This window comes from Pseudomonas quebecensis (genome assembly GCF_026410085.1).
Classification (GTDB): Bacteria; Pseudomonadota; Gammaproteobacteria; order Pseudomonadales; family Pseudomonadaceae; genus Aquipseudomonas; species Aquipseudomonas quebecensis.
Map to the genome: position 1 here is coordinate 2,275,103 of NZ_CP112866.1, position 115,343 is coordinate 2,390,445.

Below are 115,343 nucleotides of genomic sequence, written 5' to 3' on the forward strand. Positions count from 1 at the left end.
CGGCGACAGATCGCCCGCCAGGCGCTGCAGGATGCGTTCGCGGCGCGCGGCGTACACCGCGTGGCAGCGGCGTATGTGTTTGAGCAGATAGCCGTCGCTGATAAATTTGGCCAGCGCCCATTGCGGCAACGTGGAGCTGTGCTGGTCGGTCAGTTGCTTGGCCTTGAGCACCGCGCCGTGGATCGCCGGCGGCAGTACCACATAGCCCAGGCGTAATTCGGGCAGCAGGGTCTTGGAGAAGGTGCCCACGTAAGCCACTACCCCGCGGCCGTCCAGGCTTTGCAGCGAATCGGTAGGGCGGCCCTCGTAGCGGAATTCGCTGTCGTAGTCGTCCTCAATGATGATCGCGCCCAGCTCGAACGCCCGCGCCAGCAAGGCTTCGCGCCGCGCCGGGCTCATGGGCATGCCGAGGGGAAATTGATGCGAGGGCGTGACATAGATCAGCCGCGTGCCGTCGGGGATCTTGTCCACCTCAATGCCCTGGTCGTCCACCGGAACGCTGGCGACGCTGGCCCCCATCGCCATGAACAGCTGCCGCGCGGGGCTGTAGCCGGGGTCTTCCATCGCGACGACGCTGCCCGGTTCCAGCACCACGCGGGCGAGCAGGTCCAGCGCCTGTTGCGCGCCGTTGGTGACCACGATGTCGCTGTCGCGGCAATTGACCCCGCGTGAAAACGCGATATGCCCGGCGATGGCGCTGCGCAATTCCGGCAGCCCTTCGGGTTGACTGTAGAACCCGCTGTGCTCGGCGATGCGCCGCAGGGCGTGATGGGTGCAGCGGCGCCATTCATCCTGAGGGAACTGCTGACGGGTGGTGGCGCCGCCGATAAATTCATAGCGCAGGCGCTTGTCGCCGGCGGGGTGATGCATGGGGGAGGGCAGCGCTTGCCACTTCGCCAGGTTGGCGGCGCAGGCGAGGTCGGTGGCGGCCTGCACGCGATCAGGCTGCGGCGCCCATGCGTTGACGAAGGTCCCACGGCCAATCCTGCCTACCAGCAGGCCTTCATAGGTCAACGTGGCGTAGGCATCGGACACGGTCTTGCGCGATAGGCCCAATTGCTTGGCCAGCAAGCGGCTGGGTGGCAGTTGCGCACCCGCCGCCAGGCGCCCGGCGCAGATGGCTTCACGCAACTGTTGATAAAGCTGGGCCGCCAGGTCTTTACGCCCGTTGATGACGAGGTGCAGTTCCATGTTTCATCCTGAGACAGATCGATCTGCGCCAAGGTTACCCGCAAATCGATCTGTCGCGCTGTGGCAGCACTCAGGACAGGAAACCACCGTCCACATTCAGCGACACACCGGTGGTGTAGCTCGACGCATCGCTGGCCAGGAACAGCACCGCGCCGGCCATCTCGCTGGGGGCGGCCACGCGTTTGAGGGGGATCTGTGCCAGGGCCATTTTCAGGATCGAGTCGTTCTTGACCAGTGCCGAGGCGAACTTGGTGTCGGTCAGGCCCGGCAGCAACGCGTTGCAGCGAATGCCGAATTCGGCGCATTCCTTGGCGAACACCTTGGTCATGTTGATGACTGCGGCCTTGGTCACCGAGTAAATGCCCTGGAATATGCCGGGCGAGATGCCGTTGATCGAGGCCACGTTGATGATGCTGCCGCCGCCGTTTTCGCGCATCAGCTTGCCGGCTTCCACGGACATGAAGAAGTAGCCACGGATATTCACGTCCACGGTTTTCTGGAACGCGCCGAGGTCGGTGTCCAGCACGTTGCAGAATTGCGGGTTGGTCGCGGCGTTATTGACCAGGATATCCAGGCGCCCGAACTGCTCGCGAATGCCAGCGAACACGTGGCTGATCTGCTCCATTTCACCGATGTGGCAGGCCACCGCCGTGGCCTTGCCGCCGTCGGCGATGATCGCATCGGCTACGTGCTGACAGCCTTCGAGCTTACGGCTGGAGACGATTACGTGGGCGCCTTGCTGAGCCAGCAACTTGGCGATGGCCTCACCGATGCCACGGCTGGCGCCGGAGACAAACGCGATCTTGCCGTCGAGGTCGAACAGGTGGGTCTTGGACATGAGGGTTCCTTAGAGGGCTGATTTGCCGATGACATTCAGGCTCATTTGCTCGAGCAGTGCGTTCATCTGGATGAACTGCGCAAAGCGTTTGTCCTGGGTCTGGCCATGGAAGAAGCGGTAGTAGATCTGCTGCACGATGCCGGCCAGGCGGAACAGGCCGTAGGTGTAGTAGAAATCGAAGTTGTCGATCCGGATGCCCGAGCGCTCGGCGTAGTAGTCGACGAACTCGCGGCGGGTGAGCATGCCTGGCGCATTGCTCGGCTGGCGGCGCATCAATTGCACCGGTGCCGGGTCGGCGGCTTCGATCCAGTAGGCGAGGGAGTTGCCCAGGTCCATCAGCGGGTCGCCCAGGGTGGTCAGTTCCCAATCCAGCACGCCGATGATCTGCATCGGGTTATGGGGGTCGAGGATCACGTTGTCGAAGCGGTAGTCGTTATGCACGATGCTGGAGGTGGGGTGATCGGCCGGCATCTTGTCGTTGAGCCAGGCGCGTACCGCCTCCCACTTCGGCGCGTCGGGGGTCAGGGCTTTTTCGTAGCGCTCGCCCCAGCCGCGAATCTGCCGCGCCACGTAGCCTTCGGGCTTGCCCAGGTCGGCCAGGCCGCAAGCGCTGTAGTCCACCTGATGCAGTTCGACGAACTTGTCGATAAAGCTTTTGCACAGTGCTTCGGTCCTGGCGGCGTCCAGGCCCAGCTCGGCGGGCAGGTCGGAGCGCAGGATGATGCCGTTGACGCGTTCCATCACATAGAATTCGGCGCCGATCACTGACTCATCGGTGCAATGCACGTAGGCTTTGGGGCAGTACGGGAACCCGTCTTTGAGCTGGTTGAGAATGCGGAATTCACGGCCCATGTCGTGGGCGGACTTGGCTTTGTGCCCAAAGGGCGGGCGGCGCAGCACAAATTCCTGATCGGGGTATTCCAGCAGGTAAGTCAGGTTGGAGGCGCCACCGGGGAACTGGCTGATGGTGGGCGTGCCGTTCAACCCCGGGATATGGGCCTTGAGGTAGGGATCGATCAGGCCGGCATCGAGTTCTTCGCCGGGGCGAATCTGGGTGGATTGGTCGTTCAGCGCCATGCTTATCCCTTCTGCTTATTCTAAAGGCCTCGGACTATTGGCTAATCTAATGCGCGCCACCGCCCAGCCACAAGGTCGGGGCGGTTTAATAGGTTAGCGTGTTGCACGATGATCAACGTGCCTGATCGGTCATTTTGCGGGCGGGGGCAGGGCGACCGGGGTGAGCACCGGGCGCCCGGCGAAGTACTCCACCAGGTTGTCGGCCACGCGCTGCACGGTGTCATGCGCGGCTTCGGGCGACAGACCGGCGACATGGGAGGTGAGCACGGTATTGCCCAGGCGTTTGAGGGCGTCGGGCACCTTGGGTTCGTCGTCGAACACATCCAGGGCTGCGCCACCGATGCGGCGCTGTTCCAGGGCGGCAATCAGGTCGGCGGTGACCACCACGCTGCCGCGTCCGATATTCACCAGATAACCATGGGGCCCGAGGGCGTCCAGCACACGTCGGTCGATCAGGTGCCGGGTGCCGTCGCCGCCCGGCGTGGCCAGGATCAGGAAGTCTGCGGTGCGCGCCAGGTCCAGGGCCGTGGCGCAGTAGGTGTAGTCCACGTCATCCCGTGGTTGGCGATTGTGGTAACTGATCTCCATGCCAAAGCCCAGGGCCGCGCGCTTGGCGATCTCCAGGCCGACGGCGCCGAGCCCGAGAATACCTAACTGCTTGCCGCCCAGGGACGGGCGCATCACCTTGGGCCACTCGCCGCGCCGCACGGCCGCATCGTTCTGCGGGATACCCCGTACCAGTGACAGCAACAACGCCATGGCGTGGTCGGCCACCGATGGCGCGTTGACGCCGGCGCCGTTGGTGACCACGATCCCGCGATTGCTGGCGGCCTGCAGGTCGACGTGTTCATAGCCGGCGCCGATCACGCAGATGATCTCCAGCAGCGGCAGCGCGGCGATTTCCTCGGCGTACAAGCCCAGCGGACCACGGGTCAGCACGGCCTGGATCTGCCCGCCGTGGGCCTTGATGGCGTGGGCGCGTTCGGCGGGCGTCGGGGCCAGGATCACATGAAAATCGTTACTCTCGATGATGGGCAGGTAGTCGTTGATGGTTTCAACCAGGACCAGGACAGTGGTGGTCATCGCAAGGCTCTTCCTTGGGGGTTAGAGAGCACCAGTATGCGGGATTTGTAAGACAGAGCGTTTTATCGGGAAGGAAAATTTACTGCTCGTAGGATCGGGCACGTTCGCCCCTGTGAGCGCCTGCACCGGTCAACCATTCCTCAGCTAAGTCTTTGCTTCTTCACGAGAATCCCGGACAATCCGGGCCCTTCTATGGTCGGGGCGCTGCCTGTCAGGTTTTTCTGACTCGTCCCGGCCGTGTAAATGCGGAGATCCGACCGGATGAATGATCAGGCCAATAGCGTCGATGAACGCTATGCAGCGACACCTGCAACCCTCACGCGCTGGAGCCGCCAGGACACCACCTGGATGCTCGGCCTGTTCGGCACCGCCATCGGCGCCGGTACTTTGTTCTTGCCGATCAACGCGGGGCTGGGCGGCTTCTGGCCCCTGGTGATCCTGGCGCTGCTGGCATTCCCGATGACGTTCTTCGCCCACCGTGGCCTGACGCGGTTCGTGCTGTCCGGTCGTGAAGGCTCCGACATTACCGACGTGGTAGAGGAGCACTTCGGCATCAAGGCCGGGGCGCTGATCACGCTGCTGTACTTCTTTGCGATTTTCCCGATCCTGCTGATCTACAGCGTGGCGCTGACCAACACCGTCAGTAGCTTCATGGAACACCAGTTGCACATTCTGCCGCCGCCACGGGCGATCCTGTCGTTCGTGCTGATCCTGGGCCTGCTGGCCGTGGTGCGCTGCGGCGAGCAGGTGATCGTCAAGGCCATGAGCCTGATGGTGTATCCGTTTATCGTCGCCTTGCTGTTTTTGGCGGTGTACCTGGTGCCGCACTGGACCGGTGGCATCCTCAGCACCGCCCGCGAGGTGCCGGCGCCGGCGGCGTTGCTCAATACGTTGTGGCTGGCGATTCCGGTGATGGTGTTCTCGTTCAACCATTCGCCGATCATCTCGGCGTTTGCGGTGGATCAGAAGCGCCAGTACGGCGCCCATGCCGATGAGCGCAGCTCGCAGATCCTGTCCCGCGCGCACCTGTTGATGGTGGCGATGGTGTTGTTCTTTGTGTTCAGCTGCGTGCTGACCCTGTCGCCGGCCCAGTTGGCCGAAGCCAAGGCGCAGAACCTGTCGATCCTGTCGTACCTGGCCAACCACTTCAACAACCCGACCATCGCATTTGCTGCGCCGTTGATCGCGTTTGTGGCGATCGCCAAGTCGTTTCTGGGGCACTACATCGGTGCCAGCGAAGGCCTCAAGGGCCTGGTGCTCAAAACCGGTCGCCGCCCGGCCGCCAAAACCCTGGACCGCATGACCGCCGCCTTCATGCTGGTGGTGTGCTGGATCGTCGCCACGCTCAATCCCAGCATCCTCGGCATGATCGAGACGCTGGGCGGCCCGGTGATTGCGTCGATCCTGTTCCTGATGCCGATGTACGCCATTCGCAAAGTACCGGCCATGGCCAAGTACCGTGGGCAGGCGTCCAACGTGTTTGTCACGGCGGTCGGTTTGGTGGCGATTACGGCGTTGGTGTATTCGCTGATGGCTTAAGTGGTGTGGGAGGGGGCTTGACCTCTCCCACCATTGTTTTGCCTTGAGTAATGGCTTGTTCCAGACATAAAAAAACGCCGCGTATCTTGCGATACGCGGCGTTTTTCACATCAACACACCGTTAAGCTTGCAGCACCGGGATGTTGGCGCTGGCCGCGATCTTGCGGAACTCGGCGATCTGGTCGAAGTTCAGGTAGCGGTAGACATCGCTGGCCATGGTGTCCAGCTTGGCCGCGTAACCCATGTACTCCTCGACGGTCGGCAGGCGACCCAGGGTGGAGGCAACTGCCGCCAGCTCAGCCGAGGCCAGGTAGACGTTCGCGCCGTCACCCAGACGGTTCGGGAAGTTACGGGTCGAAGTCGACACGACGGTGGAGTTCGGTTCTACCCGTGCCTGGTTACCCATGCACAGCGAGCAGCCCGGCATTTCCATGCGTGCGCCAGCCTTGCCGTAGATGCCGTAGTAGCCTTCTTCGGTCAGTTGGTGAGCGTCCATTTTGGTCGGCGGCGACAGCCACAGACGGGTTGGCAGCTGACCCTTGACCTGTTCCAGCAACTTACCGGCAGCGCGGAAGTGACCGATGTTGGTCATGCACGAACCGATGAACACTTCGTCGATCTTCTCGCCGGCAACGCTGGACAGCAGACGGGCGTCGTCCGGGTCGTTTGGTGCGCAGAGGATCGGCTCGTTGATCTCGGCCAGGTCGATTTCGATGATTTCGGCGTATTCGGCGTCGGCATCGGCTTCCATCAGCTCCGGGTTGGCGACCCAGGCTTCCATCGCTTGGGCGCGACGTTCCAGAGTGCGCGCATCGCCGTAGCCTTCACCGATCATCCAGCGCAGCAGGGTGATGTTGGAGTTCAGGTACTCGGTGATGGACTCTTTGGACAGCTTGATAGTGCAACCGGCAGCCGAACGTTCGGCCGAGGCGTCGGACAGCTCGAACGCCTGCTCCAGGGTCAGGTCGTTCAGGCCTTCGATTTCCAGGATGCGGCCGGAGAAGGCGTTTTTCTTGCCTTTCTTCTCTACGGTCAACAGGCCAGCCTGGATCGCGTAGTAAGGAATGGCATGAACCAGGTCACGCAGGGTGATGCCAGGTTTCATTTTGCCTTTGAAGCGCACCAGGATCGATTCCGGCATGTCCAGCGGCATGACGCCGGTGGCGGCGGCGAACGCGACCAGACCGGAACCTGCCGGGAACGAGATGCCCATCGGGAAACGGGTGTGGGAGTCGCCACCGGTGCCGACGGTGTCCGGCAGCAGCATGCGGTTCAGCCAGCTGTGGATGATGCCGTCGCCTGGACGCAGCGACACGCCGCCACGGGTCATGATGAAGTCAGGCAGGGTGTGGTGGGTGGTCACGTCGATCGGCTTTGGATAGGCCGCGGTGTGGCAGAAGGACTGCATCACCAGGTCGGTCGAGAAGCCCAGGCACGCCAGGTCTTTGAGTTCGTCACGGGTCATCGGACCGGTGGTGTCCTGGGAACCCACGGTGGTCATCTTCGGTTCGCAGTAGGTGCCTGGACGCACGCCTTTGCCTTCCGGCAGGCCGCACGCCTTGCCGACCATCTTCTGCGCCAGGGTGAAGCCTTTGCCGGTATCGACCGGGGCTTCTGGCAGCTTGAACAGATCGGTCGGGCCCAGGCCCAGCTCGGCACGCGCTTTTTCGGTCAGGCCACGGCCGATGATCAGCGGGATACGGCCGCCGGCGCGGACTTCGTCCAACAGCACCGGGGTCTTCATTTCGAAGGTGGTCAGGACTTCGTCGGTGCCGTGTTTGCAGACTTTGCCGGCATGCGGGTAAAGGTCGATCACGTCGCCCATGTGCATGTTGGTGACGTCGAATTCGATTGGCAGTGCGCCGGCATCTTCCATGGTGTTGTAGAAGATCGGAGCGATCTTGCTGCCGAAGCAGAAACCACCGGCGCGCTTGTTCGGTACGTAAGGCACGTCGTCGCCGAAGAACCACAGTACGGAGTTGGTGGCGGATTTACGCGACGAACCGGTACCGACCACGTCACCGACGTAGGCGATCGGGAAGCCTTGGCCGCGCATCTCTTCGATCTGCTTCATCGGGCCGGTCTTGCCTTGCTCGTCCGGCACGATGCCTTCGCGCGCCATTTTCAGCATGGCCAGGGCGTGCAGCGGGATATCAGGGCGGGACCAGGCGTCCGGGGCAGGGGACAGGTCGTCGGTGTTGGTTTCGCCGGTGACCTTGAACACGCGCAGGCTGATCTTGTCGGCCAGGGTCGGACGGTTCTTGAACCACTCGCCATCGGCCCAGGACTGCAGCACGGCTTTAGCGTGTTGGTTGCCGTTCTTGGCTTTTTCAGCGACGTCGTGGAAGGCATCGAACATCAGCAGGGTGTGCTTGAGTTGAGCGGCGGCAACAGGTGCCAGCTCGGCATCGTCGAGCAGCTCGACCAGGGTCACGATGTTGTAGCCGCCCTGCATGGTGCCAAGCAGCTCAACGGCGCGTTTCTTGTCGATCAGGGGGGAAGTGGCTTCGCCCTTGGCCAGGGCGGACAGGAAACCGGCCTTGACGTAGGCAGCTTCGTCAACGCCTGGTGGAATGCGGTTGGTGATCAGGTCAACGAGGAATTCTTCTTCGCCAGCCGGAGGATTTTTCAGCAGCTCGACCAGGCCTGCGGTTTGTTCGGCATTAAGCGGCTGGGGAACGATACCCAGGGCTGCACGCTCTTCGATATGTTTGCGGTAGGCTTCAAGCACAGTTATTACCCTCATCAGTGGTCCCACGGGACGCTCATCCAGAAATGATCGGCACGCGTGCGCTCGGGGGCTTTTTGGGCCGCAAAGCCAGCGCTGCCGGCATTTCTCACAGAAGCTGCTTTCAAAGTTTTACGCCTGCAGAACGGAGCTGATGAGGGTTGGCGCTGATGCTCGACCTACCGGGTCGTTCACCATCGCCAACACCGTTCTGAAGGAACGACTGTGCTCGTGACGCTTTGAAAACAGCTTCCAGCGGATTATTGGCGCCTTACAAGGCCGGATGATTCTACGGCAAAAAAAATTTAAAGGTAAGTTGCCATGTCACGTTTGCCGGGTGATCAACCTTAGACAAAGGGCTAACATGACGCACTGTTTCACTGATTTGCGTGCCGCCGCCCATGTCCAACCAAACCATCAAAACCCCCTGCGTAGGCCTGTGCTCCACCGTTTACGGCGACCTCGTTTGCCGTGGCTGCAAGCGCTTCCACCATGAAGTGATCCAGTGGAACGGCTATAACGAAGAAGAAAAACGCGCGGTCTGGCTGCGGTTGGAGCACTTGTTGGTGCAGGTGATGGCCGGCAAGCTGGAAGTGTTCGACCCTGGCAAACTGCGCGGGCAACTGGAGCAGCGCAAGATCCGTTTTGTGCCGCACCAGTCCGCGTACTGTTGGGCGTACCAGTTGATTGCTCGCGGGGCGCGGGTGATCAATAACCTGGAGGCGTACGGCATGGTGCTGTTGCCGGAGTTTCGCGAGTGGGCCTTGCCGGAACTGCGCGATGCCATCGACCGTGAGTTCTTTATCCTCTCCGAGGCCCATTACCAGCGCTATATCGCCCCGGCCTTCTTGAACGATGCACTCGCTGACTGACAACACACATCCAAATGGGGGAGGGTCTTGCCCCCACCCACATTGGATCTCGGTGGTATGGGGGAGTCGGCGTCAGGCCTTGGTCGCCAGTGCCCCCAGGTCATCCATCAAGGTCTGCGGCTTGAGCACCAGTACATCGCTGTCCACCGCGTCCAGTATCACCTCCGCCGTATTACCGATCAGCGCTCCGGAAATGCCGGTGCGCCCCACTGTGCCGATGATGGTCACGGCCGCTTTCAGTGTGTGGGCAAGATGGGGGATCAATACGTCCGCCGGGCCCTCTTCGACGTGCAGGTGTGCGTCATCCACATCGAATTTAGCCTGGAACGCCTTGCACTGCTCGCGATAACGCGCCTCGATGGTTTCCTTGAGCTGGAACGTCGGGTCCGCCGCCGACAGCATCGGCGAAGGATGGGCGCTGATCACATGCAACTGCGCCTTGGCCAGACTGGCGATTTCGAAGCCATGGTCGATGATCGCGTGATGCAGTTCGCGGTGTTCTGCGTCGTTGTTGCCCACATCAATCGCCGCCAGAATCACCCCGCCCGCCCAAGGCGTGGACGTCTTCACCAGCAGCACCGGCGTCGGGCACACGCGCAACAGTTTCCAGTCCGCCGGCGTCAGCAGCGCCTTTTTAAGCGGGCTGTCGGGAAAGTGCTGCTTGATCACCAGCCCACAGCCTTCGGCCTGCTGCACGTCGATAATGGTGTCATGCAGGCTTTCATTCCACGCCTGCTCGGTGGTCACGCTGTAACCGTCTTCCTGCAAGCCGGCCTTGAGCAGGCTCAACAGCGCCGAATGCTCGTGTTTCCTGTCGCAGATCAGCAAATGCAAGTGCGCGCCGGTGACCCCGGCGATCAGCTTGGCGCGCTTGAGGGCCAGGCTTTCCGAATGCGCGGGCTCGATGACCACCAGGATGCTGCGAATGGCTTGCATGATCGGATCTCCAAAAGGGTGAGCGTGGAACAACTATAGTTGCTGCCCGCCGGACGTCATGTTGATGCACATCAAGCCCGGTGGCTGGTGGTCTGCGGCGCGGTCGGTATAATCGCCCCCCTTTTGTGATCCTTTGCCCGTGAGCCCGATGAACCTGCCCGAAATCCACGAATTCCTCGGTTGCCGTACCCCTGACGCCTGGGTCCAGGCCGCGTTGGCCGATCAGGACACCCTGTTGATCGACCACAAGAACTGTGAATTCAAGGCCGCCAGCACCGCGCTTAGCCTCATGGCCAAGTACTACGCCCATGTCGACCTGATCAACATGATGTCGCGTCTGGCCCGGGAAGAACTCGTGCATCACGAGCAGGTCATGCGCCTGATGAAAAAGCGCAAAGTGGAACTGCGCCAACTGCACGCCGGGCGTTATGCCTCCGGACTGCGCAAAGTGGTGCGCAGTCATGAGCCGGTCAAGCTGGTGGACACTCTGGTGGTCGGCGCGTTTATCGAGGCGCGCAGTTGCGAGCGTTTCGAAGCGCTGGTGCCGCATTTGGACGAAGAACTCGGCAAGTTCTACTTTGGCCTGCTCAAAAGCGAAGCGCGGCATTTCCAGGGCTATTTGAAATTGGCCTACCAGTATGGCGACGCCAGGGACATTGCCCAGGTGATCGAGCGGGTAAGGGCGGCGGAGCAGGAATTGATCGAGTCACCCGACATCGAGTTCCGCTTTCACAGTGGCGTGCCAGCCTGACGCTACCGCGACGCCGATCAGCGCGGTGATCCCGGTCAGTAACAGGATCACCGTTTGCGTGCCGACAGGCGCGGCCAGCAGCGCAACCATCAAGCCCGCCAAGGGTTGGGCGAGATTGTTGAGCAGGGTGATCACGCCTACGGTCTTGCCGAAGTCCTGCACCGGAATCACCCGCTGCCGGGTGCTGCGCAGGTACACGTTGAACATCTTGTCAAAGCCTGTGATCAGCAGGAAACCCAGGGTGTAGGCCCACACATCAGGGCTGATCGCCGTGATCAGCGCACCGACGGCAATCATTGAATAGCCCAGCCCGCCCATGAGCTTCATGGGCAATGCCGAGTGAGCCAGATAGAACAGAATCCCGATGGTGACCAGCGCCCCGGCAGCCTGGAGCAGGGCGTAGCTGTCCTTGCCGGCGCCGAACTGGCCGGTGACCATGGCCGCCGAGGTCGCCAGCGTTACGCCGACGATCAGGTTGACGCCGACCGCCAGGGTGATGATGCGCTTGAGTGCCGCCAGTCGACCTATGTGGCCGAAGGCGATGCGCAGCGGCTGCAGCCAGATATCGCCGTGCTGGGCATGGCTCGGTAGGTGGATTGTGGTGTGGCGCTGCCAGATCAACATGGCCAGATCGGCCACTACGAACAAGCCGGCCACGCCTGCCACCACCCACGGCCAGCTCCAGACTTGCAGCAGCAGCGCCGCCAGCAGCGGGCCGAGCACCAGGCCGCTCTGATCGGCAATCTGTGAATAGGACAGGGTCTTGGCGTAGCTGTACTGTGGGAAACCATGGGGCATCACCACTTCCCGCGCCATGATGCCCAGGGTCGTCAGCACCCCGCACAGTGCCGATAGGATCACCAGCCAATAAATGCCATCGAACACCCCATACAACGCTACCGTCACTGCGCACACCAGTGCCCGGTAGACCTGGCTGATATGCAGGATGCGCACCGGTGAAAACTTATCGCACAACGCCCCGCACACCGGGAACGCCAGGTAGCGCGGCAGCGACTCGCAAAAAAACGCCAGGCCCGCCCAGGCCACGCTGCCGGTGGTCTGGAACACGATCAGGGGCACGATAAACAACAGAACCTGATCCGCCAGCCGCGACACAAACAGTGAGATGAAGAACGCCAGGTAATCCTTACGCATACAGCTCCCTGGGGTTGGCGTTAAAAACTGCGGGCTATTTGTTAAAAACTCTTAAAAACATGAAGCTTGCCCTGTGGGGAGTTGGCCGACCACTCAAGTGGTGCAGCTTGCCATCTATAATGCCCGCTCTTCAATCAATCGCCGTTTGCACACTGAGAACCTATGGAAAACCTGGGGCTGGGCAAGGTTCTGCTGGTCGAGGACGACGAGCGACTGGCAGGGCTGATCGCACATTTTTTGTCGCAGCATGGCTTTGACGTGCGAGTGGTGCACCGGGGCGACGAGGCCCTGGAAGCCTTTCTGGATTTCACCCCGAAGATGGTGGTGCTCGACCTGATGCTGCCGGGCCAGAGCGGCCTGCAGGTGTGCCGTGAAATCCGTCGCGTGTCGGACACACCGATTGTGATCCTCACCGCCAAGGAGGACGACCTGGACCATATCCTGGGCCTGGAGTCCGGCGCCGACGACTACGTGATCAAGCCGATCAAACCACCCGTGCTGCTGGCGCGCCTGCGTGCGCTGCAACGCAGGCAGGCGCCCGAGCCCACGGTACGTGGCGCGCTGGCGTTCGGCCGGTTGGCCATCGACCGCAGTTGCCGGGTGGTCAGCCTGGGCGACGAGCGCATCGACCTGACCACCATGGAGTTCGAACTGCTCTGGCTGCTGGCCAGCAACGCCGGCAGCATCCTGTCGCGCGATGACATTCTCAACCGCATGCGCGGTATCGCCTTCGACGGGCTCAACCGCAGCGTCGACGTGTACATCAGCAAGCTGCGCGCCAAGCTCAACGACAACCCTCGCGAACCGGTCTGCATCAAGACCATCTGGGGCAAGGGCTACCTGTTCAATCCGTTTGCGTGGGAGGTCTAGGTGCTGCGACTTTACCTGCGTCTGTATCTGATCCTGGCGTTGGGGCTGGCGGGCGCGATCTGGCTGGTCAACTACACCTTCGACGAGTTGGTGCCCGAGGCCAACGAAACCTACAACCGCGAGGCCTTGCGTGGCCCGGCTTACGGCCTGGTGGAGCAATTGCGGCCGCTGCCCGTTACACAGCGCCAGGCGCGGCTTGCTGAGCTGCAACCTTATTACGGGCTGCGTCTGCAACTGGTGCTCAAGGATGCTCAGGCACTGACGGCTCGCGAGCAAGCGCTGCTGGCCGAGGGGCGGCTGGTGGTACGTGGCGACTTTATGGAGTTCCTCGCCGATATTGACGGTGGCCCGCAATTGCTGGAGATCAAGCTGCCGGAAGAGCCTAAATGGCTGTATATGTGGGCCTATGGGTTTCTCGGCGTGTGCCTGGCCGTTGTCCTGTATTTTTGGGTGCGCCCGCATTGGCGCGACCTGGAGCACATCCGCCTGGCCGCCCAACGCTTTGGTGATAACGACCTCGGCTCACGTATCCTGCTGCCGCGCCGTTCCACCGTGCGCGAGCTGGCCGGTCACTTCAATCAGATGGCCGAGCGCATCGAAAGCCTGATCGCCAATCAGCGCGAACTCACCAACGCGGTATCCCATGAACTGCGCACGCCGATCGCGCGGCTGTCGTTCGAACTCGACCAGCTCAAGCAACAGGCCGACCCACGCCAGCGCGGCGAGCTGATTGCCGACATGTACGCCGACCTGGGCGAGCTGGAAGAGATGGTCTCGGAGTTGCTCACCTACGCCAGCCTGGAGCGAGGCGCCACGCAGGTAACCCGCGAGCGCATCGAAGCCCACAGCTGGCTCGACAGCGTTATCGCCAGCGTGGCGCTGGAGGCCGAAGCGGCCGGCGTCCAGTTATCGCTGCGGGTGTGTGAGGTGGACTTTATCCAGATTGAGCCGCGCTTTATGGCTCGCGCGGTGATCAACCTGTTGCGCAACGCCATCCGTTACGCCGAGCGGCGGGTACAGGTGTCGCTGATCGCGTTCGGTAGCGGCTATGAAGTGCGTGTATGTGACGACGGCCCCGGCGTGCCCGAGGACGGCCGCGCGAAAATCTTCCAGCCGTTCATGCGCCTGGACGCCAGTCGCGACCGTCGCACCGGCGGCTTCGGCCTCGGCCTGGCCCTGGTGCAACGGGTGTCCCAGTGGCATGGAGGGCAGGTCGAGGTGCAGGATTCGGAGTGGGGCGGGGCGTCGTTTCGCATGACCTGGGCTTACGCCGAATAACAGCGATGGCGCCCGAGCCAGTTAGGGTGCCAGCGCGCTCAGGATCGCATGCGCCACCTTTACCCGCTCAGCGTTCGGGTAATTCCTGTTCGCCAGGATCACCACGCCTTTGTCCTGGGCTGGCACATACGCGACGTACGCGCCAAAACCGCCGGTGGAACCGGTTTTGTTGTACAGCACATTGGCCGGTTGCGCGTGGGGCGTGGCAAACCAACCGACCGCGTGGGGTTGCATGGCCATCGGCGTGGAGTTGCCGTCGATCAGGGCCTGCAGCGCGATGGGGTAAGGGTAGTACTCCCAGCCCAGAGCCTGGGTCATGCCGTCTACTTGGTAATAACCGCTATGGGCGGTGGCGATGGCTTGTTGCAGCGGTTGCTCCAGGGTTTGCGGGTGCATGTTCGCGATGACGTAATGCGCCAGGTCACGGGCTGTGGTCTTGATGCCATAGGCTTCGCTGTCCAGCGCGCCAGGGGAAACGCGCACGGGCTTGTCCTGCTTGTCATAGCCCTGGGCGTAACGAGGTTTTTGCTCGTCTGGCACGTTTACGTAGGTGTTTTTCAGGCCTAGTTTGGGCAGCAGCGTCTGCTCCATGGCGACGTGGTAAGGCTGCCCCAGGCTTCGCGCGGCCAGATAGCCGAACAGGCCGATGCTCGGGTTGGAATACAACCGCTGCGTGCCGGGGGCGTAGGCGGGTGTCCAGTGCTGGAAGTAGCTGAGCATGTTGTCGGCATTGTCGGCGGCCTGGGGAAACTGCAACGGCAGGCCGCCCGCGGTGTAGGTCGCCAATTGCAGCAGGCTGATACGTTCTAGAGCGCTGCCCTTGAGAGTCGGCAGGTGCTGGGCGGCCGGGTCCGTGAGCTTAAGTTTGCCGGTAGCCTGGGCGTAGCCGCCAAGCGTGGCGGCGAAGGTTTTACTGACCGAACCCACTTCAAACAGCGTGTTTTCGGTCACGGGCTGTCGCGTGTCTCTGGAAGCGAGGCCGTAATTAAAGTATTGCACCTGGCCTTTGTGGATCACTGCCACCGAAAGACCGGTGATGCCTTGCTGCTGCATCAGCGGTTCGACGCTGGCGTTGACCACGGGGCGCAGGTCGGAATCGGCCAGACAGTGACCGGCGCTGAGCAGCAGGCTAGAGAGGGCGAGTGATCGTACGGAGTGACGCATGGTGGTTGGCTTCCCTAATAAGTGGTGCGATAACAATCAAGGCCTGCGCAGGCGCCGCAAATCTAGGTGGATTTCACTGACTGGACAAACGATGATATCTCGTCCCAGCCATTAGAAAAATTTGGGCTAGCTGATGTTGCGTTCCCATTTGCCCCTTAATGCCCTGCGCGCCTTCGAGGCTTCGGCTCGCCACCTGAGCTTTACCCGCGCCGCCATCGAGCTGTGCGTTACCCAGGCGGCGGTCAGCCATCAGGTAAAAAGCCTGGAAGCCCAACTCAATGTCACTTTGTTCAAGCGCCTGCCGCGCGGGCTCATGCTCACCCGCGAAGGCGAAACCCTGCTGCCGGTGCTGCGGGAATCCTTCGACCGCATCGCCCAGACCCTGGGGCAGTTCGAAGGCGGGCATTACCGCGAAGTGCTAACCGTGGGCGCGGTGGGCACCTTCGCGGTGGGCTGGCTGTTGCCGCGCCTTTCGGACTTTCAGGCACGTTACCCGCTGATCGACCTGCGCCTGTCCACCCACAACAACCGTGTCGATGTGGCTGCCGAAGGCCTGGATTACGCAGTACGTTTCGGCGCCGGTGCCTGGCATGGCACCGATGCCTGCCACGTGCTGGCGGCGCCGCTGACGGTGCTGTGCATCCCGGCGATCGCCGAGCACCTGCACGCGCCGCACGATCTGTTGAAGCACACGCTGCTGCGCTCCTACCGCGCCGATGAATGGAACCTGTGGTTTCACGCCGCTGGGTTGCCCGCCGATACCCTTGTGCCACGCAGTATCGTGTTCGACTCTTCGCTGGCGATGATGGATGCCGCGTTGCAGGGGATCGGGGTGGCGTTGGCACCGGCGGTGATGTTTGCGCGGCAATTGGAAAACGATCTGATTCGCCAGCCTTTCGACGTGGGCATTACCACCGGCAGCTACTGGTTGACGCGCCTGCAGTCCAGGGCCGAGACACCGGCGATGCTGGCGTTCAAGGGCTGGCTGCAAACCCAGGCCGGTGAGGGCGAAGCTGTCCTTCTGCCATCTTCTTGAAACAAAATGAAACATTCTCGCTGGCTCGGCGATCTACTGTGGCCCCGACCTGAGGCTGTTCATGAAAATTCCGCGCCCCTCCGCCCGCATGCCGCACCTGACTCAACTACGCAATCTGAAGATGGCGCGCTCGGCCCACGCCTATGTGCGGGGCAGCACCGTGCAATTCTACGAGTGGCTGCACAGCCTGCCCGGACGCCGCTTGCCCCATGGCCCGGCGATTTGGATCTGTGGCGACTGCCACGCCGGTAATCTGGGCCCGACCGGGGACACCGACGGCCGCATCGACATGCATATCCGCGACCTCGACCAAACGGTGATCGGCAACCCGGCCCATGACCTGGTGCGCCTGGCCCTGTCCCTGGCCACGGCCGCGCGTGGCTCGGACCTGCCAGGGGTGACCACCGCACGCATGCTCGAAGAAATGATGCAGGGTTACGAACAAGCCTTCAAAGACAAGCCGGACGAAGCCCCGCCACGCCCCTCCCAGGTCAAGGCTGGCATGCGCAGCGCGGTGGCGCGTACCTGGAAGCATTTGGCGCGTGAACGGATCGAGAGCGTGCGGCCGACGATCCCGCTGGGCAAACACTTCTGGTCGCTGTCGCGGGCGGAAAAAAGTGCGTTGGAAAACGTCTGCGCCTCGGATGACATTCAGCAGTTGGTCACCTCGCTCAAGGGGCGGCCCAAGGATGCCAAGGTCGAGTTGCTGGACTCGGCGTATTGGGTCAAGGGCTGCAGTTCCCTCGGGCTGCTGCGTTATGCAGTGTTGCTCGGTGTGGGTGACAAAGATGATCAGGAGTACTGCCTGATCGATATCAAGGAAGCCGTGGGCGCGGCGGCACCCCGTGCGTCCCGGGCGAAGATGCCACGAGACAATGGTCGCCGCGTGGTTGAGGGCGCGCGTCAGTTGTCGCCGGGATTGGGCGAACGCATGGTGGCGACGCGCTTTTTGGACCATGGTTTTTTTATCCGGGAACTGCTGCCCCAGGACATGAAGCTGGAACTGGACGAACTGAGCGAAACCGACGCCATGCACGCCGCCGGTTACCTGGCCCGCGTGGTCGGCATCGCCCACGCCCGACAGATGGACCGCGCCACCCGCAAGGCCTGGATGGCGGTCCTCCAGGAGAACCGCACCCGGCAACTGGACGCGCCGTCGTGGTTATGGACCAGCGTGGTGCAACTGGTAGGCAGCCATGAGCAAGGCTACCTCAACCACTGCCGGCGATATGCCCTGGAACACTGACCCTCAGCTTGCTGTTATGAGCAGGGCAAGCCTGCTCACTGCAAGAAGCGTTTTATGTTCCAGCTCCAGGCGGGCAACCCCGCTCACAGTCGCTCTCACGCCAGGTATTTGCGAAACCACCCCAATGTGCGCTCCCACGCCAGGTTCGCCGCCGCGTCGTCGTAACGCGGTGTCGAGTCGTTGTGAAAGCCATGGTTGGCGCCCTGGTAGATATACGCCTCATAGAGGGTTCCGGCCGCCTTCAACGCTTGTTCATAGGCCGGCCAGCCTTCGTTGATGCGCGTGTCCAGCTCGCCGAAGTGCAGCATGATCGGCGCCTTGATGCGTGCAACGTCCTTCGTGTCCGGTTGGCGCCCATAAAACGACACAGCAGCGCCCAGTTCGGGATAGGCCACCGCGGCCGCATTGGTTACCCCGCCGCCATAACAGAAACCGGTGATACCGACCTTACCGTTGCCGCTGTCGTGCTTCATCAGCCATTCGATGGCCGCGAAGAAATCGTTCATCAGTTTGGTCGGGTCGACTTGCTCTTGCAGCGCCTTGCCTTTTTCATCATTGCCGGGGTAACCGCCGACCGAGGTCAGGCCGTCCGGCGCCAGGGCGATGAATCCGGCCTTGGCCAGGCGCCGCGCGACGTCTTCGATATAGGGGTTCAAACCGCGATTTTCATGCACCACCACCACCGCCGGCAGCTTGCCGCTGGCATGTGTCGGGCGCACCAGATAGCCGCGTACTGTGCCGTGGCCCTGGGGCGAGGGGTAGGTGATGTAGTCGGCGACGATGGCAGGGTCGGTGAATTTCACCTGTTCGGCCAGGGCATAGTCGGGGCTCAGCGCCGCCAGCAACGCCGACGCGGTCAGCCCGCCGAAAGTGAACAGCGCGGCGCGGTCGAGAAACTCGCGACGGTTGATCGTGCCATGGGCATAGCCGTCATAGAGTTCCAGCAGTTCGGGGGCGAAGTCTTTGGCGCTCAAGCGTTCCATCGATGCAGTCCTCGCTAAACGGTGGCAGTGAAAGGTACCCGGATTCAGTCGGTGCGACCGTGGGCAGCGGCGGCCAACTGGCCGGTATCGACACGCACAAATACCGAATCGCCGATGGCCGTGAGTACGCCGCCGGCGTACACCTCGCAGATCACCTGGGTTTTGCGCCCGACATCGCCCTCGACCCGCGCGCGTAAGGTCAGCGGTACGCCCATGGGGGTGGGCTTGATGAATTTGATGCCCAGGTTGCCGGTGACGCAGTCGATGCGCGGCACGCTGCCGGGTTCGCGTTGTTCGGCCTGGTAGTGATAAGCCATGGCGGTCCAGTTGGAGTGGCAGTCCACCAGCATCGCGATCAGGCCGCCATACACCAAGTCCGGCCAGCCGCAATAGCGGGCGTCCGGCTGGTGCTCGGCAATCACATGGACGCGGTCTTCATCCCAGCGGCTCTTGATGTGCAGGCCGTGGGGGTTGCTGCTGCCGCAGCCGTAACAGACGCCTTCCGGCGCGGTGGTGTCCTGCAGTGAAGGGGCGTGCATGTCGCATCCTTTTATTCTGTGGCGATAACTCTGTTTAGCAGGACAAACGAGGAATGGGAATAAAACGCTGAGGTAATGATGCCGCCCAGAGACGGTGTATCACCGCGCAAAACGCCTGGCGCCCGCCACGCACGCGATCACCAGCAGCGTCACCAACAGCATGCCTGGGCTGACCTGTTCATGCAGCAGCCAAGCCGCCAGCGCCAGGCCGAAGAATGGTTGCAGTAACTGCAACTGGCCGACCGCGGCGATACCGCCCTGAGCGAGGCCGCGATACCAGAATACAAAGCCGAGCAACATGCTGAACAACGCCACGTAGCCCAGGCTCAGCCACGCCGGCAGGCTGATCGCGGTGACACTCGACGGCGCCAGCAGCAGGCTCAGTGGCGCCACTACCGGCAGCGCCACCACCAGCGCCCAACAGATCACCTGCCAACCGCCCAGGCTGCGCGACAGCGTGGCGCCCTCGGCGTATCCCAGGCCGCACACCAGCACCGCCAGTAGCATCAGCAGGTCACCGGCCGGGGCAGCGGTCAGGCCCTGCGCGAAGGCGTAGCCCACCACCAGCGCGCTGCCCAGCAGCGAGAACAGCCAGAATACCGGGCGTGGCCGCTCGCCACCGCGCCACACCGCAAACACCGCCGTGGCCAGCGGCAACAGCCCGATAAACACAATGGAATGGGCTGAGGTCACGTATTGCAGCGCCAGCGCAGTCAGCAGGGGAAAACCAATCACCACGCCCAGCGAAACGATGGCCAGGGGCAGCCACTGTTGGCGGGTGGGGCGTTTTTCCTTGAACACCCACAGCAGCACTACCGCGAGCAGCGCGGCGAGGGTGGCGCGGATCACGGTCAGGAACACCGGGTCGAATTCCATTACCGCCAGGCGCGTGGCCGGCAGCGAACCGCTGAAAATCACCACGCCGATAAAACCGTTGATCCAGCCCTGTGCGCGGGTGTCCGGGGTGTCGAGCGTATGTTCCATGAGGTCTGCCTGAAAAAGAGAAGTTGCGTGGGCGTCATCCTAGGAGCGAGCATTGGCACAATCAAAAAATTGTCATGGATACACCTTGCATGCCGCGAGCCCGTTACAAACTGCTGGTCGATCGCTTCGCCCAGGCAATTCGCTCAGGCGCGATGGCGCCCGGTACTCGGCTGCCCACGCACCGTCAGTTGGCCGCCGAACATGGCCTTGCGCTGGCCACCGCGAGCCGGGTGTACACCGAGCTGGAGGTCATGGGCCTGGTCAGTGGCGAAACCGGACGCGGTACGTTTGTGCGTGAAATCGCCTTGCCGCCTGGGCAGGGCAGCGGGCAGATGAACGTGGCGGCGGGGCTGCTCGATCTGAATTTCAACTACCCGTCGTTGCCTGGTCAGGCTGACCTGCTGCGCACGGCTTTGCGTCAGTTGGCGCTGTCGGGCGACCTGGAGGCATTGCTGCGTTACCAGCCGCACGCCGGCCGCGTGCACGAGCGCGCCGCTGTCGCTCGGCATTTGCTTAGCCGCGGATTATGCGTAACCGCCGAGCAGGTGCTGGTGGTCAGCGGCGCGCAGCATGGCCTGGCGGTGACGATGATGGCGCTGCTCAAGCCCGGCGATGTGATTGCTGTCGATGCGCTGACTTACTCGGGGTTCAAGGTACTGGCCGACACGCTGCACCTGGAAATCCTGGCCCTGCCGGCCAACGCCCACGGCCCGGACCTGGACGCCCTGCAGGCGTTGTGTCGTCGCCGTCCGGTGCGCGCGGTGTACAGCATGCCGACGTTGCATAATCCACTTGGCTGGGTAATGGACCTGGCGCAGCGCGAGCGGTTGGTGCACATCGCCCAACAACACAATCTGATGATTATCGAGGACGCGGCCTACGCGTTTCTCGCCGAGGACGCGCCGCCACCCGTGGCCAGGCTGGCGCCGGAGCGCACGGTGTATGTCGGCGGGTTATCCAAAAGTGTCGCCACTGGCCTGCGGGTAGGATTTGTCGCCGCGCCACCGGCCTGGGTCAAGGCGTTGGAGCGCAGCGTCATGGCGACCACCTGGAACGTGCCCGGCGTCATGAGCGCAATCGCCGTGGGTTGGCTCGAAGACGGCACCGTGGCACAGCTGGAAGCGCAAAAGCGCGAGGATGCGCGGGCGCGCCAGGCGTTGGCGGCCCAGGTGCTCAAGGGGCTGGCTTACACCGCTCATCCCTCTTCGTATTTCTTATGGCTGCCCCTGGCCGAAGATGCCCGCGCCGATCAGGTGGCGATGCAACTGCAGCGCCAGGGCGTGTCGGTGTCCACCGCCGAGCCGTTCGCGGTCTCGACCCATGTGCCGCATGCACTGCGCCTGGCCCTGGGGTCGGTGGACATGCCGGCACTGCGCGAAGCATTGCTCAAGGTGCGCAGTGCCGTGATGTGGTGAGCCGCGCCGGCTCACCGGGGAATCAGAACTTGAAGGCCTGACGGCCGATCAGCAGCCAGTGGCCTTTGTGTTTCTGCCAGACCTGGAAGTTCTCGATATCGGTGGGCACCTCGACACCGCTGTTCACCGCCTGGGCGTGAAAGTGATTGCGCACCAGCGCGGTATCGCCGCTCAAGGTGATGGTCTGCTTCTGCATTTCCAGAGTCTTGAAGCCGCTGCGGCCGGTCTCTATGTCGGCGATGAATTCCTGCTTGTTCTGAATCTTGCCGCTGGAGTGGCCGTAGGTCAGCTTTTCGGCGGTGAGGGCCTGTAACTGATTGATGTCCTTGTGCAGCATGGCTTGGGTCAGGTGGTCGACGGCTTGGGCGACGTCCTTGTCATCGGTGGCGGGGGCGGCGGCGACATAGCCGCTGAACAGGCACAGAAAACCGATCAGCACTTTCATATTCTGCATGGGGCGTTCCTTATTGTTGTTGAGAGAGACGACATTCGATGTCGTCGTACAACCATGCAATATTTTGAAAGGGTAAGGAAATTAAATTTTGAATATCCCTGAATATAAGGCGCTTCGTGTTCGATTTAACTGGTATGACGTCCTAATACAGTGCATGGGGACGTACGGCTTCCTGTCGAACTGGCGCATCGCTATGCTCGTTGCCTCCCCCTGGCCGAGAATCAGATGGACACGTTAGTGTGCGTTCAGTGGCGGCGTGCGCGGCGGGATCAGGCGTTTGCTGCCGGTGGCTTCGTACGCCGAGGCGTAGCGCAGCAACGCCGAGTCATCGTATGCCCGACCGGCAAACGTCAGCCCCACCGGCATGCCGATATCCGCCATCACGCCCATCGGTACGGTGACGGTAGGCACGCCCAGGTGGCGGATGGCGAGGTTGCCGTTGGCCACCCAGATGCCGTTGCTCCAGGCGATGTCGGCACTGGCTTCGTTGATATCCGCATCCGCCGGGCCAACGTCGGCCACGGTGGGGAACAGCACCGCGTCGAGGCCGAGGCTGTCCATCCAGTCCTCCAGGTCGATGCGTCGGGTCTGTTCCAGGCCGCGTAGGCCGTCGGGGACGCTGGCGATTTCATTCCACGGCGTGATGCCGCGCTGGGCCATGCGCACGTACTCGTCCATGCCGGCCGCGAGGTCGTCTTCGCGGTTGGGCAGGGTGCCGGGGTCGTGGGGGAAAATCTGCGGGCCGTCGACGTCCGCCAGGCGGTTGAGGGCCGGGTCGTTATTGGCGCGCAGGAAATCGTCGAAGGCCCATGCGGAAAGCTCCCACAATTCATCGTGCAGGAACTGCTTGGACACCAGGCCACGGGTAAACACCGTCGGTGCGCCCGGGCGGTCGCCTTCGCAGTTGGACACCAGCGGGAAATCCACCTCGACCACTTCCGCGCCGGCGGCTTCCAACGCCTGGCGCGCGGCTTGCCACAGGTCAATCACGCTCGCGCGGGTGTGGATCTTCTGCCCGGTCGGGCCACCGATACCGGGTTTTTCGCTGGTGCCGGCCTCAGGGTCGGCATTGATGTACATACGTGGAACGCCGAAGCGTTTACCCGCCAGGGTTGTGCTGTCGACAGCCAGTTCAGCATAGGAAGCAGGGCGCACCGAGGTAACGCTGGGGATCGGCACCCAGGGTTGCAGGCGCCACAGGTCGCCACGGGTGTCGGGGTCTTCGGCGACCACCACGTCGAGCACTTCCAGCAGGTCGGCCATGGTGCGTGCAAACGGCACCACCACGTCCATGGTCGGGGTCAACGGCCAGTTGCCGCGCACCGAAATCACCCCGCGTGACGGCGTGTAGGCACATAGACCGTTGTTGGAGGCCGGGCCACGGCCGCTGGACCAGGTTTCTTCAGCCAGGCCGAACGCGGCGAAACTGGCCGCCGTCGCAGTACCGGCACCGTTGGACGAGCCGGAGGCGAACGGCGCGGTCAGGTAATCGGCGTTGTAGGGGCTCTCGGCACGGCCGTACACGCCGCGCTGCATACCGCCATTGGCCATCGGCGGCATATTGGTCTTGCCCAGGCAGATCGCACCACCGGCGCGCAGGCGTTCGATGGTGAACGCGTCACGACAGGCCATCAGCTTGGCGAACGCCGGGCTGCCGGAGGCCGCTGTGAGGCCTTTGACCAGGTAACTGTCCTTGGCCGTGTAAGGAATGCCATCCAATGGCCCGAGGGTCTCACCCTTGGCTCGCCGCGCATCGGACGCCCGCGCTTCTTCCAGCGCCTGGGGATTGCGCACCACCACGGCGTTCAGCGCGGTGGCCGTTTGCGGACCGTCATAGGCATCGATCCGCGCCAGGTAGGCCTTGACCAGTTCAACGGCAGTGGTCTGGCCGGATTCAAGCGCCGCGCGCAGCTGGGCAATGGAAACTTCAGTAACTTGCATCACGTTTTTTCGCCGCCTTCAGAGGGGAGGTATGGCGGCAGTCTACGGACAGATATTTCACAAAACCAGCGCGCAATAGTCCGCATAGGCACCGCGCATTACTTCCCAAGTGTGCGCATCGGCGGGGATCAGGTGTTCGATGCGCAAGGAGGTGAGGGTGATGTCCTGGGGCATGCCGAAGGTGGTGAAGGTCGATAGGAAGCTCAACTCGCCCCGGCGCGAACGGACGCGCGTCAGCACCAGCGGCGGCATAGACGCTGGCAATTCGGTGACGTCCGGCGCCGGCAAGCCGGCCAACAGCGTGGCCAACTCGGGGTTACCCAACGCTTCGCGGCTGGCGCGTTGCCAAGCCACGCTGCGGATTTCTTCGGCATTGATCAAGTGATCGCCCAGGCCGCCCGGCTGTAGCAGCGTGGCCATCAGGTTCAGGCCGTCAGTGGCTTGGGGCGCGATCCCGACCAGTTCAAACAACACCCCAGTGCTGGCATTGGCGGCCAGTACCTCCCAATGACTGCCCAGCAGGATCGCCGGCGCGGGGTTGTTGGCATGCAGCACATGGCTGACGGCTTCGCGAACCGCTGCCATGCCGGGCGCAGCGAGCGCAGTGGCGGTATAGCGCGGCGCGTAGCCGGCCGCCAGGAACACGCGGTTGCACTGCTCCAACGGTGCGTCCAGCGCGCTGAGCAGGTTATGCAGCGTGCCGGGGCTCGCCCTCGCGCGGCCGGTTTCGACGCAACTGAGATGGCGCTGGGACACACCGGTGACCAGCGCCAGTTCCAACTGGCTCAGCTTGGCGCGGCGGCGCAATTGGCGCAGTTGTGCGCCGGCAGTCGAAGGGGTGTCCATGGCCAATTCATGACCTCCTTGGTCATTGCGAGGAGCGTCACCTTATCACTAGGGTGATGCTCGATCACATCAAGGAGCAGACTATGCACAGACCTTTCATTGCCCTGGCCGCTTTGCTGGGGTTTTCCCTGTATACCCTTGTGACCCTGCTCACTGCCGAGCAATCGCTATTGGCTTTTGGCCGGCAACTGCTGTCACGCCCGGACACGGCGCAGGTGGTTATCGACCTGTACTTGATGGCAGTGCTGGCCTGCGTGTGGATGTATCGCGATACGCGTCGGCGCGGGCGGCCGATGGTGTCGGTGCTGCCGTACTGGTTGCTGACGGCGGTGTTCGTATCGGTGGGGCCGTTGTTGTATCTCGTGGTGAAGGGTTTTACCCCGCCAGCGCGCAGATAGCTCCGCTCTGGTAGATGCTGCTTGCGGTAGCGAATCGGCTCAGCACAACAGTCGGCGCCTCAAACGCCAGCCCCCGTCCCACTCACCAACTGAATCCGGTCACGCCCACCTCGCTTGGATTCATACAACGTGGCATCCCCCTGTTCGATCAACGCCGCCAGGCTGGCCGGCGGTTGGTCGAACAGCAGGGCGCCGATGCTCAGTGTCACCGGTTGCGGCGTGGTGAAGCGTTGGCAGGCCAGTTGTTGGAATTGCCCGCGTAGTTGATTGCCCAGTTCCACGATCCCCTGCGCACTGGTGGCATTGAGCAGGATGGCGAATTCGTCACCGCCCAGGCGCGCGGCCAGGGCGCCGTCGGGGGTGACGCTGCGGATCATTTCACTCAATGCGATCAGCAGGTGGTCACCGGCGCTGTGACCATGCAGGTCGTTGACGCTTTTGAAATGATCGATGTCGATCAGCAGCAGTGCGCCCGGTTGTGCGGCCGACGCCTGGGCCAGCAGGCGTGGCGCGCGCAGGTTCAGGGCGCGGCGGTTGTAGAGCGCGGTGAGCGGGTCGCGGGCGGCGAGGCGGGCGATGTGCTGTTCGCGGCGATAGCGTTCCGAGCCGGTCATCGACAGCGCAATCAGCATGATCGCCATGGCGCCTTCCACCAGTGACACCTGGATGATTTCGCCCTTGAACGCCGCGAGGTCGATCAAGGTGCCGGGAACCACCGCCGACGCAGCCTTGGCCACGTAGAAAGCGCCATGAATCAATAAAACATAGCGCAGTTGCACCGCGCCGACGCTCAGGGATTTGCCATGGGGACGCAGCAGAGAACTGGCGCGCAACGTCGGCAACGCCACCAGCAGCGACTGCACCGCCAACATCGCCTTTGACCACGGCAGGTCGGCCGGCAGCATCAGCATCCCAAGCCACACCACCAGCATCAGTGCCCAAAGCGGTGAAAGGCGCACCTGGGTAAACCGCGCCACCCCGAGCAAAAACAGAAAATGTGCGCTCACCAGCAAACCGTTGGCGAACCAGATGCCGATCACCAGGTAGCCATTGATACGCAGCAGCGCCAGGGTCGAGCCGACGGTGATGGTGGCGAAACCGGCGCTCCAACAGAGCAAGGAGGGTTCGCGCACACTGCGCCATTCAATCAACAGGTAAAGCGCAGCCGCGGCCGCGAGGGCGACGGTCAGGGCCAGGATCGTGGGTGGGTCGAGCGTCATAGCGTGCAGAACTGCCTGGTGTGCGTTTAAACGCGAATTGTAAGCGCACACACAGGTTTTTCAGAACACAAACCGTAATGGCATACCGCCATCCGATGGCCGGCGGTCAAACCCCTTTAGTTGACGGCAGCAGCACCGTGAGTATCCCCACCAACGGCAGGAACGAGCACAGCTTGTAGACGTATTCGATGCCGTGGTTGTCCGCCAGCAGGCCGAGCAAGGCTGCACCGATCCCGCTGAAGCCGAACATCAGGCCGAAGAAGATGCCGGCGATCATGCCGACATTGCCCGGCACCAGCTCCTGGGCGAACACCACGATGGCCGAGAACGCGGAGGCCAGGATAAAACCGATCACCACGCTGAGCACGGCGGTCCAGAACAGGTCGACATAGGGCAGCGCCAGGGTGAACGGCGCGGCGCCGAGGATCGAGAACCAGATGACTTTCTTGCGCCCGATGCGATCGCCGATCGGCCCGCCGAAGAACGTGCCCGCGGCCACTGCACCGAGGAACAGGAACAGGTACAGCTGGGAATTGGCCACCGACAGGTGGAATTTTTCGATCAGGTAGAAGGTGAAGTAGCTGGTCAGGCTGGACATGTAGAAGTACTTGGAAAATACCAGCACCGCGAGCACCACCAGGGCAAACGTCACGCGGCCCTTGGACAGGCCGTGGGTGGCCTGGCCGCCCTGCTTTAGCTTGAACAGGTTGAGGTGGTTGCGATACCAGCGGCTCAAGCCATACAACACGCCGATGGCGAACACCGCAAACAGGCCGAACCAGGCGATATGGTCCTGGCCGTAGGGGATGATAATCGCCGCCGCCAGCAGCGGGCCGAATGCGCTGCCGGTGTTGCCGCCGACCTGGAAGGTCGATTGTGCCAGGCCGTAGCGACCGCCGGAGGCCAGGCGCGCGACGCGCGAGGTTTCCGGGTGAAAGGTCGACGAGCCCACGCCCACCAGGCCGGCGGCGAGCAGGATCGCCGCGAAGCTGCCGACAAACGCCAGCAGCAGGATGCCGACCAACGTGCAGACCATTCCGGCCGGCAGCAGCCACGGCTTGGGATGACGGTCGGTGTGATAGCCGATCCACGGCTGCAGCAGCGAAGCGGTGAGCTGGAAGGTGAGGGTGATCATGCCCACCTGGGTAAAGCTCAACCCATAGTTGGCCTTGAGCATCGGATAGATCGACGGCAGCACCGCCTGGATCAGGTCATTGATCAGGTGCGCCAGGGCGCAGGCGCCGATGACGCGTAGCACCAGCGGACTGGCTTGGGGTGGGCTCGGGGTGGCGACAGGTGAGGCGGTCAGGGTCGACATGCAGGCATTCCATACAAGGCAGCAAACGGTGTGGAGACGGGCAGCGATGCTATGAATCGCTGCTCTCTATCTGGACGCGGTGTTTATGCTAGATTCGGCGCAAATGCCTGTCTCGCGTAATTGGGGCGGCAATCATCGCAAAAAGGGCGAAATGATCAAATCACTGGACACATTCCTGCGCGAGATCGACGAGGGCGACTGGGCCGTGATCAGTTCGGCCACCGACTACCCGGAAAACTGGGTGATCCCCGACCACAGTCACGAGAAGCACCAACTGTTGTACGCCACCGAGGGTGTGATGGTGGTGCATTCGGCGCACAACCAGTGGACCGTGCCGCCCCATCGCGGTTTCTGGATGCCCAGCGGTCATGTTCATTCCCTGCGCTGCGTGGGCGCGTTGAAAATGCGCAGCGTGTTCGTGCGTCCCGAAAGTTTCCCGAATTTGCCGAGCGAGACCAAGGCGGTGAGCATTTCGCCGCTGCTGAGCGAGCTGATCAAGGCATCGGTCAGCCTCAAGCCGCCGTACGCAGAAGACTCGCGGGACGCGCGCATCATGCACTTGATCCTGGATGAGCTGGCGTTGTTACCGGCCTTGCCACTGTCGCTGCCGCAGCCGGCCGACCCGCGTATCCGGCAGATCTGCGAGGCCTGGCAGCACGATCCCGGTGATGCCTCCACCGTCGCCCACTGGAGCGCGCGGCTGGCGCTGGACCAGAAAACCATCCAGCGTCTGTTCCGCAAAGACACCGGTATGACCTTCGGGCAGTGGCGCCAGCAGGCGCGCCTGTTACTGGCATTGGAGCGCATTGCGCTGGGCGAGAAAATCATCGACGTGGCGCTGACGCTGGGCTACGACAGCCCCAGCGCCTTCACCAGCATGTTCAAGAAACAGTTCGGCAAAACGCCGAGTCAGTTTTTTACCTAAGCCGTCGCGTCAGCCCAGCAACCCATGGAACGCAGTGATGTCCAGCGGGCGGCTCAGGAAATAGCCCTGGCCCTCGTCGCAGGCCACCGACTTGAGCATCGCCAAGTGTTCGGCGGTCTCGATGCCTTCGGCGGTTACCGTCAGCGACAGTGCGCGACCCAGGCCGACGATGGCCTGGATAATAGCCTTGTCATCCTCGCTTTCTTCCAGGCGATTGAGGAAGCTGCGGTCGATCTTCAGGCCGTCGAACGGGAACGCGCGCAGGTAGCTCAGCGATGAATAGCCGGTGCCGAAATCGTCCATGGCGATGCGCACCCCAAGCTGCTTGAGGGCATGCATCACTTCCAGCGCGCCGGGAGCGTCTTCGAGCATCACGCTTTCGGTGATTTCCAGCTCGACCCGCGCCGGATCAATGCCCGAGGCCTGCAACGCCTGCTGCACGCGCTCCACCAGATTGCCGCGCTTGAACTCGGTGGGCGACAGGTTCACCGACACAAACAGCAGGTCCGGCCAGCGCGCCGCATAAGCACAGGCCGTTTCCAGGACCCAGTCGCTCAGCGCCAGGATCAGCCCGGACTCTTCGGCAATCGGAATAAATGTGTCCGGCGCGATCAGCCCACGCACCGGATGTTGCCAACGCACCAGTGCTTCGGCGCCGACCATTTGCCCGTCGGTGATGCGGTAACGCGGCTGGAAGTGCAGGCGCAGTTCGGCGTGCTTGATCGCGAAGCGCAGGTCGCTTTCCAGGCGGCGCCGCTCGATGATCCGCGCGTTCATTTCCCCGGAGTAGAAACGCCAGGTATTACGCCCCGCGGACTTGGCTTCATAGAGCGCAATGTCGGCATAGCGCAACAGCTCGGTTACGTTGCCGGCGTCATTGGGCGCCAGGGCGATACCGATGCTGGCGCTGATAAACACCTCCTGCTCGTCGATCCGCACGGCCTGCTCGATGGAGGCGATCAAGCGTCGACACAGGTTCTCGACCTCGTCCTGGGTGCCGGCATCGCTGAGGATCAACACAAACTCATCGCCGCCGACCCTGGCCACCAGATCGCCATGGCGCACACAATCGGCCAGGCGCCCGGAAACCTCGTTGAGCACCCGGTCGCCGGCGGCGTGACCGAGCAGGTCGTTGACCGGTTTGAAGCGGTCCAGGTCCAGGCTGAGCATCACCAGCGGACGGTCCGGAGATGGCAAGGTCTTGAGCTTGCCATTGAGGAATGCCTGCAGGCGCGTGCGGTTGGCCAGCCCGGTGAGCGCGTCATGCTGGGACAGGAACTCGATACGCCGACGTGCCTCGACTTCTTCGGTGACGTCCGTAGCGGTGCCACGAAAACCCCCACAAGGCATTTCCCGCGCGGCCAGGCGGGTCATGCGCTCCTGGCCCTGGGCATCTACGTAGCGACATTGCAGGCTCAAGTCCGGACGGCGCTCGGGGTCGCCCAGCCATTGCGAGAGCAGGCCTGCCTCGGTGCCGAGCAGGTCAACCATGGCCGCGCCGATCCAGGCGTGGCGGTCCAGCCCGGTGACACTCTGGAAACGCTCCGACAGGTAAGTGAAGCGCCAGTGTGCGTCGATTTCCCAGACCCAGTCGGAGCTGGCCTCCACCACGTCGCGAAAACGCGCTTCGCTGGTGGCCAAGGCGTTCTGGCTGTTCTGCAGCGAGGCATGGCTGGCATCCAGGGCCAAGGCGTCCGCCGTGGCCCGGCGTGAAATCACCCAGGCCATCAGGCACACCAGCAATGCGGCCAGGCTCAGCAGCGGCAGGCCAATGCCTATAAGGCGCAGGCCGGGACGTTCGGGGTCCCAATGCAGGCTGCCGGCGTCGCCGTTTTCGCCCAGGGGCACCAGCAGCACATTGCCGATGTCATCGGGCGTGGCGATGTGCAGATTGTTCACGCCGAATTCACGGCCGATTAGCGCCAGCTTGTCGGCGGTGAGCAGGTCGACGAACACCAGCACCGAGGGCAGCCGGCCATCGACGGTGACCGTGGGATCGGTGCCTGGGGTGATGGCTGCGGCGGCCACCAGCGCGGGGCTGCCGCGTACGTTGATAAAACGCGTGACCGGAGCCTGGTCCTCGGCACCGGCGCGGGCCTGCTCAAGAATGCCGGTGATGGGCTGCCCCAGCCATTGGCTGAGTTCGACGCTCTGCATTTCGCCCTCGACCACGGCGTAGACCGTCTGGTCGGCCTCGTTGACCACAAACAGCCCCTGGAAGCCGAAGTCCTTGAACAGCGTCGGGCCGACGTTTTCACGCACGTAGGCCCATTCCGTGTCGACGGTGACGTGCAGGTGCTTGTAGGCATCGCTCCAGAACGCGTAGTCCTTGACGGTCAAGCGCAGGGATTTTTCCAGCGACTGCATGGCTTTGCGCGTATAAAAAGCGCTTTCGACTTGCTCGGTGTGGTCCAGGTCGTGCGCGATGTACACCAGAGAATAAGCCGCTGCGATAAACACACACGCCAACAAGGCCATGAAATTGAGCAGTGAGGTGCGGGTCAGCGAAAGGCTGGTGCGGGTGGACAGGGTACGGACGATAGGAGCGAGAGTATTTGGCATTATTTCCCGCAGGGCGTCGCTGCAAGTCATGGATATGACAGTTTATCGGCGCTCCCTCAGAAATATTTAGGTCGATCTTGGCCGCCGCAATCGCGAAGCTGCCGCTGCCGCAGATACCGATCACGCCGATGCGTTCGCGGTCGACCATGGGCCGAGTGCCCAGGAAATCCATGGCGGCACTGAAATCCTCGACATACAGGTCAGGCAGCACGGTATTGCGCGGCTGGCCGGCGCTTTCGCCCCAGAACGAGAGGTCCAGGGACAGCGTGCGATTGCCCGGCATGTGCCAGGCCCCGGCGACAGCCCGATGCCGATTCCAGGCCTGGGTTTCTATCGACGTGAATGGCCGCAGCCTCCAGTGGTGTGCATGGTCGAGCCATGCATCGTGCTGGTGGCGCAGGGCGAAAAAGCAGTTGTGGGTCGGCGGCCATGGCTACGGCTATGACCCTGCGCGCTTCCTGCTGACGTCCCTGGATATTCCGGCCAATTCCGAGGTGGTGCGCGCCAGCGCCGAGCAGCCGTGCCTGGGCCTGACCTTCAAGCTCGACCTGCGCATGCTTGCGGAGTTGATCGCCCAGGGCGAGACGCCGCCCACCCGTGAGCGGGCCGCATTGACAGGCGTAGGTATCGGCACCGTCACCGGCGGCCTGCTCGATGGGGTCGCGCGTCTGGTGGCGTTGCTGGATGAACCCGCCGCTATCCCGGTGCTCGCGCCGTTGATCCAGCGCGAGATCCATTATCGGCTCCTGCAGAGCGATCAGGCCGGTCGCCTGCGACGCATCTGTGCCGTGGACGGGCAGGGCTATCGCATCGCCAAAGCCATCGACTGGTTAAAGCTCAACTACGACGCGACGCTGCGTGTGGATGAGCTGGCGGCGCGGCTGCAGATGAGTGCGGCCACGTTCCACCATCACTTTCGCCAGCTGACGGCGATGAGCCCGTTGCAGTATCAGAAATGGTTGCGCTTGAACGAGGCACGCCGGTTGATGCTCAACGAGCATCACGACGTTTCCAGCGCGGCCTTCAGGGTGGGGTATGAAAGCCCGTCGCAATTCAGCCGCGAATACAGTCGACTGTTCGGCTTGCCGCCCAAGCGCGATATCGCCGGGCTGCGCCGAGGCATCCACTAGCGCTCGTGGGCAGTGAGGTTGGCGAAGAAGATGCAGCCGATCAGGCGCGCGAACAGGCTCAGGGTTTCGGCGAGGTTGGGGTCGTCGAACAGCATCGCCTTGGAGTCCAGCGCACACAGCGCACCGAACAGACGGCCGTCGGGCAGGAAAATCGGAGCACCGGCGTAGCTCTCGATGGCGTACTGCTTGACCACCGGGCGCGTGGCGAAGCGGCCGTTCTGACTGACCTGGGGGATGAACAGGGTCTGCGGGTTGATGCAGAACTCACTGCACAGCGTAGTTTCCAGATCGAGCACGTCATCCGGATGGATGCCCATGTCGAAAGGGTCATGCACCGAGCACACCACCCATTCCAGGTCGGTGAATTTGGCGATGCCGGCAAAGCGCATGCCGGTCAGACGCGTGACGAGTTGCAGGATGCTGGTGGTGGCTTCGATTTCGGCGATGGCGGCGCGTTCTTCCGGGCTGAGCAATGACAGTGGTGCGGTGACGCTGGAAAGCATGCTGAACACTCCAAAGGCGCGGTGGTGGTGGCCACCGCGCACGGACAGGTCTTAGTTGATGCGAGGATGCTGTTGCACCAGGTTTTCACGCTTGGCTTCAAGCTCGGCGATCTCGGCGTCGATATCTTCGATCTTCTGCTCGATATTGTCATGGTGTTCTTGCAGCAGTTCCTTGGCTTCTTCCATGTCCGAGGCAGCCGGAGCCGCACCGCGCAGAGGGCGGTTGGCGGTTTCTTTCATCGTCAGGCCGGTGATCAGGCCGACCACCGCAAACGCCATCAGGTAGTAAGCGGGCATGTACAAGTCATTGGTGGTTTCCACCAGCCAGGCGACGGCGGTCGGCGTCAGGCCTGCGATCAGCACCGAGACGTTGAACGCGCTGGCCAGCGCGCTGTAGCGCAGGTGCGTGGGGAACATCGCCGGCAGGGTGGAAGCCATGACGCCGATAAAGAAGTTCAGCACGATGGCCAGGATCAACAGCCCCGCGAAGATCAGACCGATCTTGCCGCTGGTGATCAGCATAAAGGCCGGGATCGCCAGCAACAGCAGGCCGATGCTGCCGGCAATAATGAAGGGTTTGCGGCCGATCTTGTCACTGACAAATCCGATGAACGGTTGCACGAACAGCATGCCGACCATGATCGCGATGATGATCAGCACACCGCTGTTTTCTTTGTAATGCAGATTGTGGGACAGATAGCTCGGCATGTACGTGAGCAGCATGTAGTACGTCACGTTGGTCGCCGCCACGATGCCGATACACGTGAGCAGGCTGCGCCAGTGTTTGGTGGCGACTTCCTTGAACGAGACTTTCGGGCCGTGGGACAGGCCTTCGCGGTCGCCTTGTTCGAGGCTGTCCATGTGCTGCTGGAACGCCGGAGTTTCTTCCAGTGCGTGGCGCAGATACAGACCAATCATGCCCAGAGGCAGGGCAAGGAAGAACGGCAGGCGCCAGCCCCAGGACTCGAACTGGGCTTCGCCGAGGATGCTGGAGATCAGCACCACCACACCGGCGCCGAGCACGAAGCCGGCGATGGAACCGAAGTCCAGCCAACTGCCGAGGAAGCCGCGCTTACGGTCCGGCGCGTATTCGGCGACGAAGATCGATGCGCCGGTGTATTCACCGCCCACCGAGAAACCTTGCGCCATCTTGCACAGCAGCAACAGGATCGGCGCCCAGATGCCGATGCTGTCGTAGCCGGGGATGAGGCCGATGGCGAAGGTGCTCAGCGACATGATCACGATGGTCGCCGCCAGGACTTTCTGCCGCCCATACTTGTCGCCCAGGGCGCCGAAGAACAGGCCACCCAGCGGACGAATCAAAAACGGTACAGAGAAGGTGGCCAGCGCGGCGATCATTTGCACGCTGGGCGAAGCGTCCGGGAAAAACACCTTGCCCAGCACATAGGCGACAAACCCGTAGACGCCAAAGTCGAACCATTCCATGGCGTTACCCAGTGCAGCGGCGGTGATCGCCTTGCGCATCTTGGTGTCATCGACAATGGTGATGTCATTCAATCCGATGGGATTGACGCTTTTCTTACGTGATTTCATGCGGACCACTCTAAAACAGAACAGGGGAGGTGCTATCACTGCGATAGCACCGCTCTGTCACTTCAGATACAAGTGCATGCGAAATAATTCACCGCTATTTGCGTTTTTTTGCGGATAGGGTGAGTGGCCTTAACCCCTAAGGAGCAATCAGCGAATGTCGTCCAGCAACTCACGCCTGGTTTACCGTGCGCCCCAACCCGATGATGTGCAGCGATTGTTCGCGATCTTCGGCGACCCCCAGACGAACCTGTTCAACCCGGCGGGGCCTATGCAGCATTGGGCGGATGCACAACGGCTGCTCGACAGATGGATGGCGCAGTGGGCCAGCGGCGGCTACGGCTGGTGGGCGATTGCCCATCGCGACACGCCGTGCCACATCATCGGCTTTGGTGGTATCGCGCCTATGAATTACCTCGGCCAGCAGCGTATCAACCTTGGCTATCGCTTTGCCGTTCAGGCCTGGGGGCAGGGCTATGCCACCGAACTGGGCCGCGACGCGCTGACACTGGCGTTCGAAACCCTCCAATTGCCCGAAGTGTTCGGGCTGGTGCGTCCGGACCACACGGCGTCGATCCGCGTGCTGGAGAAGATCGGCATGCAGCGCCACGGCCTGCTCGACGACGTTCCCGGCCAGGCACCGAGCCTGGTGCTGCGGGTTTGCCGCCCAGCGACTGAACCGGCCTGAGCAGGGCCGACCAACAGCTCTGTGGCGAGCGGGCTTGCCCCGCGCTGGATTGCGCAGCAGCCCTCAAAAGCACACCGCGTTTCTCCCGCTGATGAAACGGTAATTACCCGCCTTGTCATCATATGACCTTGCTTGAACGAGGCTGCCTAATTTACCGGTAATGCCGGATTGACAGCGTCCACGCGGCCCGATATAAAAGCCGCAGTTGTACGACGACATATGACGTTGCGTATGTCCTATCTAACAAAAATAAAAAGTGATGCCATGAATCTAAGCGAGCCCATCAAAGCCCATCGTGTCGGCCAGGCCGTCGGCAACTATCGTTGGACCATCTGCGCGATGCTGTTTTTCGCCACGACCGTCAACTACCTCGACCGCCAGGTGCTCAGCCTGCTGGCGCCGCAGTTGTCGACGCAATTCGGCTGGAGCAACACCGATTACGCCAACATCGCCGCCGTGTTCCAGTTTGTGTATGCCATTTCCATGCTGTTCGCCGGACGCTTCGTCGACAAAATCGGTACCAAGGCGGCCTATGTGATCGCCATCGCCATTTGGTCCACGGGTGCGGTGATGCATGCGTTCTCCGTGCCGATGGGCGAGGGCATCGCCGCCATCAGCGGCGCCATCGGGCTGGCAGTGATCCCGGTGTCGATTGCCGGCTTCATGCTGTCCCGCGCGGTGCTGGCGGTTGGTGAGGCGGGTAACTTCCCGATTGCGATCAAGGCTACCGCTGAATACTTCCCCAAAAAAGAACGCTCGCTGGCCACCGGTATCTTCAACTCCGGTGCCAACGTCGGTGCGATCCTGGCGCCGATCTGCGTACCGCTGATCGCCGGCCTGTGGGGCTGGGAAGCCTCCTTCATCGTGATCGGCATGCTCGGTTTCGTATGGGTAGCGGTATGGATCGGGCTGTATCAGAAGCCTGAAGAGCAGAAACGCCTGTCGGCCGAGGAGTTGGCTTACATCCGCAGCGACCAGACCGTTCAGCCGTTCGCCCAGGCACCTGCAGGCGCCACGCCGAAAAAAGTCTCGTGGTTCAAGTTGCTCACTTATCGCCAAACCTGGGCCTTTGCGTTCGGCAAGTTCATGACCGACGGCGTGTGGTGGTTTTTCCTGTTCTGGTTGCCCACCTACCTGGCGGCGCAATACGGCATGAAAGGCGCCGATATCGTGATGCCCCTGGCCGTGCTGTACAGCATGACCATGGTCGGCAGCATCGGCGGCGGCTGGTTCCCCAGCTACTTCATGGCCCGAGGCGACGCCCCGTACGACGGCCGCATGAAAGCCATGCTGGTGATTGCGCTGTTCCCATTGGTGGTCCTGCTGGCGCAGCCGTTGGGCTACATCAGCTTCTGGGTGCCGGTATTGTTGATCGGCGTCGGTGCTTCGGCGCACCAGGCATGGTCGTGCAACATCTTCACCACGGTGTCCGATATGTTTCCGCAGAAAACCGTGGCCTCGGTAGTTGGCATTGGCGGCATGGCCGGCGGGCTGGGCGGTGTAGTGATGACCAAGATCGGCGGCTGGGTATTTGACTACTACAAGTCCATCAATGACATCCACACCGGCTACATGATCATGTTCGCGATCTGTGCCCTGGCGTATCTGGTGGCCTGGAGCGTGATGAAGACCCTGGTGCCACGCCACAAGGAAATCACTGACCTGTAAATCAATCTGCCGGAGCGGGCACACCGCTCCGGCAGCGCGCGATCAACGATTGCGCGTTACCCGCCATACGGTGTTGGCCAGGTCGTCGGCGATGATCAATGCGCCTTTCGGGTCCACCGTCACCCCCACCGGACGCCCACGCGTCTTGCCATCCTCGCTGCGAAAGCCGGTAGCGAAGTCCAGCGGTTCACCGGCCGGCTTACTGTCCTTGAACGGCACGAAAATCACCTTGTAGCCCACCGGCTGATCGCGGTTCCAACTGCCGTGCTCGCCGACAAACACACCGTCGGCAAAGCGCTCGCCCAGCGCCGGGAGGGAAAAGTCCACGCCCAGGGCGGCCACATGGGAACCCAGGCTGTAATCGGGTTTGATCGCCGCCGCGACTTTCGCCGGGTTCTGCGGTTGCACGCGCGGATCGACGTTCTGGCCCCAGTAGCTGTAGGGCCAGCCGTAGAATGCACCCTCGCGCACCGAGCTCAGGTAATCCGGTACCAGGTCGGGGCCGAGTTCGTCGCGCTCGTTGACCACTGTCCACAATTGCCCGGAATCCGGTTGGATCGTCAGCGCAGTCGGGTTGCGCAGGCCGGTTGCATAGGGCCTGTGCGCGCCGGTCTGGGCATCGATCTGCCAGACCATGGCACGGTCGATTTCCACTTCCATGCCGCGCTCGGTGATGTTGCTGTTGGAACCGATACCCACATACAACTGACGACCATCGGCGCTCACGGCCAGGGATTTGGTCCAGTGGTGGTTGATCTGCGCCGGCAGGTCGGTGACTTTGACCGGCGCGCCGCTGGCCTTGGTCTGACCGTCGGTGTAGTCGAATCGCACCAGCGCGTCCTGGTTGGCCACGTACAGCTTGCCATCGGCGAAGGCCAGGCCGTAGGGCGCGTTGAGGTTATCGGCGAACACTGTCTTGAGCTCGTAGGTACCGTCACCGTCGGCGTCGCGCAGCAGGGTGAGGCGGTTGCCGCCCTTGACCTGGGTGTTGCCCTGGGCCTTGATCACGCTGGCGATCACGTCCTTGGGCTTGAGCTTGGCCGCGCTGCCGCCCCGGCCCTCGGCGACAAGGATATCGCCGTTGGGCAGTACCAGGGTCTGGCGTGGGATGGCCAGGTCGGTGGCAATCGCCGTGACGCTGTAGCCCTCGGGTACGGTGGGTTTCTGCTCGCCCCAGGGCGTTGGCTCGGCGATCTTCATGCTCGGCAGCAGGCTGCTTTGTTGTTCGGGCAATTTGGGATCGGGGCCGCGCGCCTGGGTCTTGTCGCCTTCAGCGCCACAGGCACTCAGCAGCAGGGCGGTGCTTAGCACGGTCAATGCATGGCAGGTTTTCATCGGGCACCTCCGGTGCGCAGGCCGGTCCAGGTGGCGAGGATTGCCAGCACGGTTACGATTGCCGACAGCACCAGGCCGGCGGGCATCATGGCGTAGGCGTCCTTGGCGTGCTGGAACGCATCGATCAACCCCAGCACCCAAGTGGCCAACAGCAGCAGTACATAGCCGACGGGGCGTCCGGCTTTGTGGGTGGCGCGCAGCAGGTTGACCAGCGCGAACACCAGGGCCAGGCCACAGAACACCAAGGCGCCGGCAATCAACCAGGACGCGAAGTTGGCCCATTGAATCTGGAAGGTCTGAGCGTAGGTGATATCACTGAGCAGGGCGCCCAAAAACAGCGGCACGCTGCCGGCCAGCAAGGTCGCGTGCAGCGGACCGGGCCGGATATCGGGGTAGGTGGGGAGGGTAGTCATGGGGGAAGCGGCTCCTTATCGTGCAGCGCCCTGGGCTCAGGGACGCAGTGACTTCGCATAGGAAAGGAGCGTGTCATTTGTAGGAAAGTTCATAGATGTTATACCGAGGATACGTGTCGAAATATTATGAACCGCGTGGCGTGTTCCTCGGCCCAAGCCCTTAAGATCTCGCCCTCACTCAGTCCAGGCCCTTCCATGACCCACCCTCGCATCGGCTTTGCCTGCCAGTACAAACACCCCGACCGCGTGCTCTCGACCAGCGCGCTGAAACTGATTGAAGGCCCGTTCAACCCGCGCACCACCACATTGCGCTGGATGGACAGCGTCGACCCCGGCGTCGCCCGTGACAAATTGGTCGAAGTGGTGACCCACAACCTGGCAGCACAATTGCAGTTGCTAAGTTACGTCGCCACGCTGCCACCGACCTTGCGCATGCTGCGCCTGAGCAGTGATCTGTTGCCGTTCTACAGCCATCCCAAAGTGGCGCCTGTCTACCTCGACCCGGCCATCCAGGCGCAATTGATTGAGGGCTTCGCCGCCATCGGCGAGCTGGCGCGGACCTCGGACATTCGCCTGTCGTTTCATCCCGGCCAATACTGTGTGCTTGGCTCGGAAAACCCGAATGTGGTGGAAAACAGCGTGGCCGAATTCGAGTACCACGCCGACATGATCCGCATGATGGGCTACGGCCGGCGCTTCCAGGACCTCAAATGCAACGTGCATATCGCCGGCCGCCTTGGCGTGGAAGGCACCCGCGCGGTGTGGGCGCGACTGTCGGAGGTGGCGCGCCATTGCATCACCTTCGAGAACGATGAAAAAACCTACGGCCTTGACCACTGCCTGCAAGTCGCCGACCTGGCACCGGTGGTGCTCGATATCCACCATTGCTGGATTCACGAGGAGGCCTATATCGACCCCGACTCGCCTCGGGTGGCCCGTGTGATCGACAGCTGGCGCGGCGTGCGCCCCACCATGCACTACTCCCAGCCCCAGGAGCGCCTGCAGGACCTGGGGTTCGACGCCGCACACAAGCTGGAAATGACGGCGCTGTTGCAGGTGGTCTCCAAGCGCGAGCTGTACGCCCACAGTGAGCAGATGTGGAACCGCTGGACCAACGACTACGCCCTGCAGTTTCTGGATCGCTTCGACATCATGCTGGAAGCCAAGGACAAGAACGTGGCATCGTCAGCGTTCTACGAATACTGGCAGTCACAGGCCAGTTAAACAAAAAGGAGTTTCCCGGCATGCCCACCCTGCACCTGTTGTGCGGCAAGATCGCCGCCGGCAAATCCACACTGGCCAGGCGCCTGGTGGCGGAACACCGCGCGGTCCTGCTCAGCGAAGACACTTGGCTGGCGCAACTGTACCCCGGTGAGGTGCTGTCCATCGCCGACTACCTGCGCAGTGCTCAACGCCTGCGCGGCGTGATGGGGCCGCTGGTGATCGACCTGCTCAAGTCCGGCGTCAATGTGGTGCTGGATTTTCCGGCCAACACCCTGGCCAATCGCGAATGGCTGCTGAGCCTGGCACACAGCGCCCAAGTGCCGCACTGCCTGCACTACCTGGAACTGGACGACGCCACCTGCCGCGCCCGCCTGCATGCACGCAATGCCGGCGGCGAACACGACTTTGCCGCCACCGACGCCGAGTTCGACCTGATCACCCGGCACTTCTGCGTGCCGAGCGAGGTTGAGGGGCTGGTAATTGAAGTGCATCGGCCGTGAGCGTTTCAGCGTCACAAGGCCTGGACACCGAGGGTTTTATCCTCACCGTGGCGCAGGCGCCCGTGCAGGCTGAGTATGAATCGGTGTTGGCGGATGCCTGCTCACTGCTGTCGCAGCAAACGTTGGGGCTCGATGGCTTGTATGTTTACGGCAGCGTCGCACGGGGTGACGCGACGCCCGGTCATTCCGACCTGGACCTTACACTGGTGCTGCGCGAGCCGCAGACCCCGCAGGTAGCAGAGCAACTGGAACGTGTTCGCCGTGAACTTGAGCGGCGTCACCCGTACGTCACCAAAGTCGACTTCGATATCGGCGAGCGCGCGCAGGTAATGGCGGTTGAAAACCGCAACCTTTGGGGGTTCTGGCTCAAGCATCAGTGTCGTTGTATTTGGGGCAATGACCTCTCCGTCCATTTCGAGCGGTTTCGCCCATGCCGTGAAATCGCGCTGGCGTTAAATGGAGACGTCTATTCGGTATTGAACACCTATCTTGCCGAGATCGGTCAGGCGGATATCGAGGCGGATCGGCTGCGCTTGCAGCGGGAAGCGTCGCGCAAACTGATCAGGGCGACGCAGATATTGCGCCCGGAAGCGGCAACGATGTGGCCACAAACACTGGAAGAACATGTGGCGATGTTCCTCCAGAGTCAACCGGCGATGGTCACCCAGGTAGCGTTCTTTCTGTTTGAAGCGCGCAACCCTGGCGCCGCGAGCGATCAGTTCTGCGCGCGGCTGCAGGTGTTTCTGGAGTGGTTGGTTTCACACCAGCGCGACACCCTCCTCAGGACTTAAACCGCCCCACCAAGCCATTCAACTCATCCGACAGCTTCGACAGCCGGCCCGAGTCGTCCTGGGCTGAGTTGGCCAGGCTTTCCACCAGGCGCGCTTCGTCGTAGATCTGCTGGATATGCCGATTGATCTCTTCGGCCACGCTGTGCTGCTCTTCGGCGGCGGCGGAGATCTGCAGGTTCTGGTCGCGGATTTCGTTGACCGAGGTCTGGATGCCTTCGAAGCTGTCCCGCGCGTTTTCGATGGACGACACGCTGGCTTTCGACAGGTCCATGCAACTGCCCATCTTCTGGGTGACTTCCTGGGTCTTGGTTTCCAGGGTACCGAGCAGGTGCTCGATCTCGCCGGTGGAGTCGGAGGTGCGCTTGGCCAGGGCGCGGACTTCGTCGGCCACCACGGCAAAGCCGCGGCCCTGGTCGCCGGCGCGCGCGGCTTCGATGGCGGCGTTGAGGGCCAGCAGGTTGGTTTGTTCGGCAATCGCGCGGATGGTGCCGAGGATCTGGTTGATGCTGCGGCTGCCGGCCTCCAGCTCGACCATGGCCTGGGACGATTCGCTCAAGCGGCGGCCCAGGCGGTTGACGTTGTCGGTGGTCGCTTCGATCTGCTGTTTGCCCTCGGCCACGCGCCGGTGGCCGTTCTCGGCGGATTCGGCCGCGCCGCTGCAGGAACGCGCGACTTCGTTGGCCGTGGCCACCATTTCATTGAATGCGGTGGACACCAGTTCCACCGCTTCGCGCTGGCGACCGGCGGCTTCGTTCATGTTGTGGGCCACCTCACTGTTGACCTTCGAAGCGTTATGCAGGTTGGCCGAGGCCGCGCCGATGTGCTGGATCAACTGGCGAATGGCGGCGAGGAACTTATTGAACCAGCCTGCCAGTTCGGCGGTTTCGTCCTTGCCCTGCACCTGCAACTCATGGCGCAGGTCGCCTTCACCCTCGGCGATCGACTGCAGGCCCGTGCTGACCTGGCCGATCGGCTTGACGATCACTTTGGAAAACGCCGCGGCGATCAGGCCGAAAATCAGCACCAGCACGCCGACGATGATCGCGGTGAGGTAGGTCATGCGGGTGGCTTCGGCCATCACTTCGGCTTTTTCGATCAGGCCGATATAGCGCCAGCCCAGACCGGGGGAGGTCCACACGTTGGCCATGTAGCGCACGCCGTCGATCTCCACTTCGGTGGACCCTTGAGTCGTCTGGGCCAGTTGCGCGTAAGCCGTGCCCAGGTCCTTGAGCGGTTTGAAACTGTGGGCGGCGTCGCGCGGGTCGACCAGCAACACGCCGTCTTCGATCAGCATCACATAGCCGCTGTCACCGAGCTTGATGCTCTTGACCAGTTCGGTGAGGTTTTTGAGCGACACACTGACCACGAATACACCCTTGGGCTTGCCGGCACCGTCGAGCATGGCGCGCGCCGTGCCCACCAGGGCCACGTCGTCTTTGTCGTAGTAATAGGCCGGTGTGCGCACAGTTTTGCCGGGGCTGGCCATCGCCGCTTTGTACCAAGGGCGTGCGCGCGGATCGTATTTGGCCAACTGAGGGTCATCCGGCCATTTGACGTAGGTGCCGTCTTCCAGGCCGATAGACAGGATCGCCGCCGCCGGGTGGGTCGCGCCGTAGCGCGCGAAGCGCTCGATCACCGTTTGCGCTTCGGCGGGCATCGGTTGAGCGGGCGCGTCGGCGGGTTGGTAATTCTTCAGGGTGCTGACGGAGGTGTATACAGAATCGGTGGCCATCTGATCGACGTTCTGCAAAGTGCCGTCGAAGAACTGGCGGATATTGCCGTCGATCTGGCGAATCTCCCGAGTGCTGCCGTCGATGAATTGCTCCACCGCCTGGCTGCGCGTGTTCATGACTGAAATCACCGCCACCAGGCTGACCGGGATAAATGCGACCGAGACAAACGCCAGTACAAGCTTGTTCTTTATTTTCATCAAGATGACCATCAGCGTGGAGGAGCGGCCAAAGCGACTCGCGTTCGGGAAGAAGCGAGGCGATTTGCTATCACCGCTGTTTCGGCGTGGTCTGGGTAAACCTTTAGGGTTTTTTGTGCACAATACAATCGTTGATTGTTCTGTATCCAATCAGTACACATCACGCAGGTAACGCTTCTGCTCGCTCAGCTGGCGCCAATAGTCCACGGCATGCTCCGGGTCCAGCCCGCCGTGGGTTTGTGCGATCTGGCGCAGTACCTGATCGACATCCTTGGCCATCTGGCGGGCGTCGCCGCAGATGTACACCCTGGCGCCGTCCTGCAGCCAGCGCCACAGCTCGGCGCCTTGTTCGCGCAGGCGGTCCTGCACGTAGACCTTTTGCGCCTGGTCGCGGGAGAACGCCAGGCTCAGGTGGGTGAGCAGACCGTCGCGCTGCAGGCCTTGCAGTTCGTCCTGGTAATAGAAGTCGCTGGCGGCGTGCTGCTCGCCGAAGAACAACCAGTTGCGGCCTTGATGCCCGAGGGCACGACGCTCCTGCAGGAACGCGCGAAACGGCGCCACGCCGGTGCCGGGGCCGATCATGATCATCGGCACATCGCCGTCGCTGGGCGTGCGGAAATGCTTGGACGGCTGCACGAACACCGGCACTTCACCGTCGCCGACGCGGTCGGCGAGAAAGGTCGAAGACACGCCTTTGCGTTTGCCATAGCGCACGGCCGCGACGGTCAGGTGCACCTCACCGGGGTGAGCCTTGGCGCTGGAGGCAATCGAGTAGAGGCGCGGTTGCAGGCGCCGCAGCGTGCCCAACAGTTCGGCGGCCGAGCACTCGATGGGGTAGGCCTGCAACACGTCCGCCAGTTGCCGACCCCATAGCCAGTCGTTCAGTTCGGCTTTGTGTTCGGGCCGCAGCAACTGCTCAAGGCCCGTGTCAGCGCTGCGCTCGGCAATAAACGCCAGGGTTTCGCTGCTGGGCCGGGCGATTTCAAAATGCTGAGTCAGCGCCTGTTGCAGCGAGACCTCGCCGAAGGTCTCGATATTGACGCTGGTCGATGCTTTAAGGCCGGTCAGCGCGAGCAGTTCGTGGACCAGTTCGGGGCAGTTACGCGGCCTTACGCCGAGGGCATCGCCGGCTTCATAGCTGAGGCCGGAGTCGGCCAGGTCCAGGGCGAACTGGCGGGTTTCCTTATGGCGGCTGTGCGGGTTGAGGTGGCGGTTGAGCAACAGGCGCGAGCCATACAGCTTGGTCTTGCCGGCGGGCGTGGCGACTGCCGGCGCTTTGGTCGGGTTGAGGCTGTGCTGCAGGCGCAGCAGCCAGGTATCGGCGCGGTCGTGGAATTGGGTATCGCAATCGACACGCTCCAACAGGCGCGTGGCGCCCAATTCCAGCAGGCGTTGGTCGAGGCGTTTGCCGTGGTTGCAGAACTGGTCATAGTTTGGATCGCCGAGGGCAAGTACGGCAAAACGCAGGGATTCCAGGCGCGTTTCGCTGCGGCTGAGGCTGTGCCAGAAACCTTCGCCGTTGTCCGGTGGGTCGCCGTCGCCGAAGGTGCTGCTGATCAGCGCCAGGTTCTGGGTGCTTGCCAGTCGGCTCGCCGGGAAATCCGCCATCGCGCTCAGCTCGACGCTGATACCGGCCTCGCGCAGGCGTTGGGCACAGCGCTCGGCCAATGCTTCGGCATTGCCGGTCTGGGATGCCCACAGCAAGGTCAAGGCAGGTGCGGCGGGCAGCGTGCTGACACCCGTCGCGAGCGCGCGACTGAACAGCCCGCCGAGTAAACCATCGACCCATAGCCGCGCTTCGCCGGCCAGCGGCGCGTTCGGCGGCAACACCGGCACCTCCCCTGGCTGGCGTGCGCTGTCGGCGCGCAGGCCACTGATGAAACCGGCGAGGTAGGTGCGTTCGTTGTCGCTCAAGGGTGGCGGGGTGAGGGGCCGCAGGCCGGCGATTTCGGCGAAGGCGTCGATGCGCGACAGGGTGGATTGCTCTGCGCGAGCGGGAAGGTCGGTGGCCGCCTGGGGGGGCGTGTCGAGGAACTGATGGTCGATCAACTCGACGCGCGCCAGGCTGACCGCGCAGCATTTGAATTCCGGTTGCAATGAAATCGGGTCGACCGCGTCCGAAGTCACGGCATTGATCGCCAGGTGTTCGCCAAACACATCGTTCCAGTGGAATGGCGCAAAACAGTGGCCCGGTTGCACGCGGTCGCTGATCAATGCGGGTAACACCGCGCGCCCGCGCCGCGACAGCACTTGCACCGGTTGCCTGGCCCGGATGCCCAGGCGCGCGGCGTCGTCGGGATGGATCTCGACGAAGGGGCCGGGGTTGAGTTTGTTCAGCGTGGCGATCTTGCCGGTCTTGGTCAGAGTGTGCCATTGGTGCTGCACGCGGCCGGTGTTGAGCACGAATGGGAAGGTGTCGTCGGGCAGTTCCGCCGGGGGCATGTGCGGGCGCGCAAAGAACTGGGCTTTGCCGCTGGCGGTGGCGAAACGCAACGCGCCGTGCTCGCGGTAGCGAATCGGGTTGCGCGGCGCCGACTCGGCCGTCGCCAGCGGCCATTGCAGCGGCGTCTCGCGCAGACGCCCATAGCTGGCGCCGCGCAGGTCGTAGCCGGTGGCGGGGTTGCAGGCGCGTTTGATTTCTTCGAACACCTCGCTGGCATTGGCGTAGCTGAACGCTTCGGCATAGCCCATCGCACAGGCGACCCGGGCGATGATCCGCCAGTCGGCCAGGGCCTCGCCCGGCGGCTCCACGGCGTGTTGCATCAGGGTCAGGTTGCGCTCGGAGTTGATCATCACGCCTTCGGCTTCGGCCCACAAGGCGCCGGGCAAGAGGATGTCGGCGTAGCGGTTGGTTTCGGTGTCGAGGAAGGCGTCCTGAGTGATGACCAGTTCAGCGGCCTGCAGCCCATCGATCACCGTTTGACGGTTGGGCACGCTGGCCACCGGGTTGGTGCAGATGATCCAGCAGGCTTTGATCTGCCCCGCGGCCATCTGCTCGAACATTGCCACGGTGCCGTCGCCGGCCTGGCGCGGCAGGCGGTCGGCGGGAATCTGCCAGAGGTCTTCGATAAAGGCGCGGTCGGCATCCACCAGCATCGAACGCTGCCCCGGCAGGCCAGGGCCCATGTAGCCCATCTCACGCCCGCCCATGGCATTGGGTTGGCCGGTGAGGGAGAACGGGCCGCTGCCGGGACGGCAGATGGCGCCGGTGGCCAGGTGCAGGTTGCACAAGGCGTTGGTGTTCCAGGTGCCGTGGGTGCTCTGGTTGAGGCCCATGGTCCAGCAGCTCATCCACTCGGCAGCCTCGCCGATCCAGGCGGCGGCCTGGCGGATGTCGGCTTCGGCCAGGCCGGTGATGGCGGCGACCTGCTGCGGTGAGTAGTCCTCCAGGAACGCAGGCATGACCTCCCAACCCTCAGTGAAGGTGGCGATAAAGGCCGGGTCGGTATGGCCGTTTTTCACCAGCAGGTGCAGCAGGCCGTTGAGCAACGCAAGGTCGGTGCCGGGCCTGATCGGCAAGTAAAGGTGAGCTTTGTCGGCGGTGGCGCTGCGCCGTGGGTCGACCACGATCAGCTTAGCCCCGGCCTTGACCCGGTCCATCATGCGCAGGAACAGGATGGGGTGACAGTCGGCCATATTGGCGCCGATCACGAAGAACAGGTCGGCGCGGTCGAAGTCCTCATAGGAGCCCGGCGGCCCATCGGAACCCAGTGACAGCTTGTAGCCGCTGCCGGCGCTGGCCATGCACAGCCGCGAGTTGGATTCGATATGGCGGGTGCCGACAAAGCCCTTGGCTAACTTGTTGACCAGGTACTGGGCTTCCAGTGACATCTGCCCGGACACATAAAACGCCAATGCATCGGGGCCATGCCGCTCCAGCACGTTGCGCAGGCGCCCGGCGGTCCTGGCGATGGCTTCGTCCATGGCGATGCGCACCGGGTCGCGGTCGCGGGCCTGGCGCAGGTAGGCATTTTCCATGCGCCCGGACTCGGCGATGGCTTGCCCGCAGGTGCTGCCCTTGGTGCACAGGCGACCGGCATTGGTGGGGTGGTCGGGGTCGCCGATCACCTTGACCACCTTATTGTCTTCGACCTGAATGACGATGCCGCAGCCCACGCCACAATAGGGGCACACACTGCGTACGCGTTGGTTGGCCATCGATAACCCTCGAATCTTTTCTGCCCGGCAAAAAAAAGCGCCGCGTAACCCTCCGTTGGAACGGGGATTACACGGCGCCTTTGTCGTGGATGGGCAATCAGCGTTGACTGCTCTGTGGCGCTGTACCTAGCAAGCGGCGCGCCAGGTTGTTCAAGGTGCCGTACTGATGGTGGTGAGGGTGCTTGCCGCCGCCGCGCGAACTCGCGGGAGCAAGCGTCCTGTGCCCTTTTATGACGCGCTGCGCACCAGTTGGAGGCGTACTCGGCAGGGGCGCGCGGGCGTGGAGGCAGTGGGTACGGGGTTGCGACAGGTTGGCACAGAGCCTGCAAGATCACCGGTAACCCCCTTCGGTCAACGACGATCGACAACATGGGCAACAGCGGTGGAATCGGCGAAGTCGTCCGATGCCAACCGTATAAGAACAGGCAAAGACGCCTGGAACCGTAAGGTTTCAGGCGTTTTTTTTTGCTTTTTTCAAACCGTGATGAGTTTTGTCGGGTGCTGATATGAACGCCAATAACGCCAGTCTGAACCAGCTGCAAACCCTGATCGTCGTCGGCAATGGCATGGTCGGTCATCACTGCGTGGAGCAGTTGATCGAACGCGGCGCGCTGGATCACTACCAACTGCATGTGTTCAGCGAAGAGCCGATGCGCGCCTATGATCGCGTGCATTTATCCGAATACTTCACCGGCCGCGATGCCGAGTCGCTGGCGCTGTCCGACGCGGCGCTGTACCAGACGCCGGGCGTGACCCTGCACCTTGACGTGCAGGTGCTGGATATCGACCGCGCCCAGCGCCAGGTGGTCACCGCCCAAGGTCGCGTCACCTATGACAAGCTGGTGCTGGCCACCGGCTCATATCCCTTCGTACCCCCGATAGAGGGCGCCGAAGGTGACTCGCGCCTGGTGTACCGCACCCTGCAGGACCTCGACGCCATCCGTGCGGCCGCCGCCAATGCGCGGCGCGGTGTGGTGGTCGGCGGTGGGCTGCTCGGCCTGGAAGCGGCCAACGCCCTCAAAAGCCTGGGCCTGGAAGCCCATGTGGTGGAGTTCGCGCCGCGCCTGATGCCGGTGCAGCTGGATAACTTCGGCGGCCTGGCACTCAAGGCGCAGATCGAACGACTGGGCGTCGGCGTGCATTTGTCCCGTGCCACGCAGTCGATCAGCGTTGGCGAGCAGTATCGCTATCGCATGAATTTCGCCAACGACGAATTTCTGGAAACCGACCTTATCGTGTTTTCCGCCGGTATTCGCGCCCAGGACGCTCTGGCGCGCCAGGCGGGGCTTGAGATCGGCCCGCGCGGTGGGGTGGTGATCAACGACGAATGCCAGAGCTGCGATCCGCATATCTACGCAATCGGTGAGTGTGCCTCGTGGAACGGCAGCCTGTTCGGCCTGGTCGCGCCCGGTTACCAGATGGCCCGTGGCGTGGCGGCGTTGCTGTGCGGGCAGGGCGCCGAGCCGTTTGTGGGGGCGGACATGTCGACCAAACTCAAGTTGCTCGGCGTCGACGTCGGTTCCATCGGTGACGCCCACGCCCACACGCCGGGCGCGCGCAGCTATCAGTTTATCGACGAGGCCACCGCCAGCTACCGCCGTCTGGTGGTGGATGCCGCCGGCAGGCAGGTGATCGGCGCGGTGCTGGTGGGTGACAACAGCTACTACGACACGCTGCTGCAATACCTGCAGAACGGCATCGCCTTGCCGGCCGAACCCGCCAGCCTGATCCTGCCGTCCTCGGCCGGCGCACCAACCCTCGGCCCCGGCGCGTTGCCGGAATCGGCCACGGTGTGTTCGTGCCACAACGTCACCAAGGGCGCGATCTGCGCAGCCATCGACGGCGGCTGCGCCGACCTCGGCGTGCTCAAGGCGCAGACCAAGGCCTGCACCGGCTGCGGCGGGTGCGCCGGGTTGCTCAAGCAGGTGTTCGAACATGAACTGCTGGCCCGTGGCGTCAGTGTCGACAAGCGTTTGTGCGAGCACTTCGCCTATACCCGTCAGGAGCTGTATGCCCTGGTGCGTGTGGAAGGGGTGCTCAGCTTTGAAGCACTGCTGGCCAAGCACGGCCGTGGTCACATCGGCTGTGACGTGTGCAAACCGGCGGTGGGCTCGATCCTGGCCTCGTGCTGGAACCAGCCGATCATGGACCCGTCGCTGGTGCCGTTGCAGGACACCAACGACACCTTTATGGCCAATATGCAGAAGAACGGCACCTACTCGGTGGTGCCACGGATTCCGGGCGGTGAGATCACTGCCGACAAGCTGATCGTGATCGGCGAGGTGGCGAAGAAATACAACCTCTATACCAAGATCACCGGCGGCCAGCGCATCGACCTGTTCGGCGCGCAACTGCACGAATTGCCGGACATCTGGGGCGAGCTGATCGCGGCCGGTTTCGAGACCGGGCATGCGTATGGCAAGTCCACGCGCACGGTCAAATCCTGCGTCGGCAGCACGTGGTGCCGTTATGGCGTGCAGGACAGCGTGAAAATGGCGCTGTTGATCGAGGACCGCTACAAGGGCCTGCGTTCGCCGCACAAACTCAAGTTCGCGGTGTCCGGTTGCACCCGCGAATGCGCCGAAGCCCAGAGCAAGGATGTGGGGGTGATCGCCACCGAAAAAGGCTGGAATCTTTATATCGCCGGCAACGGCGGCATGCGTCCACGGCATGCCGAACTGTTCGCCACCGACCTCGACGATGCCACGCTGATTCGCTACATCGATCGCTTCCTGATGTTCTACATCCGCACCGCCGACAAGCTGCAACGCACTTCGGTGTGGCGCGAAAGCCTGGAAGGCGGCCTGGATTTCCTCAAGGATGTGATCGTGCACGACAGCCTGGGCCTGGGCGCCGAACTGGAAGCGCAGATGCAACAGGTGGTCGACCGCTACGAATGCGAATGGGCCAATGCCCTCAAAGACCCGGAAAAACTCAAGCGCTTCCGCACCTTCGTCAACGACAAACGCCCGGACCCGGACATTCACTTCGTCCAGGAACGCGGCCAGCGTCGCCCGATCATGGCCGCCGAACTCAACCTGATTGCGGTCGCCGAGGAGATTGCCTGATGAGCCAGCCCAATACCTTACGTACACTCGCCAGCTGGAAAGCCGTTTGCAATGAAACCGACCTGGTGCGCAATTCCGGCGTGGTGGTGTGGCTGGACGGCGCACAGGTGGCGCTGTTCTACCTGCCCGACGCCGAAGCACAGACGCTTTACGCTATCGACAACCACGACCCGGAGTCCGGCGCCAATGTAATCGGCCGTGGCCTGGTGGGCAGCCTCAAGGGCGAGCTGGTGGTGGCCGCGCCGATCTACAAACAGCATTACCGCCTGCACGACGGCCAATGCCTGGAAACCCCGCGCCAGCGCCTGCGGGTGTGGCCGGTGCGGTTGAAGGGTGGGATGGTGGAGGTGCAAGTGTCTTGCTGAAGCCTGACCTACACAGAGCACGATGTGGGAGCCTGCCCCGATAGGCACAGGTATCTAGACCTCTTCGATAGAACACAGAGCCTGAGCAATGTGAGGTTTTTGTGGTGAGCAGGCTTGCCCTGCGCTGGGCTGCGCAGCAGCCCCAAACCTGCCAGGCGTTTTTGCCTGGCACACCGCGGTGTCTGGGAACAGGGCCGCTTCGCGGCCCAGCGCGGGCGGTGCGACGATTCGACAAGCCCGCTTACCACAGGTTTATGTGTCAGCCTTTAAGTCCAGTATCTGTGAAGTTTCGACCACCTTGGCATAGTCCATCGCCAGGTTGCTCAACGGGAGATATGCCGCACATGCACCACCGGACGCGCGCATTGGCGCCAGGCGACGAGCAATTGCTGCATATGCCGCTCGGCATCCGGGTTGTTGCGCCGCCCCAGGGTCGGCTGGTTCATGCCTTGCTGCATGTCGATAAGCAGCAAGGCTGCGTTGTCGGCTAACGGTTCCATGACACCTCCCTAGGCATAAGAAGCACGCAACATAACAGCCCGCCCGCGCGCCCACAGCAATTTGTTCGAAGCCTTCGCGGTTTGCCTTTACACTGCGGCCCCCGGATTTCAGCAAGGATGCTTTCCATGCGTTCGCTCGTCAGCGCAGTGTTTGTCTCAACGATGTTCGCGACCACGGCCATGGCCGAGCCCCGCTCGTTTTCGCTGAATGACCCCAGCGGCCGGTTTCTGCTGGAAGTGCTGTTTCCTGACGTGCCGCAAGACCTGCAGCAACTGGCGCCGGCGCTGGTCACCCTGCGCGATAAAACCACCCTGGCGATCCTCCAGCAACTGCGCACGCCTGCTGCCAGCGTGCCGCTCAACGGTGACGGCAAGACTCTGGAGTGGCGCCTGGTCGGCGAAAATGGCGTGGTGTATTTCGCCGATATCAACCAGGACGGTCGCCAGGATCTGGCGATCCGTAACGGCGACGGCGCCGATGCGGGCTTTCAGTCGAACTACGACGTGTACCTGCAAGATCCGCAGCAGCCACGCTGGGTGTTCAATCGCCCACTCACCGACCTGGCGAACGAGACCTCCGGCGGCATGTTCTCGGTCAATCCCAAGGACGGCATCATCCATTCGCAAACCGACCGGGGCTGCTGCTGGACGCGCGCCAGCCGTTGGCAGATGCGCCACGGCGAGCTGGTGCGACTCAGCGCCTATACGCAGGAAGAAGTACCGGCAAGCGACGACGGCACCAGCATGCCCAAAGGCTACATGCTGCGCACCAGCGGCGAATGGAAGGACGGCCAGTGGCGTGAAACCCCGCGCCTGGAAGGGCCGGTCAATGAAGACCCGCAGATGCTCGCCGGCACTCTCAACGGCAAGATCCCGGTGCAACTCTGGTATCAGCAGCAAGGCGAGGTACTGATCGGCGAAGTGCGCTACACCAAAAGTGGCAGCGGCAAACCGATCAAACTGGTGGGCTCGATGGGCGACTATGAGGACAAACCCTTCGTTTACCTGCACGAATCGGCTGACGACGGTCATCAGACCGGCACCTGGCAGATCACCCGTGACAGCGTCGAACCCTTCGACTACCGCGGCGCCTGGGTCAGCAGCGGCAAGAAAGGTGCGTCGCAGTTGGCAGTGCAACTGCATGTCGAGGATCGCGAGCCGGAGTACCCCAAGTACGGCGACGTAGCCCGCGACCAGCGCAGTGGCCATTACCAGATGCGCGACGACTACCTGGGCCGCGACGGTGACCTGGACTTGAAGATCCTGCCCCAGCGCGATGCCCAGGGCCGCGAAGTGGCGCAATTCAGCGTGACCCTCCACGACACCGCCAGCGGAAAACCTATCGTTACCACGCAGCAGCGCGTGCCGATGGAAACCGAGAACCTGATCATCGTGCGTGCACCTTTGGCCAGCATAGGCACCGGGCCGTATCACATCCAACTGGTAAAAGATTTCGCGGTGATCAGGCACAACGCAGAGCCGGACTTTCCCGACTACCTGACCGGGATGTATCGCCGGCAGCCTTGATGCTGCCGGTGATGCACCTCGGTCACACCGTTGTCGCGGCTTCAGCGATTGAACCGCTCAACCAACGCGTACTGAGTCGACGCTGTGTCGGTCAGTTCCCTGCTCAGGTCTGTCGATTGACGGGCCTGCATCGAGGTTTGGTCGGCCAGTTCGGCGATGGTGGTGATGTTGCGGCTGATCTCTTCGGCCACCGCGCTTTGTTCTTCGGTGGCGGCGGCGATCTGAGTGGTCATCTCGGTAATATGCGACACCGCCTCGCTGATCCCCGCCAGCGCCTGGTCTGCTTCGAGCACCCGCGCCACGCCTTCCTGCGCTTGGCGCTGACCGTTTTGCATGCTTTGCACCGCGTTGCTGGAAGACGTTTGCAGTTGCGTAATCAACGCGTGGATCTGGGTCGTTGACTGTGAGGTCCGCTGGGCCAGTTGACGAACCTCATCGGCCACCACCGCAAAGCCGCGACCTTGCTCACCGGCGCGGGCGGCTTCGATGGCGGCGTTGAGCGCCAGCAAGTTGGTCTGGTCTGCGATGCCTTTGATCACGTCGACCACGGTGCCGATTTCATCGCTGTCACGCGCCAGTTGCGCCACGGAGACGCCGGTCTCGCCGACTACCGCCGACAGCCGCTCGATGGCGTGACGGGTATCGCGCGCCACTTCGCGGCCGCGGCCGGTGAGCACGTTGGCTTGCTGGGTGGCGTCGGCGGTGCGCTGTACGTGACTGGCGACTTCCTGCGTCGTCGCGGCCATCTGGTTAACGGCAGCGGACACCTGTTCGGTCTCCACCCGTTGGCGGTCCAGGCCCCGGGCGCTGGCGCTGGCCAACTGGTCGGATTGTCCGGCCAGGGTGCTGAGTTGTTCAGCGCTGTCCTGCAGGCGGGTGAGGCAGGTTTTCAGGCGCGCGTTCTGGCTTTGGAACGCGGTTTCCAAACGTGCCTGCGGGCCGCGCGCGTCGCTGTACATCTGCGCGATCAATGCATCCGACGTGGAGGGCTCGACCCCTTGCAATAGGCGCAACGTGGTGCCGTGGCGTGCACTTGAGCAGAGCATGCCTATCGGCAACGCCACCGCTACAGCAACCGCGACAGCCACCGGTGCGCTGAGGAACAACCCGGCCAGGCTGCCGGCGATACCGCTGGCCGCATACGGCACACCGTTCAACAGGCCGGCCAGCCACGCGTCCTGGCGCGGTACGCCGGTTTTGCCGTGGCTGATCCGTTGATAGAGGGCTTGGGCGCGGCGGATTTCATCGGCGGTGGGCTTGACCCGCACCGACTCGAAACCTACCACCCGACTGCCGTCGAAGATCGGCGTGACGTAGGCGTTGACCCAATAATGGTCGCCGTTCTTCGAGCGGTTTTTGACGATGCCCATCCAGGGCTGGCCTTGCTTGAGAGCTTTCCACATGTGTTCGAACACGGCCGGTGGCACGTCGGGGTGGCGCACGATGTTCTGCGGGGCGCCGATCAGATCGTCGCGGTTGAAACCGCTGATCTCGACGAAAGCGTCGTTGCAGTAAGTGATCATCCCCTGCACGTCTGTAGCGGAGATGAGTTTCTGCTGCGGCGCGAGGGAAATCTCACGCTGTGTTACGGGCTGGTTGTTGCGCATTCGGACTACTCCCTGGTTGCGCCCAGTCCATCGGCGGCAAGTCACAAAAAGTTAATATTCATTTGGCAATTGATCCGCCGCTGGTCAAAAGCCTGAAACTTCCCGATGAAAAACCCCATAATGGCGGCCATTTTTGTTTAGCCCGTTATTCTGGTGTGCCCGCATGGAAATTAAGGTCAACTTTCTCGACAACCTCCGGCTTGAAGCCAAGTTCGATGACTTCACGGTGATTGCCGACCAGCCCATTCGCTATAAAGGCGATGGCTCGGCGCCGGGCCCCTTTGATTATTTCCTGGCATCGTCTGCGCTGTGCGCGGCGTATTTCGTGAAGCTGTACTGCCAGACACGCAATATCCCCACCGACAATATTCGTTTGTCGCAGAACAACATCGTCGACCCGGAAAACCGCTACAACCAGATTTTCAAGATCCAGGTCGAGTTGCCTGCGGACATTTCCGATAAGGACCGTCAAGGCATCCTGCGTTCCATCGACCGCTGCACCGTGAAGAAAGTGGTGCAGGCCGGGCCGCAATTCGTGATCGAAGAAGTCGACAACCTCGACGCCGACGCCCAGGCCTTGTTGATGCCCAGCGCGCTGTCCGACGGCGGAACCTATATCGCCGGTAAAGACCTGCCGCTGGAGCAGACCATCGCCAATATGTCCGGCATTCTGGCGGGCCTGGGCATGAAGATTGAAATCGCGTCGTGGCGCAATATCGTGCCGAACGTGTGGTCGCTGCATATCCGCGATGCGCACTCGCCGATGTGCTTCACCAATGGCAAGGGCGCGACCAAAGAGGGCGCCCTGGCGTCGGCGCTGGGTGAGTTCATCGAGCGGCTCAACTGCAACTTCTTTTACAACGATCAGTTCTGGGGCGAAGAGCTGGCCAACGCGCCGTTCGTGCATTACCCGGATGAGCGCTGGTTCCAGCCCGGTCCGAACGATGAACTGCCGACACACATCCTCGACGCCTATTGCCTGAAGGTCTACAACCGCGACGGCGAACTGCGTGGTTCGCACCTGTTCGACACCAACTCCGGCAACGAAGAGCGCGGCATCGTATCGCTGCCGTTCGTGCGCCGCTCGGATGGCGAGGTGGTGTATTTCCCGTCCAACCTGATCGAAAACCTCTACCTCAGTAACGGCATGAGTGCCGGCAACACCCTGGCCGAAGCCCAGGTGCAGTGCCTGTCGGAGATTTTCGAGCGGGCGGTGAAGCGCGAAATCATCGAAGGGGAATTCGCCCTGCCGGATGTGCCCGCCGAGGTGCTGGCCAAGTACCCGAACATCCTGGCCGGCATTCAAGGCCTGGAGGCCCAGGGTTTCCCTGTGCTGGTCAAGGATGCGTCGCTGGGCGGTGAATTCCCGGTGATGTGCGTGACCCTGATGAACCCGCGCACCGGCGGCGTGTTCGCCTCGTTCGGCGCGCACCCGAGCCTGGAAGTGGCGCTGGAGCGCAGCCTCACCGAACTTCTGCAAGGCCGCAGTTTCGAAGGCCTGAACGACCTGCCGCAGCCGACGTTCGAAGGCCAGGCGGTGACCGAGCCGAATAATTTCGTCGAACACTTCATCGACTCCAGCGGCGTGGTGTCGTGGCGTTTCTTCAGTGCCCGGTCGGATTACGAATTTGTCGAATGGGACTTCTCCGGTCAGGGCGAAAACTCCAACGTCGAGGAAGCCGCAACGTTGTTCGGCATTCTCGATAGCATGGGTAAAGAGTCCTACATGGCGGTGTACGACCACCTTGGTGCCACGGCCTGTCGGATCCTGGTGCCGGACTACTCGGAAATCTACCCGGTGGAAGATCTGATCTGGGACAACACCAACAAGGCCCTGTTTTTCCGCGCCGATATCCTCAACCTGCACCGCCTGGACGACGCAGAGCTGGAGGCCTTGGTTGAGCGCCTGATCGAAAGCGAGCTGGACGATTACACCGACATCACCACCCTGATCGGCATCGAGTTCGACGACAACACCGCGTGGGGCCAACTCACCATCCTGGAGCTGAAACTGCTGATCTTCCTTGCCTTGCGCCAGTATGAAGAGGCCAAGGAGTGCGTGGAGATGTTCCTGCAGTACAACGACAACACCGCCGAGCGCGGGCTGTTCTACCAAGCGCTCAACGCCGTGCTGGAGATGGAACTGGACGACGACCTGGAACTGGCGGACTACGAGGCCAACTTCCGGCGCATGTTCGGCGATGAGCGCATGGATGCGGTGATCGGCTCGGTCGACGGCAGCGTGCGGTTCCATGGGTTGACCCCGACCAGCATGAAGCTCGAAGGACTGGACCGGCACCTGCGCTTGATCGACAGCTACAAAAAGCTGCACAGCGCGCGAGCGGCGGTGTCCATCCGATAAGCCTTTGGCACAGTTTGCTCACCACAGAAAAAGACAGGCCCGCCGCAACGAGTGTGTCTTGTCCAATTCCCCTGTGGTGAGCAAGCTTGCTTGCGCTGGGCTGCGCAGCGGCCCCAAAGCCAGGCGGTGGGGTTTACCTGAAAGTACGCGGTGGATGGGAGGGGGCCGCTGCGCAGCCCAGCGCGGGGCAAGCCCGCTCACCACAAAAGGACTGCTCACTAAAAAGGCCCGTTCAACACAAGAAACCGCTCACCACAGAGAGTGGTCGCACCGCGCTTCCCTGTGGTGAGCAAGCTTGCTTGCGCCGGGCTGCACAGCGGCCCCAAAGCCAGGCGCTGAAGTGTTACCTGTTATTCGAACTTATCGATGCGCGTATCGGCGTAGAAAAACTCGTTCTTGTCCGTGCTCGATTCGTAGAAGTAGGCGTAATCGCTCAGGTAGTACAGATGTTCGACGCGGTTGTACTTATCGTCATCGGTGCGGCATGACAAGGCCTTGGCGTTCCCCAGCAGGCTGGGGTTGAGTTCGCGGGCCGGCAATTGGCGTTCGACGACGCAGCGGTTGGTCTGCACCTTGTTATAGCTGCCCACCAGGCTGTTGAGTGTCGAGCGGGTGGTCTGGTAGACCACGGTTTCGCCGACGGGCAGGGCTTTCCAATTGCCGGTCAAGCTCAACTGCGTCAGGGTCGAGCTTTCGGCCATGCCGGTGCCGCCGTACGTTGTCTTCGATACCAGCGAGACCAGGTTGCGCCAGCTCACCGACTGGGACTCATAGCCGTCGCCGCGATGGACGATCTGCAGTTGGCCACTGGCCTTGTCCTGGCTGATGAAGTGCTCGCTGGTGCTGTTGGACGTCTTGCCTTTGAGGGTCGATGTGCCGGTGAAGTGCACGTACTTCAAGGTGCGCGCGGGCTTGTCCTGGTTGAACGGCGCAAGCGCGGCCAGCACCTGGGGCTGCACCGACGACAGGGCGATGATCGCCGGCGCTTTCAGGCGCGGCTTGAAGGGCGCCAGCTTGGCGATTTTTTCGGGGTTGGCGCACACCGTGTTGAACAGCAATACATAGTCGGCGTCGCTGCCGGCGATGGGTTGTGGCGTCGGGAAACTGTCGACGCGGCCATCGCTCACGCGGTTGCGCACGCCCAGGTCGTAGCCGGCCAGTTCCTTGTACGTGCCGCTGGCGCAGGACACCGCAAAGTGCTGGCGTTTTTGCGCATAAGGCGCGTCATAGGGCAGGTCATTGAGCACCGTCGGGTTATCGAAGGCGGCCCAGAAACGGGTTTCACCCTGCACGGTCTTGAGGCTGGCGGCGTCGAGCAGCACCCAGTTATCGCGCGCATCGGTCTGGACCAGGCGCCAGTCCGGTGCTGGCGTTTCGGCACAGGCACGCACGAATGTCTGGTTGGCGGCCAACGCGGTGTACAGCGTGTCAGACAGTTTGCGCGCCTCGGTATAGCGCCCGGCCTTGAGCGGGTACACGCGCTGGGAGCCATCTAGGTACAGCAGGTGCAATTGCCTGGTCGAGCACGCCGCCTCGAACTGCATGGTGCGCCGCACGCCGCCGGTGGAGTCGGGCATCAGCAGCTCGAAACTGAGCAGGTCGCCTTCGCGCACGATGCTGTTTTCCACCAGCGGTTGGGCCAGAGTGTCGGCGAGCATCTGCTCGACCTTGCCGGACTGGGTGACACAACCGGACAGGCTGGCGATGCCACCGGCAAGCAATACAGAAGTTAAAACGCGCACATGAGCCTCATTGAGTCCATTCGGGGATGCCAGGGTGACGGCCGCCGGAGGTTGATCTTTAGATTTTTTTGCCAAGCTGGGGACTGTTCACCGCCGCTTCGATGACGGCGATGTCGATCTTGCCCATGCCCATCATCGCGTCGAAGGCGCGCTTGGCGGTGGCGGCGTCGGGATGGGTAATCGCCTGGGTCAACGCCCGCGGCGTGATCTGCCATGACACGCCCCACTTGTCCTTGCACCAACCGCAGGCACTGGCCTGGCCGCCGTTGTCGATGATCGCGTGCCAGTAACGATCCGTCTCGGCCTGGTCGTCAGTGGCCACCTGGAACGAAAATGCTTCGGTCTGCGGGAATATCGGCCCGCCGTTCAAGCCCAGGCACGGCAGGCCCATTACGCGGAATTCCACCGTCAGCACGTCGCCCTGCTTACCTGACGGGTAGTCGCCGGGCGCTTTGTGCACGGCGTCCACGCTGCTGTTTGGAAAGGTCTTGGCGTAAAAGCGCGCGGCGTCTTCGGCCGTGCCGTCGTACCAGAGGCAGACGGTATTTTTGCTGGGCATGATCGGTCTCCGCCGTGAAGGGGTGGACACAGTCTAGACCACGCGCTTTACGCCCGGCGGGCCATCAGCAACACGGACGCCGCCGCCGACAACAACCCTGCACAGCAGCGATTGAACCAGCGCTTGCCACGCGGCTCGGCAAACCAGCGACGCATATGCAGGCCCATAAAGGCGTAGAGGCAGATAGCGATCCATTCCAGCACCAGGAACATCGCGCCGAGCACGGCGAATTGCGGCGTGACGGGCTGATCGGGCACTACGAATTGCGGCAGGAAGGCGGTAAAGATCAGGATGGCTTTGGGGTTGCCCGCCGCCACCAGAAACTCCTGACGCGCCAGCGCCCACACGCCGACTTTGGCGGTCGCGGAGCCGGCCGGCGCCTCGGGATTGGCGCGCCATAGCTGCACCGCCAGATACAACAGATACGCCGCGCCGAGCAGCTTGATCGCGTAGAACAGCAGCTCCGAGGTTTGCAGCACCACTGCCAGGCCGGCCGAGGCCAGGGCGATCATCCCGGCGAACGCCAACAGGCGGCCGACGCCGGCCAGGCACGAGGTGCGATAGCCATAGCGCGTCGCGTTGCTGACCGACAGCAGGTTGTTCGGGCCGGGCGCCATGTTCAGCGCAAAGCAGGCGGGGAGGAAGAGGGCGAGGGTGGCGAGGTCCATGGCGGCTCCGGGTGCGGGTGAGCGGGGAGCGTCGAGCATAAGGTTGGGCGGGGCGGCGGGGCAATCTCTAGAGCTTCTCTCTGGCCGCCACAGCGTTATGTTGCGGATAAGGAGAAGCCGTATCTCACCTCTGCCAGGCTGGCACCACCCCGTTCAAGCGGGCGCCGACTGCCGGTTTCTTCTAGACACCCCACCCGCTGATAAAAACGCCGAGCCCGTTCGTTACCGCTCAGGACCCAAAGTGTCGCGCGCTTAAAGCCCTGTGCCTTCAGCGCCCGCACACCGGCGTTCCACAACGCCAGCCCGACGCCGGTGTGCCAATGGCTGGCGATGACATAGAGGGCTTCGATCTCACCCACATCGCCCCCGGTAGAATCTTCGTCACGGCTGGCGCCGACGCAGATCCAACCAATGACTTGCTCGTTCAGTTGTGCGACCCATACGCATGACTGCTCGGACTCAAGCGCGCGTCGCCAGTGTGTTTCACGGCGAGCCAGGGTTGTGTCCAGGGAGTCCAGGTAGTGGGCAGGCATCAGGTCACGATAGGCGTGCTGCCAGCTGCGGATATGCACCTGGGCGATCGCCGGGGCGTCGCAGGGGAGTGCTTTGCGAATCATTGATGGGCTCCTGGCGCTGGCGAGCCTCTTACTATGATGCCCATTGATGACGGAATAACGTCCGCTTGGAGCATGGTGATGTTGCTGGGAATTTTCCTACACGCAGAAAGGCTTTTTCATGCGCAAATAGAGCCCGATCGCACGCAGACTTGCACCGTCCAACCCAAGAGCCGCCGCCCATGTCCCGTTTACCGCTTCGCGTTCTGGTCCTCGAAGATCATGTTTTTCAGCGCTCCGTCGCTGTAAACCTCTTGCGTTCCCTCGGCTGTGATGAGGTGTTCGAAGCCAGCGATGGCTACGAGGCGTTAACGGTGCTGGATGCCGTCGGACGGGTGGATATTGCTCTGTGCGACCTGCAAATGGAGGGCATGGACGGGTTGGAGTTCTTGAAGCGGGTAGGTGTGTCAGGGCAGGTCAAGTCGATCATTATCAGCAGCTCGCTGCCCGCCGATCTGCGTCGGTCGATCCATCAGATCATCAAAATCCTAGGGCTGGATTTGCTCGGCGATGCAGGCAAACCGTTGCCGTGTGATGTGCTGCGGCAGTTGATCAACAGATACTTGAATTCATCGGTGAGTAAACAGGCGCGACCAGAAGTGTGGCTGGCCACCGAGGAGCAGGTGTGCACCGCCATCGCCGAGCAGCAGTTCCAGCCGTGGTATCAACCCAAATTCAATCTGCTGACCGGCGAGGTTTGCGGGGCGGAGATATTGTGCCGTTGGCAGCACCCGACATTGGGGGTAGTGACGCCGGTGTCCTTCATGCCGGTGCTGGAACGCCTGGAATTGATAGATACGCTGCTGTTCGCGCAACTCGATCAGGTGCTGAGCTTTCAACGTCGACTGCGCGAACTTGACCTCCAGGTAAACACCGCCTTCAACTTGCACGCGTCGCAGTTGGCCAACCCTGCGTTAGTGGCGACCATCAAGGGCATCCTGCGTCTGCATGCCATACCCGCTTCGTGCCTGACCTTTGAGCTGACGGAAGTCGGGCTGCTGGAGGCTGCCGTGCCCAACCTGGAAAACCTGGTGCGCTTGCGCATGATGGGCTGCCGCTTGTCCATCGATGATTTCGGCGCCGGTTTTTCCTCGTTGCAGCGCCTGTGCCAGTTGCCCTTCAACGAGATCAAGCTTGATGGTGAGTTCATCCGCACGCTGGACGACGAGCCACGTTGCCGAGCGGTGATCTGTGGCACCCTGGCCCTCGGTCACGCTTTGGGCATGAACGTGGTGATCGAAGGCATCGAAACCCCGACGCAACGCGCGCAATTGTTGGCCCTGGGTGGTGAAGTGGGTCAGGGCTATCTGTACGCGCGGCCAATGAATGAAGCGAATTTTCTGCAATGGCTGCAACGGCAACCATCGCCATCCAACAATCTGTAGGAAAAGCCCTACACGGTTGCGGGCGTTTTCCTTCTCTGTTTGAGCCGGTCCCTGCCTAGGATGGCCTATCGCTTGTAAGCAAACGACCACTCCATTCATTGTGCGGGAACCGACTGCCATGACCATGCAACGCCTGCGGATACTGATCGCCGACAAACGTCACAGCCAACGGCTGCTGATCGAAAAACGCTTGAACCTGCTGGGCCAGTATCGCATCGCGCCGGTAGCGTCTTACCACGAACTTGACGTGCTGACCCAGGCCGATGCCTGGATCTTCGACCTGGTCATCGTCAATGCTTCCCTGGCGACCGAAGCCGGTGTGGACATGGCTGACTTTATCCGGCGCAGCCGCAATATTCGCAGCGCCTACATCTACGATCTGAACTCGCTGCCTACGACCAATACAGATTCTTCGTGCGCCCATTCGGCGCTGGCCATCTAGACACTGTTCGCTGCCAAGGGACTTGAGCCGATGGCTTATCCACGTGTGCTGGTTGTTGAGAACCCAGGTTTCAAGCGCAGTGCGCTGGTTAAGATGCTCCAGCGTCTGGGAGCGCGCGATCTGGTGCTGGCCGTGGATGGCGATCAGGCATTGATGCATTTACGGCAACAGGGCGCAGTGGATGTGGTGCTGTGTGACATCACCGGTCGCGATCGCCAGGGCCTGGAGTTTCTGGACAGAGTCAGTCAGCAAGGCCTGGCCGAAGCGCTGATTCTGGCGGTTGATACGCCGCCGGATATTCGCCGTGCACTGGGGCACATGCCGTCGTTCGGTGGCCTGGCGCTGATCGGCGTCTTCGACCGCCCGTTGAGCCTGCGTTCGTTACACAAAGTGCTGAGCCAGTACCGTCGACCCGCCGACGCTGGGAGCAGTGCCTCGCTCGCCAATATGGAGCTGCCCAGTGAGGCGGATCTGCGCCTGGGCCTGGCCCTGGGGGAATTTCGTGGTTGGTACCAACCCAAACGCGTCATGGACACCGGGCAATTGGCGGGCGCCGAAGTGCTGGTGCGCTGGGAACACCCGTCCAGAGGCGTGCTGTTGCCCCAGGTGTTTCTGGCGGGGATGGTGGCATACAACCTGATCGACGAGATGTTCAAGCAATTGTTCGACCAGGCCATGGGCCTGCTGCAGGGACTGCGCCTGCAGGGGATCGATCTGGAGCTGTCATTCAACCTGCACGCCTCGCAGCTCGACGGCCCGGCACTGGTCAAGCATATCCAGCGCACCTTGCTGTGGCATGAACTGCCCGGTGAGTCCTTCACCTTCGAACTGGCCGAAAACGGCCTGTTGGCCCTGAAACCCGCCACCCAGGAAAACCTGGTGTGCCTGCGCATGCTCGGCTGTTCCTTGGCGGTGGATGACTTCGGCATGGGGTTTTCGTCGTTGAAGATGCTCGGTCAACTACCGTTCAACCAGCTCAAACTGGACGGTTCGGTGATCCACGACCTGGTCAACCCCGGCAGCCGCGCCGTAGTGGCGGGCGCGCTGGCCTTGACCCGTGCGTTGCACATGGAACTGGTAATCGAAGGGGTCAGCAGCCAGACCATGCAGGACACATTGACGGCCATGGGCTGCCGCATCGGCCAGGGTTACCACCTGGCATTGCCGATGAATGCGGGTGTTTTCCTGCGATGGTTGGAGACGCTGCCGGCACCGGTTTTAAAGAAAGTTTAGGTTCTTCAGAAAAGCGACGATACTTCCTACAGCTTATGGCGACTTGGCTGTCGGCTGTGCGATAAGGTTTGCCGCGTTCAACCTGCACGCTTGCGCATTCCTGTCGTACCCATGGCCAGTTTTAGTGATGCCTTACAGGGGTTCAAATGAACACAGCATTAGTGGTGGATGACCACCCCTTCATTCGTTCTTCGGTCTGCATGCTGCTCAAGCAGGAAGGTTATGGCGAGGTCTGGGAAGCCGACAATGGCGCCGACGCCGTGCAGCTGGCACGCGAGCACGCCCCGGATGTGATCATCCTCGACATTGCCATGCCCAAGCTCGACGGCCTGGAAGTGATCAATCGCATCTGCGCACTGGAGCTGCCCAGCAAGATTCTAGTGCTCACGTCTCAGTCGCCGCTGTTCTATTCCAATCGCTGCATGAAAGCCGGCGCTGCGGCCTATATCTCCAAGACCCACGGCCTGGATGAGTTGGTCAAGGCAATCAAGGCGGTGATGGGCGGCTACACGTTTTTCCCGGACCTGCCTAACAGCTCGGTGCGGCGTAAAGACACCGACGCCACCGACCTGGACTTGATCCAGAGCCTGTCCAACCGTGAGTTGACGATTTTGCAGCAACTTTCCATCGGCTTGACCAATAAGGAAATCGGCGACGGGTTGCTGTTGAGTGCCAAAACGGTGAGCACTTACAAAACTCGGCTGATCGAAAAGCTCAACGTGAAATCGGTGGTGTACCTCGCCGATTTCGCCAAGCGCAATAACCTGATCTAGATGCGCTCATTACTGCGCAGCTGGCTGGTAGTGGTGCTGGCACCGTTTCTGTTGATGACGGCACGGGCCGATCAGGAACCGATGGTGTTGAAGGTACTCGGCCGTTCCGACGTCAAGGATTACCAGGTCCAGCTCAATGAGCAGGAATGGCGGTTGCTGCGTCAGAAGGGCAGCTTGGTGCTGGGGACCTCCGCGCCGGACTTTCCCCCCTCGGCATCAGCGTCAGCGGCCGCGACTATGAAGGTCTCACCGCCGACTATGCGCAGTTGATCGCGCAATTGCTGCACACCCCGGTGGTGGTCCATCGTTACCCTTCGCGAACCGAGGCATTGACGGCGCTCAAAGAGGGCCGGGTGGATATGGTCGGCGGCGCCAACGGGTACGAGGCGCAGGATGCAGCGCTGCTGATGTCCAGCGCCTATGCCGACGACCAACCGGTGTTGGTCACCCGTGAGGGCGAGGCCCCGGTGCTGAGCGATGACCTCGCCGGCATGAAGGTGGCGATGCTGGACAATTACCTGCCGCCCAAGGCTGTGGAGGATTACTACCCGAAGGCTGATATCCGCCTGTACACCTCGGCGCTCAGCGCGCTCGGTGCCGTGGCGTTCGGCCAGGCCGATGTGTACTTGGGCGATGCGATTACCTCCAACTACCTGATCAGCAAAAATTACCTCAATAATGTGCAGCTGGCGGACTTCTCGCGCATGGAAGTTCAGCCGTTCGCGTTCGCCTTCGCGCCGCATAATGCCGCCCTGGTGCAGGTGGTCGACAAGGCTCTGGCGGCAATTCCGACCAACGAACGCATGGCGATCCTGCGTCGCTGGGGGGCGGGAGGGACTTCGGTATTGGGTAAACAGAAACTCGACTTGAGCCGTAACGAGTACGCCTGGTTAAAAAAACATCCGCGCATCAAGGTCGCCATTAACGAGAACTTCCTGCCGTTTACTTTTCTGGATGAGCACGGGCGTTTTCGTGGTATCAGCGCCGATGTGCTGGCCAAGATCAGCCTGCGCACCGGGCTCAAGTTCGATGTGGTGCACCTTGACTCGGTTAACGACCTGGTCAGCCAGGTGGCTACGGGCAAGGCTGACATGCTCGCCGCTTTCACCCCCAGCTCCGAGCGCGAAGGCGAGCTGCGCTTCACCCGGCCTTACTTGACCGTGCCGTTTGTGCTGGTAACGCCGGCGGGCGATGGTGCGCCGCGCATCCTGGATGAGATGGCCGGCAAGCGCTTGGCGGTGATCAGCGGTAATCTGTTGCAGCAATACGTGCACGACACCTTTCCCGAGGTGCGCACGGTCACCGCCGAAAGCTCGCTGGACGCCATGGAAATGGTCGCCCAGGGCCGCGCCGATGGCGCGATCAATTCGTTGGTCAGCGCGCGCTACTTGATCTCGCGGCAATACCGCGACCGTTTACAGATCGGCAGCACCGTCGGCACCGAGCCGGCCCGCGTGGCATTCGCCACCGACCGGGGTGCGTTGGAACTCTATTCGATCCTTGAAAAGGGCCTGCTCAGCATCAGCCCCGAAGAGATGGATGAACTGAGCGACAACTGGCGCGGTGAATTGCTGACTGACGACAGCTACTGGATGCGTCATCGCAGCGCGATTATCCAAGGCTTCGTGTTTGCCAGTGTCCTGCTGCTGCTGGCCATCGCCTGGATCGCGTACTTACGTCGCCAGGTGCGGCGCCGCGAACTGGCGGAGCTGGCGCTGAATGACCAGATGGAATTCATGCGGGTGTTGATCGACGGCACACCCAACCCGATTTATGTGCGCGACCGTCAGGGGCGGCTGGTGATCTGCAACGCCGGTTACCTGCAAGTCTTCAATGTCGAGCGTGACACGGTGATCGGTAGAACCCTGATCGATGGCGGCCTGGGGGGCATCGGCGAAGCCGCCGACTATCACCGCGATTACCTGGAGGCGATGGAGAAGGGTACTTCCCAGGCCCATGATCGACCATTGACCATGCCCGACGGGCGTGTGCTGACGATTTATCACTGGATCCTGCCGTACCGCGGCCACGACGGTGAAGTGGCCGGGATGATCGCCGGCTGGATTGATGTCAGCGAGCGTCAGCACTTATTGGGGCAGTTGCAAAGCGCCAAGCAGAGCGCCGACGATGCGAACCGCGCCAAGACCATCTTCCTGGCGACCATGAGTCACGAAATCCGCACGCCGATGAACGCGGTGATCGGCATGCTGGAAATGGCCTTGAAAAAAGCCGACCAGGGCGTGATGGATCGCTTCGCTATCGAGGTGGCCTCAGGCGCGGCCCGCGGTCTGCTGGACCTGATCGGCGACATCCTCGACATCGCGCGCATTGAGTCCGGGCGTCTGTCGCTGACCCCGGAGCGCGCCAACCTGCGCGAACTGCTTGAGTCGGTGGTGCGGGTGTTCGATGGCGTGGCACGGCAGAAACATCTACGCCTGGTGCTGGAGCTGGATGCCGGCACCTATTGCGATGTGCTGATCGACCCGATGCGCTTTAAACAGGTGGTGTCCAACCTGCTGAGCAACGCGATCAAGTTCACCGAGAGCGGCCAGGTGCGATTGAGCGTGCGGGTCAATGGCAGCGCCGAACATGAGCGCCTGGGTATCACCCTTGAGGTCGAGGACACCGGCTGCGGCATTTCCGAGGCCGATCAGCGACGCCTGTTCGCACCGTTCAGCCAGGCCAATTCCAACAACCAGTCGCTGCACGGCGGCTCCGGCCTGGGTCTGGTGATCAGCCGCACGTTGTGCGAAATGATGGGCGGTGAACTGCAGTTGCACAGCGTGGTGGGGCGGGGCACGCAGGTGGTGGTGCAGTTGAACCTGACGGTGATGGCACCGCTGACTGAAGTCGCACCACCCGCGCTGGAGGTCCAGGCGCCTGGGCGGCCGCTGAATATTCTGGTTATCGATGATTACCCGGCCAACCGCCTGCTGTTGATTCAGCAGCTGAGCTACCTGGGCCACCGGGTCGAGGACGCCGAGGATGGCGCCCATGGGCTGCGCAGTTGGCTGTCGCGCCCGTTTGATGTAGTGATCACCGACTGCAACATGCCGATCATGAACGGCTACGAACTGGCCCGCGCGATCCGTGACGATGAGCGCAGCCGTGAGCTGGCTCCGTGCCTGATTCTTGGCTTCACGGCCAATGCCCAGGCCGAGGAAAAAGATCGCTGCCTGGCTGCGGGTATGGATGACTGTTTGTTCAAGCCCATCAGCCTCAAGCACCTCAGCGCACGGCTGGCCTCTGTCGCACCGCAGCTGCCGCAGCTGCCGCCGCTGGAAGAACAGCCGCCGTCACGGCGTGATGACGCTCCGGACAGTATCGAGATGACCAGCCTGCGCCAACTGACGCGAGGCGACGCCGCGTCCATCAGTCGCCTGCTCAACGACCTGATGCTCAGCAATGACAAAGACATGGCGCGCCTGATGCTGCTGTTTTCCCAGCACGATCTGCCGGGCTTGGCCGACCTGGCGCACCGCGTCAAGGGCGGCGCGCGGATTATCCACGCCGAGGAACTGATCCGTTGCTGCGAAGCCCTGGAAGTGGCCTGTGACAGCCCTGATGCCGCGACACTGCCCGAAGCCGTCGACCTGTTGCTGGGCGCGATGGAACGTTTGAAAGAACGGCTTGAGCCGCATCTTTAAACGGTGTTCTCTGCGATAAACCCCAGCCGTCCGGTTTGGGGCCGCTGCGCGCCCCGCGCAAACAAGCTTGCTCGCTTCAGCGCAAGGTTTCGTCAATCTGGGTGAGCTGATCGCGATTGAATTGTCCTGCGGAAAATTCCTACATCTCGAAGAGAAAACCCCTACGAGAGCGGTAAGTCCCATCGCGCATTATTCTCCTCGGAGCAACATTGCTCAGGCCTCTTTACTAAGTCAGTACGGCATCACTGTTTCGAAAGCTGGTTGAACATTAAAGCGTTATGGGGATAACCAGCGCGATGGAGTTGTTCGGCTTCAGTCGTCGATTCAGCACTTGTGCTTAAAATAAGTGAAGTTGCCACTACCGATAAGGTTGCGAAGCCAGGCCAACTGGTCCGATCACTTACTTTCTCTGAGAAACATTAAATGAAAAAGATTGTCGCTGTTACCGCCGCTACCGTAGTTATGAGCCTTGCTTCTTTCGCCAACGCGGCGTCTTCACCAACCGGCAACCCAGGTGTTATACGTTTTACCGGTGAAATCGTTTCCGGCGCATGCGGCATTGATGCCAACTCCCTGGACCAGACTGTGCCATTGGGCCAGGTGCCTTCCAACCGGTTCAAGAAAATTGCCGACCGCTCGGAGCCGAAAGGCTTCGACATCGTCCTGACCGATTGTGATACCACGACTTACAAGAACGCCCGTTTCACCTTCACTGGCACCACTGATCCAACTGTTCCGGCCCTGTTCGCCACCACCGGTTTGGCTCAGAACGTCGGTATCCGCCTGCAGAGCAGTGCCGGCGAACTGCTGGAAAACGGCAAGGAGCAGGTTGCTCCGACCTTGCTGCAGAACGGTAACAACACAGTGAGTTTCGCTGCCATGTACGAAGCCACCGCCGCTTCCGTAACCACCGGTGAAGCAGACAGCGTCGCCAACTTCACCGTTGCTTACAACTGATTCAACGGTTTAAGCAGCTCTGGATAAAAGGGGTGAAAGCCCCTTTTTTCTTGCCTGCCAAAACATATTGATAGGGTACTTTCCGTGTACTGCCGCAAACTTATCGTGATCTATTTATTAACTTCCGCTGCGCAGTATTCCTATGCCGTGGAGTTCAATAACGAGTTTCTGAATATCGACAATAATGACGATATCAGCCTCGGTCAGTTCACGCGTGCGCAATACACAGTGCCTGGCACTTACTTGTTGGACACCAGTGTCAACCAGCGTTATTTCGGCACCCGTTCCGTTGAATTCAAAGCCGATGCCAGCGGGCAGGAAAGTTATGCCTGCCTGCCCGAAGCATGGGTGGCCACGTTTGGCCTCAAGCCGGCTGTGTTCAAAGGTCTACCGCGCCTGGCCGACGGCCAGTGTGTCGACCTCAGCGGCATCGAAGGGGCCAGCGTCAAATACCAGAAAAACCTCGCGCGCCTGGCGATCAGCCTGCCTCAGGCTGCATTCGAGTATGACGATCCCACTTACATCCCGCCTGCCGCCTGGAGCGACGGCCTCGATGGGGCGATGCTCGATTACCGCGTGATCGCCAACAACCGGCAGACCTGGGGTGCGGGCGGCTCGGGAAGTTCGCGCTCGTTGCAAAGCTACGGTACCGCCGGGGTGAATATCGACGCCTGGCGCCTGCGCGCCGACTACCAGGCCCAGCAAGAGTCGACAACCCAGGACCGTGGCGAGCGAGAGAAGGCGTTCCAGCTCAACCGCCTGTATGCCTACCGCGCGCTGCCGTCGATTCGCTCGAAATTGTCGGTGGGCGAGGATTACCTGAACTCCGACGTGTTCGACACCTTTGCCCTGCGCGGCGTCAGCCTGAGCAGTGACGACCGCATGCTGCCGCCGAGTCTGCGTGGCTATGCGCCGTTGATCAATGGGGTGGCGCGCACCAATGCGCGGGTCACGGTGTCGCAACAGGGTCGTGTGCTGTATTCGACCACGGTCACTCCTGGCGCCTTCACGATTCAGGACCTGGGCAGCAGCGCCCAGGGCACACTGGACGTGACCGTGCGCGAGGAAGACGGCACCGAGCAAACCTTCAGCGTCAGCACGGCCGCCGTGCCGTTCCTGGCCCGTGCCGGCGAGTTGCGCTACAAGGTGAGCGCCGGTGAGCCCCGCCAAAACGGCAGCGGCAGTATCGAGCCTGGTTTCGTCGCCTCGGAAGTGGCCTATGGCTTGCCTTTGGATTGGACGGTCTATGGCGGCGTGTTGGCGGCTACCGACTACCTGTCGAACGCAGTCGGCGTGGGCAAGGACCTCGGTGCGTTGGGCGCGCTGTCCGCCGATGTCACCACCTCGCGTGCCAAGCTGCGCTGGAGTGGCGAAAAAGTGGTGGGCAACTCGTACCGCATCAACTATTCCAAGCACTTCGACAGCCTGGGTACCGACCTGCGCTTTCTGGGCTACCGGTTTTCCGACCGTACCTTTACCAACTTTTCGCAGTTTGTGGGCGACCCGGACGCCTATGCGTCCAATGCCAGCAAACAGCGCTATTCGGTGATGCTCTCCAAGCGATTCTCGGGGCTGTCGACCACCCTTTCCTACGACCACTCCACCTACTGGAACGCCTCGCCGACCGAACGCTTCGGGCTGACGCTGGCGCGCAGTTTCTCGGTGGGTAACGTCAGGAACGTCAACGTCAACCTATCGGCGTACCAATCCCAGAGCAGTCGGCGCTACGACTCGCAGATCTACCTGGGCGTGACCGTGCCCCTGGGCGGCAATTCGACCATCTCCAGCAGCATGCAGCGCTCCAGCAGCGGCGGGGCGTCGAGCAGTGTCGGCTACAGCCACGACGATGGTGATGGCCTGAACTATCAGGTGTACGGCGGCGTGGGCGATAACCGCTACGTCAACGCCTATGTGGGCAAGCGTACGTCGACGTACCGCGCCAACGCGTCGGTGTCCACCGACGGCAGCACCTACAGCTCGGTCACCGGTGAAATCGACAGTTCGTTGATCGCCACCCGCTATGGCGTATCGGCCCACGGTAACGGCATCAACGGTGACACGCGGCTGCTGGTGTCCACCAATGGTGTGCCGGACGTGGCGCTGACCGGTCAGGTCCATTCGAACAAAAACGGTTATGCCGTACTGGATGGTGTGCCGTCGTTCCAGGGCTACGACGTGCGCATCAACATGGAAAAACTGCCGCTCAACACCGAGGTTTCCAACCCTGTGCAGCGGCTGGCGTTGACCGAGGGTGCGATCGGCTACGTCGACTTCGCCGCGCGCCAGGGCCTTAACGCCTACATCGTGCTGACCCGCTCCGACGGCCGCCCGGTGCCCTTCGGCGCCTCGGTGCAGGACGCGCAGAACAACCGTGAGCTGGGCATCGTAGGGGAGGGCGGTGTGACCTATCTGCTGGGGATCAGCGCCGACATCCGCCTGGTCGTGCGCTGGAACGACACCGAGCACTGTGCAGTGGGCAAGCTGCCCACGGACCAAGCCCTCACCGATATTCCCAAGCCTGTGCAATGCCTTTGAATCGCGCGCCATAGCGGCGCGAACCTGAACTTTTTGGAGAAACACCATGCACCCTACTTCCTTTGTAAACGCACACCGCCTGTTTACCCGCCTGGTCCTGGCCATGCTCGCCAGCGCGCCTTTACTGGCCAATGCCGCCGTGGTCCCCGACCGTACCCGCCTGGTGTTTGAGGAAAGCGCTCCCTCGGTGAGCGTGACCCTGAGCAACAAGAACCCGCAACTGCCGTTCGTGGTGCAATCCTGGATCGAGAACGAAGCGGGGCAGAAGGTCACCGCGCCGTTCATGGTGCTGCCACCGTTGCAGCGGATGGAGGCCAACGAGAGCAGCATCCTGCGCATCGTCAAGCTGCCGGAGCTGGGGTTGCCGAAGGATCGCGAATCGGTGTTCTACCTCAATGTGCGCGAGATTCCGCCGAAGACCGAGGTGGTGAACGCGATGCAGATCGCCTTACAGTCCAAGATCAAGCTGTTTTACCGCCCGGCGTTGGTCAAGCGCGAGCGTGGCGAAGATCTGGCCTTGCGTTTGAACGTGAAGATCGACAGCGCCGGCAAGCAACTGCTGCTGGACAACCCTTCGCCGTTCCATATCACCGTGGTCGGTCTGTTGACGGGAGAGGAAAAAACCTCGGTGCCGCTGCCTGCGACCATGATCGCGCCGTTTTCCGGTGCACGCTTTGCCTTGGCGAATACGAGCTTCAAGACGCTGCGCATCTCCAACATGAATGACTTCGGCGGGCAGTCAGACACGTTGTTCAAATGCGCCGGAGAAACCTGCACCGGGGTCAAACCATGACGCTTGGCAAACTGTGCCTGGCCGCATTGCTGCTGTTGTGCGCCCAGGTCAGTTGGGGAATGCAGTGCACGTCGCTGAGCGATGGCAGCTACCTGACGGATTATATCGGCCCGGTTTCGGTGCCGGACACGGTGCCCGATGGCACCATCATCTGGCGCTCCAAGACCCATGTGATTTCTGCCAAGTGCTGGAAGAAATTCGATATTCACTACGCTGAAAACGACCCGATCTATTTTTACGGTAACCCCGCAGGCCTCGACGCTACGCCATGGGGCATCGAGTTCGGCCTGGTGTACAGGCAGGTGACGGCCTGGGACGGTGACTGGAGTGCCAACCCCACACAAGGTGTGGACAGCGGGTTTGTTTCCCCTGGTTGCCCGGATGCACACAGCGCCGAAGACATGCTGGCGTGTTCCCTGGTTAACCCGACCATTGCGTTCCAGGTGGTCATCCGCAAGCGCGGCTTGCTGCCGTTGCAACGGCCATCCCAGGACACCTACGACGTATTCCAGTTCGACGGTTTATACGGCCTTAACGGTGGGCCGAGTAACCCGTTCGGCAACTTTCGGTTCCAGCTCAGTGGCTTGCAGAACATCGTCGGCACGGCCTGCACGGTGGACGTTAAAGTTACGCCGGAACCGGGCATCGTCGACTTCGGCGCGGTCGGCAAGTCGTCCACAGGCTTCTCGCCGCCGCGTCCGACCAAACCTTTGAGCCTGGCACTGGAAAAGAAATGCAGCAGCGCGCTCAACATCGGTGCGACGTTCCTGAGCAACAGCGTGCAAGGCGACTACATCCTGCCAGCCAGCGACAGCCAGTTCGGCATCGAGATCCGCGATGCGCGCAACAACCAGGTGCCGATCAACGAACCATTTCCCCTGGCCAACTTCGCGGCGGACGTCAGCCATATCGACGTGCCGTTCAACGCGACCCTGGTGCCCTTGGGTGACCCCAAAGTCGGGCCGTTCGACGCGGTGATGGTGGTGCAGATCGTTTACTACTGAGCCCCGTTGCCGGGGCGGCGATTCAGAGAGGGGCTTATGCTCAAAGCAATAGTGGCGGACGATCATCCGTGCATTCGCGCGTCGGTGCGGATGGTGCTGCAACAGCAGCAGTTCAACGTGGTCGCCGAGGCCGACAACGGCGCCGACGCGGTGCAACTGGCGCGCGAGCATCGGCCCGACCTGATGGTGCTGGACATTACCCTGGCACGTCTCGACGGCCTGGAAGTGATCGCCCGCGTGCGCGCCCTGGGCCTGTCATGCAAATTTCTGGTGCTGACCTCGCAGTCGGCGCTGTTCTATTCCATGCGCAGCATGCGCGCCGGCGCCGCCGGGTTTATCTCCAAGGCCGACGACCTCAACTACCTGGTCAAGGCAGTGCGGGCAGCGATGGACGGCTACACCTTCTTTCCCAACCTGGGCATGCATTCGGTGGCGCGCAGCGAAGTGCAGAGCCAGGACCTGAAGCTGATCCATAGCCTCACCGATCGAGAACTGGCCATCCTGCAGCAGTTGGCAATGGGCTTGAGCAACCCGGAAATCGCCGCGTCCATGCTGCTGAGCATCAAGACCGTGAGCAACTACAAAACCCGTTTGATCGTGAAGCTGAAGGTCAAGTCGGTGGTGTGCCTGGCCGCCTTCGCGCGGCGCAATGAGCTGGTCTGAAGCGTGTTGCCCTTTAAATAGCACTAGGAAAATTCCTACAAGCGTGCGGCATTAGTCCTACGTGGAAAGGGTACCCCCCTCCAGATAATGAGCCCCGTTGAGACGCACAACACACCGCCCGGGCGGCAATGCGATCACGACGAATCGAAGCACTCACGCTTCCCCACATCTCTCTTATCTGGAATATGAAAATGAACAAGTTTGCTCTCAAAGGTTTGGTCGCTGCTCTGGTTCTGGCTGCTGGTTCTCAGGCTGCCATGGCCGCTGACGGCGAAATCAACTTCGTCGGCAGTGTGACCGACAACACGTGCCCGGTAGTGGTCAGCGACCTGAACGGTTCGGCCGGCGCCGGCGACGTGTCTCTGGGCAGCGTCCCTGCCAGCTCCCTGGCAACTGCCGGTGCCGTGGCTGGTGGTGGCGCGTTCACCCTGACCATCGACACTACCGCCCCAGGCTGCAGCGTCACTGGCAAGAAAGCGGTGGTCAAGTTCTTGTCCCTGAGCGGCACCGCCGGCGCCAGCGGCCAATGGATTGGCATCACCCCGGACGCCGGACACGCCAGCAATGTCGCGGTACAGATCAAAGATAAAGACGGCAACGACGTGCAACTGGGGCTGGGCTCCGCTCCGTACCTGGACCTGACCCAACCGCTGCGCTTTACAGCCAACTACATCGCCACCGGCACGGCGACCTCCGGCCCGGCCAACGCCAAGGCTGCGTTCACCGTCGACTACCAGTAAGTCGGCCGATGGACAGCCGCGAGACGCGCGGCTGTCGTCCCACACGCCTCGGGGCCTGGCCCCGGGCGGCAGGAGGATGAATCAGATGCACGCTCTTTCCCTTTTTTCCAAGCGGTTGCCCCTGGCAGCCGTAGTACTGGGCAGTGTGTTGTTGAGCACTGCCGGCCAGGCCGGCGTGATGCTCGGCGGCACCCGTATCGTGTTCGACGGCAACAAGCGCGACGCTTCGATCATGGTCAGCAACACCACCGCGCAACCTTATGCGGTGCAGACCTGGATCAACACCGCGGCCGACGACAACACCACCACCACACCGTTCGTGGCCACGCCGCCGCTGTTCCGCCTGGACCCGCGCAAAGAGCAAATGGTGCGCATCCAGAAGGTGCCAGGCGCGCTGCCGCAAGACCGTGAGTCGGTGTTCTATTTCAACGCCCAGGAAATCCCGGTGGCCGGCAAAGGCAATGAAAACACCCTGAAAGTGGCCATGCGTACCCGCATCAAACTGTTCTATCGCCCGGCCAAGTTGCCCGGCTCGGCCTACGACGCGCCCAACGCCTTGCGCTGGAGCCTGGTGCAGGACAACGGCAAGACCGCGTTGCAAGTGAACAACCCCAGCGCTTATCACGTGTCGTTTATCGCGGTGAAAGTCAGCGCCGGTCCACAGCAAGTGGAAGTGGTGGAACCGAAGATGGTTGCGCCAATGAGCACCCAGCGTTTTGCGCTGCCGGGCTTTAAAGGCAACAACGGTGAAGTGATGTTCAGCTTCATCAACGACTTTGGCGGGTACGCCGAACCGCTGACCGCCCCGCTGGGCAACATGCCTTAACGCCGCACTTTCGCCCTTTTTTTAATCTGCTCGCCGCTGTGACTTCGCGGGGGCTGCTTGTCGAGTATCGTTATGCGAAGCGCCACCTTCACCACGCCACGTTCGTCGATTCCATCGGTGCCATTGCCATTGTGTGTTGCCGTCCTCAGTGCGCTGCTGGGCAGCGTGGCACAGGCCGACAGTGGCGATAAATTCGATTCCGGCTTTATGCAAAGTTTCGGCGGCGCCAACGCCGGGCCTAACCTCGACCTGGATGCCATCGCCAATAACGGCACAATCGGCCCAGGGACTTACCCGGTGCTGGTGCGTTTGAACCAGAGCTTTTTCGACCGTCGGGACATGACGTTCGCCAAAGACGCGGCCAGCGGTGACGTTAAAGCGTGCCTGTCCGAAGCCTTCCTCAAGGACCTGGGAATCAAGCTCGAGGCCTTCGTGAAGCCGGGCGAGGCGCTGCCGGACTGCGTGGATTTGCCCAGCATGATCGAAGGTGCCTCGGTGAGCTTCGACGCCCATCGCCTGGCCCTGGACATCAGTGTGCCGCAGATTGCCCTGCGCCGCGACGCCGCCGGTTACGTGGCGCCGCAGGATTGGGACCGTGGCATCAATGCCGCGATGCTCAACTACCAGTTTTCGGCGGCTCAGACCCAAAGCGATGCCCAGGGCCACGGCAGCCAATACAGTCTGTACGCCAACGGTGGTTTCAACCTGGGCGACTGGCGTTTTCGCTCAAGCTCTTCGTTCCGCCAGGACAACCATGGCCAACGCTCCTGGCAGCGCAGCAACACCTATGCGCAACGTGACCTCACTGCGATCAAGGGCACCTTGACCCTGGGCGAAAGCTTCACCCCGGGCGATGTGTTCGACACCATCCCGTTTCGCGGCGCACAGATTGCATCCGACATGGGCATGCTGCCCGACTCGATGCAAGGTTACGCCCCGGTGATCCGTGGCATTGCCGACACCCAGGCCAAGGTCGAGGTGCGCCAGAACGGCTATTCGCTTTACACCACCTACGTGGCGCCGGGTGCGTTCGAAATCGACGATCTGAACGCCGCCAGTGGCAGCGGTGATCTGGAAATCATCATCACCGAAGCCGACGGCCGTGAGCGCCGCTTCACCCAGCCATATGCCACCTTGGGCAACATGCTGCGTGAGAAGACGTGGCGCTACAGCGCCACCGTGGGCGAGTACAACGACTCATCCGGCGGTGCCCGCCCGGCTTTCGTGCAGGGCTCGCTGGCCTACGGGCTGCCATTTGACCTGACTTTATACGGCGGCCTGCTCGGTGCGGATTTCTATCGTGCCGGCGTGGTGGGCGTAGGCAAGAGCCTGGGCAGCCTCGGCGCGGTGTCGCTGGACGTGACCCAGGCGCAGACCGACATCCCTCAGGGCCTTTCAACCAAAGGCACGAGCGAGAAGGGCCGCAGTGTCGGTGTGCGCTACGGCAAGGCGTTCGAGACCGGTACGTCGGTACGCTTCGCCGGTTATCGCTATTCCACCGAGGGTTATCAGGACTTCAGTGACGCGGTGGCGCTGCAGCAGCCCAACGAATACGGCGGTATCAGCAAGCGCACCAAAGTCGAGGCCAGTATCAACCAGGCCCTGGACAGCTACGGCTCGCTGTATTTGAACGTGAGCCAACAGAATTATTGGGGTTCCAGCCGCACCGATAAACAGATGCAGTTGGGGTTCAACACTCAGCACAAAGGCGTGACCTACGGCGTCTACGCCAGTAAGACCCTGACCGACTCGTTCGGCGAGAGCAACCAAGTGGTGTTCACCGTGTCGATGCCGTTCGGGCAAACCCGCAACACCGGCAGCTACAGCGTCACCCGCAACACCGACGGCACGTTCGACCAGCGCGCCGGGCTCAGTGGTCGCGACGGCAACCTCAACTACTCGGTCGACGCCAATCACGGCGAAACCCGCGGCAGCACTGGCTCGGTATTGCTCGGTTACCGCGCGCCGTTCGCCCAGTTGGGCGCCGGCGTCAGCGTTGGGCAGGGCTACAAGCAGACGTCGGTGAGCGCCAGCGGTTCGGTACTCGGCCATGCCGATGGCATCGAGTTCGGCCAGACCCTGGGCGAAACCGTGGCGCTGGTGGAGGTCAAGGACACGCCGAATGTGGGCCTGCTCAACGCGCCGGGCACCGTCACCAACAAAAAGGGCTATGCCCTGGTGCCGTATGTCACACCGTACCGCAAGAACCGTATCGCCGTGGACACCAGCGCGGTGGACACCAATGTCGACATTGCCGAGGGCGTGAGTAACGTGACGCCGCGTCGCGGCGCGGTGGTCAAGACCACCTTCGCCGCCAGCCGCTCGGAAAAAGTCCTGCTCAACGTGCGCCTGCAAGACGGCTCGCTGCTGCCGTTCGGCACCACTGTGATGGATGACACCGACGGTGTGGCCGGCGTGGTCGGGCAGGGCGGGCAAGTGCTGCTGTCGGTGGGCGACGGCAAGACTTACACCATGAAATGGGGCGAGCAAGCCGCGCAACGTTGCGCGATCCGCCTGGATATCAGTCAGGCACCGGTCACCGATGGCTATCGGGTGATGGATGCTGTGTGTGGAGTACCAAGCAAATGAAGATTTCTAACGCGAAAAAGGCCGGGGCAAAGCGCCTCGGTGGGTTCAAAACATTGACGTCGCTGCTGGCGTTGGGTGTGGCGCAGGTGCTGTTTGGGGAGTCGGCGTGGGCGGAGTGCTTCGATAAAAAACCGACGGTCAACACATACGATTTCGGCGATGCCTATATTCCTCAGGATGCTCCGCTGGGCTCCGCAGTCGGCCCCGGCATTGTCGACACTTGGCTATCGCTGGGCTGTCCGACCCAGCCGCTCACGGTAGAGGCCGTCATGTTGCTGCCTAAGGCACCAACCATGGCGGCGGTGGCCGCGGGCAATTCAATCAAAGGTGCGATTTACGAAACCAATATCCCCGGCCTTGGTGTGGCCGTAAGGACCGTCGCCAAACCTGCGTTCTTATGTCTGGCGACTAGCAGCGAGAGTTTTCCTTGGGTTTATACCGATTGCAATTCGGGTGGCTACACTTACAACTTTCACAACAACGCCTATCTGGTAAAAACCGGACCTATCGCGCCGGGGCGCCACGATTTGAATAACCTGCAAATTTACCGCATTGACCTCAACGATACCGGCACGCCGCTGGAGTGGGTCAAAGGCTTTATCAACGGCAGCGTGACGGTCGCAGGCTGCAGCCTGCCCCAAGCCACCGGCAACATCATCGAAGTGCCGATGCGGTCCTGGGAAAAACGTGTATTCAACGGCAAAGGGACGTTCACCGATACCCAGCCGTTTGGCATCACCTTGAACAGCTGCCTGGCGGGCACCTACGCCAACAACCCCAGCTGGAACTACTTCAAGGGCAATAACGCCAATATCCGTCTGGATGGCGCCAAAGGCTCGACGATCATTAACGCTGATGGGGGCATCCTCGGCCTGAACTCCTCCTCCACCGCCAAGGGCGTGGCGGTGCAGGTACTCAAGCAGGACGGCACCCCGTTGCCCTTGGGCGTGGACGTCCCGGTGGCGCAGGTGCAGGACGGGGTGACCAATCTGCAATTCGGTGCGCGCTACATCCAGACCAGCACCGCTGCCACCGGCCCGCAGCCAGGGGCAGCGAATGCCACGGCAAATTTCACCATCACCTATAAGTAGTTCTGTGACAGGGAGTCGATCATGCAGAAGTGCCTATTCAATAGCGGCCGGGCCGGTGCAGGCGAAAGTGGCATTTACCATCGAGTATCAGTGAGTCGACGAAGGCGCTATGCAGGCTTCTTTGACCGTCGCCCGGCAGTTGGACTGTGACGTCCCTATCAGTACTGCAACGTCCGCGTACTTATCACCCCACCTGGGACGCGGTTCAGGGTATCGTGCCGCCAACTTAACGAAGGGACGCGACGTTTCGATGAAGAATAAAATGGTTACCTATGCCGCTGCAGCGGTGGGTTTGGTCGTGGTGGTGTCTCTGGCCACCAGTTGGTTCACGGTTGATGAGACCGAGCGGGGTGTGCTGTTGCGTAACGGTGCGATGATAGGCGTGGTGGAGCCGGGCCTGTCGTTCAAGCTGCCGTTCATTGAGTCGGTGCGGTTTATCAGCATTCAAAGCCAGGCTACCCAGTACGCCAACCTCCAGGCGTACAGCAAGGACCAGCAGACCGCCAAGTTGCAGGTCTCGGTTTCCTGGCACATTCCTACCAGCGATGTCGCCAAGGTGTACACCAGTTACAAGGACTTGGATGGCGTGCGTGACCGCCTGATCGCCCGTCAGGTGCCGACCCAGGTGGAAAACGTGTTCGGCCAGTACAACGCGGTGTCGGCGGTGCAGAATCGTGGCAAGTTTGTCGCGGATGTGACCAAGGCCATCCGCGATTCGGTGGTTGGGCCAGTGGTGATCGACAGCGTACAGATCGAAAACATCGACTTCAGCGATGACTACGAGCGTTCGATTGCCTTGCGCATGAAGGCCGAAGTGGAAGTCAAAACTCGCGAGCAAATGCTGCAGACCGAGCAGGTGCAGGCGCAGATCCGGGTGACCCAGGCCCAAGCCGAGGCCGACTCGCAATTGGCCCAGGCCAAGGCGGATGCCGAGTCCACGCGCTTGCGCGGCAACGCCGAAGCCGACGCGATCCAGGCCCGCGCCAAGGCCCTGGCCAGCAACCAGAACCTGATCGAGCTGACCAAGGCCGAGCGCTGGAACGGCGTACTGCCGACCACCATGTTGCCAAACAGTACGGTGCCGTTTATCGATGCCAAGCAGGTCGATCGATAACGTTTTGAATGTGGGAGGGGGCTTGCCCCCGATGGTGGCCTGACAGCCGACCAGTCTCACGACTCAGCTGCATTCATTCAGGGAACCCCCTCACATGACGATGCTTGCCCGGCCTATCGATCCACCGCCAGAAAGCCTGATCCGTGACTGGTACGCGAACGCGCAGTTGCTTGACAGTTTTGTCGTGCCTATCGAGGCGGCTGACGTCTCCATCAATGACCTCGCCGTACGCGCCTTGGGTTCGCCGCCTGTGTGGTTCAAGGTGCTGATAGCGATCCGCGATGGTGTGATGGGGCCGTTGGGCGTACGGACCTCCGGCGAGGTGCGACGCGCGCATTCCGATAAAGCCCATATCGACTTTTTCCCGGTGCTTGAGCAAAGCGCTGACGAGATGGTGCTGGGGGAAAATGACAGCCACCTGGATTTTCGTCTTTCGCTGCTTCGACGGCGCGACGAGCAGGGTGAAGTCCTGATCGCCACGACGGCGGTGCACACCCACAATCGACTGGGGCGTGTCTACATTGTGCTGATTCGCCCGTTTCACAAGCTGGTGGTGCGGGCAACGCTGATGCGTTGCCGCCGTCAGCACTAGCGCCGGCGGTAGTGTCCGCCGGCGCGCGTTGCCTGGAACCTCAGAAGCTGTATTTGGCCGTCAGCATCATGTTGCGCGGGTTGCCGTAGGCGTCGCCGCCGTAGCTCGCCGAGTTGGCGATGGTGGAGTAATAGCGACGGTCGAAGATGTTGTTGGCGTTGACCTGCAGGTCGAGGTGGTCGTTGACCTTGTAGCCGGCCATCAGGTCGGTGACGGCGTAGGCGCCTTGTTGCAGGCGGTAGGTGCTGCCGTCGGCCAACGCGATGTCGTTGTACAGGCGGCTCTGCCAGGAGATGTTGCCGCCCACCCGCAGTTTTTCCAGTGGGCCCTGGAAGTTGTAGCGGGTGGTCAACTTGAACAGGTGTTCCGGGACGTCGGTATCGAACTGCTTGTTGACCAACTGCGGTTTGGCGTCGTCCTTGATGGTGTGGGTGCGTGCGTAGGTGTAGCCACCGCCGACCTGCCAGTTTTCGGTCAATGCGCCCTGCAGTTCGAAGTCGATACCCTGGCTGCGGATCTCACCGGAGGCTTCGTAGCATGAGGCCTGCGGGCAGTTCGGTACCACCACCTGCACACCGCGGTTCTCCTGGTCGATGCGGAACAGCGCGACGCTGGCGTTCAACGCACCGCCCAGGTATTCGCCCTTGATGCCGACCTCATAGTTCTTGCCGACGATAGGCTTGAGCGGCGCGGCGCCGGTGTCCTTTTCTTTTTGCGGGGTGAAGATGTCGCTGTAGCTGACGTACACCGAGTGGTTATCGTCCAGCTCGTAGATCAGGCCGGCGTAGCGGGTGAGGTTGCGGGTGACGTGGTAGTCGCCGTCGCCATCGCGGTTATCGTAGTCGTACCAGTCCAGGCGCCCGCCGAGGATCAACTTCAACGGATCGGCCAGGCTCAGGCGGGTGGTGACGTAGACGCTGTCCTGAGTGGTGACTTCGCGCTCGTTGTTGGTGTGCACGAAGTCCGGTTTGCCCGCCGTCAGCGGCCAGTTGGTGTCGTAGGGGCTGTAGTTGTGGGTGGTCATGTCGTAGATGCGCTTGCTCGCGCCGACCACCAGTTCATGGCTGCGCCCGAATGCCTGGAACGGGCCGCTGACGAAGGCGTCGACCCCGGCCTGGTTTTCATCGTACTTGGCCTGGTACACCGTGCGTGCCAGGGTGTTGTTGACCCAGCGCGACTGATACGAACCGGAGAACAATGCGTTTTGTTCGGCGTAGTTGGCGTTGACCTGCAGACTCCAGTCATTGGCCAGGCGCTGGCGCAGTTCGGCGAAGACTGTGTTGATTTCCTGATCCTTGTTTTCCCAGTCGGTGCCGGGGTTGTACGACCGCGACAGATCCAGGTGGTGGCCGTCCTGGCCGATCATCGAGGCGCCCCAGAAGTAGTTGGTCTTATCCTTCTGATTGGAGAAACCCAGGGTCAGGGTGGTGTCTTCACTCAGATCGGCTTCGGTGACGGCGTAGAACAGACCATGACTGTTTTCGGCTTTGTCGATAAAACTGTTGGCATCACGGTAGGACGTCACCACTCGGCCGCGCAGGGTGCCGCTGTCGTTGAGCGGGCTGGATGCGTCGAGTTCACCGCGATAATCGTCCCAGCTGCCGGCGGCGCCGGTGAGGGTGACCTTCTGCTCATCCAGCGGGTGCTTGCGCACCATATTGATGGCGGCTGACGGGTTGCCCGCGCCAGTGACCAGGCCGGTGGCGCCGCGCACCACTTCGACGCGGTCGAACATCGCCAGGTTCGGCTGCGCGCCCACCGACGCACCGTTGTAGCCACTTGGGATACCGTCGTACATCAGGTTATCGATATCGAAGCCACGCGAGGTGTAGGACTGCCGACCAGGCCCGTTGGAGTAGTTCAGGAACAGGCCCGGCGTGGCGTTGACCACGTCGTTGATGCTGGTCATCGCCTGGTCGTCCATGCGCTGACGCGTCACCACGGTGACCGCCTGTGGGGTTTCGCGCAGGGTCAGCGGCAGCTTGGTCGCGGTCTTCATCGAGCCAGTGGTGTAGGACTGCGTGCCTTCGGTGGTTTCACCCAGTTGGCCTTCGCCGGAGATCTGCGTGGCGCCCAATTCCAGCGTGGCGGCCGGTGCCGGGGTGTCGGCGGCGACCGCCGCGTGTGGGGTGGCCAGGCACACCGCCAAGGTCATCAGACTGAGTGAAAAAACATTGCCGCCAGGTGATTGCACAGACATGAAACTGACTCTCCCGCGTGCCGTCCGTGGCTAATGATAAAGGTGTTGAGAATTATTCGCGTGAGTTTGGCAGATTGAGTCTGTAGGAAAAAGCCTTGGGACAGAATTAGTTAACGAATTTTTCACATCGCTGGATACTGCTTCTCCTGCAACCCACGGGAAAAGGGCGTCAGCCATTGGTGCTTCATCATAGGTGATCGGCGTCGATTACCGCCTTGGCAAATGCCTCGGGCGCTTCCTGCGGCAGGTTGTGGCCGATGCCGCCGTTGATCAGGCGGAACTGGTATTTGCCGGTAAAGCGTTTGGCGTAGTCCTCGGGCGCCGGGTGCGGAGCACCGTTGGCATCGCCTTCCAGGGTGATGGTAGGAACCTGGATAGCAGGGGCGTTGGCCAGTTGCTGTTCCAGGGGTTCGTAGTGGGCGTCGCCCTTCACCAGACCCAGGCGCCAGCGGTAGTTGAACAGGGTGATGGCCACGTGATCGGGGTTGTCCAGGCCTTTGGCACTGCGTTCGAAGGTGGCGTCGTCAAAGGCCCACTTCGGCGACGCGGTCTGCCAGATCAGCTTGGCGAAATCGTGAGTGTTCTTGCGATAACCGGCGGCGCCGCGCTCGGTGGCGAAGTAGAACTGATACCACCATTGCTGCTCAGCCTTGGGCGGCAGGGGGGTCTGGCCGGCGGCCTGGTTGCCGATCAGGTAGCCGCTGACCGAGACCAGCGCCTTGACGCGTTCGGGCCACAGCGCCGAGACGATATCCGCTGAGCGTGCGCCCCAGTCATAGCCGCCGAGCACCGCGCGCCGGATGTTCAGCGCGTCCATAAAGTCGATCACATCCCTGGCCAACGCCGCCGGTTGACCGTTGCGCGGGGTCGCGTCCGACAGAAACCGGGTGCCGCCGTAACCGCGGGCGTAGGGGACCAGTACGCGGTAACCCTTGGCCGCGAGCAATGGCGCGACATGGGCATAGCTGTCGATATCGTAGGGCCAGCCATGCAGCAGGATTACGACCGGGCCGTCGGCAGGGCCGACCTCCGCGTAGGCCACATCCAGCAGGCCGGCCTTGATGTGCTTGAGCGCGCCCAGCCCGGATGACGGGGCGGTTTGCATCGGTGTGTTCACCTCGGGCATTTCGGCCCGGGCCAGGCCGATCATGCCCAAGGGCAACAGCGCGAAGGCCAGGGCGAGTGGATGACGTATGAAGCGGCGTGTCGATGGATTGTGCATGGCGAGCCTCCTGCGGCGCGATGGATACCTGGCACCCAGTTGAACGCCGCGCTGTATCTGGCCTGTTTCGGAAAACTCGCCGGGTTAAAGGTTTTGTATCGCAGTGGGCGCTATACACACTGCGATACACAGGTTTGCTAGAACTCCATTCTCAGGCCCAGCGTGCCCTGGCGGCCATTAAACGTGTTGCTGTCCAGGTTCCGGCTGTAGCCCACCTCGCTGTAGAGGCTGACGCCCATGGCAACCTTGAGCGCGGCGCCGGCACTCAGCCCCAGGGTGGTGGACTTCTGTTCGGTGTCGATGTCGGTGACATCGTCGAACCGCACGGTGTTCTGGCCGGCGCGGGTGTGCCAGACGTTGGCCCGTGCATAGGGCTGCAACGGCATGCCGCTGACCTGATAGTCGCCGCGCAGGCGCACGCCCAGGCGCGTGGTGAGGCTGGTATCGGCGTCATAGGACACATCGGAGATGCCGTCGTTTTGCCGATCCAGCCGGGTCTTGCCGACGATGACCTGAGCCTGCGGTTCAACCACCCAGGTGTCGCTGATCGGCAGCGGCCAGCCGACTTCGGCCGAAGCGGTGAGGTTATGCCCACGGGTTTTCATCTTCACGCCACGGTCTGATTCGTTGTGACCGTCGAAGCGGGTACCCATCAGCACCAGGTCGAGGTATGCCTGGTTGGCGCCGATCAACGTCCAGTAGAGGCCCAGGCTGTCACCGCGCAGGGTCGTCTTGCCCGTGTCCTGGTCCAGCCGGGCATCGCTGAACCCTTTGACGTTGCCTTTGAGGGTGCTGTGGCCGACAAAGAACCCCACGCGGTGCTGCAGGCCGTTGTCGAGCTGGCCTGCGTAGACATCGCTGCCTATCTGGAAGCCCGATACGGAACTGTTCAGCGACGGGCTGACGGTGCCGGTGAAGCCCTGGCGGCGGCTGTTGCCATACACACGGCCCCAGCCCGCCGGAAATGCGCCGGTCTGCTGTTGCTGGCTCTGGTCACCCATGCGTTCGTGGTAGGTACCCAGCATGTCCTGCACCATCTGCTGGGCGGCAGGGAACAGCACCGCGTACACCGACACTTCCGGCCGATAAATCGGCAGCGGCGTTATGCCGGGGTTGGGCGGCAGCGGCGGCCCCTCGGGGTCGGGAGTGGGCACGGGGGTGATGACCGGGTCGGTCGGTTTGGCCGGGACGGTCGAGCGCAGGTAGAAGTTTTCCGAGGTGCCGGCTGTGACGCCGCCCTTGAACAGGTAGTAGTCGTACGCACCGGCGGACACGGAATTGCCGAGCCTGAATGCGCTGGCCGCGCCGCTGGCATTGTTGATGGCCTCGACCACCAGGATGCCGTTCTGCACGGTCTGTGCGCCGGCACCGTTCAGGTTCTTAATGTCAATCGGCGTAGTGCCCTGTATCGGGCCGCCGTTGACCACCAGTTTGTCACTGGCCGAACCGTCGGCGCCCAACACGCTTTGCAGCGCGAGCCGGCCGCCGTTGCCTTTGTAGGTGCCGCTGACGGTCAGTGAGTCGCTGGCGCGGGTATTGCCCGTCATGTCGATCAGGCCCTGGTTGTCCAGCGTCACTGGCTTACCGCCAAGGGAGTTGATGAAGCCCGTGCCGGCCAGGATTGCACTGGTCTTATCAATGGTCAGGGTGCCGGTGTTCGAGGCGCTGTCGCCCAGCACGAATTTACCCTCGAGCGTAAACGTCGTCCCATTGGTCAAATTCACGGTTTCCCAGTTCACGTACTGGTCTGGATTATTGCTGACCCGGCTGTTATCGACGATCAGCTTATCGTTGCCCAGACTGCCGTCCAGTATGGTCTTCGCCAGGTTCGCATCGGTCAGGTTCCGCAGCACCGCAATATCGTCATCCAAGCCAGCGTCCACGAGCTTCCCCAGCGTGCCACCGGACCAGAGGAACTTATCGTTGCCCGCGCTGAGCAGGACGTTTCCGCCGACCTTGCCTCCCAGGATTTCCACGGTATCGTCGCCGCCGCTGACGCTGATATTGCCCACCACTTCTGCGTCGCCCGAGAGTCTGACCAAGTCCGTGCCGAAGCCGGTGATAAGGTTGCGCAGGATTTTGCCGCCGGACATAAGAAACGTATTGTCGTCGAGCCTCATATTCACGTTGCCGATGGTGCCTCCCGTCATGACGGCGTAATCGCCGGCGCTGAACTCATCGACAATCACACCGCCTGTCATCGTGAAGGTATCCAGGCCGTCACCCTGATCCACAAACTTGACTTCGCCGCTGCTCATGATGAAGTCGTCGATGCCCGATGCTTGGCTCAGTCCGCCAACGATTTTGGCGCCCGGGCCGTTGATCTCGGTCTTATCGTTGCCTGCGCCGAAGGTCACGGACCCTGCCACCTGGCCCGTGCCGCTCACCGTGAGGCTGTTATTGCCACCGGTGTCGATGAAGCCGGGAGTCGATCCGCTGTCACAGGTGGAAGTGTCATTGCCGGGGGTGTTGTTGATGCTGCATGCGCCATAAGAGGCCAATGGCGTCGCCGCCAGTGCAAGCAGGTGCAGCAGAAGAAGCATCCGTGTACGCATGATTCGTCCTCGCTGAAAGGCTCGGTTACTCCAGCACCCGTGGCAGGGGGTGCGGGCCAGACCATGACAACGCGTTGCGCGATACGGAGCAGGGAGTGCGGGTTACCTGTTCGAAAACACCGGCCAATGCAGGGAGTTGGCATGGCTTTCTCGACTGCACCTGAAGGGGTACAGCGCTTTTTCAACGGTAGTCAGCTTTGCAATCCCACGCTACTGTCAGAAATAACAGGTACAGACGAGCTTAGATCAATACGATTTCATACGGCTCGCGCATGCGCTCCAGCAGCACGTGGGCAAGGATCGGCGCCAGGCCGATCTCCGGATCGCCGGCCAGTTGGCTGGCATAAGCGTGTACCGCGTGAAGCTTGCGCGCCACGCTCCAGGTGTCGAGGCGCACTTTGCGCGCCCTCGGCCAAGGCACTGTCGCCGCCTGGCGGACCGGGCCGTGCCAGGCCCATACCGGCAATTCATACAGCCGTGCGCGTATCAGCTCGCAGGCCGTGGCCGTGGCGCGGCCGACGGCGTCGTGGTCACGGTTGCCATCGTTGCACCAGGTCGTGAACACCACGTCGCCAGGGTGCAGGTAGCGCGCGATGAATTGGCTCAGCTGCGGTTCGCGGCCCGCCAGCGCGTTGTCGCAGAAACCGCCGCGAATCCACTTCAGGCTGTGCAACGGCATGCCCAGGCGCCGCAGCGCTTCGGCGCTTTCCTGCGGGCGCACCACGCTCAGGCGGCTCGCCGGCCAGACCAGGGAGCCTGGGTGGCTGGCGCTGCCGTCGGTGATGGAGATCAGTTGCAGAGGGTGTTCCAGTTGACTGAACAGTTGCAGCAGCCCCCCGCATGCGAGCACTTCGTCGCCAGGGTGGGGCGCAACCACCACCACGCGCGCACCGGACGGTACCAGTGCGGTGGGGGCGACAAGGGGGATTTGCGCCAGTTGCGGCGCACTGTTCCAGATTTGGGCGGGGCCGCGACGGCCTTCGCTCAGCGAGGCAGGCTTCATGGGTGTCACATCCTTGTCGAGTGAGACGCGGTCGTACCCCGTTGACGGGACGACTCTCTTATAGTCACCACGGACTCCGCCGTGATGGGTGCATGGCAATTCAACCCTGAATTACCAGCAAGGCGTCCTCAGCATAGACAAGGATCCCGCGCTTTACCGTGGCGCCACGGCGTTTTTTTCAGCGCCGGCCAACAGACTTTTCAAGTAATCGCCAAAACCGCCCGTGGCGCGGGCTTCCAGGCGTGCGCTGGTGATCACCTGCGGACGATGGCTCCAGGCAATCGATGCGCCGCAGCGCTCCAGGTCACGCACCAGTTGCACATCTTCATGGCAGGCCAAGGGCTCAAAGCCACCGGCACGGATGTAGGCGTCGGCGCTCACGCCCAGGTTGGCGCCGTGGATATGCCGATGACCGTCACGCGCTTCGTAGCCCTGGTGGTAGCGGATCTGCGCGGCGGGGTCGAACCCTTCGCTCCAGGCGTCTACCGTGACGGTTCCGCACACCGCATCGGCTTCCAGCGCCAACTGTGCCACCAGCCAGTCCGGGGCCACGCGGCTGTCGGCATCGGTGCAGGCGATCCAGCGCGCGCCCAGGTCCAGCAGATGCCGCGCGCCGACGCCCCGGGCGTGCCCGACATTGCGTGCCTGAACTTCCAGGCACTGCACCGGGTAGGCCTGGACAATCGCGGCGCTGCCATCGCTGCAACTGTCGAGCATGACCAGGATCTGCACCGTTTCGCCCAGCAGATCGGGGTGACGGGCCGCTTTCAGCGCGGCGTCCAGGCACTCGGCCAACAGCGCTTGTTCGTTGTGCACCGGAATCAGAATGCCGATCATCGCAGGCCCTCAAGGGTGGCGACCGAGGTGCCGTCGCGGCTCCACAGGTCAAGGAGAAAGTCGTGGTCGTGATGGCTGGCGATACGCGGCATGCCCAGCCGCGCGTCCAGCAGGGCATGCACCTGCTCGGCGGTTTGCGGGCAACCCTCGATGGGCGGGCGCCAGTGGCAGGCCAGGATCTGCCCATCGGCGCTCAGGCAGGCGAGGGCGCGCTCGATCAGGCGGCCCAGGTCGTCGGCGTCCAGGTAATAGCACAGCTCGCTGAGCACAATCAGCTCGTACTGGCCGGCAGGCCACTGCGCGGGCAATCGACTCTGGCGCACCTGTGCATGGGGGCAGCCCAACAGCCGCGTGCGCGCCAGAGCTACCGCCGCCGCCGCAGTGTCACAGCACAGCAGGCGATCGCAGCGCGCTGCCAGTTCAACGCTCAACTCGCCATTGGCGCAGCCGGGCTCGAAGATCGACGCGTAGCGTGGCTTGGTCAGCAGCGCCAGGGTCAGGGCGCGTTTACGCCGCTCGTACCAGCGCTGGCGAAAAGCCCAGGGGTCATCGTTTTCAGCGAACAATTGGTCGAAATAAGGTGTAGCCACACTCATACGAATACCACTTCAAAAGGTTGCAGCAGGCGCTCCACCACATACGGCGCCAGCACCGGCGGCAGGCCGATCTGCGGGTCGCCTTCCAGTTGGCTGGCGAATGCATGGATGGCGTGGCGCTTGCGAGCCACCGCTTCACAGGTGAGGGGGATCTTGCGCGCACGATGCCACGGCACCATACGGTCTTCTGCGGTTGCCCAGTGCCAGGTCCACACCGGCAGTTCATACAGTCGCGCGCCCGTCGTTTCGGCGGCCCGCGCGCTGGCACGGCCGACGGCTTCGTGGTCGCAATGGCCGTCTTCGCGCCAAGTGGTGAACAGCACGTCGGTGGGTTTCACATAACGCTGAATAAACGCGGCCAGCTCGTCCTCGCGCGCCGCCACTTGGCTGTCGCTGAAGCCGGCGCGCAACCATTTGAGACTGTGCAGCGGCACGCCCAGGCGATGCAGGGCCTGCGCCGACTCCTGCGGGCGCACCACGCTCAGGCGCTCCACCGGCCAGCGCTGGGAACCGGGGTGGCTGGCACTGCCGTCGGTGACCGAAATCAATAGGATGGGCCGCTCCAGCGCCGCCAGGCCTTGCAACAGGCCGCCGCAGCCGAGCACTTCGTCATCGGGGTGGGGCGCGATAATCACCGCGCGATGCCCCTCGGGAACCAACGCTTCGACGCTGATGGTAGCCAGCGCCGCCATGCGCGGTGAGGTCTGCCAATGCTGCAGCGGCGTGCCCTGGCCGACGATAGGATTGGCTTTCATAGCTGCCACCTGCCTGTGGGTTGGGCGGCGACCCATTCGCCCAGGGCGGCCAGGTCGCGTTCGGCGTGGCTCTGACGGATGTAGACCGGCAGGTCGGCCATCAACTGCGCCACGTGTGGGTCCTGGCAGTACCGCCCGGCCCCCACGGCGCGGCCGACATGCCGCATCACCTGTTCGACGCTGTCTTCGATGCAGGCGCGTGCGCGCCGGGCCAATTCCCTGGCATCGGCGCCGGGCTCGCGGTCGATGCATTCGGCCGCCGCGCGCAATACACAGGCGGCGGCGTGCAACGCACTGTCCACCGCGCCCAAGTGCGCCAAGGCATGGGGCTCGGCGCGCCGGGCGCAGTGCTGTTGCAGCACCTGGCCCAGGCGTTGGGCCGCGCCGTACCAGCACGCCGCGATGCCGACTCCGCCTTGCCAGAAACCGGGGCGGGCAAGGTAGTCACCGGGACCGCCCACCGCCATAGCGCCGGCATTGTCGAAGATCACCTCGACACTGCCGGTGGCGGCCATGCCCACCGCGTGCCAGCCTTCATGGGTGACGCTTACGCCCGGTTGTTGCATAGGCACCGCCACCAATTGCTGGCGGCCTTGCTCATCCCAGGCGGTCAATAAACCATGACTGACCACCGCCGCGCCGGAGCACCAGGCTTTACGCCCGTGCACCCGCAAACGATGGCCGTCGTGTTGAACGTGCACCTTGGCCGTGGGCGGCTCGGCGGCCCATGTGCCCCAGGTACTTCCCCGGGGCGGTGACGGGCTGTCGAGTTCGGCCATGATTGCCAAGGCATCGGTGTGGCCTTCAAACAACTTGCACAGGCGCAAGTCGTGTCCGGCCACGACGGCCAGCGCCCTGAATCGCTCCTGGGTGCGGCCGCTGCCGGGCAGGGGCAGTTGATCCGCCCCCTGCGCCACCAGGGCGCTCAGCGCTGTGCCGAGCGCCTCAGTGTCCGCATAGCTGCGGTAGCCGTGAAGGCTTCCCTGCCAGGCCATTTCACACCTCGTCGTCGCGCTGCAATTCGAACAGCAGGAGTGAGCGGCCTGTCACGGCGTACTCGTGATCGAAGTCAAAGCGCTCCTGGGCCTTGATCGCCGTGTCGTTGGTGTCCAGCAAGCACGTCCAGAACTCGCCTTCGGGCACCGGTGGCAGACGGAAATTGACCATGTCGTGGTGGGCGTTGACCACCAGCAACAAGGTGGCGTCGGCACCGGCACGGCGAATCCCGGTTTCCTGAGCGCGGCCGTCCATCAGCATGCCCAGGCACCGGCCGTTGCTGTCCTGCCACTGCTCAGTGCTCATTTCGTTGCCGTCCGGCGCGAGCCAGGTGACGTCTTTCACGCCGATGTCTTCGTTGTAATCGCCCACCAGGAAGCGGCCACGACGCAGGATCGGGTAGGCCAGGCGCAGTTTGATCAAGCGCTTGACGAACTTGAGCAGGGCTTTGCCGTCGTCATCCAGGTCCCAGTTGACCCAGCCAATCTCACTGTCCTGGCAATAGGCGTTGTTATTGCCGTGCTGGGTGCGGGCGAATTCGTCACCGGCGACGATCATCGGCGTGCCTTGGGCCAGCAGCAGAGTGGCGAAAAAGTTACGCATCTGGCGCAGGCGCAGAGCGTTGATTTCCGGATCGTCGGTAGGGCCTTCGACGCCGTGGTTCCAGGACAGATTGTTATTGCTGCCGTCCTGATTGTTTTCGTCGTTGGCTTCGTTGTGCTTATCGTTGTACGACACCAGGTCGTGCAAGGTGAAACCGTCGTGGGCGGTGATGAAGTTCACCGAGCTGTACGGCCGGCGCCCACGGTGGTTGAACATCTCGCCGGAGGCGGTCATGCGCCCGGCGAAGTCCGCCAGTTGGCCGTCATCGCCTTTCCAGAAAGCACGCACGGTGTCGCGGAAGCGGTCGTTCCATTCCACCCAGCCCGGCGGGAAGTTGCCCACCTGATAGCCGCCGGGGCCGCAGTCCCAGGGTTCGGCGATCATTTTCAGCTGGCGCAGGACCGGGTCCTGGCGGCAGGCCACAAGGAAACTGTGGCGCTCGTCGAAGCCGTCGCGATAACGCCCGAGGATGGTGGCCAGGTCAAAACGGAAACCGTCCACGTGCATTTCCGTGGCCCAGTAGCGCAGGGAGTCCGTGACCATTTGCAGCACGCACGGGTGGCTCAGGTCCAGGGTGTTGCCGGTGCCGGAGTCATTGATGTAAAAGCGCTTGTCATCGGGCATTAGGCGATAGTAAGAGGCGTTGTCGATGCCGCGCATGGACAGGGTCGGGCCACGTTCATTGCCTTCGGCGGTGTGGTTGTAGACCACGTCGAGAATCACTTCCAGCTTCTGTTCGTGCAGATGGGCGACCATCTCCTTGAACTCGGCAATCTTGCCGCTGGCCAGGTAGCGCGGGTCCGGGGCGAAGAACGCGATGCTGTTATAGCCCCAGTAGTTGGTCATGCCTTTTTCCAGCAGGTGCTGGTCGTTGACAAAGGCATGCACCGGCAACAGTTCCACTGAGGAAACCCCTAACTGGCGAATGTGCTTGAGCACATCGTCTTCCATCAGGCCGGCGCAGGTGCCACGCACCGATTCGCCTACGGACGGGTGACGCATGCTGATGCCGCGCAGGTGGGTTTCGTAAATGATCGTGCGATCCCAGGGCACGCGCACCGGTTGGTCGTTGCCCCAGGTGTGAGCGGGGTCGATGACCTTGCACTTGGGCACGAATGGCGCGCTGTCGCGTTCGTCGAAGCTGAGGTCGTCATCGGGGTGGCCGATGGTGTAGCCGAACAGCGCTTCGGACCATTTGAGTTCGCCCACCAGTTGCTTGGCATAGGGGTCGATCAGCAATTTGTGATGGTTGAAACGGTGGCCGTTGGCTGGATCGTAAGGGCCGTATACGCGGTAGCCGTAAATCAGCCCGGGGTGGGCGTCGGGCAGGTAACCGTGGAAGATTTCATCGGTGTATTCCGGCAGCTCGATGCGCTCCAGTTCCACTTCACCGCTGTCGTCGAACAGGCACAGTTCGACCTTGGTGGCGTTGGCCGAGAACAGTGCAAAGTTGACGCCCAGGCCGTCCCACGTAGCGCCGAGGGGGAAGGGCAAACCTTCACGAATCCGCGACGGCTCATTGCCCGGCGTCGATGGGGTTTTATCCGGTTTGCTCATGGTGTTGCTCCTGGAAGGGGTCTTTTTTCGGGCCGAGTGCGGCCGTGCTGACAAAGTTTCAGCGAATACGGTAGAGAGTGAAGATGAACTCCCACCGACTGGGTCGGCAGGAGGGTCGGGCATCGATAGGCTGGTTAAGGCTTGGGCTTTTTCGCTGCCGCAGGTTTCTTTGCCGCGGGGGCGGCGGGCTTACTGGCGGCCGCGGCAGGCTTGGGCTTGGGCGCCGGCTTGGCGGTGGCCTTGGGCTTGGCCGCAGGCTTGGGTTTGCTGGGCGTCAAGGCTTCGGATTCGGCCAGCTTGCGCGCCATCTCCCAGTGACGCGCGTCCTCACCGTGGGGCTTGCCCTCGGACTCCCAGATCTGATGCGCCAATTCGCGGATGCGTTTGTCTTCAGTACTCATCGCAATGCTCCTCACAGAAAATGTTCAGCTTTCTTGATCATCAGAATTAATAAAGACATTGACCGGGAATTCCCCCAGCGCAGTGCTGATCAACAGCTCCTTGTCTGGTGTGACTGCGCCTGTCTGAAAAAGTCCCTTCCAGTTTTGCGTTGACGCGGCGAACGGTAATTTCACCCGGGTGTCGCCCCAAACCTGCGCAGGGATCAGCGGCTGCACACTGTTTTCAAGCAGCGCGTGGGACCAGCGTGGGACCAGCACCACCAGCTGTTTGCCCTGATGCTCGCGGCTGAACGCAACCACCCGTTCGGCATGCTGACCGACCACCTCCAGGGGCGTGTAGCTGCCCTGGCGGAACAGCTCCGGATGAGCGTTGCGCAGGCCCAGCACCTGGCTGATCAGCGCCTGCTTGATAGGCCCTTCATGCCAGCTGGACAGCAGTTGATCGGTGCCCGGCGAAGCGTTCAGCGCCTGTTGCCGTGCAGTGAAATCCACCGGGCGACGGTTGTCCGGGTCCACCAGGCTGAAGTCCCAGAACTCCGCGCCCTGGTACAGGTCCGGCACACCCGGCACGGTCATGCGAAGCAAGGTTTGCGCCAGGCCGTTCAAGGCGCCGGCCGGGGCGATCGCCTGGGCGGCGGCGCCAATCGCGGTGCGCAACGGCCGACCGGCATCGGTCAATAACAGGCGCGAGAGGAACGCCTCGACCGCTTGTTCATAGGCTTCGTTGGGCGCGCTCCAACTGCTTTGCAACTTGGCTTCGCGCAGGGCTTTCTGTTGCCACTGCCAGAGGCGTTGCTGGTAGCTCTCCAGCGATGCGCCTGGGTCCAGGTCCAGCGGCCAACTGCCCACCAGTACTTGGTAAAGAATCAGCTCATCACCGGCCGACGGCGCGCTGGCGTCATCGCGCAGCGGCGCGGCCAGGTTGCGCCACTCTTCAACTTGGGCCACGTACCACGGCGCGCATTCGCTCAGCACCGCCAGGCGCGCGCGGGTGTCTTCGCCGCGTTTGTGGTCGTGGGTCGCGGTGGCCAGCAGATTGTCCGGGAACGCCTGCAGGCGCTGCTGGTTGACCTGATGGAAGTCGGCCAGCGGCGCACTGAATTGCTCGGTACTGAAGCCCACATCGTTGCGCGACAGCAGCACCGCCGAGCGATAGAACGCGGTGTCTTCCACCGCCTTGGCGGCGGCCGGCGAAGTCAGTTGCTGGAAGCGAACGCAGGCATGCTTGAGGATCTTGCGTTCACGCCCCACGGGGCGGTTACGCCACGGCTGGCCACCGAGCCATTTTTCCAAATGATCGAGCACCGGCCAGTCGCCCTCGCTCAAGGTGCTGCGCGCGCCGTCCATGGCTTGCTGGAACACCTTGTCGTCTGCAGCGCTGCGGCCGCGAGCGCTGATGTAGGTGCGGTACACCGGGAAGTGCACGATCAACTCCTGCAACGCGCGGCGGATGGCGCCCAGCGTCAGGTCGCGGGTCATTACGTCGTCGCGCGCTACCTGCAGCAGCGCCTGGGCCACGCTTTCGAAATCGCCGCCCAGGGAGCCGTTCAGAATCTGCTGGCGCGCCAGGCGAGCCTCTTCGATAAAGGCCGAAGGCCGTTCACTCAGGCGCGTCCACAGCTCGGCCAGTGGCTCGAAGCCTTCGGGCTGGTGCTGCAGCAAGGACAGCTGGTTCATGAACTCGTAACCGGTGGTGCCGTCCACTTGCCAGTCTTCACGCAGGGTTTCGCCTTCGCCGAGGATCTTCTCGACAAAGATCGGCAGGTGCCGCTCGGGGGACAACGTGTCGACCCGGCGCCGCAGCTTGCGGCAATAACCGCGTGGGTCGGCCAGGCCGTCGATATGGTCGATGCGCAGGCCGTCCACCAGGCCTTCGCTGATCAGTTCGAAAATCTTGCCGTGCGTGGCTTCGAACACCGCGCTGCGTTCCACGCGCAGGCCACCCAGCTCATTCACGTCGAAAAAGCGCCGCCAGTTGATATCGTCCGCCGCCGTGCGCCAGCTGGCCAGGCGATAGGCTTGCTGCTCCAACAATTGATGCAGGCGTTCAAAGCCTTCCGCCTGGCGCCCGTCGAACTGGGCCAAGCGCTGCTCGATGGCCGGCAGCACCTCGGTGGCCCGCTCGGCCAGGGCCTGTTTGAGCCACGCGGCTTCGGCGTAGGCATCGTCCTGGTAGGCGAGTGCGGCAAAACGGTCCGCCAGCGGTTTGAGCGGTTCGTCGGTGCCCAGAATCAGTGCGTAATCCCGTGGGCAGATCGGGAAGCGATGCTCGTAATGCTCGACGTAGAACGTTCCGTGGTCGGCATCGAAATGCAGCGTCAAGGTACCGCTCTGCAAGGCTTCGCCGTAGTCGCTGCCCAGGAACGGCATCAGCAATTGGCCTTTGAGCAGCGGGTCGGGAGAGTGCCACTGGATATCGAAGAACTCGCTGTAGGGGCTCAAGCGGCCCCATTCCAGCAGGTCCAGCCACCAAGGGTTGTCGGCGCCACCCACGGCCATGTGGTTAGAGACGATATCCAGGATCAGCCCCATGTCGTGCTCACGCAGGGCCGCGACCAGACGGCGCAGCGCGTCCTCACCGCCCAGTTCGGGGTTGACCCGCGTCGGGTCGACGACGTCGTAGCCGTGCATGGAACCGGCGCGCGCGCTGAGCAGTGGCGAGGCGTACAAATGGCTGATGCCCAGTTGGGCGAAATACGGCACCAGCGGTACCGCGTCGTCCAGGGTGAAACCTTTATGGAATTGCAGGCGCTGAGTGGCGCGCAGGGGCAGTGCTTTCATCGGTCACGCTCGTAGGCTTGGTTACGCGCGACGGCCAGCAGTTCCAGGCGGCGCGCGGCGCCGGCGTTGTCGAGCAGGCTTGCGGCCTCGCCCGGCAGGCGGCGGCGCCAATTGGGATGGGTGTCGGTGGTGCCGGGGAGATTGGCCTGTTCTTCAATACCCAGGGCATCCTCCAGCGGCAGCAGCACCAGCGGCGCACGGGTGTGGCCCAGGTAGCGCACGCTGGCGTCGATCATGTGGTCGGTCTCGTTGCGGATCTCATCGACAAAGTTCTGCGGGTCCTGGCTCAAGGCCTGGCGCAGCGCCTGGCGTTCGCGCAGGCGGTGTTCGCTCCATTGCTCCACGGTCGGCGCGTCGATCAGGCCAAGCTGGATATTCCAGTCGATGTCGCGGCTGTGCCACCAACCGTTGAGGGTCGGCAGGTCGTGGGTGCTGGTGGTGGCGAGGGCGTTGTCGGGCCAGTCGAGGATCGGCTTGAACTGGCCGTCATGGCCTTGCTCGAACAGCAGCACGCGCATACCGAGTATGGAACGGCCGATAAGTTTTTCGCGCAGCCCGTCGGGCACCGTGCCGAGGTCTTCACCGAGCACAATGGCCTGGTGACGGTGGGACTCCAGCGCCAGCAGGCGCAGCATGTCGTCCACCGGGTAATACAAGTACGCGCCTTCCTTGGGCGAGGCGTCCATGGGGATCACCCACAGGCGTTGCAAGCCCATCACGTGATCGATGCGCAGCCCGCCGGCATGGGCGAAGTTGGCGCGCAGCATCTCGATAAAGGCGCGAAAACCGTGGCGCTTGAGGCCTTCGGGCGAAAACGCGGAAATGCCCCAGCCCTGGCCGGCACGGTTAAGAATGTCGGGAGGGGCGCCCACGGTGAGGTCGGCGAGCAATTCGTCCTGGCGACTCCAGGCCTGGCTGCCGCCGCCGTCGGCGCCCACTGCCAGATCGGCAATCAAGCCGACACCCATGCCGCTGCCACGCGCGGCCTGTTGAGCGCGCTCCAGGCAACGTGCAATCAGCCACTGGGTGAACGCGTAGTAGCCAATCTCGTCGCGGTGCTCGTCGGCGAATGCCGCCAGCGCCGGACTTTGCGGGGTACGCCAGTCCTGCGGCCATTGGCGCCAGTCCAGGCTTTCACCGGCGGCCGCGCGCATGGCCTGGACCGCTTCGAAGCGGCAATGGTTTTCCAGCGCCTCGCCACCGGCCTGGCGAAAGCTCAGGAAGTCGGCGTGCTGCGGGTGATGACCGTGGCGGAAATCTTCATACAGCGCACGTAGCAGGCGCTGCTTGGCCTGGGCGGCGGCGGGCCAGTCGATCAGGTCGAGCTGTTCGAGGTCGTGCAGCTCATCGTCAATACCCAGGGCCTCGATGGCATTGCGCACTTCGCGTTCGCCCAGAATACAGGCGGGCGAGGCGTACAGGCTGTTGAGAAACAGTCTGCTTGATGGCGAGTAGGGGCTGTAGCGTTGCGGGTCGGCGCTGAACATCGCATGCATCGGGCTGATGGCCAGGGCATCGGCGCCCCGCTCGGCGGCCGAGCGGGCCAGGTGTTCGAGGGCCAGGGTGTCACCGAAACCGCCATCGTTGAGACGCCGCAGGCCGTAGAGCTGCGCGCTGATGCCCCAGGCGCGGGCGGGGCGGCTGTCCACCGCTTCGGCCACGCTGTAGCAGTGGGCGGGGGCGACGGCCAGGGTGAAGCTCTGGTCGTTGATTTGCACCTGGTGGTAGCCCAAGGCAACGACGCCGGGCAACACCGCATCGCTATCCAGGCGCAGTTCCAGGGTTTCGCCTTGTTCCAGGTGGACGCGGCACAGGGTGTCCGGCTCGAAATACCTTGCCAGGTCGAGGCCGTCGCCGCTGTCGACAGTCAGCAATGGCGGCAGGTGTTTGTCTTGCTGTGCCTGCTCCAGCTCATGCAGGCTGGCGTCGATCTCGGCGTCGTTATCGGCCGGATGACCAAGGCCTTTGAGCACCGCGCGCAGGGCGTCGGGTTGTACGCGTTGCGGGCGGCCGTTGGCGTCGATCCAATCGACGGCCAGGCCCGCGCGGCTGGCGAGGATTTCCAGTTTCGCTTCGCTCAAGGGTGTTCTCCAGCTGGGGATAGGGTCACGCGTGCGCTGTACGGCGGCAGTTGCGCGCCGTGATTGGCCGGCGTTTGGAACAGCACGTGCGGCGACGCAGGATGTGGCAACGCCGTGGCACTCAGGTTCAAGTCAATGTGCAGCACGCTGCCGTTACCCAGGCGCCAGCGTGCGCTCACGGCGCTATCGCCGAGTACGCTGGCGCCGAGCGCCACACTGCCGGGCAGGTGGGGCACGATGTGGCGATGGCGCAGCCTCAGCAGCTCGCGGTAAAGCTGCAGGTGCGCCGCATCCGGCAGAGTCGGCATGGACTGTTCGAAGGTCGACAGCGCATTGGGATCGGGGATGCGTTCACGTCGTTCGGGGTCGTGGAACGCGGCGAAGTCGGCGAATTCATTGCGCCGGCCTTCGCGCACGGCCTCGGCCAGCTCGCCATGGTGATCGGTGAAGAACAGAAACGGCTCGGGCGCATTGGCCTCGTCGCCCATGAACATCAACGGAATCATCGGCGACAGCAACAGCAGGGCTGTTGCGGCTTCAAGCGCTTGAGGCGAGCACAGCTGGTGCAGGCGCTCGCCGAGGGCGCGATTGCCGATCTGGTCATGGTTCTGCAAGAACGCGACAAAAGCGCTCGGTGGCAGATGCGCGCTCGGCTCGCCACGGGTGTGCCCGTGGCGGGTGGTGTCGCCCTGATAGATAAACCCTTCGCCCAGGCACCGCGCCAGCTTGGCGGTGGGGTCCTGGGCAAAGTCGCTGTAGTAGGCGTCGGTTTCGCCGGTGAGCAGCACATGCAGCACGTTGTGGAAATCGTCGTTCCACTGCGCATCGAAATCGTGCTTGAGCAGGCTGGCCTGGTTCAGTTCGTTTTCCAGCATCAGCCAAACATGGCGCCCGCTGTCGACCTGCTGGCGTACGCGTTGGGCCAGTTCCTGCAGGAAACCGGGGTTGTCGATCGCGTGCACCGCGTCCAGGCGCAGGCCGTCGAAACGGTATTCGAGCAGCCACATCAGGGCGTTGTCGAGGAAGAAATCGCGCACTTCGCGGCGCTCGAAATCAATGCCCGCGCCCCAAGGGGTGTGCACGTCTTCCTGGAAGAAGCTCGCGGCATATTGGCCCAGGTAATTACCGTCGGGGCCGAAGTGGTTGTAGACCACGTCAAGAATGACCGCCAGGCCGTGTTCATGGGCGCTGTCGATCAAGTGCTTGAGCTGTTCGGGGGTGCCGTACGAGGTGTGCGGGGCATACGGCAGTACGCCGTCGTAACCCCAATTGCGTTCGCCGGGAAACTGCGCCAGGGGCATCAGTTCAATGGCGGTTACGCCCAGCTCTGCCAGGCGCGGCAGGTGTTGCTCAACAGCAGCGTAGCCACCCAGTGCGCCGACGTGCAGTTCGTAGATGACTGCCTCGTGCCAGGGCCGGCCTTGCCAGTTGGACTGACGCCAGTGGTAGGCGAGCGGGTCGACCACCAGGCTCCAGCCGTGAACGTCCGAGGCCTGGGCCCGGGACGCTGGATCGGGAACATCCCGTTCGCCGTCGATATTGAAGCGGTAGCGCGTGCCCGCCGGGCACTTGATTTCCACTTCGAACCAGCCATCCGCCTGCGACAGCATGGGGATGGATTTGCCGTCTTCCAATTCAACGCTGACATAAAACGCGTCTGGCGCCCACAAGGCGAAACGCGTGTGTTGCGCGTCCAGCATAATTGCGCCGTGGGGCCAGGTTTCCAGAGTCCGTAAAGGCATCTATAGAGACCTCCCTTGATTATTTGACTGATTTCCCCAGGGCCTTGGCCACCAGTTGTTCGTAGAGTTCCGCGTAGGGTTCGACTGCCTGGGTCCAGTTGAATGGCTGGGTCATGGCGCGGCAGCGCATGGCATTGAGCAGGCCAGGGAAGGCGAACACATTGAAAGCGCGGGTGAGGGCGGCTTTGTAGCTGTCCACCGTGGATTCGTTGAACAGGAATCCGGTCACGCCGTCTTCGATGGTGTCGGCCAAGCCGCCGGTGTTGCGTGCCACCGGCAGTGAGCCGAAACGCTGAGCGTACATCTGGCTCAAACCGCAAGGCTCGTAGCGCGACGGCATCAGCAGGAAATCGCTGCCGGCGAACATGCGCCGGGCGTCGGTCTCGTTGAAGCCGATACGCACGCCGATCTGACCGGGGAAGCGCAGGGCCAGCTCGCGCATGGCCTGTTCTTCTTCCGGTTCGCCGCGACCGATAATGGCGATCTGGCCGCCGTTCTCGACGATAAAGCTGGCGACCGCTTCGGTGAGGTCCAGGCCTTTCTGGTAGACCAGACGCGATACGACGGCAAACAGCGGGCCGGTAGAGTCGTGCAGGCCGAACAGGTTGCGCACGTGCGCGGCGTTGATGGCCTTGCCTTCCCAGTCACCGATGTTGAAGTTGTGGGTCAGGTGGGTGTCGGTGGAGGTTTCCCAGCTTTCGTCAATGCCGTTGGGAATACCGCTGAGCAAGCCTTGCTGGGTCTTGGCGGCGAGGAAGCCGTCGAGGCCGCAGCCGAATTCGGGGGTGGTGATTTCCTGGGCATAGGTGGCGCTGACCGTCGTGATATGGCTGGAATACGCCATGCCGGCCTTGAGGAACGACATCTTGCCGTAAAACTCCATGCCTTCCTGCTGCAGCGCGTGCGGCGGAATACCCAGCTCCGGGGTGGACGCCAGACTCACCACGCCCTGATAGGCCAAGTTGTGAATGGTGAACAGCGTCGGCGTGCGTGACCCGCGCCAGTGCATATACGCCGGTGCCAGGCCAGCGGGCCAGTCGTGGGCGTGCACCAGGTCCGGGCACCAGTGGATCTGCGCCAGGTTGGCGGCGATATCGGCGGCGGCCAGGCCCAGGCGGGCGAAGCGGATATGGTTGTCCGGCCAGTCGCGACCGTTATTGGCGCCGTAGGGTGTGCCTTCGCGCTCGTACAGCTCGGGGCAGATCAAAACGTAGATGACCAGGCCGTCCTTGAGATCCATGCGCCCGATCTTGCAGGGCGGCAACGCCGCATGGCCGCCCAGTTCGCCGATGATGTGGATCGGGTTGTCGCTTTCCATCACTTGCGGGTAACCGGGAATCAGCACGCGTACATCATGCAGATGCGCCATGGCGCGGGGCAGGGCGGCGGACACGTCGCCCAGGCCGCCGGTCTTCACCAGGTCGGCGAACTCCGAAGTGACAAACAGCACTTTCTTGCGATTGGGGTTGTAACTGGACACCGGCCGCACCGTGTTGAGGTCGACCAAAGAGGTCGACCCGCCAACTGGCTGACTAACACGCTCTCCCTGAATATTTACTGCGGCACTGATCATGATTCTCTCCACGTGTTGGTCGGCTAATGGCCCGCTGCCATTAGCTACGGTGACCGCATCCTGCGGTCAGGCGCACAAGCGCATGACAAACTGGCAAGGCCTATGCCAGTTGCACGGTTAGCAATAAAAAGTTGGATAGACGGCGCTGGCGTGAACAGCTCAGGCGCGCCTTACCCTAAACCTGACCAACAGCAGAGTTGGAAAGTTTAGAATTTTTTCGCGGGGTTTTTGTTTTGGAAGGGACCCATCGGTCACCAGTCTAGGACAGATCCCAGAGCCCGTAGGGTTTATACGAGATTTTTGTAGGACAAAAATCTTGTAACCTTATGCGATGCGGGTAAACCGGGGGCGGTAGTGGCGTTTGGCCTGTTTGCTCGCGGGATTGCACTGCATTGGAAAGCGCAGCGCTCCCAAAGGGTGCGTTCAATGCATGAGTCGGTTTGCGTGTGCTTATTTGGGGCTGCTGCGCAGCCCAGCGCGGGAGGTGCGACGATTCGACAAGCCAGGCCCGCCCATTTAGCCCAGCACCCTAACCGGAGCGCCACGGGACCAGGCCTGAATATCTTCGATCATTTGTGCATAAAACTGCCGATAGTTCTGCTCGCTCACGTAGCCCACGTGGGGCGTGGCCAGCACGTTGGGCAACTGACGAAACGGGTGGTCGGCGGGCAATGGCTCCTGGCTGTAGACATCCAGCGCCGCGCCGGCCAGTTGGCCGCTTTGCAGGGCCTGCACCAGCGCCTGTTCATCCACGATCGGCCCGCGGGCGGTGTTCACCAACCGCGCGCTGGGTTTCATCCACGCCAATGCCTGGGCGTCCACCAGGCCACGGCTGCGCTCGCTGAGCACCAGGTGGATGCTCACAATGTCGGCCTGTTCAAACAATTGCTGTTTGCTGACCCACGTCACACCCGCAGCGGCGGCGCGCTCCGGCGTGAGGTTCTGGCTCCAGGCGATGACGCGCATGCCGAATGCCTGCCCGAATGCCGCGACCTTCTGGCCGATGCTGCCCAGCCCGAGGATGCCCAGGGTCTTGCCATGCAGGTCGCCGCCCAGGCCGAGCTGCCAGCCGCCGGCGCGCAACGAGTTGGCTTCGGCCAGCAGCTTGCGGGTGCTGGCCATGATCAGCGCCCAGGTCAGTTCCGGTGCGGCGTGTTTGTAGCTGTCGGTCCCGCACACCTGGATGCCCAGAGCCGTGGCGGCGGGCAGGTCGATGGCGGCATTGCGTATGCCGCCGGTCACCAGCAGCTTGAGCCGCGGCAGCCCCCGCAGCAGGGCCTGATCGAAGACGGTGCGCTCGCGCATCACACAAATGACCTCGAAGCCCTGCAACCGCTCGATCAGGGTGGCGGTGTCGGCCGGATAGTCGTGCAAAAAGTGCACGTGGCCGATGGCCTCCAGTACTGACCAATCCACCACACCACCGGCAACCCTCTGCCAATCATCAATGACTGCGATCTGTACCGACATTTACACGCGCCTCTTCAAGGGAAGGGTTAAAGGGTATTCAAGCCCTGCAGCAAGGCCTGGTGAAAGCGCGCCGGCTCTTCCATCTGCGGCGCGTGCCCCAGGCCCGGGAATTCCACCAGGGTTGCATGGGGGATCAGCTTGGCCGCCTGCTTGCCCAGGACCGCGTAGTTGCCGAGCGTTGCCTTGACCTGCGGCGGCGCGATGCCTTTGTTGATCGCGGTGGTGTCGGCCGTGCCGATCAGCAGCAGCGTCGGCACCTGCACGTTCTTGAACTCGTAGTACACCGGCTGGGTGAAGATCATGTCGTAAATCAGCGCCGAGTTCCATGCGACCTGTTTATGCCCGGGGCCATCGCTCAAGCCGGCGTACATATCCACCCAACGCTCGTATTCCGGCTTCCACCGTCCGACGTAGTAAGTGTCGAGCTGGTATTTACGAATGCCCTCGGCGTTGACGTTGAGCTCGCGCTCATACCACTGGTCGACGCTGAGCGTGGGCACGCCCAGGGCTTTCCAATCCTCCAGACCGATGGGGTTGACCATGGCCAGTTGTTCGGTCTGCTTGGGGTACATCAGCGCGTAGCGGGTGGCGAGCATGCCGCCGGTGGAGTGGCCGAGGAGCGTGGCCTTTTGAATGCCGAGCTTTTCCAGCAATTGGTGGGTGTTCAGGGCCAATTGCTGGAAGCTGTACTGGTAGCTGTCGGGCTTGCTGGAGGTGCAAAAGCCAATCTGGTCCGGGGCGATAACGCGATAACCGGCGTCGCTGAGGGCCTTGATCGTGCCTTCCCAGGTGGCCGCGCAGAAGTTCTTGCCATGCAGCAGCACGACGCTGCGTCCATTGGCTTTGCCTTTGGCCGGCACGTCCATGTAGCCCATCTGCAGGGTCTTGCCCTGGGACTGGAAGTTGAAACGTTCGATAGGATACGGGTATTCAAAACCCTGCAGCTCAGGGCCGTAGGTGGCGGCAAACGCCGTTGTCGCAGTGGCCGTCAACAGGCTGGCGACGCAGAATTCACGAAATAAACGCATGGACGGGCTCCGAAAAAGGGTGTCCGGATGCTGTTGGCGCACGATTAAGTGGGAATTAACAGCCACTGCCGGGTCACGGCCGCCAACACGCCATAACGCGCGCTTTTGGCCAGCGTCACCAGCAGCAGAAAACGCCACAAAGGTTCACGCATGACCCCAGCCACCAGGGTCAGCGGGTCGCCGATGATCGGCACCCAACTGAGCAACAGTGTCCAATGCCCCCAGCGTGCGTAATGTTTACCGGCTGTGTCCAGCTGCCGCGGATTGACCGGGAACCAGCGCCGCTGTTTGAAATGTTCTACCCAACGGCCCAGCCACCAGTTGACCAGCGAACCGAGCACATTGCCCAGGGTGGCGATGCCCAGCAGCAACCACAGGTTGTAATGCTCGCTGAGCAGCAACCCCACCAGCACGGCTTCCGACTGCAATGGCAATAGGGTTGCGGCGCCGAACGCCGCGAAGAACAGCCCCAGGTAAACCATCGACACCGATCAGTGTGCCGGGTAGTCGGCCACCACTGCATCGTTGCCGTCGCGGCTCACGCCAATGACCTGATAGGCATCGGCGTGGCCATCCATTTCCATGCCCGGTGAACCCATGGGCATGCCCGGAGCGGCGATGCCCAGCAGATCGTCGCGCTTGCGCAATGCCAGCACTTGCTCGGCAGGCACATGGCCTTCAACGAACTTGCCGTCGATCACGGCGGTGTGGCACGAACGCAGGCGCGGCGCCACGCCCAGGCGCTGCTTGACGGCGCTCATATCGGCTTCGACATGGTCATTAACCTTGAAACCGTTGCTCTCCAGGTGGCTGATCCATTTTTTGCAGCAACCGCAGTTGGCGTCGCGGTGCACGTCGATGGGGATCAGGTCGGCGGCCTGGGTCAGGGGGGTGGCCAACAGGGCGCTCAGCAGCAACAGGCGCAATGGGTTTTTCATGGAGGTTCTCGCAGGAGGTGGCACTGGAATGGCGGCGATCATGACGACGTCCTCGCCGGCAAGCCAGTGCCCGCAGCCGGTTGGCTGCGCTGAGATGTTTCAAATTATTCCGAAGTTGGTTGTTCCAGATGCTGCTTGAGGCGGTCCAGGGCCACGTCCGAGAGTTCGATCATGCGGTCATGCAAGCTCACCAACTGCAACTCGGTTTCATAGCTCAGCACCCGCTTGAACAGCGTGCCGTCGCGAAAGGGCTGCAGGAAAAAATGAATCGAACCGTCCACGGCCAGGGAGGTGAAGACGCTCTTGAACTCCTCGCAAGGCCGGGCAATTTGTACGCGGTAGCTCATGGGAACGCGCACGCCAAGCAGGTCGATCATCTCGGTAAAACGCGCGCCGACTCCCAGAGAGCCGGTGGTGCCGGTCTCTGCGCCGAGGGAGGTGGGATGCCATTCGTGCCAGCGGTCGGGCTGGGTGACGTAGGCGTAGACGGCCTCGACGGAGGCCCGGATAAAGCGTTCCTGACTGATCCGCTCCAAGCGGACCGACTGCTCGACAGCGCGCATGACACACCTCCTGTGTGGCGGGAAGAAGCATCTTGAACTGTCAGAATAGTCTGACTCCCGCGCTTTGCACGGGAGTGTTCAGGGCAGGATCAACGCACCTTGAAACGGCTCATCAGGCTGATGACTCGACCATTGGCCTCCAGCAGGCTCTGGGTATTGTTTTCGGTGGCATGGCCGCTCTGCACCAAGGCCTCAACCATTTGTCGGATCTGCACCATGCTGCGGTTGATCTCTTCGGTCACCGCGCTTTGCTGCTCGGCGGCCGTGGCGATCTGGGTGCTGAGGTTGTTGATATGGCTGACCGAGCCGGCCATCTCATCCAGTCCGGTGTTAACCCGCGCGGTGGCATCCGCCGCTGATTGGCAACTGGCCTGGGTGTTTTCCATGGCGGCGACCGACGAGTTTACCCCGGTGGTCAGGCGCGTAAGCATCTCGTTGATCTGCGAGGTACTGGCCTGGGTGCGTGCGGCGAGGGCGCGTACTTCGTCTGCTACCACCGCGAAGCCACGGCCCTGCTCGCCGGCCCGCGCGGCTTCGATGGCGGCGTTGAGGGCCAGCAGGTTGGTCTGGCCGGCGATTGCGCCGATCACCTCAAGGGTCTCGGTGATACGCGCGGCGTCCTGGCGCATGTTTTCCACGGTGTGCGTGGCGCTGGCGACTTCACCGATCAGGGCACCGACGCTGCTGGACGCTTCGCCCACCACCACGCGCGAGCGGTCGGCATGTTCGTTGGCGCGCTGGGTGAACGCGGCCGTTTCGGCAGCGTTCTGCGCAACGGTGTCGGCGGTGGAACTCATCTCGGTAATGGCGGTGACGGTCTGATCGGTTTCCGAGGCATGCCGTACCAGGATCTGGTTGGTCTGCGCCGACGTGCGCTGCAGTTGCTCAAGGCCGGTGGACATGGCCGCCGTGGCCTGGGTGACTTCGCCAATCATGTTTTGCAGGTACACGATGAAACGATTGACCGAATGGCCAATGGCGCCCAGTTCGTCTTCGGCGCGAATGGTGATGCGCCTGGTCAGGTCGGCATCGCCGGTGGACAGCGCGTCTATGTTGGCTTTGAGCGTCTTCATGCGCTGCACCAGCTTGCGGATCGCATACGCGGCCAGCAGCACCAGCAGCAACACCATGGGGATCTGCAGCAGCGCCAGGGTGCCGAGTACGTCGTCACGCTGGGCGGTGATCAAGGAAGTGGGCAGGGCCGTGGCGAGGAACCACGGGGTGCCTTCGATGGGGCGCATATAGAAGGTGCTGGCGACGCCGCCGTTGTCGAATTCACTGCGCTGCAAACCCTGGTCGCGATGGGCGAGCGCCTTGCTGACCTGGCTGGCGAACGCCGAGGTGGCGGTGAGTTCGCTGATGTTCTTCAACACCACTGGGCTGTTCAGTCGCGTGCTGTTGCTGATGATCTTGCCGTCGCCTTCCACAATCAGCATTTGCCCGCTGATGTCTTTTTCCTTGCTGGCCACCAGCTCGTTGAAGAAGCCGAGTGTCACGTCGATGGTGGCCACGCCGTAGGCCGCGCCATCGCGCTGGATCGCCATGGCGCAGTTGGTGCGCGGCTCCTGGCTGGCATCGTCTTTATAAGCGGCGGCCCAGGCGCATTGACCGCGCGGCGAGGCCAGGCCGCCTTTGTACCAGCTCTGGTCGTAATAGTTAGGGGCAGGGTCGCTGTTCCAGAAGGTGTTGACCGCCAACTTGCCGGAGGCATCGCGGTGCCAGAACGTGCTGTGCTTATTGCGCCCCGGCGTACGCTGGTTGGGCAGCGGCCAGATGCCGCCGCCGAACACTTTGAGCTCGCCGTACTGGTCAACCAGGCCAGGCAGGACTTTGTCGATGGCATCGCTGTCCAGCAGCGCAATGGTCTGGGTAATGCTGCGTTGCTGGGCCTGAACCTTGTTCAGTTCGCCCTGGATGGTTTTCGCCACTTCGTCGATGCGGTTGAGGACCACCTGTTCTTCGGTATGGCGCAACGTGGGCGCGACCAATTGGCCGATGCCGACGATCGTCAACACGAATAACACCAGGACGAACAACACCAGAAACAGGGTATAGCGGGCTTGAATGGAGCGCAGTGGGGGCATGGGATCGTCCTTACGAAGCGTTTATTGTCGACGCGGCTTTCTTGGAGCTTCGTAGGGGTATCGGCGAGGCGGGTAGGAGCTTTAGGTACGATGGTGCAAGAAAAGTCGAAGCACCGCTCAGCAACGGTGCTTCCTGGTCGGCGGTGTCAGATATCCAGCATCGCCATCACGGCCTCGGGGTAGCGCAGGCCGGCGGTTGCATCGGCCGGGAAAATCGCATCCAGCGTCGCCAGCTCTGACGGGCTCAGCACAACGGCCACCGCCGCCGCGTTTTCTTCCAGATAGCGCCGCTGCTTGGTACCGGGGATCGGAATGATGAAATCGCCTTGGGCCAGCACCCAGGCCAAGGCCAGTTGCCCGGCGCTCACGCCCTTGTCCGCGGCCAGGCTGCGCACGTGTTCGACCAATTGCAGGTTTTTCGTGAAGTTGTCGCCCTGGAATCGTGGGTTGGAGCGGCGATAGTCGTCGGCGCTGAAGTCGTCCGGACTGCGCAGTGCGCCGGTCAGAAAGCCCCGCCCCAGCGGGCTGTAGGGCACGAATGCGATCCCCAGGCGCTGGCAGGCCTGCAGGCAGCCGTTGCTTTCCTGGTCGCGGCTCCAGAGTGAATATTCGCTTTGCAGCGCGCTGATCGGATGGATTTTATGGGCCCGCTCCAAAGTGGCGGCGGAGGCTTCGCTGAGGCCGAGGTAACGCACCTTGCCCTGTTTGACCAGCTCGGCCATGGCGCCGACGCTTTCTTCGATGGTCACCTGCGGGTCAATGCGGTGCTGGTAATAGAGGTCGAGGGTTTCCACGCCCAGGCGTTGCAAGGTGCCGTCGATGGAGGCCCGGATGTATTCGGGGCTGCCGTCCACGCCGCGCGAGGCGGGGGTGGCCGGGTCGCGGATGATGCCGAATTTGCTGGCCAGGAACACCTGGTCGCGTTTGCCGGCGAACGCTTTGCCGAGCAACTGCTCATTGGTATGCGGGCCATACATGTCCGCCGTGTCGAAGAAGTTGATGCCCAGTTCCAGGGCGCGGTGCAGGGTGGCGGTGGCTTCGCGGGTGTCGCTGCCGGGACTGTAGAAATCGCTCATGCCCATGCAGCCCAGGCCAATAGCGGAGACGAGGGGGCCGTGGGTGCCAAGTTGACGGGTTTGCATCGGTGCTGCTCCTGGATGGGGTAGGGCGCCATTGTTATCCTCGACAAAAACAAGATAAACAGGCTAAAAGCGCTATCACTGTTTGTAATTTCTAAATAATCGGCGAGGAATTTCCTTGGATCGCTTCAATGCCATGCGCGTATTCACGCGAATCGTCGAACTGGGCGGCTTCGCCAAAGCCGCCGATAGCCTGCAACTGCCGCGCGCGTCGGTGACGATCCTGATCAAGCAGTTGGAAGCGCACCTGGGCGTGCAGCTGCTGCAACGCACCACGCGGCAGGTCAGCCCAACCCCGGACGGCACGGCGTACTACCAGCGCTGCGTGCAATTGCTGACGGACCTGGAGGAAACCGAGGCGGTGTTTTCCACACGCCGACAGAACCCTCGCGGCATTTTAAGTGTGGACATGCCCTCCGGCATCGGCCGCTTGATTGTGATTCCGGCGCTGCCGGCCTTCACCGCGCGCTACCCGCAGATCGAGCTGGATATCGGCTTGAACGACCGCCCCGTGGATTTGATCCGCGAAGGCGTGGACTGCGTGTTGCGCGGCGGCGCGGCGCTGGATGAGTCGTTGGTGTCGCGGCCGCTGGCGCTGATGGACCAGTTGACCCTGGCGAGCCCGGCGTACCTGGAACGTACCGGCATGCCCGCCGATCTTGACGACCTGGCCGGTCATCACATGGTCGAGTATGTCTCCAGCGCCAGTGGCAAGCGCTTCGGCCTGGAGTTTCAGGTTGGCAACGATGTGCGTGCGCTGGATCTGCCCAAGCGGGTGGTGGTCAATAGCTCCGACGGTTACTTCGCCGCGTGCGAAGCCGGCTACGGCTTGATACAGGCCCCGTATTACCACGCGGTGCGGCAACTGGCCGAGGGCCGCCTGGTGGAAGTCCTGCCCCAGGTGGCTGTGCCAAAGATGGCCCTGACGGCGCTGTACCCGCCCCATCGCCAGTTATCGTTGCGGGTGCGGGTGTTCGTCGACTGGCTGGTTGAACTGTGTGCCGGGCCGGGCACCGGCCTGCTGCGCGAGCCGCCGGGGCAAGCCAAAGCGTTGCATCGCCTGTAACATAGCCGGCCTGCGCCGATCGTGGCCGGTCAGCGCCTTTCATTTTTCAGGTCCAGGAACTTGTCATGACTCACAAGCAACGTTTGAAATACTCGATTCTGATCGTTCTGGCGGTACTGGCGACCATGTTTGGCCTGTCGTACCTGCAGAGCACCGGCGTGATCAGCGAGAAGGCGTTCCAGACCATCGCCATCGTAGTCGCGGTGGTTGTGGTGGTGCTCAACGGCATCATGCGGCGCAAGGTCAAGCCCTGAATCAGATGCGGCTGTCGAGCACCTTGGCGGCGTCTTCATGGAGGCTGTAGCTTTTATCCGCATTGAGGGTGATCACGCCCTCGCTGCACAGCCGCTTGAGTACTTCACGCACGCTGAGAAACGACAACGGAATGCCCAGTGCCAGCAGATGGCTGTGCACACCGCGTACGCCGAGGCTGCGCTGGTTGTCGGCGGCGGTGAGCAGGGCGTCGATGACCTTCAGCCGAATCAGGCTGGTGCGCAGGCCGAAACACTTGAGCAGATAACGAATTCGTTGGTTGCCTTGCTGCTCCGGCGTCTTGTCGTAGGCCGGGGTGCCATTGCCGAACTTGGCGTCGGCGGCCGAGAGATGTCCGTCCGTGGGCACTTGCGGGTTGTACATGCAAAAACTCCTTATCAGAGCCTGATCAGGAAAATGATGGCGCTCTTATTCAATAAGACGAACGAGCCGGTGAAATCATGAAGCGCGGGATGTAGAAATTTCGTCGGTATCGGTTTTGTCACACTCTGCGGGCTAAATTCCGCGCATCGATGTGCGTCCTTACGGTGGGGTGGTTGCCCCGCGTGAAGACGTTCATTTGACGGCGGAGTCGGTGTGATTATTAACAACAAGTTGTCCAGGGTATGTGCGCTCGCAGTGTTGCTGGGCGCCAGCCTGGCCGTGTCGGCGCGCGAGCAGGTGACGCAGGCGCAGATCCAGCGTACCGGTTTCGGCGTGCCGCATATCCGCGCCAACGATGAGCGTGGCCTGGGCTACGGCATCGGTTACGCCTATGCCCAGGACAACCTGTGCCTGTTGGCTAACGAGGTGGTGACGGTCAACGGTGAGCGCGCGCGCTACTTCGGCCCGGACCAGTCGACCCTGGAAGAACGCAACAACCTGGCCAGCGATGTGTTCTTCAACTGGTTGAACACACCGGCCGCCGTGACCGCGTTCTGGACGGCGCAGAGCCCACAGATCCAGCAGCGCATTGAAGGTTATGTCGCGGGCTATAACCGTTACCTGCAAGAACACGGCGCGCCGGCCCAATGCCACGGCGAGTGGGTCAGGCCATTGGTGGCCGGCGATCTGGTCAAGTTGACGCGGCGTCTGTTGGTCGAAGGCGGTGTCGGCCAATTCGCCGAGGCGCTGGTGGGCGCGACGCCGCCCAACGCCAGCGCCGCAGTACAGCCCGACGCCAAGGCCTTTGCAGTGGCCGCTGCGCAACAACAACGTTTCAGCCTGGATCGCGGCAGCAACGCGGTAGCGGTGGGGCGCGACCGATCGTTCAACGGGCGCGGCATGTTGTTGGCCAACCCGCATTTCCCGTGGGTCGGCGGTATGCGCTTTTATGAGATGCACCTGACCATTCCCGGCCAGCTTGATGTCATGGGGGCCGCGTTGCCGGGGTTGCCGGTGATCAATGTCGGTTTCAACCAGCATGTGGCATGGACCCATACGGTCGACACGTCCAAGCACTTCACCCTCTACCGCTTGACCCTGGACCCCAAGGACGCCACGCGCTATCTGCTCGACGGTCAATCGATCCCTCTGGATAAAACCGCAGTGACGGTCAAGGTCAAGCAGGCCGACGGCAGCGTCAAAGAGGTGAGTCACACCCTCTACAGCTCGCAATTCGGCCCGGTGGTGCAATGGCCCGGCAAGCTCGACTGGGATGCGCATTACGCCTTCAGCCTGCGCGACGCCAACCTGGGTAACGACCGCGTGCTGCAGCAGTGGTACGCCATGAACCGCGCCACCAGCCTCAAGGCGCTGCAAACGTCGGTGCAGACCTTGCAAGGCATCCCGTGGGTCAACACCGTGGCCGCCGATGACCAGGGCCAGAGCCTGTACATGAACCTGTCGGTGGTGCCTAACGTCAGCGCGGCCAAGTTGGCCAGCTGCAGCGACCCACGCGCCGGTTTGCAGATGATTGTGCTGGACGGCGCCCACAGCGCCTGCGCCTGGGAGGTCGACCCGGATGCCGCCCAGCCGGGAATATTCCCCGCCGACCAACTGCCGCAGTTGCAACGCAGCGACTACGTCCAGCATTCCAATGACTCAGCCTGGCTGGCCAACCCGCAGGCGCCGTTGACGGGCTTCTCGCCGCTGATCAGCCAGGACCGCATCGGCCTCGGTCCGCGTGCGCGCTTCGCCCTGCAGCGTCTGCACAGCCTGGGTAATCGCCCGATAGGCGTGGCCGACCTGCGCAACATGGTGATGGATAACGAGGTGTACCTGGCCGGCCAGGTCATGCCGGATCTGCTTGAGTTCTGCGCCAAGCGCCTCGCGGCAGATGCGCAGGCCTTGCAACCCCTGTGTACCAGCCTGAAGAATTGGGACCGCCACGCCAATCTAGACAGCGGCGTGGGCCTGGTGCACTTCATCAACCTGATGAACCACCTGCAGCCGATGCCCGACGCCTGGCGCGTGGCATTCGACCCGGCCCAACCGCTCACCACCCCACGCGGCCTGGCCATTGATCGCGCACCGGTAGCCAACGCGCTGCGCGCCGCCATGCTGGCCTCCACTGCCGATGTCGCCAAGCGCGGGCTGAGCGCCACCAGCACCTGGGGGGATGTGCAGCTCTCCGGGCAAACCCCGATCCACGGCGGCCCGCAGGAACTGGGGATCTACAACGCCATGCAAAGCGTGCCTCGCGCCGACGGCGAGCGTGAAGTGGTCAGCGGCAGCAGCTACCTGCAAATCGTCACCTTCGACGACCAGGGGCCCCATGCCGAAGGCCTGCTGGCGTTCTCCCAATCCAGCAATCCGGCCTCTCCCTATTTCAAGGACCAGACCCAGGCATTCTCCGGCAAAACCCTCAGCCCGCTACCGTTCACCGAGGCCCAGATCCACGCCGACCCGCAGTACCGCCAGCAGGTCATCCAGGAGTCCTCCAGCCCCGCAACTCCTTGATGCCAGGACGAAATATTTTTGAAATCAAGGGGTTGCAGGCCCCGGCAAATGAGTACATAATGGCGCCCATCGAACGCATAGAAGCTTTAAAAACTTCAATGTATTCAATGAGTTAGAGTAGAGGCAGGCTTCACGTAGCCCACTCAAGTTTGCATGCGGTGAGTGCCAGCACTAAGGGCATTGATCGTTTGAGGCCGAGTAGCAAAATGGTTATGCAGCGGATTGCAAATCCGCCTACGCCGGTTCGATTCCGACCTCGGCCTCCACTCTTAGAAACCCCGTAGATTAACGTCTACGGGGTTTTTTATTGCCTGCGATTTAGTCATCGCTTCCGCAACTTTTTGAATCGCTTCCACAAGTTCCAATTTTTAGAGGTACCTAAGAACCGGGGAGATGCTTCCTGGAAGTGTACAGGCCAGGATTAGCTTGCTAATGATTAGGCCGCTATATTTTGGGTGTGGCAGCAATCCAATGGACAGGAGTTGAGATTAGTCGTAGCGTAGCCCTCTCGCAGATTTAGCGCTAAGAAAGGGATTTTTTTGCCATGTCGTTTAGGGAAATGGTGCAAGCACCTCGATTAAGGTCTGTTACTCAAGGAAGTATCTTCAATCATGCAAAATGTCAGGATTTTCATACAGATGTTCTTGGCTTATTTATATCTGCTCGATGTGATTTAGCTCAAAATAAACAAAGCAGGTATATCTATATACCCCTTGTGAAGGTCAAGGCCTGGGTTGATTTTTATTTGATTCCAAAGTTGTTTTGTGAGCAGCGAGCAGCGTTGATAAGCGCCATGCAAAATATCCTAAAACAAAATAATCATCAGCCGTCATCGGTAAGTGTATTTGGGGCTGAAAAAGCTGCTGAACTATTGCAAGGGACGAAAGCATATTCAGGCTACTTTCAAAAACTTAAAGAGCTACAGCGAGTAGATGAGATGTTGGAGTCTGGAGTTTATGATAAGACTGTCCTTACCCCGAAGTCTATTCGATCAAAAACTGATGACCTCATTTCAAATAAGATTGAGGGTGTATTTTTGATTGATAACGTGGTTGATTATCAAAATGGAGATTTAAGCTTAGGGTCGTATGTCGCAATTCTAAGCGAGCCAAGCTCTATACAGCGACCCGCAGCCTTAGGTATAGCGGAGGGTTTGGATCATAAGTTAGTATTGGACCACCCTCTAGAATATGACTGCATAACTCCAATGGACGGTGAAATGTCATATGTGATGTGTAACGTCCGATCACCATATATCGAACTCATATTGCAGCGATTTTCTGCGCTCTACTCTAGGATTGGAGTGGATGACCCATCAATAGAAATTAAAGAGAAGCTGGCAATGGAGGCCGCCTTATGAAATATTTGGCTATTGAAAAGAAAACGGCGATTGATATTGTTAATACTCGTCAGCTACAAAGTACTGAGTACGAGGATGCGCGCCAGTTAGTCAAGGTACTCAAGGGCGAGGCCGAAGAAATTGGACAGCTTATTCCGAGTTTTAAAGCCCCTAACGGTTTGATTCTTACATCAGATATACTAAATGAAGAATGCTTGATTTTTGATCTTGAGTTATTCAGTGGGTTTGGCAGCAATGGCGACGACGAGTCACTGATTATTTTTCAAAAAACTCTCCGCACTGCAATCAAGTCATGGGATAACATTCCTTTTGGTGGTGCAGAGAAAAATAATCAAGAGTCCGGATTTATCATTTTATTTCCGCATCCTTTTTATAGCGGTTACAGCAGAGTAGTAATAGATAAAAAGCCAGATAGCAAACGACAAGAAAAGCGAAATGGAAAACATTTGTTAGCATTTGCTTATACTAAGACGGAGGTTAACGCGCAGCCATCCTATACTAACTTTAGAAAGTTTTTAGAAGAGGTGAAGCAGGTCAAGGCTCGTGAAAACAAAGCGGCTATATCTTTAGCTAATTCACCCGTCCTGATATCTGCTCTTGAGAGCGGATTTTCGCCCATGGATCCGCGAATTGGTTTTGATAAGTGGAAAAAACTATTAACCGTTAATCAAAAAGAGTTTGTCCTTTCCGAACATTTTGGCGCGTCTAGAATTGAAGGTGCTGCCGGTACCGGAAAAACACTCTGTCTGATATTAAAATGCATTCAAACGGCTTTGCTTCCGGAGTACTCTGGGAAAAAGCTTATGTTTGTCACTCATAGCGCAGCTACAAAAGAGCAGGTTCGTGAGATAGTCCTTGCGAATCTGACCCAGGATCAAGTCGAAGAAATTAACGCACGGTGCCCAATTGCTGTGTTTACTCTGCAAGAATGGTGCCTTGAAAAAGTAGGTGGCCAGATAGATGAAAGCGAGCTTTTGGACAAAGATGCAGAGAGCTCTAAGACA

At 62.0% G+C, this 115,343-nt stretch carries 90 protein-coding genes, 1 tRNA gene and 6 pseudogenes (2 of these 97 running past the window's edge); 43 read left to right on the forward strand and 54 right to left on the reverse strand.

Translation table 11 applies throughout. The features are described 5' to 3' along the window. From pdxR to OSC50_RS10620, 4 genes and pseudogenes are all read right to left on the reverse strand, one after another. A pseudogene (gene pdxR, locus OSC50_RS10605) lies at nucleotides 1-1,191 on the reverse strand (MocR-like pyridoxine biosynthesis transcription factor PdxR) (its annotated part extends 228 nt beyond the left edge of the window); the annotation flags it as partial. Nucleotides 1,192-1,261: 70 nt separating this feature from the next. Next, a complete protein-coding gene (locus tag OSC50_RS10610) occupies nucleotides 1,262-2,029 on the reverse strand; it encodes an SDR family oxidoreductase (RefSeq protein WP_181077932.1) in 768 nt (255 codons plus the stop codon). Between the two features lie 9 nt (nucleotides 2,030-2,038). After that, complete coding sequence (locus OSC50_RS10615) at nucleotides 2,039-3,106, reverse strand: phosphotransferase family protein (protein ID WP_266249666.1); 1,068 nt, start codon at nucleotides 3,104-3,106, stop codon at nucleotides 2,039-2,041. Between the two features lie 129 nt (nucleotides 3,107-3,235). Continuing rightward, a complete protein-coding gene (locus tag OSC50_RS10620; RefSeq protein WP_181077928.1) occupies nucleotides 3,236-4,189 on the reverse strand; it encodes a 2-hydroxyacid dehydrogenase in 954 nt (317 codons plus the stop codon). Between the two features lie 261 nt (nucleotides 4,190-4,450). Here OSC50_RS10620 and OSC50_RS10625 point away from each other — a divergent pair, with 261 nt between their 5' ends. Then, complete coding sequence (locus OSC50_RS10625) at nucleotides 4,451-5,728, forward strand: serine/threonine transporter (RefSeq protein WP_266249665.1); 1,278 nt, start codon at nucleotides 4,451-4,453, stop codon at nucleotides 5,726-5,728. 121 nt (nucleotides 5,729-5,849) lie between these two features. Here OSC50_RS10625 and acnB read toward each other — a convergent pair whose 3' ends face one another. Continuing rightward, the gene (gene acnB, locus OSC50_RS10630) at nucleotides 5,850-8,459 is read right to left on the reverse strand and encodes a bifunctional aconitate hydratase 2/2-methylisocitrate dehydratase (RefSeq protein ID WP_253511851.1); all 2,610 of its coding nucleotides are present in this window, start codon (nucleotides 8,457-8,459) and stop codon (nucleotides 5,850-5,852) included. Between the two features lie 398 nt (nucleotides 8,460-8,857). Between acnB and OSC50_RS10635 the strand changes: the two genes are divergently transcribed. Next, nucleotides 8,858-9,328 (forward strand): DUF1289 domain-containing protein, encoded by a 471-nt coding sequence (locus OSC50_RS10635; RefSeq protein WP_181077924.1) that lies wholly within the window; start codon nucleotides 8,858-8,860, stop codon nucleotides 9,326-9,328. A 72-nt stretch (nucleotides 9,329-9,400) separates the two neighbouring features. Here the strand turns inward: OSC50_RS10635 and OSC50_RS10640 are convergent, their stop codons facing one another. Beyond that, nucleotides 9,401-10,264 carry a universal stress protein gene (locus tag OSC50_RS10640; RefSeq protein ID WP_253507961.1) on the reverse strand — a complete coding sequence of 288 codons (864 nt, stop codon included), beginning with the start codon at nucleotides 10,262-10,264 and terminating at the stop codon, nucleotides 9,401-9,403. A gap of 148 nt (nucleotides 10,265-10,412) precedes the next feature. Here OSC50_RS10640 and OSC50_RS10645 point away from each other — a divergent pair, with 148 nt between their 5' ends. Beyond that, the gene (locus tag OSC50_RS10645; RefSeq protein WP_181077920.1) at nucleotides 10,413-11,015 is read left to right on the forward strand and encodes a MiaE family protein; all 603 of its coding nucleotides are present in this window, start codon (nucleotides 10,413-10,415) and stop codon (nucleotides 11,013-11,015) included. Here the strand turns inward: OSC50_RS10645 and OSC50_RS10650 are convergent. Further along, entirely contained in the window at nucleotides 10,971-12,170 is a 1,200-nt protein-coding gene (locus tag OSC50_RS10650; protein ID WP_266249662.1) for an MFS transporter, read from the reverse strand. The genes OSC50_RS10645 and OSC50_RS10650 overlap by 45 nt on opposite strands. A gap of 162 nt (nucleotides 12,171-12,332) precedes the next feature. Here OSC50_RS10650 and OSC50_RS10655 point away from each other — a divergent pair, with 162 nt between their 5' ends. Next, nucleotides 12,333-13,040, forward strand: coding sequence for a winged helix-turn-helix domain-containing protein (locus OSC50_RS10655; protein ID WP_181077916.1), 708 nt, complete (start codon nucleotides 12,333-12,335; stop codon nucleotides 13,038-13,040). After that, complete coding sequence (locus tag OSC50_RS10660) at nucleotides 13,041-14,318, forward strand: ATP-binding protein (protein ID WP_266249660.1); 1,278 nt, start codon at nucleotides 13,041-13,043, stop codon at nucleotides 14,316-14,318. It begins immediately after the preceding gene. Nucleotides 14,319-14,339: 21 nt separating this feature from the next. On the opposite strand, the gene ampC is transcribed toward OSC50_RS10660, so the two are convergent. Beyond that, complete coding sequence (ampC, locus tag OSC50_RS10665) at nucleotides 14,340-15,482, reverse strand: class C beta-lactamase (RefSeq protein ID WP_253507955.1); 1,143 nt, start codon at nucleotides 15,480-15,482, stop codon at nucleotides 14,340-14,342. A 133-nt stretch (nucleotides 15,483-15,615) separates the two neighbouring features. On the opposite strand from ampC, the gene OSC50_RS10670 reads away from it, so the two are divergent. Then, entirely contained in the window at nucleotides 15,616-16,518 is a 903-nt protein-coding gene (locus tag OSC50_RS10670; RefSeq protein ID WP_266249656.1) for a LysR family transcriptional regulator, read from the forward strand. Nucleotides 16,519-16,579: 61 nt separating this feature from the next. Then, nucleotides 16,580-17,764 carry a DUF2252 domain-containing protein gene (locus tag OSC50_RS10675; protein WP_181077908.1) on the forward strand — a complete coding sequence of 395 codons (1,185 nt, stop codon included), beginning with the start codon at nucleotides 16,580-16,582 and terminating at the stop codon, nucleotides 17,762-17,764. A 95-nt stretch (nucleotides 17,765-17,859) separates the two neighbouring features. Here the strand turns inward: OSC50_RS10675 and yghX are convergent, their stop codons facing one another. The 3 genes from yghX to OSC50_RS10690 all read right to left on the reverse strand — a co-directional run bounded on the left by yghX (nucleotide 17,860) and on the right by OSC50_RS10690 (nucleotide 20,270). Beyond that, on the reverse strand, nucleotides 17,860-18,747 hold the full coding sequence (gene yghX, locus OSC50_RS10680; protein WP_266249654.1) for a YghX family hydrolase: 888 nt from the start codon (nucleotides 18,745-18,747) through the stop codon (nucleotides 17,860-17,862). 44 nt (nucleotides 18,748-18,791) lie between these two features. Beyond that, entirely contained in the window at nucleotides 18,792-19,286 is a 495-nt protein-coding gene (locus OSC50_RS10685; RefSeq protein WP_266249652.1) for a PaaI family thioesterase, read from the reverse strand. 99 nt (nucleotides 19,287-19,385) lie between these two features. After that, a complete protein-coding gene (locus tag OSC50_RS10690) occupies nucleotides 19,386-20,270 on the reverse strand; it encodes a DMT family transporter (RefSeq protein ID WP_266249650.1) in 885 nt (294 codons plus the stop codon). Nucleotides 20,271-20,359: 89 nt separating this feature from the next. On the opposite strand from OSC50_RS10690, the gene OSC50_RS10695 reads away from it, so the two are divergent. Continuing rightward, nucleotides 20,360-21,685, forward strand: a complete 1,326-nt coding sequence (locus tag OSC50_RS10695; RefSeq protein ID WP_253507948.1) for an aminotransferase-like domain-containing protein — start codon at nucleotides 20,360-20,362, stop codon at nucleotides 21,683-21,685. 22 nt (nucleotides 21,686-21,707) lie between these two features. Here the strand turns inward: OSC50_RS10695 and OSC50_RS10700 are convergent, their stop codons facing one another. The 3 genes from OSC50_RS10700 to OSC50_RS10710 form a co-directional block, all read right to left on the reverse strand. Further along, entirely contained in the window at nucleotides 21,708-22,139 is a 432-nt protein-coding gene (locus tag OSC50_RS10700) for a nuclear transport factor 2 family protein (RefSeq protein WP_253507946.1), read from the reverse strand. 234 nt (nucleotides 22,140-22,373) lie between these two features. Continuing rightward, nucleotides 22,374-24,083 (reverse strand): amidase, encoded by a 1,710-nt coding sequence (locus OSC50_RS10705; RefSeq protein WP_181077898.1) that lies wholly within the window; start codon nucleotides 24,081-24,083, stop codon nucleotides 22,374-22,376. Between the two features lie 54 nt (nucleotides 24,084-24,137). Continuing rightward, on the reverse strand, nucleotides 24,138-24,926 hold the full coding sequence (locus OSC50_RS10710; RefSeq protein WP_181077897.1) for a helix-turn-helix domain-containing protein: 789 nt from the start codon (nucleotides 24,924-24,926) through the stop codon (nucleotides 24,138-24,140). An 83-nt stretch (nucleotides 24,927-25,009) separates the two neighbouring features. Between OSC50_RS10710 and OSC50_RS10715 the strand changes: the two genes are divergently transcribed. After that, nucleotides 25,010-25,324: a DUF2834 domain-containing protein gene (locus tag OSC50_RS10715; protein ID WP_181077896.1), complete on the forward strand. Its 315-nt coding sequence runs from the start codon at nucleotides 25,010-25,012 to the stop codon at nucleotides 25,322-25,324. Nucleotides 25,325-25,383: 59 nt separating this feature from the next. Here the strand turns inward: OSC50_RS10715 and OSC50_RS10720 are convergent, their stop codons facing one another. Together OSC50_RS10720 and OSC50_RS10725 are read right to left on the reverse strand one after the other, a co-directional pair. Further along, nucleotides 25,384-26,544: a GGDEF domain-containing protein gene (locus OSC50_RS10720; RefSeq protein ID WP_266249646.1), complete on the reverse strand. Its 1,161-nt coding sequence runs from the start codon at nucleotides 26,542-26,544 to the stop codon at nucleotides 25,384-25,386. 106 nt (nucleotides 26,545-26,650) lie between these two features. Then, the gene (locus OSC50_RS10725) at nucleotides 26,651-27,862 is read right to left on the reverse strand and encodes an MFS transporter (RefSeq protein ID WP_181077894.1); all 1,212 of its coding nucleotides are present in this window, start codon (nucleotides 27,860-27,862) and stop codon (nucleotides 26,651-26,653) included. Nucleotides 27,863-27,965: 103 nt separating this feature from the next. On the opposite strand from OSC50_RS10725, the gene OSC50_RS10730 reads away from it, so the two are divergent. Then, on the forward strand, nucleotides 27,966-28,787 hold the full coding sequence (locus OSC50_RS10730) for an AraC family transcriptional regulator (RefSeq protein ID WP_253507942.1): 822 nt from the start codon (nucleotides 27,966-27,968) through the stop codon (nucleotides 28,785-28,787). Between the two features lie 9 nt (nucleotides 28,788-28,796). Here OSC50_RS10730 and OSC50_RS10735 read toward each other — a convergent pair whose 3' ends face one another. Together OSC50_RS10735 and OSC50_RS10740 are read right to left on the reverse strand one after the other, a co-directional pair. Then, nucleotides 28,797-31,349, reverse strand: a complete 2,553-nt coding sequence (locus tag OSC50_RS10735; protein ID WP_181077892.1) for a bifunctional diguanylate cyclase/phosphodiesterase — start codon at nucleotides 31,347-31,349, stop codon at nucleotides 28,797-28,799. A gap of 34 nt (nucleotides 31,350-31,383) precedes the next feature. Continuing rightward, a pseudogene (locus OSC50_RS10740) lies at nucleotides 31,384-31,617 on the reverse strand (alpha/beta hydrolase); the annotation flags it as partial. A gap of 3 nt (nucleotides 31,618-31,620) precedes the next feature. On the opposite strand from OSC50_RS10740, the pseudogene OSC50_RS10745 reads away from it, so the two are divergent. Then, nucleotides 31,621-32,479 (forward strand): annotated as a pseudogene (locus OSC50_RS10745) (AraC family transcriptional regulator). On the opposite strand, the gene OSC50_RS10750 reads toward OSC50_RS10745, so the two are convergent. Further along, complete coding sequence (locus OSC50_RS10750) at nucleotides 32,476-32,982, reverse strand: GAF domain-containing protein (protein WP_181077888.1); 507 nt, start codon at nucleotides 32,980-32,982, stop codon at nucleotides 32,476-32,478. The pseudogene OSC50_RS10745 and the gene OSC50_RS10750 sit on opposite strands and share 4 nt — an antisense overlap. A 51-nt stretch (nucleotides 32,983-33,033) precedes the next feature. Continuing rightward, a complete protein-coding gene (gene proP, locus OSC50_RS10755; protein ID WP_181077887.1) occupies nucleotides 33,034-34,536 on the reverse strand; it encodes a glycine betaine/L-proline transporter ProP in 1,503 nt (500 codons plus the stop codon). 154 nt (nucleotides 34,537-34,690) lie between these two features. On the opposite strand from proP, the gene OSC50_RS10760 reads away from it, so the two are divergent. Beyond that, nucleotides 34,691-35,221 (forward strand): GNAT family N-acetyltransferase, encoded by a 531-nt coding sequence (locus OSC50_RS10760; protein ID WP_266249643.1) that lies wholly within the window; start codon nucleotides 34,691-34,693, stop codon nucleotides 35,219-35,221. A gap of 264 nt (nucleotides 35,222-35,485) precedes the next feature. Continuing rightward, nucleotides 35,486-36,889 (forward strand): MFS transporter, encoded by a 1,404-nt coding sequence (locus OSC50_RS10765; RefSeq protein WP_266249641.1) that lies wholly within the window; start codon nucleotides 35,486-35,488, stop codon nucleotides 36,887-36,889. Between the two features lie 42 nt (nucleotides 36,890-36,931). Here the strand turns inward: OSC50_RS10765 and OSC50_RS10770 are convergent, their stop codons facing one another. Together OSC50_RS10770 and OSC50_RS10775 are read right to left on the reverse strand one after the other, a co-directional pair. Next, entirely contained in the window at nucleotides 36,932-38,224 is a 1,293-nt protein-coding gene (locus tag OSC50_RS10770; RefSeq protein ID WP_266249639.1) for a PQQ-dependent sugar dehydrogenase, read from the reverse strand. Further along, nucleotides 38,221-38,637, reverse strand: a complete 417-nt coding sequence (locus tag OSC50_RS10775) for a DUF2231 domain-containing protein (protein ID WP_253507936.1) — start codon at nucleotides 38,635-38,637, stop codon at nucleotides 38,221-38,223. Before OSC50_RS10775 ends, OSC50_RS10770 begins: the two co-directional genes overlap by 4 nt. A gap of 195 nt (nucleotides 38,638-38,832) precedes the next feature. Here OSC50_RS10775 and uvsE point away from each other — a divergent pair, with 195 nt between their 5' ends. From uvsE to OSC50_RS10790, 3 genes are read left to right on the forward strand one after another with little or no spacing between them, the layout of a single operon-like run. After that, nucleotides 38,833-39,861: a UV DNA damage repair endonuclease UvsE gene (gene uvsE, locus OSC50_RS10780; RefSeq protein ID WP_266249636.1), complete on the forward strand. Its 1,029-nt coding sequence runs from the start codon at nucleotides 38,833-38,835 to the stop codon at nucleotides 39,859-39,861. 20 nt (nucleotides 39,862-39,881) lie between these two features. Next, a complete protein-coding gene (locus OSC50_RS10785; protein ID WP_181077876.1) occupies nucleotides 39,882-40,361 on the forward strand; it encodes a P-loop nucleotide/nucleoside kinase family protein in 480 nt (159 codons plus the stop codon). Beyond that, the gene (locus tag OSC50_RS10790; RefSeq protein WP_253507932.1) at nucleotides 40,358-41,152 is read left to right on the forward strand and encodes a nucleotidyltransferase domain-containing protein; all 795 of its coding nucleotides are present in this window, start codon (nucleotides 40,358-40,360) and stop codon (nucleotides 41,150-41,152) included. The genes OSC50_RS10785 and OSC50_RS10790 overlap by 4 nt, the downstream gene beginning before the upstream one ends. Here the strand turns inward: OSC50_RS10790 and OSC50_RS26160 are convergent. The 3 genes and pseudogenes from OSC50_RS26160 to OSC50_RS10800 all read right to left on the reverse strand — a co-directional run bounded on the left by OSC50_RS26160 (nucleotide 41,142) and on the right by OSC50_RS10800 (nucleotide 47,240). After that, on the reverse strand, nucleotides 41,142-41,909 hold the full coding sequence (locus tag OSC50_RS26160) for a methyl-accepting chemotaxis protein (protein ID WP_370694778.1): 768 nt from the start codon (nucleotides 41,907-41,909) through the stop codon (nucleotides 41,142-41,144). The genes OSC50_RS10790 and OSC50_RS26160 overlap by 11 nt on opposite strands. 135 nt (nucleotides 41,910-42,044) lie before the next feature. Next, nucleotides 42,045-43,094 (reverse strand): annotated as a pseudogene (locus OSC50_RS26165) (cache domain-containing protein); the annotation flags it as partial. Between the two features lie 138 nt (nucleotides 43,095-43,232). After that, nucleotides 43,233-47,240 (reverse strand): bifunctional nitrate reductase/sulfite reductase flavoprotein subunit alpha, encoded by a 4,008-nt coding sequence (locus OSC50_RS10800; protein WP_266249632.1) that lies wholly within the window; start codon nucleotides 47,238-47,240, stop codon nucleotides 43,233-43,235. Between the two features lie 506 nt (nucleotides 47,241-47,746). Here OSC50_RS10800 and nirB point away from each other — a divergent pair. Together nirB and nirD are read left to right on the forward strand one after the other, a co-directional pair. Further along, nucleotides 47,747-50,308, forward strand: coding sequence for a nitrite reductase large subunit NirB (nirB, locus tag OSC50_RS10805; RefSeq protein WP_266249630.1), 2,562 nt, complete (start codon nucleotides 47,747-47,749; stop codon nucleotides 50,306-50,308). Further along, on the forward strand, nucleotides 50,308-50,673 hold the full coding sequence (gene nirD / locus OSC50_RS10810; protein WP_181077869.1) for a nitrite reductase small subunit NirD: 366 nt from the start codon (nucleotides 50,308-50,310) through the stop codon (nucleotides 50,671-50,673). Before nirB ends, nirD begins: the two co-directional genes overlap by 1 nt. Before the next feature lie 326 nt (nucleotides 50,674-50,999). Here the strand turns inward: nirD and OSC50_RS10815 are convergent. After that, nucleotides 51,000-51,173: pseudogene (locus OSC50_RS10815) on the reverse strand (cysteine hydrolase); the annotation flags it as partial. A 126-nt stretch (nucleotides 51,174-51,299) separates the two neighbouring features. Here OSC50_RS10815 and OSC50_RS10820 point away from each other — a divergent pair. Next, the gene (locus OSC50_RS10820; protein WP_266249628.1) at nucleotides 51,300-52,700 is read left to right on the forward strand and encodes an XAC2610-related protein; all 1,401 of its coding nucleotides are present in this window, start codon (nucleotides 51,300-51,302) and stop codon (nucleotides 52,698-52,700) included. Nucleotides 52,701-52,741: 41 nt separating this feature from the next. Here OSC50_RS10820 and OSC50_RS10825 read toward each other — a convergent pair whose 3' ends face one another. Both OSC50_RS10825 and OSC50_RS26170 read right to left on the reverse strand, forming a co-directional pair. Continuing rightward, the gene (locus OSC50_RS10825; protein ID WP_414704487.1) at nucleotides 52,742-53,848 is read right to left on the reverse strand and encodes a methyl-accepting chemotaxis protein; all 1,107 of its coding nucleotides are present in this window, start codon (nucleotides 53,846-53,848) and stop codon (nucleotides 52,742-52,744) included. Nucleotides 53,849-54,034: 186 nt separating this feature from the next. Beyond that, nucleotides 54,035-54,307, reverse strand: a pseudogene (locus OSC50_RS26170) (PAS domain-containing protein); the annotation flags it as partial. Nucleotides 54,308-54,470: 163 nt separating this feature from the next. On the opposite strand from OSC50_RS26170, the gene OSC50_RS10830 reads away from it, so the two are divergent. Then, entirely contained in the window at nucleotides 54,471-56,669 is a 2,199-nt protein-coding gene (locus OSC50_RS10830; RefSeq protein WP_253507919.1) for an OsmC domain/YcaO domain-containing protein, read from the forward strand. 350 nt (nucleotides 56,670-57,019) lie between these two features. Here OSC50_RS10830 and OSC50_RS10835 read toward each other — a convergent pair whose 3' ends face one another. The 4 genes from OSC50_RS10835 to OSC50_RS10850 form a co-directional block, all read right to left on the reverse strand. Continuing rightward, nucleotides 57,020-58,411 carry a hypothetical protein gene (locus OSC50_RS10835; RefSeq protein ID WP_266249625.1) on the reverse strand — a complete coding sequence of 464 codons (1,392 nt, stop codon included), beginning with the start codon at nucleotides 58,409-58,411 and terminating at the stop codon, nucleotides 57,020-57,022. Between the two features lie 58 nt (nucleotides 58,412-58,469). Continuing rightward, a complete protein-coding gene (locus tag OSC50_RS10840; RefSeq protein ID WP_253507915.1) occupies nucleotides 58,470-58,970 on the reverse strand; it encodes a VOC family protein in 501 nt (166 codons plus the stop codon). Nucleotides 58,971-59,017: 47 nt separating this feature from the next. Next, nucleotides 59,018-59,638 carry a LysE family translocator gene (locus OSC50_RS10845; RefSeq protein ID WP_266249624.1) on the reverse strand — a complete coding sequence of 207 codons (621 nt, stop codon included), beginning with the start codon at nucleotides 59,636-59,638 and terminating at the stop codon, nucleotides 59,018-59,020. Nucleotides 59,639-59,733: 95 nt separating this feature from the next. Beyond that, complete coding sequence (locus tag OSC50_RS10850; RefSeq protein WP_266249622.1) at nucleotides 59,734-60,255, reverse strand: GNAT family N-acetyltransferase; 522 nt, start codon at nucleotides 60,253-60,255, stop codon at nucleotides 59,734-59,736. Between the two features lie 179 nt (nucleotides 60,256-60,434). Between OSC50_RS10850 and OSC50_RS10855 the strand changes: the two genes are divergently transcribed. From OSC50_RS10855 to OSC50_RS10930, 17 genes are all read left to right on the forward strand, one after another. After that, on the forward strand, nucleotides 60,435-61,637 hold the full coding sequence (locus OSC50_RS10855; protein ID WP_266249620.1) for an EAL domain-containing response regulator: 1,203 nt from the start codon (nucleotides 60,435-60,437) through the stop codon (nucleotides 61,635-61,637). 118 nt (nucleotides 61,638-61,755) lie between these two features. Then, nucleotides 61,756-62,079 (forward strand): ANTAR domain-containing protein, encoded by a 324-nt coding sequence (locus OSC50_RS10860; protein ID WP_181077852.1) that lies wholly within the window; start codon nucleotides 61,756-61,758, stop codon nucleotides 62,077-62,079. 30 nt (nucleotides 62,080-62,109) lie between these two features. Continuing rightward, on the forward strand, nucleotides 62,110-63,312 hold the full coding sequence (locus tag OSC50_RS10865; RefSeq protein ID WP_181077850.1) for an EAL domain-containing response regulator: 1,203 nt from the start codon (nucleotides 62,110-62,112) through the stop codon (nucleotides 63,310-63,312). A 146-nt stretch (nucleotides 63,313-63,458) separates the two neighbouring features. Further along, complete coding sequence (locus OSC50_RS10870) at nucleotides 63,459-64,085, forward strand: response regulator transcription factor (RefSeq protein WP_181077848.1); 627 nt, start codon at nucleotides 63,459-63,461, stop codon at nucleotides 64,083-64,085. Continuing rightward, nucleotides 64,086-64,355 carry a hypothetical protein gene (locus tag OSC50_RS26175; protein WP_434085274.1) on the forward strand — a complete coding sequence of 90 codons (270 nt, stop codon included), beginning with the start codon at nucleotides 64,086-64,088 and terminating at the stop codon, nucleotides 64,353-64,355. It begins immediately after the preceding gene. Further along, a complete protein-coding gene (locus OSC50_RS10875) occupies nucleotides 64,352-67,732 on the forward strand; it encodes an ATP-binding protein (RefSeq protein WP_434085273.1) in 3,381 nt (1,126 codons plus the stop codon). The genes OSC50_RS26175 and OSC50_RS10875 overlap by 4 nt, the downstream gene beginning before the upstream one ends. A 423-nt stretch (nucleotides 67,733-68,155) precedes the next feature. After that, nucleotides 68,156-68,689: a fimbrial protein gene (locus tag OSC50_RS10880; RefSeq protein WP_253507904.1), complete on the forward strand. Its 534-nt coding sequence runs from the start codon at nucleotides 68,156-68,158 to the stop codon at nucleotides 68,687-68,689. A gap of 105 nt (nucleotides 68,690-68,794) precedes the next feature. Further along, nucleotides 68,795-71,224, forward strand: a complete 2,430-nt coding sequence (locus OSC50_RS10885; protein ID WP_266249616.1) for a fimbria/pilus outer membrane usher protein — start codon at nucleotides 68,795-68,797, stop codon at nucleotides 71,222-71,224. Nucleotides 71,225-71,270: 46 nt separating this feature from the next. After that, nucleotides 71,271-72,017, forward strand: a complete 747-nt coding sequence (locus tag OSC50_RS10890) for a fimbrial biogenesis chaperone (RefSeq protein ID WP_266249613.1) — start codon at nucleotides 71,271-71,273, stop codon at nucleotides 72,015-72,017. Beyond that, complete coding sequence (locus tag OSC50_RS10895; protein ID WP_253507900.1) at nucleotides 72,014-73,021, forward strand: fimbrial protein; 1,008 nt, start codon at nucleotides 72,014-72,016, stop codon at nucleotides 73,019-73,021. Before OSC50_RS10890 ends, OSC50_RS10895 begins: the two co-directional genes overlap by 4 nt. A gap of 36 nt (nucleotides 73,022-73,057) precedes the next feature. After that, complete coding sequence (locus OSC50_RS10900; RefSeq protein WP_181077840.1) at nucleotides 73,058-73,684, forward strand: response regulator transcription factor; 627 nt, start codon at nucleotides 73,058-73,060, stop codon at nucleotides 73,682-73,684. A 191-nt stretch (nucleotides 73,685-73,875) separates the two neighbouring features. Continuing rightward, nucleotides 73,876-74,424, forward strand: coding sequence for a fimbrial protein (locus tag OSC50_RS10905; protein WP_253507898.1), 549 nt, complete (start codon nucleotides 73,876-73,878; stop codon nucleotides 74,422-74,424). Between the two features lie 85 nt (nucleotides 74,425-74,509). Then, nucleotides 74,510-75,250 carry a fimbrial biogenesis chaperone gene (locus tag OSC50_RS10910; protein ID WP_181077838.1) on the forward strand — a complete coding sequence of 247 codons (741 nt, stop codon included), beginning with the start codon at nucleotides 74,510-74,512 and terminating at the stop codon, nucleotides 75,248-75,250. Nucleotides 75,251-75,322: 72 nt separating this feature from the next. Continuing rightward, nucleotides 75,323-77,839 carry a fimbria/pilus outer membrane usher protein gene (locus tag OSC50_RS10915; protein WP_266249609.1) on the forward strand — a complete coding sequence of 839 codons (2,517 nt, stop codon included), beginning with the start codon at nucleotides 75,323-75,325 and terminating at the stop codon, nucleotides 77,837-77,839. Next, on the forward strand, nucleotides 77,836-78,930 hold the full coding sequence (locus OSC50_RS10920; RefSeq protein ID WP_181077836.1) for a fimbrial protein: 1,095 nt from the start codon (nucleotides 77,836-77,838) through the stop codon (nucleotides 78,928-78,930). Before OSC50_RS10915 ends, OSC50_RS10920 begins: the two co-directional genes overlap by 4 nt. 262 nt (nucleotides 78,931-79,192) lie before the next feature. Further along, a complete protein-coding gene (locus OSC50_RS10925; RefSeq protein ID WP_375139324.1) occupies nucleotides 79,193-80,044 on the forward strand; it encodes a prohibitin family protein in 852 nt (283 codons plus the stop codon). Nucleotides 80,045-80,138: 94 nt separating this feature from the next. Next, a complete protein-coding gene (locus OSC50_RS10930) occupies nucleotides 80,139-80,636 on the forward strand; it encodes a DUF2867 domain-containing protein (RefSeq protein WP_219855203.1) in 498 nt (165 codons plus the stop codon). Between the two features lie 40 nt (nucleotides 80,637-80,676). Here the strand turns inward: OSC50_RS10930 and OSC50_RS10935 are convergent, their stop codons facing one another. The 21 genes from OSC50_RS10935 to OSC50_RS11035 form a co-directional block, all read right to left on the reverse strand. Continuing rightward, on the reverse strand, nucleotides 80,677-82,836 hold the full coding sequence (locus OSC50_RS10935) for a TonB-dependent siderophore receptor (protein ID WP_266249604.1): 2,160 nt from the start codon (nucleotides 82,834-82,836) through the stop codon (nucleotides 80,677-80,679). Between the two features lie 187 nt (nucleotides 82,837-83,023). Next, a complete protein-coding gene (locus OSC50_RS10940) occupies nucleotides 83,024-84,058 on the reverse strand; it encodes an alpha/beta fold hydrolase (protein WP_266249601.1) in 1,035 nt (344 codons plus the stop codon). A 137-nt stretch (nucleotides 84,059-84,195) separates the two neighbouring features. Further along, nucleotides 84,196-86,613 carry an autotransporter family protein gene (locus OSC50_RS10945; RefSeq protein ID WP_266249599.1) on the reverse strand — a complete coding sequence of 806 codons (2,418 nt, stop codon included), beginning with the start codon at nucleotides 86,611-86,613 and terminating at the stop codon, nucleotides 84,196-84,198. 241 nt (nucleotides 86,614-86,854) lie between these two features. Further along, nucleotides 86,855-87,616, reverse strand: coding sequence for a PIG-L deacetylase family protein (locus OSC50_RS10950; protein WP_266249597.1), 762 nt, complete (start codon nucleotides 87,614-87,616; stop codon nucleotides 86,855-86,857). A 153-nt stretch (nucleotides 87,617-87,769) separates the two neighbouring features. Next, entirely contained in the window at nucleotides 87,770-88,453 is a 684-nt protein-coding gene (locus tag OSC50_RS10955) for a glycosyltransferase family 2 protein (RefSeq protein WP_266249595.1), read from the reverse strand. Next, nucleotides 88,450-89,049, reverse strand: coding sequence for an SAM-dependent methyltransferase (locus OSC50_RS10960; RefSeq protein WP_253507883.1), 600 nt, complete (start codon nucleotides 89,047-89,049; stop codon nucleotides 88,450-88,452). Before OSC50_RS10960 ends, OSC50_RS10955 begins: the two co-directional genes overlap by 4 nt. Further along, nucleotides 89,046-89,804, reverse strand: coding sequence for a PIG-L deacetylase family protein (locus OSC50_RS10965; protein WP_253507881.1), 759 nt, complete (start codon nucleotides 89,802-89,804; stop codon nucleotides 89,046-89,048). The genes OSC50_RS10960 and OSC50_RS10965 overlap by 4 nt, the downstream gene beginning before the upstream one ends. Continuing rightward, nucleotides 89,801-90,799 (reverse strand): acyl-CoA dehydrogenase family protein, encoded by a 999-nt coding sequence (locus tag OSC50_RS10970; RefSeq protein ID WP_266249593.1) that lies wholly within the window; start codon nucleotides 90,797-90,799, stop codon nucleotides 89,801-89,803. The genes OSC50_RS10965 and OSC50_RS10970 overlap by 4 nt, the downstream gene beginning before the upstream one ends. Nucleotide 90,800: 1 nt before the next feature. Then, nucleotides 90,801-92,960, reverse strand: a complete 2,160-nt coding sequence (gene glgX / locus OSC50_RS10975; protein ID WP_181077816.1) for a glycogen debranching protein GlgX — start codon at nucleotides 92,958-92,960, stop codon at nucleotides 90,801-90,803. A gap of 134 nt (nucleotides 92,961-93,094) precedes the next feature. Beyond that, nucleotides 93,095-93,361, reverse strand: coding sequence for a DUF2934 domain-containing protein (locus OSC50_RS10980; RefSeq protein WP_181077814.1), 267 nt, complete (start codon nucleotides 93,359-93,361; stop codon nucleotides 93,095-93,097). 24 nt (nucleotides 93,362-93,385) lie between these two features. Beyond that, nucleotides 93,386-96,142, reverse strand: coding sequence for a malto-oligosyltrehalose synthase (locus tag OSC50_RS10985; protein ID WP_266249590.1), 2,757 nt, complete (start codon nucleotides 96,140-96,142; stop codon nucleotides 93,386-93,388). Beyond that, nucleotides 96,139-98,223, reverse strand: coding sequence for a 4-alpha-glucanotransferase (gene malQ / locus OSC50_RS10990; RefSeq protein ID WP_266249589.1), 2,085 nt, complete (start codon nucleotides 98,221-98,223; stop codon nucleotides 96,139-96,141). Before malQ ends, OSC50_RS10985 begins: the two co-directional genes overlap by 4 nt. Further along, entirely contained in the window at nucleotides 98,220-99,965 is a 1,746-nt protein-coding gene (treZ, locus tag OSC50_RS10995) for a malto-oligosyltrehalose trehalohydrolase (protein ID WP_266249587.1), read from the reverse strand. Before treZ ends, malQ begins: the two co-directional genes overlap by 4 nt. Nucleotides 99,966-99,984: 19 nt before the next feature. After that, nucleotides 99,985-101,538, reverse strand: coding sequence for a glycogen synthase GlgA (gene glgA / locus OSC50_RS11000; RefSeq protein WP_181077806.1), 1,554 nt, complete (start codon nucleotides 101,536-101,538; stop codon nucleotides 99,985-99,987). A 516-nt stretch (nucleotides 101,539-102,054) separates the two neighbouring features. Continuing rightward, on the reverse strand, nucleotides 102,055-103,008 hold the full coding sequence (locus tag OSC50_RS11005) for a D-2-hydroxyacid dehydrogenase family protein (protein ID WP_266249586.1): 954 nt from the start codon (nucleotides 103,006-103,008) through the stop codon (nucleotides 102,055-102,057). A gap of 26 nt (nucleotides 103,009-103,034) precedes the next feature. Then, entirely contained in the window at nucleotides 103,035-104,036 is a 1,002-nt protein-coding gene (locus OSC50_RS11010) for an alpha/beta fold hydrolase (RefSeq protein ID WP_266249584.1), read from the reverse strand. Between the two features lie 44 nt (nucleotides 104,037-104,080). After that, the gene (locus OSC50_RS11015) at nucleotides 104,081-104,518 is read right to left on the reverse strand and encodes a YqaA family protein (protein ID WP_266249741.1); all 438 of its coding nucleotides are present in this window, start codon (nucleotides 104,516-104,518) and stop codon (nucleotides 104,081-104,083) included. A gap of 9 nt (nucleotides 104,519-104,527) precedes the next feature. Beyond that, nucleotides 104,528-104,974, reverse strand: a complete 447-nt coding sequence (locus OSC50_RS11020) for a DUF411 domain-containing protein (RefSeq protein ID WP_253507866.1) — start codon at nucleotides 104,972-104,974, stop codon at nucleotides 104,528-104,530. 104 nt (nucleotides 104,975-105,078) lie between these two features. Further along, nucleotides 105,079-105,537, reverse strand: a complete 459-nt coding sequence (locus OSC50_RS11025) for an SRPBCC family protein (protein ID WP_266249582.1) — start codon at nucleotides 105,535-105,537, stop codon at nucleotides 105,079-105,081. A gap of 89 nt (nucleotides 105,538-105,626) precedes the next feature. Next, entirely contained in the window at nucleotides 105,627-107,621 is a 1,995-nt protein-coding gene (locus tag OSC50_RS11030) for a methyl-accepting chemotaxis protein (protein WP_181077794.1), read from the reverse strand. A 146-nt stretch (nucleotides 107,622-107,767) separates the two neighbouring features. After that, nucleotides 107,768-108,763 (reverse strand): aldo/keto reductase, encoded by a 996-nt coding sequence (locus OSC50_RS11035; RefSeq protein WP_253507864.1) that lies wholly within the window; start codon nucleotides 108,761-108,763, stop codon nucleotides 107,768-107,770. Nucleotides 108,764-108,878: 115 nt separating this feature from the next. On the opposite strand from OSC50_RS11035, the gene OSC50_RS11040 reads away from it, so the two are divergent. Both OSC50_RS11040 and OSC50_RS11045 read left to right on the forward strand, forming a co-directional pair. Beyond that, a complete protein-coding gene (locus OSC50_RS11040; RefSeq protein ID WP_266249580.1) occupies nucleotides 108,879-109,826 on the forward strand; it encodes a LysR family transcriptional regulator in 948 nt (315 codons plus the stop codon). A gap of 65 nt (nucleotides 109,827-109,891) precedes the next feature. Continuing rightward, the gene (locus OSC50_RS11045) at nucleotides 109,892-110,080 is read left to right on the forward strand and encodes a hypothetical protein (protein WP_181077789.1); all 189 of its coding nucleotides are present in this window, start codon (nucleotides 109,892-109,894) and stop codon (nucleotides 110,078-110,080) included. A gap of 1 nt (nucleotide 110,081) precedes the next feature. Here the strand turns inward: OSC50_RS11045 and OSC50_RS11050 are convergent, their stop codons facing one another. Then, entirely contained in the window at nucleotides 110,082-110,462 is a 381-nt protein-coding gene (locus OSC50_RS11050; protein ID WP_266249578.1) for a fe2+ zn2+ uptake regulation protein, read from the reverse strand. 213 nt (nucleotides 110,463-110,675) lie between these two features. On the opposite strand from OSC50_RS11050, the gene pvdQ reads away from it, so the two are divergent. The 4 genes from pvdQ to OSC50_RS11070 form a co-directional block, all read left to right on the forward strand. After that, nucleotides 110,676-112,979 (forward strand): bifunctional acylase PvdQ, encoded by a 2,304-nt coding sequence (pvdQ, locus tag OSC50_RS11055; RefSeq protein ID WP_266249576.1) that lies wholly within the window; start codon nucleotides 110,676-110,678, stop codon nucleotides 112,977-112,979. 192 nt (nucleotides 112,980-113,171) lie between these two features. After that, a tRNA-Cys gene (locus OSC50_RS11060) sits at nucleotides 113,172-113,245 on the forward strand. Nucleotides 113,246-113,523: 278 nt separating this feature from the next. Continuing rightward, nucleotides 113,524-114,339 carry a hypothetical protein gene (locus tag OSC50_RS11065; RefSeq protein ID WP_259284334.1) on the forward strand — a complete coding sequence of 272 codons (816 nt, stop codon included), beginning with the start codon at nucleotides 113,524-113,526 and terminating at the stop codon, nucleotides 114,337-114,339. Next, nucleotides 114,336-115,343, forward strand: partial view of a UvrD-helicase domain-containing protein gene (locus OSC50_RS11070; protein ID WP_266249575.1) — the 5' portion only. It continues 1,224 nt past the right edge of the window; only the first 1,008 of its 2,232 coding nucleotides appear in the window; it begins with the start codon at nucleotides 114,336-114,338; its stop codon lies beyond the right edge, outside the window. The genes OSC50_RS11065 and OSC50_RS11070 overlap by 4 nt, the downstream gene beginning before the upstream one ends.

Bases quoted from the DNA above. Each gene is read 5' to 3' on its own strand.
- OSC50_RS10610 (WP_181077932.1), bottom strand. From the start codon at position 2,029: ATGTCCAAGACCCACCTGTTCGACCTCGACGGCAAGATCGCGTTTGTC.
- OSC50_RS10615 (WP_266249666.1), bottom strand. From the start codon at position 3,106: ATGGCGCTGAACGACCAATCCACCCAGATTCGCCCCGGCGAAGAACTC.
- OSC50_RS10620 (WP_181077928.1), bottom strand. From the start codon at position 4,189: ATGACCACCACTGTCCTGGTCCTGGTTGAAACCATCAACGACTACCTG.
- OSC50_RS10625 (WP_266249665.1), top strand. From the start codon at position 4,451: ATGAATGATCAGGCCAATAGCGTCGATGAACGCTATGCAGCGACACCT.
- OSC50_RS10635 (WP_181077924.1), top strand. From the start codon at position 8,858: ATGTCCAACCAAACCATCAAAACCCCCTGCGTAGGCCTGTGCTCCACC.
- OSC50_RS10640 (WP_253507961.1), bottom strand. From the start codon at position 10,264: ATGCAAGCCATTCGCAGCATCCTGGTGGTCATCGAGCCCGCGCATTCG.
- OSC50_RS10645 (WP_181077920.1), top strand. From the start codon at position 10,413: ATGAACCTGCCCGAAATCCACGAATTCCTCGGTTGCCGTACCCCTGAC.
- OSC50_RS10650 (WP_266249662.1), bottom strand. From the start codon at position 12,170: ATGCGTAAGGATTACCTGGCGTTCTTCATCTCACTGTTTGTGTCGCGG.
- OSC50_RS10655 (WP_181077916.1), top strand. From the start codon at position 12,333: ATGGAAAACCTGGGGCTGGGCAAGGTTCTGCTGGTCGAGGACGACGAG.
- ampC (WP_253507955.1), bottom strand. From the start codon at position 15,482: ATGCGTCACTCCGTACGATCACTCGCCCTCTCTAGCCTGCTGCTCAGC.
- OSC50_RS10670 (WP_266249656.1), top strand. From the start codon at position 15,616: ATGTTGCGTTCCCATTTGCCCCTTAATGCCCTGCGCGCCTTCGAGGCT.
- OSC50_RS10675 (WP_181077908.1), top strand. From the start codon at position 16,580: ATGAAAATTCCGCGCCCCTCCGCCCGCATGCCGCACCTGACTCAACTA.
- yghX (WP_266249654.1), bottom strand. From the start codon at position 18,747: ATGGAACGCTTGAGCGCCAAAGACTTCGCCCCCGAACTGCTGGAACTC.
- OSC50_RS10685 (WP_266249652.1), bottom strand. From the start codon at position 19,286: ATGCACGCCCCTTCACTGCAGGACACCACCGCGCCGGAAGGCGTCTGT.
- OSC50_RS10690 (WP_266249650.1), bottom strand. From the start codon at position 20,270: ATGGAACATACGCTCGACACCCCGGACACCCGCGCACAGGGCTGGATC.
- OSC50_RS10695 (WP_253507948.1), top strand. From the start codon at position 20,360: ATGCCGCGAGCCCGTTACAAACTGCTGGTCGATCGCTTCGCCCAGGCA.
- OSC50_RS10700 (WP_253507946.1), bottom strand. From the start codon at position 22,139: ATGCAGAATATGAAAGTGCTGATCGGTTTTCTGTGCCTGTTCAGCGGC.
- OSC50_RS10710 (WP_181077897.1), bottom strand. From the start codon at position 24,926: ATGGACACCCCTTCGACTGCCGGCGCACAACTGCGCCAATTGCGCCGC.
- OSC50_RS10715 (WP_181077896.1), top strand. From the start codon at position 25,010: ATGCACAGACCTTTCATTGCCCTGGCCGCTTTGCTGGGGTTTTCCCTG.
- OSC50_RS10720 (WP_266249646.1), bottom strand. From the start codon at position 26,544: ATGACGCTCGACCCACCCACGATCCTGGCCCTGACCGTCGCCCTCGCG.
- OSC50_RS10725 (WP_181077894.1), bottom strand. From the start codon at position 27,862: ATGTCGACCCTGACCGCCTCACCTGTCGCCACCCCGAGCCCACCCCAA.
- OSC50_RS10730 (WP_253507942.1), top strand. From the start codon at position 27,966: ATGCCTGTCTCGCGTAATTGGGGCGGCAATCATCGCAAAAAGGGCGAA.
- OSC50_RS10735 (WP_181077892.1), bottom strand. From the start codon at position 31,349: ATGCCAAATACTCTCGCTCCTATCGTCCGTACCCTGTCCACCCGCACC.
- OSC50_RS10750 (WP_181077888.1), bottom strand. From the start codon at position 32,982: ATGCTTTCCAGCGTCACCGCACCACTGTCATTGCTCAGCCCGGAAGAA.
- proP (WP_181077887.1), bottom strand. From the start codon at position 34,536: ATGAAATCACGTAAGAAAAGCGTCAATCCCATCGGATTGAATGACATC.
- OSC50_RS10760 (WP_266249643.1), top strand. From the start codon at position 34,691: ATGTCGTCCAGCAACTCACGCCTGGTTTACCGTGCGCCCCAACCCGAT.
- OSC50_RS10765 (WP_266249641.1), top strand. From the start codon at position 35,486: ATGAATCTAAGCGAGCCCATCAAAGCCCATCGTGTCGGCCAGGCCGTC.
- OSC50_RS10770 (WP_266249639.1), bottom strand. From the start codon at position 38,224: ATGAAAACCTGCCATGCATTGACCGTGCTAAGCACCGCCCTGCTGCTG.
- OSC50_RS10775 (WP_253507936.1), bottom strand. From the start codon at position 38,637: ATGACTACCCTCCCCACCTACCCCGATATCCGGCCCGGTCCGCTGCAC.
- uvsE (WP_266249636.1), top strand. From the start codon at position 38,833: ATGACCCACCCTCGCATCGGCTTTGCCTGCCAGTACAAACACCCCGAC.
- OSC50_RS10785 (WP_181077876.1), top strand. From the start codon at position 39,882: ATGCCCACCCTGCACCTGTTGTGCGGCAAGATCGCCGCCGGCAAATCC.
- OSC50_RS26160 (WP_370694778.1), bottom strand. From the start codon at position 41,909: ATGAACGAAGCCGCCGGTCGCCAGCGCGAAGCGGTGGAACTGGTGTCC.
- OSC50_RS10800 (WP_266249632.1), bottom strand. From the start codon at position 47,240: ATGGCCAACCAACGCGTACGCAGTGTGTGCCCCTATTGTGGCGTGGGC.
- nirB (WP_266249630.1), top strand. From the start codon at position 47,747: ATGAACGCCAATAACGCCAGTCTGAACCAGCTGCAAACCCTGATCGTC.
- nirD (WP_181077869.1), top strand. From the start codon at position 50,308: ATGAGCCAGCCCAATACCTTACGTACACTCGCCAGCTGGAAAGCCGTT.
- OSC50_RS10820 (WP_266249628.1), top strand. From the start codon at position 51,300: ATGCGTTCGCTCGTCAGCGCAGTGTTTGTCTCAACGATGTTCGCGACC.
- OSC50_RS10830 (WP_253507919.1), top strand. From the start codon at position 54,471: ATGGAAATTAAGGTCAACTTTCTCGACAACCTCCGGCTTGAAGCCAAG.
- OSC50_RS10840 (WP_253507915.1), bottom strand. From the start codon at position 58,970: ATGCCCAGCAAAAATACCGTCTGCCTCTGGTACGACGGCACGGCCGAA.
- OSC50_RS10845 (WP_266249624.1), bottom strand. From the start codon at position 59,638: ATGGACCTCGCCACCCTCGCCCTCTTCCTCCCCGCCTGCTTTGCGCTG.
- OSC50_RS10850 (WP_266249622.1), bottom strand. From the start codon at position 60,255: ATGATTCGCAAAGCACTCCCCTGCGACGCCCCGGCGATCGCCCAGGTG.
- OSC50_RS10855 (WP_266249620.1), top strand. From the start codon at position 60,435: ATGTCCCGTTTACCGCTTCGCGTTCTGGTCCTCGAAGATCATGTTTTT.
- OSC50_RS10860 (WP_181077852.1), top strand. From the start codon at position 61,756: ATGACCATGCAACGCCTGCGGATACTGATCGCCGACAAACGTCACAGC.
- OSC50_RS10865 (WP_181077850.1), top strand. From the start codon at position 62,110: ATGGCTTATCCACGTGTGCTGGTTGTTGAGAACCCAGGTTTCAAGCGC.
- OSC50_RS10870 (WP_181077848.1), top strand. From the start codon at position 63,459: ATGAACACAGCATTAGTGGTGGATGACCACCCCTTCATTCGTTCTTCG.
- OSC50_RS26175 (WP_434085274.1), top strand. From the start codon at position 64,086: ATGCGCTCATTACTGCGCAGCTGGCTGGTAGTGGTGCTGGCACCGTTT.
- OSC50_RS10880 (WP_253507904.1), top strand. From the start codon at position 68,156: ATGAAAAAGATTGTCGCTGTTACCGCCGCTACCGTAGTTATGAGCCTT.
- OSC50_RS10890 (WP_266249613.1), top strand. From the start codon at position 71,271: ATGCACCCTACTTCCTTTGTAAACGCACACCGCCTGTTTACCCGCCTG.
- OSC50_RS10895 (WP_253507900.1), top strand. From the start codon at position 72,014: ATGACGCTTGGCAAACTGTGCCTGGCCGCATTGCTGCTGTTGTGCGCC.
- OSC50_RS10900 (WP_181077840.1), top strand. From the start codon at position 73,058: ATGCTCAAAGCAATAGTGGCGGACGATCATCCGTGCATTCGCGCGTCG.
- OSC50_RS10905 (WP_253507898.1), top strand. From the start codon at position 73,876: ATGAACAAGTTTGCTCTCAAAGGTTTGGTCGCTGCTCTGGTTCTGGCT.
- OSC50_RS10910 (WP_181077838.1), top strand. From the start codon at position 74,510: ATGCACGCTCTTTCCCTTTTTTCCAAGCGGTTGCCCCTGGCAGCCGTA.
- OSC50_RS10915 (WP_266249609.1), top strand. From the start codon at position 75,323: ATGCGAAGCGCCACCTTCACCACGCCACGTTCGTCGATTCCATCGGTG.
- OSC50_RS10920 (WP_181077836.1), top strand. From the start codon at position 77,836: ATGAAGATTTCTAACGCGAAAAAGGCCGGGGCAAAGCGCCTCGGTGGG.
- OSC50_RS10925 (WP_375139324.1), top strand. From the start codon at position 79,193: ATGGTTACCTATGCCGCTGCAGCGGTGGGTTTGGTCGTGGTGGTGTCT.
- OSC50_RS10930 (WP_219855203.1), top strand. From the start codon at position 80,139: ATGACGATGCTTGCCCGGCCTATCGATCCACCGCCAGAAAGCCTGATC.
- OSC50_RS10935 (WP_266249604.1), bottom strand. From the start codon at position 82,836: ATGTCTGTGCAATCACCTGGCGGCAATGTTTTTTCACTCAGTCTGATG.
- OSC50_RS10940 (WP_266249601.1), bottom strand. From the start codon at position 84,058: ATGCACAATCCATCGACACGCCGCTTCATACGTCATCCACTCGCCCTG.
- OSC50_RS10945 (WP_266249599.1), bottom strand. From the start codon at position 86,613: ATGCGTACACGGATGCTTCTTCTGCTGCACCTGCTTGCACTGGCGGCG.
- OSC50_RS10950 (WP_266249597.1), bottom strand. From the start codon at position 87,616: ATGAAGCCTGCCTCGCTGAGCGAAGGCCGTCGCGGCCCCGCCCAAATC.
- OSC50_RS10955 (WP_266249595.1), bottom strand. From the start codon at position 88,453: ATGATCGGCATTCTGATTCCGGTGCACAACGAACAAGCGCTGTTGGCC.
- OSC50_RS10960 (WP_253507883.1), bottom strand. From the start codon at position 89,049: ATGAGTGTGGCTACACCTTATTTCGACCAATTGTTCGCTGAAAACGAT.
- OSC50_RS10965 (WP_253507881.1), bottom strand. From the start codon at position 89,804: ATGAAAGCCAATCCTATCGTCGGCCAGGGCACGCCGCTGCAGCATTGG.
- OSC50_RS10970 (WP_266249593.1), bottom strand. From the start codon at position 90,799: ATGGCCTGGCAGGGAAGCCTTCACGGCTACCGCAGCTATGCGGACACT.
- glgX (WP_181077816.1), bottom strand. From the start codon at position 92,960: ATGAGCAAACCGGATAAAACCCCATCGACGCCGGGCAATGAGCCGTCG.
- OSC50_RS10980 (WP_181077814.1), bottom strand. From the start codon at position 93,361: ATGAGTACTGAAGACAAACGCATCCGCGAATTGGCGCATCAGATCTGG.
- OSC50_RS10985 (WP_266249590.1), bottom strand. From the start codon at position 96,142: ATGAAAGCACTGCCCCTGCGCGCCACTCAGCGCCTGCAATTCCATAAA.
- treZ (WP_266249587.1), bottom strand. From the start codon at position 99,965: ATGCCTTTACGGACTCTGGAAACCTGGCCCCACGGCGCAATTATGCTG.
- glgA (WP_181077806.1), bottom strand. From the start codon at position 101,538: ATGATCAGTGCCGCAGTAAATATTCAGGGAGAGCGTGTTAGTCAGCCA.
- OSC50_RS11005 (WP_266249586.1), bottom strand. From the start codon at position 103,008: ATGTCGGTACAGATCGCAGTCATTGATGATTGGCAGAGGGTTGCCGGT.
- OSC50_RS11010 (WP_266249584.1), bottom strand. From the start codon at position 104,036: ATGCGTTTATTTCGTGAATTCTGCGTCGCCAGCCTGTTGACGGCCACT.
- OSC50_RS11015 (WP_266249741.1), bottom strand. From the start codon at position 104,518: ATGGTTTACCTGGGGCTGTTCTTCGCGGCGTTCGGCGCCGCAACCCTA.
- OSC50_RS11020 (WP_253507866.1), bottom strand. From the start codon at position 104,974: ATGAAAAACCCATTGCGCCTGTTGCTGCTGAGCGCCCTGTTGGCCACC.
- OSC50_RS11025 (WP_266249582.1), bottom strand. From the start codon at position 105,537: ATGCGCGCTGTCGAGCAGTCGGTCCGCTTGGAGCGGATCAGTCAGGAA.
- OSC50_RS11030 (WP_181077794.1), bottom strand. From the start codon at position 107,621: ATGCCCCCACTGCGCTCCATTCAAGCCCGCTATACCCTGTTTCTGGTG.
- OSC50_RS11035 (WP_253507864.1), bottom strand. From the start codon at position 108,763: ATGCAAACCCGTCAACTTGGCACCCACGGCCCCCTCGTCTCCGCTATT.
- OSC50_RS11045 (WP_181077789.1), top strand. From the start codon at position 109,892: ATGACTCACAAGCAACGTTTGAAATACTCGATTCTGATCGTTCTGGCG.
- OSC50_RS11050 (WP_266249578.1), bottom strand. From the start codon at position 110,462: ATGTACAACCCGCAAGTGCCCACGGACGGACATCTCTCGGCCGCCGAC.
- OSC50_RS11065 (WP_259284334.1), top strand. From the start codon at position 113,524: ATGTCGTTTAGGGAAATGGTGCAAGCACCTCGATTAAGGTCTGTTACT.